Raw genomic sequence first — 115,343 nt, forward strand, 5'->3', positions numbered from 1 at the left:
ATAGGTGAAATAGGCATTTAAGCCCATACCTGGTGCAAGTGCGATAGGATAATTGGCTACTAAAGCCATAATTGCAGTACCCAATGCTGCGGCTAAACAGGTCGCGACAAACACTGAATTAAAATCCATCCCAGTTTTAGCTAAGATCGACGGATTAACAAAGACGATGTAAGCCATCGTTAAAAATGTAGTGAAACCTGCGATAACTTCGGTTCTTACATCGGTACCGTTTTCTTTTAGCTTAAAGAAAGACTCCAGCATACCTACTCCCTGAGATGTTTTTTAATTAACGAATAACAAAAGCGAGCACAAGGCTCGCCTTCTCTTTCTACTACATTTTTAACCCGCAACACCCATCAAGGCCAAGACACCAAGAATCGCAAAGACGCCAGCCGCAACAAATCGAATCATTTGCAATAAGTGCATTCGAGCGGCAATCCAACTACCCAAATACACTGCGGGCACATTGGCTAGCATCATTCCTATCGTTGTTCCCATAACCACCTGCCACAATGGGGTGTACTTTAAAGCCAGCGCGACCGTTGCGATTTGCGTTTTATCACCAATTTCGGCAAAAAAGAACGCTATTGTTGTCGCAACAAAAGCCCCGTATGGTTTTACTTGTGATTCTTCTTCGCTGATTTTATCGGGCACCAAAGCCCACGCAGCAATCGCCAAGAAACCAAGTCCGACAATCCAGCGCAAAATCTCAGCAGAAATCAAACCGGCCACCTGTTGCCCTATCCATGCAGCAGCAAAGTGATTCAAAACAGTTGCAACAAAAATGCCCGCCACAATCGGCAACGGCCGACGAAAACGGGCAGCAAGAATCAACGATAGTAATTGTGTTTTATCGCCCATTTCGGCAATAGCCACTACGCCAGTTGAAACTAACAACGTATCAAACATAAACAGCACTCCGGACGGGCAGAAACGAGAAGTCATTGCGCGTAGCCCATCCAGGAATACACGACAATAACTTCAGGTCTCGTCAGGCGAAGCAAAAAGCTCGCTATCTATGCCATGCGTTCAGCTGCAAATATGTTGACACAGACCCTGCTCAAACGATTAGGCAATAGACCTAAACTCAGACAGGCGACTACTCCCCCGAAGGGTAAGGCGGCATTTTAATGCTTTTTATGCCCTAAGTGCAAATCGGGGTTTACCCGCTAGCGCAGAGATTGCAAAATCCCGTCGCAAGCATCTTCAATCAAATCAAGCACCAACTCAAAACCAGCATCCCCACCGTAATAAGGATCAGGCACCTCACGTTCGCTCGATTGAGTCGCAAAAGTCATAAATAAACGCAGTTTGTGTTGATGGGTAACGGGGCAATGCTGTTTCAAGTAAGCTAGGTGACTTTTATCCATAGCTAAGATCAAATCATATTCAGCAAAATCCATGGCACTCACTTGCCTGGCCCGTAAAGCTGACAAATCATAACCACGGCGCAAAGCATGTTTTTGCGCCCGTCGATCGGGAGCCTCACCCACATGATAACTTTGCGTTCCAGCAGAATCGACTTCAATTTGCCCCGCCAAATGCTGCGCCAGCACTTTATGTCGCAACACACCATCCGCAGTTGGGCTGCGACAAATATTGCCAGTACAAACCATCAGCACTTTTTGCATGTGCTCGCCTCTCGTTTATTCAGTTAACAAGCAGGTACACCCACCGTCAACGCCAAACCACCCAGGGATGTTTCCTTATAGATATTATGCATATCCATGCCCGTGCGGTACATCGTCGCAATGACTTCGTCCAGGCTCACCTTGTGCTCGCCATTTTCCATCAGCGCCAATTGTGCGACTTTAATTGCTTTTTCAGCAGCAACGCCATTGCGTTCTACACATGGAAATTTGCACCAAACCACCAACTGGATCACACGTTAATCCAAGATGATGTTCCATACCAATTTCAGCGGCATTTTCAACTTGTTCTAAAGTACCACCGAGCACCGCACAATATGCACCCGCTGCCATTGAACAAGCCACGCCGACTTCACCTTGACAGCCGACTTCAGCGCCAGAAATAGACGCATTCATTTTATACAACATGCCAATCGCCGCGGCCGTTAGCAAAAAGTCCACCACACCAGCTTCATTGGCATTAGGCGTAAAATTGCGATAGTACTGCAATACTGCGGGAATAATCCCTGCTGCACCATTGGTCGGAGCGGTGACAATGCGTCCGCCACTGGCGTTTTCTTCAGAAACCGCAATCGCATAAATCATTGGCCACAGCATAAAGTCAGCTCGACCCGTTAGCTGCATGCCAACCATTTTGCGGAAAATCCCCGGTGCGCGACGTTTTACGTGATAACCGCCCGGCAGCTCACCCTCACGCGTGCAACCATTATGAATGCACTGTTGCATCACATTGGCAATCTCTAATAACTGCGTACGGATGGTTGATTCAGACTGCGTCGCCAACTCATTGGCCATCATAATCTGAGCGATGGACTTGCCTTGAGCACGGCAATGCGCCAATAAATCAGCGGCATTTTGAAATGGAAACGGCACCGGCGTGGATTCACGTGTCTGACCAAACTCGGCTTCGCTCACTACAAAACCACCACCAATCGAAAAGAAGACATTATTGGCTAATTCAACATCATCGGCATCAAAAGCACGAAAACGTATACCGTTTGAATGCTGCTTTAAAAACAAATGTTTATGCAACTGAACGTCACGCTGAAAATCGAACGCAATCGGGTGCGTTCCCGCGATCAACAATTGGGCATCATGCTCTGTTAGCTGTTTGAAACGCAAGCCAACCCGTTCGGGCTCAACAAATTTAGGGGTATCACCCTCCAAGCCAACCAAAGCAGCACTAACAGAGCCATGCCCCTCACCCGTTAAAGCTAAAGAACCATAAAAATCAACGGAAACCCGACGCACTTGCAGCATTTTTCCCTGCGCGAGCAGATCATCAACAAACGTTTTTGCCGCAACCATCGGCCCCACTGTATGAGAACTCGATGGACCAATACCAATTTTAAATAAATCAAAAACACTTAACATCATTCACTCCCGTTAGCAGGATCACCACTAACTCTAAATAAAATGGATCAGACAGGCGGTGCGCCTGACTGATCCAGCAAAACAACCGTATTCAGTATTTATACTAATTACAAATAACTACCGGCAAAGTCGCCAACAATACCGACCAAAACCCATCACAAAGATAAATCCAGCGGTCTTTGATTGATAGATAAACAAACGCGGAATTCGTTTCATCAACATGACTGGCATTAAGTACGCATAAATCGCAATAATTGGCGCCGACAAAGCACCGATAATTTTGAGAATGGGTGGGTTATAAACCGCCAAGAACCAAAGACCAATCATCATGACAATGGTTACGATCATATTGATTTTTTTACGATCCAAATTCGCTTCGGCCGCGGGATTATTCCAAGTCATCACTCGAGTCGTAATCCCCACCAAGCCTTCACGGGTGCCGACAAAATGACCAAAATACGAGCTAGCAATCGCTAAAAATGCAATCAATGGAATCAAATATTGCAAGAAAGGCTGCGAAACGATTAAAGACACCGTTGTCAAAATATCGACATTCTTCGCTTGGGATGCCGCCAGGACTTCAGGCGACGTCGCCAACACCATCGAAAACACAAAGAACATCACAAAGACCAACAAAATCAACGACGTCCATTTGATAATGCCATCGGTGCGCTTCACGGCTTCTTCAGCACCAAATTGCGAACGATACGAAGCCGCTAGTGTTGAACAAACAGGCGAAAAATTCATCGCAAAAAACGAGCACAGGGAACAATAACAACATATTTTTAAACACGTCACCCATCTCAAATGGCGCGCTTAAAATCGCTGTATTCCACTGTGGAATCATATAAATCGACAAACCCGCCAGCATAATGATCAATGGAAACGTCATCATCGACGTAATGCGAACCATGAATTTTTCACCGGCCAAAATGACACCCGTCAAACCGGCCAAGAGCAAAAAGGTCAACACGGTGCGTGAGGTGCCAACAATGCCCAATTGATTCTGCAAAAAAGATTCAACGATATTGGTCACACCCGTGGCATAGCCCACGCAAATGGTCACAATCGACAAGAAGTAAAGAATAGAAACTGCAAACCCGACATTACGACCAAGGTCATATTCAACCGCACCAATAATATCTGTCGGCTTGGGGCACGAAGCAACAACTCGCGTAATTCCCCGGTGGGCAACAAAGGTGATCGGGAAAATAATTGCCGTCAAAATCAACATCGGCCAAATCCCACCCAAACCAGCCCGGATAGGGAGGTATAAGATCCCAGCACCCACCGCCGTTCCGAAGCACGTCAATACCCATTCCCAATCTTTACGATCTAACGACATATGCAACTCCCAAAATAATAGCGCCACACACTGACGTACAGTATGTAGTCGATGTGGGCGCTATTACACGTGATCTGCATAAATAAAACTGTGACAAATTTACATAAAAACCTTACATTCTGATTGGCGTTTGATTTTTAACAACAAACTTAAAAAAGCTAGGACTTTACTGTATATATATTTTTTAAAAAACGAAGGTTTCGCTTATTCGGAACTCAATTGCAGGGCCCACATTTGTGCGTAAATGCCATCCAAAGCCAGCAATTGACGATGGTTGCCACGCTCAACAATGCAGCCATCGCGCATCACCAAGATTTCATCGGCATCCGATATCGTCGACAAGCGATGCGCGACAACCAAAGTCGTTCGGTTCAGAGAAATCGCTTTTAATTCAGCTTGAATGGCTTTCTCCGTATGAGAGTCAAGCGCACTGGTGGCCTCATCAAAAATTAAAATTGGCGGATTTTTTAACACGGTGCGTGCAATCGCCACCCTTTGCTTTTCGCCGCCGGACAACTTCAAACCGCGCTCACCAACAGTGGTTTCAAAACCATCGGGCAGACCCATAATAAAATCGTAGATATGCGCTGATTTTGCCGCCTCAATCACTTCATCACGACTTGCAGTTGGTTTGCCGTAAGCAATGTTGTAGTAAATTGTATCGTTAAACAAAACCGTATCTTGCGGCACGATACCGATATGCGAGCGTAAACTCGATTGCGTTAAATCACGCAAATCAACGCCATTAATCTGAATTGAGCCGGAGTTCACATCGTAAAAGCGATACAACAAGCGTGACAAGGTCGATTTACCCGCGCCACTAGCACCAACCACTGCGACTGTCTTGCCCGCAGGAATGCTAAAACTAATGTCTTGCAGGATTTGTCGATTTTGCTCATAGCCAAAATCAACATGTGAAAAGGTGATGGCCGCACTCGGGGTTTGTAAGGCTTGCGCATTGGGCTTGTCTTTGATTTCAGCGCCTTTACTCATCAAGCCAAACATTTTTTCCATATCGGCTAAAGAATTTTTAATCTCTCGGTAAACAAAACCCAAAAAATTCAATGGTGCATACAATTGCAATAAAAACGCATTCACTAACACCAAATCGCCCAGCGTCATCGTGCCCTTCACCACGCCATCGGCCGCCATACCCACCAAAAGCGTCACCCCAACGGCAATAATGATGGCCTGCCCAACGTTTAAAAACGACAAAGACACTTGATTGCGTACCGCCGCACCTTCCCATTGCTGCATGCTGGCATCGTAGCGCTCAGCTTCCCAGCGCTCATTGCCGAAATACTTTACAGTTTCATAATTAATCAAACTATCAATGGCCCGTGTATTGGCATTGGAATCTAAGGTATTCATTTCGCGACGATAGCGCATCCGCCATTCGGTGACGCCCAGCGTAAATGCGATGTAAACCGCCACCGTTGCAAACGTGACTGCGGCAAACCACCAGTCGTATTTTTTAAGCAAAATCACCGCGACTAAAGCAATCTCAACCAAGGTTGGTAAAATATTGAACAGCATAAAGTTCAACAAAAACGCAATCCCCTTGGTGCCGCGATCGATATCGCGACTCATGCCACCAGTTTGGCGCTCCAAATGAAAGCGCAGCGACAAGCGATGCAAATGCTCAAAAACCTGCAAAGCCACTCGACGAATTGCACCTTGGGTAACTTTGGCAAAGACCGCATCGCGCATTTCACCAAACACCGCCGAACTCAATCGCAGCGCGCCATACGCCAAAATCAACGTCAGTGGCAGCACCAAGGCCTGATTTTGCACGTCCAGATGATCGACAATGTCTTTGAGCACCAAAGGCACCGACACATTGGCGAGTTTTGCGGCGATGAGTAGACTGAGGGCAGCAAAAACACGAAACTTATACTGCATTAAATACGGCAGTAAGGTCGACAAAGTCTGCCAATCTTTACGCGGTTTGTTTGAATTTTTTTCTACTGTTGATCTCATTAATGCAATGTCCGAGGCATAGAAAGAATAAATGGTGCAATGGTGGCTTCAAATTCAGTACCATCGGCGGCCATCATTTGGTAACTGCCGCGCATGGTGCCAACCGGGGCATTGAGCGTTACACCACTGGTGTATTCAAAGCTCTCACCGGGTGCTATTTCAGGATGTTCACCGACCACCCCCAAACCGCGTACTTCTTGCTTTTGACCTTGGCCATCTTCAATCACCCAATGCCGCGCCATCAATTTGGCGGGCACATTGCCTTCATTGGTAATGGTAATTTGATAGGCAAAAGTGTATTGCTCTGCACTTTCATTGGACTGCTCAGCGAGATAAAACGGCCGAGCCGTCACGCTAATTTTATAAGTGGCTTCCAATTTAAAATTCTCCGTATGTCCTGTGGTAGATCAGGGCGATGTGGCAGTTTACCAGCGTGGCGAACGCATATTGAGCAAAGTCATCTTGTTTTCGCGTTAAACTGGCACACTAGAGCACTATTAGTGCCTATTCTTGCCTTCTTAGGAGCCGGATTCATGACTTATCGCATCGCCCCAAGTATTTTATCGGCTGACTTTGCCCGTTTGGGTGAAGAAGTAAAAAACGTTATCGCTGCTGGCGCCGACATCATTCACTTTGATGTCATGGATAACCATTATGTGCCTAATCTCACCATAGGTCCTTTGGTTTGCGATGCCATCCGGCCATGGACCGACGCGCCGATTGATGTGCATTTAATGGTAAAACCGGTTGATCGCATTATCCCCGACTTTGCCAAAGCGGGCGCCAACATCATTACTTTCCACCCCGAAGCCTCTGAGCATATTGATCGCTCTTTAGGTTTAATTAAAGAATCGGGCTGTAAAGCTGGCTTGGTATTTAATCCGGCCACACCACTGCATTACCTTGACTACGTGATGGACAAAATTGACATGATTTTGCTGATGTCAGTCAATCCTGGTTATGGCGGCCAATCCTTTATTGCCGAAACTTTAGTCAAAGCACGGCAAGCCCGCGCTTTAATCGATGCTTATACCGTCAAAACTGGCCGTGAAATCTGGTTGGAAATCGATGGTGGGGTCAAAGTCGACAATATTGCCGCGTGTGCGGCTGCGGGCGTCGACACCTTTGTTGCGGGTTCAGCCATTTACGGGCAGCCCGATTACAAAACCGTCATTGACCAAATGCGCGCCGAACTGGCCAAGGTGGCGTAATGCAGCTGCTGCACAATCCACGCTGTAGTAAAAGCCGCGAGGCACTGAGTGAACTGAACGCCTTAGGACATTCGCCAGAGGTTCGCCTTTATCTTGAAGACCCGCTGAGCGCCGATGAAATCACGGCTTTACTGGCAATGATCGACATCGCAGCGCTGGATTTGGTGCGGCAAAAAGAACCGCTTTGGGCTGAGTTATGCCAAGGGCGAGCATTAAGCGCAGCGCAGATTATTGAGCACCTCGCTGCGCACCCACAATTGATCGAGCGGCCGATTTTAATTCATCAAGGCAAAGCAGCGATCGGCCGCCCTTTTGCACGCTTACTGACTATTTTGTAAATCGAAACGATCATTTGCGTTTTTGACGTAGATTTTTGCAGACATGAATGAGGCTTCAATGAGTATTATTGCTTGTGCATTTGACCTTGACGGCACTTTAGTCGATTCAATCCATGATTTAGCCCGTGCCGCCAATTTAGCGCGCGCCGACGCGGGGCTCTCCCCACTTGAAAGTGACCGCGTTGCTAGCTTTGTTGGCGATGGCGCCGCAAGTTTAGTCGCAAGGGTATTGGCCGATAGCCATCATGCAGAATATACCGGCAGCGATATACAGCGAGAGGGTATGCTGAGCTTTAATGCCCACTACCTTGCAGGCCTGCATATCGCAACGCGCTTTTACCCTAAAGTACTCGCCACATTACATCTACTGCGCGAGCGGCAAATCCCATTAGCACTGGTTACCAATAAGCCAGAACGTTTCACCCTGCCTTTGCTACGCGAGTTGGGTATCGACACGCATTTTGAGGTGGTGGTCGCGGGCGATACGGTCAGCAATAAAAAACCCTCTGCTGATCCGCTTCTGTATGCCGCCAGCCGATTAAACGTCCCCACCAGTCAGTTGCTGATGGTCGGCGACTCAATCAACGATGTATTGTCAGCGCGGGCGGCGGGTTGCCCGGTACTGGCAGTCAGTTATGGTTATGGCAGCGACGTTGAGTCACTCAATGCCGATGCGGTGATTCATAGCTTTGCTGATTTATGTGAGTTTCTCGATCTCGCTTAAAACACAACGCGTGAGCAGGCTAAAGCACGTCATTAACGTCAGCGAATTCAAGTTTGAATATCGAAGGTGATGCCAAATCAAATCGCTGACTATGGTTCCAGCTGACCGCGTGATTGGGCAGCAATGGCCGATTTAACGCCTATTGCTTGCGAACATATCTATTTCTTCGCAAGCAATGTCACACCGATGGTGCGTGAATTTGACGGTATTGTTCAGTTCACGCACAATTGGGGCTTACTTCTCGATTTAAATAGATATCAATCCACATGGCTTTTTACTCCGCACAGCAGCAATACGAAATTTTTGAATGGCGATGGCGTCGCTGATCTCGCGCGCAGACGCCCTTCTTCTATTCTATTTGGAGTAATACCCATGATTTCCCGCATCGAATTTGATGCCTTGGCCAGCCAAGGCTTTAACCGCATTCCGCTGATCCAAGCATTATTTGCTGATTTAGATACCCCGCTATCGGTGTATCTCAAACTCGCCAATCGCCCTTACTCGTATTTATTAGAATCGGTCGTCGGTGGCGAGCGATTTGGCCGCTATTCATTTATTGGCTTACCCGCGCGCACCCGAATCAAAGTTTGCGGCACGCGCACGGAGCTGATTCATGACGATCAGGTCATTGAAAGCCATGAAGGCAATCCACTGGATTTTATTGAAAGCTATCAAGCCCGTTTTAAAGCGCCGCCAAGCAAAGGTTTGCCGCGTTTTATGGGCGGTTTGGTCGGCTATTTTGGTTACGAAACCATTCGGTATATCGAACGTAAACTCGCGCAATGCCATAAAGCCGATCCAATTGGCGCGCCCGATATCCAGCTATTACTCTCTGAAGAAATCGTCGTTGTCGATAATCTAAGCGGTAAGTTGTATTTAGTGGTGTACGCCGACCCGCATGAAATCGATGCATTTGACACCGCCAGCACGCGCATTCATGCATTACGAATGAAATTACGTGAGCCAGCCAACATGGCGCTCTCGTTACCGACCGGCAATGTGGGTGCGCCGGTCTCTGAATTTGGCGAAGCGCCATTTAAGGCGGCCGTACTCAAAGCCAAAGATTACATCAAAGATGGCGACGTGATGCAGGTGGTGCTGGCGCAACGCATGAGTGCGCCGATGCAGGCCTCGGCGATGTCTTTATATCGCTCTTTACGCAGCATTAACCCTTCGCCGTATATGTTTTATTACGATTTTGGCGATATGCAAATTGTCGGTGCGTCACCCGAAATTTTGGTGCGACTCGAAGACGACACCGTCACCGTGCGCCCAATTGCGGGCACCCGAACTCGCGGTAAAGATCGCACAGAGGATCTCGCGCTCGAGCAAGAATTACTCGCTGACGAGAAAGAAATCGCCGAACACGTGATGCTGATTGATTTGGGCCGCAATGATGCCGGTCGCGTGGCACAAACTGGCTCAGTCAAACTCGTCGACAAAATGATTGTTGAGCGTTATTCCCACGTGATGCACATTGTGTCCAGCGTAGAAGCCAAGCTCAAACCTAAACTCAGCGCGATTGACGTGCTCAAAGCCACCTTCCCGGCTGGCACAGTCTCTGGCGCGCCCAAAGTGCGGGCCATGGAAATCATTGACGAGTTGGAGCCGACTAAACGCGGCATATATTCTGGCGCGGTCGGTTATTTGGGCTTTAACGGCGATATGGACGTCGCCATTGCGCTGCGCACCGCAGTGGTTAAAAACCAAACACTCTATATGCAAGCCGGCGCCGGCATTGTGGCTGACTCCGTTCCGCAAAGCGAATGGCAAGAAACGCTCAATAAAGCTCGTGCTGTTTTACGCGCGGCTGAGCTCGCTGAACAAGGATTGGACGCCTAAAGGCAAAAAACATGAACCACAAAGACACGGAGGCACAGAGAAACGCACTGAGCCAACGTGTAATTGGCGCAGCAATTGAAGTCCATAGGCACTTAGGCCCAGGGCTACTTGAGTCTGCATACCAAACTTGTCTAGCTTATGAATTAAGTCAGGCAGACCTACTGGTTCAGCAACAATTAAATTTACCGCTGATTTATAAAGGCATTCAACTGGATGCAGCCTACCGAATCGACTTTTTGGTAGAAAATCAGCTGGTACTCGAACTTAAAACTGTGGAAAAAATACTACCGATCCATGAAGCACAACTATTAAGCTACCTTCGCCTTGGCGATTTTTCGCTCGGTCTATTGCTTAATTTTCATGCGCCTACGCTGAAAGATGGCATAAAACGCCTTAAGCTTTGATGTAGTTTTCTTTGTGCCTCTGTGCCTCTGTGGTTAAAGGGTTTTGACTATGCTACTTATGATCGACAATTACGACAGCTTTACTTACAACTTGGTGCAATATTTTGGTGAACTCGGCCAAGACGTTCAAGTGCATCGCAACGATGAAATCAGCATCGAGCAAATCGAAGCTTTAGCGCCAAAATATTTAGTGATTTCACCCGGCCCTTGCTCGCCCAGCGAGGCGGGTATTTCAGTGGCGGCAATTAAGCATTTTGCTGGCAAGCTGCCGATTATGGGCGTGTGCTTGGGACACCAAGCGATTGGTGAAGCTTTTGGCGGTGTAGTTTTGCATGCCAAAACCCTGATGCATGGCAAGGTATCTCCCGTTATCCATAACGATATCGGGATGTTCAAAGATATACCCTCTCCTGTTACTGTGACCCGTTATCATTCATTGGCCATTGAGCGCGACTCGCTCCCCGATTGCCTTGAAGTGACCGCGTGGACTGCTGATGGTGAAATCATGGGGGTTCGCCATAAAACGCTAGCCATCGAAGGCGTGCAATTTCACCCCGAATCGATCTTGACCGAGCATGGCCATCAAATGCTTGAAAACTTCCTGCGCGAATTTGCCTAATACCAAACTCACCACCGAGACACAGAGACACAGAGCAACTGATTTACTCTGTGCCTTTGTGCCTCTGTGGTTCAAAAGTGAGTCACCATGATTACCATCCAAGCCGCCTTAAATCGCCTGATCGACAACAACGAACTGTTTTACGATGAAATGCTGCATTTAATGCGGCAAATCATGTCGGGTGAAATGACGCCAGCGCAAATCGCTGCACTCTTGATTGGCCTACGTACCAAGGTTGAAACGGTTTCCGAAATCGCCGCTGCGGCCACCGTGATGCGCGAATTTTCGACCAAAGTGGCAGTACAAGATCAACGGCACCTGGTTGACACCTGCGGCACCGGTGGCGATGGCGCACATACGTTTAATATTTCCACCTGCGCCGCTTTTGTTGCGGCAGCAGCAGGTGCCAAAGTCGCCAAACATGGCGGCCGATCAGTGTCATCAAGCTCAGGCTCGGCCGATGTGCTCGAAAGCTTTGGCGTGAATCTGAATCTCACTGCCGAACAAGTCGGACAATGTATTGACGAAGTCGGTTTGGGCTTTATGTTTGCCCCCAACCATCACAGCGCCATGAAATACGTCGCGCCAGTACGCAAAGAGCTTGGCGTGCGCACGATTTTTAATATCCTTGGCCCACTGACTAATCCTGCTGGTGCTGACAATCAAGTGATGGGCGTATTTCACCCTGATCTTGTGGGTATTCAAGTGCGCGTGTTACAAAAGCTAGGCGCCAAGCACATACTCATCGTCCATGGTAAAGACGGCATGGACGAAATATCCATCAGCGCCCCAACGATGATTGCCGAGCTTAAAGACGGACAAATCACCGAATACGAATTTGACCCACGCCAGCTGGGCTTTGAGCTCGCCGACATTAAAGCACTACACGCCAGCAATGCCGCTGAGTCCAAAGCCAAGATCGAGTCGGTGCTCAACGGCGAAACCGGCCCTTGCCGCGACATCGTTTTACTGAACGCTGGTGCTGCCATCTACGCCGCCAACTTAGCCATCACCCTCGAAGACGGCATTAATGCAGCGCATGAAGTGATTGCTAGCGGCGCAGCGAAAGAAAAATTGGCAGCGTTAATTCGTTTTACACAAGCACTGGCCTAAGCCGATAGATTGACGTAGGGTGGCCGCGCTGCTGCGTAAGCCACCATCCTAAAAATTTAAAATATTGGCGGGTTACGCGCTAACCCGCCCTACGAGTGAAGCCATGTCCGACATCCTAAAAAAAATCTGGGCGACGAAGTTTGAAGAAGTCGCTGCGGCTAAAAAACACCTGCCACTCGCCGAAATTCGGGCGCAGGCTGAGGCCAATCAAGACCATCGCGATTTTGTTGCGGCGATTCGTGCTAAACACGCAGCAGGCAAAGCCGGGGTGATTGCCGAGATCAAAAAGGCCAGCCCGAGCAAAGGGGTGATGCGCGATCCGTTTGTGCCGGCGGAAATCGCCGCCGATTATGCGGCCAATGGCGCGGCGTGTTTGTCGGTATTAACCGATGTGCAATATTTTCAAGGTCATGCTGATTACCTTAAAGCCGCGCGTGCGGCCTGCGCTTTACCGGCGCTGCGTAAAGACTTTATGGTCGACGAGTATCAGTTTTATGAAGCGCGCGCTTGGGGGGCTGATTGCATTTTATTGATTGCCGCCGAGCTCGATTTAGCGCAAATGCGCGATTTTGAAGCGCTAGCGCATAGCCTTGGTATGGCGGTCTTGGTTGAGGTGCACAATGCTCAAGAGTTGGATGCTGCGCTGCAATTAACAACACCGCTGGTGGGGGTTAATAATCGTAATTTGCGTACATTTGAAGTGAGCTTACAAACAACGATCGACTTATTGCCACGGATTAACGACGCTGGCGGCAACCGTATCGCGGTGTGTGAAAGTGGCATTCATGCGGCTAGCGATGTGCAATTAATGCATGATCATCAAGTGCATACGTATTTGGTGGGTGAGGCCTTTATGCGGCAAGCCTCTCCGGGACAAGGCTTAAGTGATTTGTTTAATCCAATTTATAATTAAATCATGCTGTATACAGCTCTAAGTAATATTTGATAACGCTTAGAGCTGTATACCCAATGCTTATTATTCGGCACCAAGGCTTGCTCGCTAGCAACAAAGCTGAGATTCCGCAGTACGATGAAACAATAGGATAGTTTCAATTTTTAATGGCGAAAACCATGCTCTGATTATTTATGACCGCCGCCTTCGCCTCCTTTACCGCCACCACCGCTTTTCCCTCCGCCGTTACCTCCGCCGTTACCTCCACTACTACCTCCACTACTTCCGCCACTACTACCGCCACTACTGCCGCCACTGCTACCGCCACTACTGCCTCCGCCGCTACTGCTTTCACCTGAGCCAGTGGAACCTTTGGATGAAGAATTGGAATGACTTGATTGATGGCCTGTAGATTGATCGTCTCTACCACGACCTTTATCTGCACTGCTTCTTCCTGCTGAATCATCCCCTAGTTCGCCAGAACGGTTTGATGGCTTATTGCTTGAGCGATGACTTTCTGGTTCTGGTAAAGCTCGGCCATGTTCCATTTCGACCCCTTCACGCGACTGGTGCTCATTAAGCTGATGCAGTGCATGCTGTGGTTCGTGACTTTTAGACACCACTGAGCCTAAATTTAGGCCTAATCGATTGGAAATCGCTCCCCAGCCCAGACCCGAAGCACGCATTGATGAAACCGAGCTCAATGCCTGCGACAATGTCAGGCTAGTATTTTTTTGCATCATCGCACTCGCCAAGGCCAGCGTTACGTTCACATTGCCCCAGCCCATACTTTGCCCAGTGCCGGTAATGGTTGTGCGGCTACCGTTGGCGGCAATCAAGGTAGTCGAGCGCCCCTCTCTGAGTGCCTCCGCCAGTTGGGCGGCATTTCTTTTTGATCCTGCCAGCGAGGCATAGGTATTGGCCATCGCATCTGCGACTTGTTTTGAGTCTTGTTGCTGGCTCAGTTGATTGGTTTGTTGTGCGCTGTCATCTAAGCCATCGGCGAAAGTTGGAAAACTCAGCAGCAAAACAGAGTAAAGCCATAAATGTTTCATCATTTGCTCCTAAAGCATAAGAAATAGACTGACTTAGTATGATTCTCATGCAATCAAAGCTTGCGACAAAACAGAACATTCGCCGCCCAAAGGACAGTGTAAAGATAAGCAAGAATAGGATTAATCGAGCAGATATGAACGGATCTGTGCTTGTTGCTGTGGGCTTAGCCCTAAAACATGCTCGATATAGCGCGGCAAGGTGCCGGATATTTTTTTGACTTCATGTAGCGCGGCTTTTAAATAGTGGGCATCAACCCCCAAAAGCGCATTGAACAGCTCGACCTCAACGCCACTGGCAACGCCTTGAGCGATCAGCGCTTGATATTTGTGTAATACCAGCGCATTGCTTGCTAGATAGTCACGCAAAATCCGCTCGTGCGGTACGCCTAAAATCGTCAGCAATAAAACCGTCGCCCACCCAGTGCGATCTTTACCCGCAGCAGTGCAATGCCACAAGACGGGGTATTGCGCGGGACTACAAAGTGAATGCAGCCATTGGCGCATTACCCCTTGGGCATGCGTGTTGCGAACCATTTCGCGATATATATCGGCCATCAGCAAGGCCGCACGTCCTTGCCCTAAATGCAGATTTAATTGCGCAGGATCGGCCAGCAATGCGTTTAAACTCAGTGCTGATTGCAACTGCGATTGAGCTAACACATCCGCGGTGTGGTACTGCACTGCAGGCCACTGCGGATCTGGATCACGCGCTATTTCAGCGGAAGTACGAAAATCCCAAATGGTACGAATCGCCAATGCGGCAAAGGCTTGCTGATCTTGCAAACCGGCCAATTGGTCAGATCGAAACAACATCCGCGAGCGGATGGTTTTTCCTGCTGCCGTTTTTATGCCACCTAAGTCACGAAAATTAGCCAAACCCGCGATCTGCAATGGTGGCACAGGGATTGAAGCTTGACGTTTTTGGGCAAAAAAAGCTTGCAGTAATTGTTTGGCCTGCTCGCCACCAGCACCTTGTTCAATCTGGGTATGGTGATTTAATCGTGGTTCTAAATACGGATTACACACACTGCCTGCCGCCCCGGTTTTGGGCTCAGGCAGCGCGTATACCACGCGAGCAATCCGCGATTGCAAAATAACGCCACTACACATTAAACATGGCTCAAGCGTAATAAATAGCTCGCACTCGGGTAAGCGGTAGTTACCTAGGTGCTGCGCCGCTTGGCGAATCGCCAGCATCTCGGCATGTGCACTCGGGTCGTGACGATGAATGGGTTGATTATGGCCACGGCCGATGATTTGCCCTTGATGGACTACGACCGCGCCGACCGGCACTTCGCCCAAAGCCAAAGCCAGCTCTGCTTGTTGCAAAGCCGCCTGCATAAAATCCAAATCGGTGTAACTCAACGCAAAATCCTTCGTGGGGTATACCACTGCAATCTATTATTGATGCTCTTTAGAAAGCAATACCTTTGTTATTTAACCTTCAGTTACGGCATTAACCTAGCTTAGTTTTGACTAGACACTGCGCCGAGCCTTCAAGCCAACCCTGAGCAAATACGCTGAATCCGCAGCACGTCAAAACCGCAGCACGTCCAACCCGCTAAGCCAACATTTCTGCCGCATGCTGGCGCGTGGTTTCGGTAATGTCTAAACCCCCGAGCATGCGGGCGATTTCTTCGATTCTTGCCTCATGGCTTAAGACGGCAATCGAGCTGATCACGCCTTCTTTGCCTTGCTGCTTGGCCACTTGCAAATGCTGCACACCGCAGGCGGCCACTTGCGGTAGGTGCGTAATACACAACACTTGCCGCGACTGGCCTAATTCAGACAATAGTCGACCGACAATCTCGGCAACCCGGCCACCAATGCCAACGTCCACCTCGTCAAAAATCAGCGTCGGCACATTCGCCACTTGGCTGGTCACCACTTGCAAGGCCAAACTAATCCGTGACAACTCACCACCGGAGGCGACTTTGGCCATTGGGCGCAGTGGCGAAGCGGGATGATTGGCCACTTGTAATTCAACCTGCTCTAAACCATAAGCCGCTGGATGCGTTAAAGGCTGCAAAACCACTTCACAGCGGCTACCCGACAAAGCCAAGACTTGCATTTGCTCTGTGACCAATTGCGATAATTTCTGCGCCGCGCTAGTGCGGGATTTACTTAAAGCTGTGGCCAATTTGCGATAAGCGCTTTCTGCGGCTAAGACTTGTTTTCGCAAGGCATCCAAACCCTCTTCGCCGCCCAATTCGGCCAACCGCGCTTGCCATTCGTGCAATTGCGATAGCAGCTGCGACGGATCAATGCGATATTTACGACCCATTTTATAAATCGCATCAAGGCGATTTTCAACTTCGCTTAAGCGCTCAGGATCGAGCTCTAAGCGGTCGGCATACAAGCGTAAAGCACTCACCGATTCAGCCAATTGCGCTTCGGCGCCAGCAATGAGCTCTAAGGTATCGTTAATCGATGGATCAAAATCAGCCAATTGGCTTAAGCGATGCGCGGCCGTGGCGAGCCAGCTTTGGCAATTGTCATCACCATCGCTGAGCGCCATCAGCCCTTCTTGTACCCCATCGATTAAGCCTGCGGCATGATGCAAACGCTTGTGATCGAGTTGTAATTCGGGCCATTCGCCCTCTTGCATATTCAGCGCCGCAACTTCGTCAATTTGCCATTGCAAGCGCTCGCGCTCGGTTTCAAAGCGCTCGGCATTTTGTTCGGCATCGTTAAGTTGCTGCGCCAGCGTGTGCCAAACTTGATATTTTTTGGCGGTATCACGCGCAACTTGGGTAGTGCCCGCGTAAGCGTCGAGCAAATCACGCTGCGCATCGTGGCGTAATAACGATTGGTGGGCATGTTGGCCGTGGATGTCGACCAAGAATTCACCGACGCCTTTGAGCTGGCTCAGTGTAACGGGGCTGCCATTAATAAATGATCTGGATTTGCCGTTGGCATCAATAACGCGGCGAATAATCAATGGCGCACAATCTTCGCTGAGTCCTTGTTCAATCAGCCAGTCGGTCACGCCGCTTAAGGCTTCGCACATAAACTCCGCCGACAATTCAGCGCGCTCAGCGCCGTGACGAACCACGCCGGCATCCGAGCGATCTCCGAGCAATAAACCCAGCGCGTCAATCAAAATAGATTTACCAGCGCCGGTTTCACCGGTGAGTACGGTTAAGCCCGCTTGAAAATCTAAATCCAGTTCACGAACAATGACAAAATCACGTAAATGCAGCGCTGCCAGCATGGTCTCACCTAAGTTAAAAGCTCAGAACAAGATCAAAGTGTACATTCGTTCTATAAAAATGGCGAGCGCTGGTCATTAAAATTCATCGATAGCGCACGAAAATCCGCCCAAAGCGTACCCGTTTCATGACGACTGAAATTGAATAGTTATCGCATCACGCCATTTTTAGGTGCACCAGCTAATCTGCGAGACACACTCAACAAGACGATGCAAAGCTGCAGCCAAAACCTTACAGTAGCTTTTCGCCCCAGCGCAATTTGGCGCGCAGCATATCGTAATAGCTATAACCATGCGGATGCAAAATACGCAATGAATTGGTATAGCGGCGGATCATGACGCGATCCATTTCATGCAATTCAAAATCCGATTGATTATCAAAATGCACACGAGCGCCTTGTCCGCGCGTCAATAAAAACGCCACTTGGGCGTTATCTGACACCACAATCGGGCGATTGGATAAAGATTGCGGGCAAATTGGCACTAAGGTGATCGCGGGTAGTGCAGGATGCAAAATCGGCCCACCGGAGGCCAGTGCATAGGCGGTAGAGCCGGTTGGCGTGGACACCACCAAACCATCCGAGCGCTGGCTGTAGACAAATTGATTGTCGACAAAAATCTCAAACTCAATCATCGAGCCAATCGAGCCGCGGCTAAACACCACATCGTTAAACGCTAAAGAGGTGCTAATCGGCTGGCCATCGCGCAAAATCGTCGTTTCTAGCAAAATGCGCTCTTCAGGAACGAACTGCCCAGCGATCATATTGCTAACGGTGAGTTCCATTTCATGCAATGGAATATCGGTCATAAAGCCGAGGCGGCCTTGATTAATCCCCACCAAGGGTATGCGATAGGGAGCCAACAACCGCGCCACCGACAGCATGGTACCGTCCCCCCCTAATACCACAACCAAATCAGCTAATTTGCCGATATGATCGCGTGCTACTTTTTGGTATTCAGTAATACCATGCTCTTGGGCAATATCTTGCTCGACCAATACTTTAATGCCGCCGCCTTCTAGCATGGCGGCCAAACGAGCAATCGGATCCCCAAGCGCGGGGGTATTTAAGCGGCCAACAAGGGCGATGGTTTTAAATAAGCTATGCATGACGTGTGGTTTTACACCAAATTAAATCACAGAACGCATTAATAACACGCCAGACAGGTTAAAATCCAGCGCTATGATGCTCAATGATCGATCCCACATCCTTTTAAAGACGCTGGTTGAACGCTATATCGCCGACGGCCATCCTGTTGGCTCAAAAGCGTTGTCGCAATATTCTGGCCTTGATGTCAGTTCGGCCACGATACGCAATGTCATGGCCGATCTCGAAAACCTCGGCCTGATTGCCAGCCCACACACCTCGGCGGGGCGAATTCCGACCGCGCAAGGCTACCGCCTGTTTGTCGATCGATTACTGACCACGCAAGGCAGTACCGCTCATGCGGCCTTGCCTGAGTTACTCAGTACTGAATTGCCGAACGATCATCCGCAACACAGCATTGCCGCCGCTTCGCAACTATTATCCCAGCTTACGCATTTTGCTGGTGTAGTCACCCCGCCACGCCGTAGCGAAGTGCTACTCAAACAAATTGAATTTTTGCCGCTCTCGGATAAACGCGTATTGCTCATTTTGGTGACGCAAGATGGCGAGGTACAAAATCGCATCGTGCAAACCGAGCGCATTTTAGGCATCAATGAGCTCAATGACGCGGCGCATTTTTTAAATCGTCACTGCGCCGGCAAAACCATTGGCAATCTTATGCAGGTTTTGCAACAAGATTTAGGTCAAGTTAAACGTGAATTACTGGAGCTGATGAATGCCGCCATGCAAATGGGGCAAGATTTAAGCCACGACCATATGGTGATTGCGGGGGAACATCAATTGCTGGGGCTGAATGATTTTGGCAGCAATATGCGGCAAATGCGCCAGTTGTTTTGAACTTTTTGAACAAAAAAGCACCCTACTTAAACTCATGCAGCTAGGGCAAAGCGCCGCAGGCATTCAAATTTATATCGGTCATGAATCGGGCATCGCGCCACTGGATGAATGCTCAGTCATCGCCGCGCCGTATCGCGTAGATGGCGAAATCGTTGGCACTTTAGGCGTGATTGGCCCGACTCGTATGGCGTATGATCGCGTAATTCCCATTGTTAACATTACAGCGCAGCTACTCTCTAGCGCGCTGTCTCATTAAATCGATCTTATTCATGAAAAAAATCACCCTGGCCATCTTGGCGACCCTCGCTGTATCGGCCCCTTCTGTTGCGGATGATGAATTAATTAGCCGTCCAGAAGTGCAAGACTACATTCGCCAAACCGCCGCCACGCATGGCTTTAGTGAAGATTACTTAACGAATGTGTTGCAAGACGCGCAAACCAAAAACAATATCATTACGATTTTGGATCGCCCGTCAACCAGCCGACCTTGGCATGAGTTTCAAGCCAATTTTGTGAATAAAACCCGCATCAATAATGGCGCTAAATTTTGGCGCAATCATGCCGATTTAATTAATGCCATTGCTAAGCAATACAAAGTCGCCCCCGAAGTGATGTTGGCCATTTTAGGCGCTGAAACCAATTACGGCACGTATACCGGCTCGTTTCGGATTGTTGATGCTTTAAGCACCATTGCATTTAATTACCCACGCCGTGCCGCGTACTTTCAAAAAGAACTCACTGAGTTTTTCTTATTAGCGCAAGCAGAGCAACAAGACGCCGCGTCATTTAAAGGCAGTTATGCCGGTGCAATGGGCTGGCCGCAATTTATGCCATCGTCTTTCCGGAAATATGCGCAAGATTGGGATGGCGATGGCCGTCACGACATTTGGAACAACCCCGGCGACGCGCTGGCCTCGGTGGCCAATTATCTAAATCAACACGGCTGGGTGGATCAAGGCGACACCTTTACTGCAGTCAATATGAATCAAGACCCCAGCCAATTATTGGCCGATAAATTTAATCTTCATTACACGGTGGATGAATTAATCGCCAAAGGCGTGGCGCCGATTGCCGAAATCAACACTCAGCAAGCGGCGGTGTTATACGCGCTAGAAACAGAACCAGGCTTCACCCAGCACTTTTTAGGCTTTAATAATTTTTACGTGATTACTCGCTATAACAAGAGCACTTTGTACGCCACGGCGGTGTTGCAGCTAGCCGATGAAATCAAAGCGGCTTATCTGCGTGGCGATGAGCCAGCCAAGCCAGTGGCAAAAAAATAATCCTCTTCGTATTCGCGAGCCGCCTTGGCTCTTACTCGCTGCGTGCATGAGCCAAGGCAGTCCTAACTGCAAACTGGTAGGTTACGCTTTAACCATCCGCTACCACCTGTATTGCCCTCTAAGCAAAGTCATATAAGCCCTAGATTAATATACCTCGCTCACTTGCTGGGTCATACTGATCAGCATTTTTTCCATATCCGGCGCTGCTAATGGTTTGCTATAAAAATAACCTTGCGCACAAGCGCAACCCATATCCCGCAAGATCTGCATTTGTGCTTGCGTTTCTACGCCTTCGGCAACGACATTCAAGCCCAATTTTTGGGCCAAAATCACAATGGTTTCGGCAATCACCACATCATCAACCTGTTCAGGAATGCCTTCAATAAACGAGCGGTCAATTTTTAATGTATCCAGCGGTAAGTTTTTAAGCTGTGATAAGGATGAATAACCGGTACCAAAAATCATCAATTGCCACTTTCACGCCCAATTGTTTAAGCTGCTGCAAAATGGCCACCGCTTCATTAATCCGCGTCATAATCAAGCTCTCGGTGACTTCAAGCTCCAACACTTGGGCGGGTAGTCCGCTATTTTGCAACGCTTGCGTCACTTGCGAGAGCAAAAGATCAGGCCTAAATTGCCGCACCGACAGGTTTACGGCAATTTGTGGCACCACAAACCCTTGCTGCCGCCAGCGCTGCACACATTGGCACGCTTCATTCAGTACCCAATCGCCAATGGGAATGATCAAACCATTTTCTTCGGCAATTGGAATAAATTCGAGTGGGGATATCAAACCCAATTGCGGGTGCCGCCAGCGAATTAAACATTCCAAACCAGCCAATTGCCCAGTCGCTAAATCAAACTGCGGTTGATACCATAATTGTAATTGCTGGCGCTCTAAGGCAAAACGCAGCGCATTTTCTAAATTCAAATGCGACATTTGATGCGCCATATTCATATCGATCGAATAAAACTGGTAAGTGTTTTTGCCCATTTCTTTGGCGCGATACATCGCAATGTCAGCGTTTTTCATTAATTGCGCCGCTTGCCCGGCATCATGCGGATATAAACTAATGCCGATGGAGCCTGTGACAAAAAGTTCATGTTCGCCCACTTGATACACTTCACCCAGTGCCAACAAAATACGCTCGGCGACCTGAATTATTTGCTCGTTATGAATGACGTTTTCTAATAGCACCGTAAACTCATCGCCACCCAAGCGCGCCACCGTGTCAAATTGCTTTACATTGCCTTGCAAACGCTGCGCGACCACTTTGAGTAGTTCATCACCGACATCGTGGCCCAAAGTATCGTTAATGGTTTTAAATCGATCCAAATCGATAAACAACAATGCAAAAGAGCGGCATTTGGTGCTGGCCCGCGTTAAAGTTTGCCCGAGCGCCTCGTGTAAGCCGCTGCGATTGAGTAAGCCAGTCAATGCATCATGCTGTGCCAAATGGCGCATTTTTTGCTCGGACTCTTTGCGCGCGTGGTGTAATCAGAAAAAACTGCGACATAATTGGTGATTTGATTATATTCATCACGCACCGCACTCATTGACAGCCAAGCAGGATAAGCACCACCACCTTTGCGCCAATCTTGCACCTCGCCCTCCCAATGACCAATTTGATGCAAACTGGTTAATTGATTCGATTGCAATACACTAAGTTGCCCTTGCTGGCGGCCAAAAATACGCGAGGTTTTGCCAATCGCATCGCGAGCTTGAAAGCCGGTTATTTTTTCAAAAGCGGGATTAATCGCAATAATCTTGGCATTGGCATCGGTCAATAAAATACCTTCGCTGGCATGCTGAAAAATCTTTCCTGCCAAGCGCGCACCATTAATTGCGCGTTGATTTTCACGGTGCGAAGCAGTTAAAAAAATTGCCGTTTGCAGCGCAATTGCCAATAAAAATAACAATCGAACGGTATGCACAATAGAATTGGTTTCACCAATATATTGACTACTGACCACCAGCAAAATGACTAAGGCAATGGCGCTATTGGCAATTTGCCCCAGGCGCAATGACGACCAAATAAACAAAGGAAACATTAAATAGGCAAATTCAAGAGCATACACATTATGCCCTTGCAGTAATAAAATACTGCCACCAGCCACTACGGTAATGATTAAGGTTAATTCAATAATCCAATTGGCATTGAGCGAGTCTTTGTCGCTCAATACCGCATATACACCGGGAATTACAATTAATAGACTTAAGGATTGAGCCAACCAAACCATTAGCCAATTTTGCAGCAATAAAGGCTGAGCAATTACAAATTGCACCAAGGACATGAAAATACTAGCAAATAAAATATTGCTATAAATTGGGCCAGCCAATAATAAACGATGACTATCGTTGATTCTAAATTCGCCTTCAGGCACAAACAGTGGCAACAAGCTAAAAACACAGAGCGCCTGCGCTAGATTGAGCAGTGCAACAGTGGCCGCAAGCCATACAGTCGGTGCGGCAAGCTCAAGCCCATAACAAATTGCACCCGGAATACAGCAGAGTATCGCTTTGGGCCCCATTAGCAATAAGCCCGCTACAGCAATACCTAATTGCAAGTTTAATGGACTAAACCAAGTATCTTTGGGTAAGACACTGCAATCAATCAGTCCAGCCAAAAGATAGGCTAACGCCAATAAATAATATTTATGCTTGGATTGCGACATCGGCAATGGAAGATCATCGAAATGGAACGTTGATCAACATAAGCTTTTTCTATGTAAGCTGTCTACAAAATGTAGATGGTATTATCAGACTACCAACAGCTACGCGTCAGAAATTAGAAATCATGATGAATGCTGCTCTGCTAATACACTCAATACCAAACCGACAAATCCGCACAGCGGCCAACACGTACCGCCAATTATCCCAAACAAAGACGAACTACATTAATCACGTTGAATTAATGTTTCTGCATCCACAGCAAAAGACGGCAATTCGCTTAATTTTTTTAAACCTAAATCCGCGAGAAATGCGGCATTAGTCGCCAATAATTCTGGGCGGCCCGGCACTTCTTTATGCCCAACCACTTCTAACCAGCCACGCTCTTTTAAAGTTTGAATAATCTGGCTTGACACCACCACGCCGCGAATCTCTTCGATTTCACCACGAGTAATCGGTTGTTTATACGCAATAATCGCCAGCGTCTCCATGACTGCGCGACTATAGCGCGGTGGTTTTTCTGGATTTAATTGGTTTAAATAAATTTGCATTTCAGGTTTAGCGCGAAAGCGCCAACCATTGGCGAGCTCTAATAATTCAATACCACGATCTTGCCAAGCCAATGCAATTTCGTTCAGGCATTGCAAAACCAACGCCGAACTCAATTCATCATTAAATACTTTTTTAATTTGCGAAACACGTAATGCTTCTTGACTCGTTAACAATACCGTTTCAATGATTTTAATTGCTTGATTTTGATCCATTTAAAACTCACAAAAAATTTAGCGGCAGATCCATCTGTTAATCGGCAATTGCAGTATTACGACGCCAATAACCAATCAATCCCATCGATATGCATGCAACTGATGGCTGGGCGAGATTGCCGCAGACAGCAAATTGAGCACTCAGAGAGTGTCACCACGATGCAAGATAAATCAACTTTACGATTTATCTGGGGTTTAATTTATCCCGCAGCGGATTCCGCACGAATCAACTGAATATAAACCGGCGTTAATACCGCATATTGCGTCACTGAAATTAAACGCTCTTTAACCAATTCTAAAATGGCAATAAAAGTCACCACAAATAATGGTACACCCTGCTGCAAATCAAACAGTTCATTAAACTCATAATAGCGCCCATTGGCAATGACCCGCAAAATATGCGCCATTTGCGCTCGCACTGACAATTGCTCGCTGGCAATCACATGGTGCTGTACTTGTTTACTACGCGCAATTAAACCCAGCCAAGCGAGTTTTAAATCCATTAAACTCACATCGGGTAAAACTGCGGCACACTCTGATTCGATATGCACCGCCACCCAAGTAAAATCTCGCTCCGCTTGCGGCAAAACATCTAATGCTTGCGCCGCTAATTTCATTTGTTCGTATTCTAATAAACGGCGCATTAATTCAGCACGCGGATCTTCTTCATCCATAAAATCAACTTCGATAACGGGCTTGGGCACCAAGAGTCGAGATTTAATTTCAATCAGCATGGCGGCCATTAATAAATACTCAGCCGCCAATTCAATATGACATGCTTCCATCGCTTCAACATAAGCCATGTATTGCGTAGTCACCTGCGACATTGGGATATTGAGAATATCAATATTTTGTTTACGAATTAGATAGAGCAATAAATCGAGCGGTCCTTCAAACTCAATCAATAAGACGCGCAATGCTTCAGGCGGGATATATAAATCGGCTGGAAACGCATGTACAGGCTCACCAAATACATGCGCCAATGGCGTTAGCGGTAAATCGGCGGCATTCATTCGGGTTGACGCGGTGGTAAGGGTTGCTGCTCCCACGGTTTAGGTGGCGCAGCGGCAATCCAGCGCGAACGCGCCAGCAGCATTAAAACGCCGCACAATATCAGCAATATCGGCCACTGAATTGAAAGCGGCAATTGATATTGCTGACGTAAAAATGTAGTAATTGCACCGGCAATCAGCATTGGACCCAAAACAATGGTGGATTTATTCACGCCTTCAATCGCCAACAACGCGACCCCTGCGCTCATTAAGCCAATAATGATAATCCAGCTCACGCTAGGGAAAAAATCGAGCGAATTCATCAGCCAGCCGGCACCAATTACAATCAGCACCACCGGAAAAACAATGCCGCGCATTAGCTGCACCTACAAAACAATTTGAATTAAACGCATCACCATCGTCATCAATGGCACCAAGATATACCCTAAAATACCGGTTACCAATAAGGCAATGATAATGAAAAAACCATAAGGCTCAACTTTCATTAAAGTTCGCGCTAAATTGGGTGGCAAAATAGAAATCATGATTCGCCCACCATCCAATGGTGGAATTGGTAACAAATTAAGCACCATTAAAATAACATTTATTTGAATCCCGGCTTGACTCATTAATGCCAATGGCAATTGAAACGAGCTACCTTCCAAGCCACTGGCGGCAAAACGAAATAATAAGGCCCAAATAAAGGCCATAACTAAATTGGCCAACGGCCCAGCCGCTGCCACCCAACGCATATCGCGCTTAGGATTATTTAAGGCATGAAAATCAACCGGAACGGGTTTAGCGTAACCAAACAAAAATCCGCCAGGTAACAATACGCACAATAAAGGCAATAACACCGTCCCAATCGGATCGATGTGTTTCATGGGGTTAAACGTCATTCGGCCTTGTAAAAAAGCCGTGGAATCGCCTAATCGCTTGGCAGCATAAGCATGCGCCGCTTCGTGAGCTGTGATTGCAAACAGCACTGGCAAGGCCCAGATTGCAATCGTTTGAATAATATTCAGTTCCATAACCGCCTTCTAATCTATTTTAAAGTGCAAACGGCGTCACATCGCCTTTGCCTTGCCGAATCAGTGTCGGCACATCACCAGAAAGATCAATCACTGTCGTCGGTTCCGTACCACAATAACCGCCTTCAATCACCAAATCGACGTCGTGCTCTAAACGATCGCGAATTTCCCACGCATCCGTCATTGGGTATTCTTCATTGGGCAACAATAAAGAACTCGACAACATCGGCTCACCCAATTCTTCTAATAAGGCCAAAGCCACCGGATGATCCGGCACCCGCAAGCCAATCGTGAGTTTTTTAGGGTGCGACACCCGGCGCGGCACTTCTTTGGTCGCCATCAAAATAAACGTATAACTACCCGGCGTCGCCGCTTTGAGTAAGCGAAAAGCTTGATTATCTACGCGGGCATAATTGCCGAGCTGCGATAAATCACGGCAGGCCAAAGTAAAGTGATGCTTATCATCGAGCTGACGAATTCGCCGGATCCGCTCAATCGCATCTTTATTATCTAAAGCGCAACCCATGGCATAGCACGAATCGGTGGGGTAAATGATAATCCCGCCTTTACGTAAAATATCCACTGCCTGTTTAATGAGGCGAGCCTGAGGATTTTCAGCATGAATAGAAAAAAACTGTGACATGAGTTTTCAACTTGTTAAATAGGTATGTCGCTACACACCATAATCAATGTTAGTTAGCGCGAGATACCTCTTGTAAAGGCTGTTTTAGCCAGCGCTCCCACACAGGTGTGCAGCCAAAAGGAAGATCGGCATTTAAGCCAGGCTCTCTCGAACCCTCACCCGTGGCATGATAATCAGTACCGCTAGAGCACTGATAATTAAAGTCATTGGCCAAACGGCCAAATCGCGCCGCATCGGCAATGCTATGTGTGCCAGAAACCACTTCAATCGCTTCACCGCCCATGCGGTGAAATTCGATCAAGAGTACGCGCAAGGTTTCATTGCCTAAATCATAGCGCCCTGGGTGCGCCAATACGGCAACGCCGCCCGCGCCACGAATCCAATCGATGGCATCGTGTAATCGCGCCCATTCATGCTCGACATAGCCCGGTTTACCGCGCACCAAATATTTTTTAAATACCGATTTAGTGTCTTTACAGCGGCCAGACTCAACCAAAAAAACGGGCAAAATGCGTGCGGCTAATCATTTCTGGATTTTCGGCAAACTTTTGTGCACCAACTAGTACGCCTTCAATTCCTAGCTTTTCTAGGCCTTTGGCCATCCGCTCAGCACGCTCAGCGCGCCCCTCGCGCACACTAGCAAGCCCAGCCAAAAGCGTTGGGTCATTTTCATCAAAACCTAAACCCACAATATGTAAGGTGTGCTTACCCCAGCTAACTGAGATTTCAACGCCGTTAACAAACTGCATGCCCAACTCATCGGCAGTTTGCCGCGCTAACGCCAAGCCACGCACGTCATCATGGTCGGTAAGTGCAAATAATTGACAGCCTCGTGAATGGGCACGTCGTACAACTTCATCGGGTGGCAATAAACCATCAGAAATATTGGAATGACAATGTAAATCAACTGGCGTCATTGTGTTCTCTTAATTTGAAACATTCAGTAAGCAAAATAGTTGCCGCTTTAATACTTTGTATGCCAAAGATCGAATAATTTCTTGGCATCACTTACGCAGGGAACACTCCGGTAGACAGGTAGCGATCGCCTCGATCACAAACAATACTCACAATCACCGCGTTTTCGACTTCTTGCGACAAAGCCAGTGCCGCGCATAAAGCACCACCCGAGGAGATGCCGGCAAAAATACCCTCTTCACGCGCAAGGCGCCGCGTCATGGCTTCGGCATCGGTTTGATTGACTTCCATTAAGCGATCGATCAAATCAAAATGACAAATCGTCGGCACATATTCTGGCGTCCATTTACGAATTCCCGGAATTTGTGCGCCATCGCAGGGCTGCACGCCAATAATTTGCACGGCTGAATTTTGTGCTTTTAAATAGCGCTGTGTTCCCATAATGGTACCGGTGGTCCCCATGCTAGAGACAAAATGCGTAATCGTTCCAGCAGTATCGCGCCAAATCTCTGGACCGGTGCTTTCAAAGTGCGCTAGTGGATTATCCGCATTGGCAAACTGATCTAAAATCAAGCCCTGCCCCGCTTGCGCCATTTGTAATGCCTGATCTCGAGCCGCTTCCATGCCTTCGGTTAAAATCACTTCAGCACCGTAGGCTTTCATGGTTTGAATTCGTTCAATGCTGGAATTTTTTGGCAGCAATAACACCATCCGATAGCCCATCACTGCGGCAGCCATGGCTAAAGCAATACCGGTATTGCCACTCGTGGCTTCAATTAAGGTATCCCCCGCTTGAATATCTCCGCGCATTTGTGCGCGGCGGATCATCGACAAAGCGGGTCGATCTTTCACAGAGCCAGCCGGATTATTGCCTTCGAGCTTCACTAAAATCGTGTTAGTCGTATCACCGGGGATACGCTTGAGTTTTTGACGAGCGGCGTATTGCCGACAAAATCTTCTAGATACTTGAACATATATCACTCCATGGTCGCATGATTATACGCAAGCCCATGAAGTCTGGTTCATTTGTTACGTAATAGCTTAAGCACCGCCATCAGTACGCCAAATATCTTCACGCCATGAGTGAGTCGCGACATCGATGGATGGGCCTTCGCTAAGATTTGCGCCAATTTACTGAGCATGCTTAATGACTGCGTATTCCCCAAAAGTGCATTCGCCAGCGCCATGGGGCGACGAGATTCAAGTAGCCGAGTTTCGAGCTGCAAGCGACACAATTGCGAGCGAAAGACCAGTTGCTGCTTTTTGAGCTCACGTTGCTGATTGGCCATCACGCGCCCTCCTTCGTCGAAGTTGCGGCATGAAAAGCGGCATCAATGAGTTTTTTTGTCTTGTGCAAATTCTTCACTGGTTAATGGAAAAGGGGTAATTAAATCGTGCATTAATTGGCACAATTGCTTGTATGCAAACAATCCACACACTAAAAACACCGCACCAAAAACGGCACAAATAATAACTCGATATTCCCAAAAGCCAAATAGCAAGCCTAAACCGGCAAAAGTCAGTGCCATAATCAACAAAAATGCGGCTGCAATGGCAAAACCAATCATTTGCGCCAGTCGATCAAACTCATCACGCAGCTCAAGGCCAAACAATGAAAAACGGGCAGCTACTAAGCCGCCCACCGTATCACGCCAAGTTGCGCGCCGACTCATTTAGCGCCGAGCTGCCAAAAAGCCAATCAACAAGCCCACTGCGGCACCAACACCAACCGCTTGCCACGGATGCGCATGCACATATTGATCCGTTTGCTGAGCAGCCACTTTGGCCTTATTCACCGCTACCGATTCAATTTCAACCAATCGTTGTTTTGCATCGCATAAATTAGCGGCGATTTTTGCATAGATCTTTTTTTGATTCTTCAGGACTGGCATTGGCCGCTTCATTCATCAAATCAGCAGTTTCTTGCAGTACATCTTTAGTTTCATCAATTAGTACAGATTCACTGGCTTCAGACATAAATCGCCCCTTTAAGTTAAAAACCAAAATAGAGTTACAAGAATAGCAGGCTGACTCTTGCTTGCACAGGTAATATAAACAGTCAGCATCGAGTCATCTTCGGCAAATTAAGCGCCAATCTTAACTACACGAAATGGCTTTATTGCCGATAATAAGCGCTTAAAATGCAAAAAAGCCACCTTTTACAAGATGGCTTTTGAAATCAATACGGCAAATTAAAACTTAAATCATGCCTTTTGATTTTAGCAATTCAAACATCGTTTTACCGATTTCAGCTGGGCTGCGGGTGTACGCGATGCCAGCTTGTTCAAACGCTTTGAATTTCTCTTCAGCAGTACCTTTGCCGCCAGAGATGATCGCGCCAGCGTGGCCCATACGTTTGCCTTTAGGCGCAGTAACACCGGCGATGTAACCAACCACTGGCTTAGTCACGTAAGACTTAGCAAATTCAGCCGCTTCTTCTTCAGCAGAACCACCGATCTCACCGATCATCACAATCGCGTCAGTATCAGGATCATCTTGGAACAATTTCAATGCGTCGATATGGCTCAAACCTGGGATTGGGTCGCCACCGATACCGATACAAGTTGATTGACCCAAACCGAGTGCAGTCGTTTGTGCAACTGCTTCGTAAGTCAATGTACCAGAACGTGAAACGATACCGATACGACCTGGGTTGTGGATGTGCCACGGCATAATACCGATCTTGCACTCGCCCGGAGTAATAATACCTGGGCAGTTAGGACCGATTAAACGGATACCCGCTTCATCAACCGCTTTTTTCACGTACAGCATGTCAATTGTTGGCACGCCTTCAGTAATACAAACAATCAACTTCACGCCGGCGTTTACCGCTTCCAGAATCGAATCTTTAGCGAAAGCTGCAGGTACGTAGATCACTGAAGTATCAGCTTGAGTTTGCGCTACAGCGTCGCGCATGGTGTTAAACACTGGCAAGCCAAGGTGCTCAGAACCACCTTTACCTGGTGTTACGCCACCAACGACTTTAGTACCTACTTTCAACGCTTGTTCTGCATGGAAAGTACGTTTTTTTACCGGTGAAACCTTGCACCAGCACTTTTGTATCTTTATTAACCAAAACGCTCATGGTCTTTTTCCTTTGTAGTAAGTCAAAAGTTCTCTAGCGGCGTTACCTCATCTTGCCGTACTTAATGTACTGTCTGCGATTCGGTGTCTAGCTAGACAACTTTTGTTACGTCACATATTCGTGCGGTGATTACAAGGCTGCAACAGCAGCAACGATTTTCTCAGCTGCGTCGTTCAAGCCCTGGGCAGAAACGAGTTTCAAGCCAGATTCATCCAAGATTTTTGCGCCCAATTCAGCGTTATTCCCTTCCAGACGAACCACAACAGGCACAGTCACGTTCACTTCTTTTACCGCAGCGATAATCGCTTCAGCAATCATGTCGCAACGCACGATACCACCGAAAATATTGATCAAAACGCCTTTTACTGACGAATCAGCCAAGATCAATTTGAAAGCTTCGATCACGCGCTCTTTGGTTGCGCCGCCACCCACGTCCAAGAAGTTAGCTGGCTGGCCACCTTTGAGTTTGATGATGTCCATGGTGGCCATCGCCAAACCAGCGCCATTGACCATACAACCGATATTGCCTTCAAGTGCCACGTAGTTCAGCTCGAACTCAGACGCTTTCACTTCGCGCTCGTTTTCTTGTGACTTGTCACGCTGAGCCAGCAGTTCTGGATGACGATACAACGCATTTGAATCGAGGCCGATTTTGGCGTCAACGCAGCACAATTCGCCGTTTTCACGCAGTGCCAATGGGTTGATTTCGAACAAAGCAAAATCATTAGCGATAAACGCTTCAGCCGCGCCCAACATCATTTTGGTGAAGTGAGTCACTTGCTTGCCTTCAAGGCCCAAAGCAAATGCACATTCACGCGCTTGATATGGCTGCATGCCAACCAATGGATCAACGGTTACTTTAATGATTTTTTCTGGCGTTTCTTCTGCCACTTTCTCGATCTTTTTTCAACACCACCTTCGGTTGAAACCATAAATACAATACGTTGTGAGCCACGATCTACCACAGCGCCAAGGTAAAGTTCGCGCGTTACTGGGTACATGTCTTCACACACCAGCACGCTATGCACTGGTTGGCCTTCTGCGTCAGTTTGATACGTGATCAAATTAGTACCGATCAAACGGGTCGCTTCAGCAGCCGCTTCTTCGCGGCTTTTAACCACTTTCACGCCACCCGCTTTACCACGGCCACCCGCGTGAACTTGTGCTTTAACCACCGCAAATTTGCCGCCGAGCGCATCGTACGCCGCAGCAGCTTCTTCGCCGGTTGTCGCCAAAATGCCGCGTTGTACTGGCAAGCCGTACTTAGCCAATAATTCCTTGGCTTGGTATTCGTGCAGATTCATCTCTATTAATCCTTTTTGAGGAGAGTGTTATTGTGAGGGTCAACACAACCCTCCAGAGGTACCACAGACGGGTGTTATCACCCGTCAACAAATTAAGTATTGCCACAAAAAGCAGACAAGGAGCGGTTAAGCCACCTATACCCCACTTTTTGCATCAGAAATTACGAATGCAAACCGCGCTTATCCACACCCAATGCTGCTTCATGCAAAGCTTCAGACAGCGAAGGGTGCGCGTGAACGATGCGGGCGATATCTTCAGATGAGGCGTTAAATTCCATCGCTACTACCGCTTCAGTAATCAACTCAGAAGCGAATGGGCCAATGATATGCACGCCCAAAATACGATCTGTTTTGGCGCAAGCGAGCATTTTGACAAAGCCAGCCGTTTCACCCAAACCGAGTGCACGACCATTCGGGCCAAATGGGAACTGACCTTTCTTGTATTCAATGCCTTCGGTTTTGAGGGTTTGTTCGGTTTTACCCACCCAAGCCATTTCTGGACTGGTGTAAATCACCCAAGGCACATTGTTAAAATCAATATGTGGATGCTGGCCAGCAATACGCTCAGCCACAGCAACGCCTTCTTCTGATGCTTTGTGCGCCAACATTGGACCACGAACCACATCACCTACCGCCCAAATGTTTGGCAGGCTCGTGCGGCAATCACCATCCACAATCACATAACCGCGCTCGTCGAGCGGCAAACCAACCGCATCACTAGCGAGATTCCAAGTGTTGGGCAGACGACCAATAGAAACGATTAATTTATCGAATTCTTCTGTATGCGCTGCACCATCGGCGTCAACATAATTGACGGTGACTGAGTCAGCACCTTTGTTGATTTCACCGATTTTGACGCTGGTATTGATTTTCAGACCCAAATCTTTAGTGAAAATCTTATGTGCTTCTTTAGCAATCGCTTCGTCAGCAGCCAACAAAAAGCCTGGCGCGCCTTCTAAAATCGTTACGTCAGAACCCAAGCGCTTCCACACCGAGCCCATTTCTAAACCGATAACACCGGCACCAATCACACCCAAGCGCTTTGGCACAGCAGGAATCGACAAAGCGCCGTCGTTATCCAAGATCAACACGTTATCAACTGGCGCTTGTGGCAATTGACGTGGGGTTGAACCGGTCGCAATGATGATGTGCGTGGTTTCAACGACTTCAGTTTGACCGGCATCACTCACTTCTAGCTGCCATTTATCGCCAACGCGGCCCAAAATCTTGCCATGACCATGCAAGCTATCGACTTTATTCTTTTTGAATAAATAGCCGATACCTTGCGTGAGCTTGCTCACGATGCCATTTTTACGTGCCAGCATGGTGCCAACATCAAATTTCATGCCTTCAACCGTAATGCCGTGCGCAGCAAATTTGTGCTCGATGCGCTCAACATTTTCTGAAGACTCAAGCAATGCTTTCGATGGGATGCAGCCGACGTTTAAGCACGTACCGCCCAATGACGCTTTGCCTTCTTTGTTTTTAAATTCATCCACGCAAGCGGTATTAAAGCCCAACTGCGCGGCACGAATCGCGGCAATATATCCGCCAGGACCTGCACCAATCACCACAACGTCAAAAGATTTCGACATTTTGAATTCCATCCATAACCCGCATGGGTATATTAATGCAAACATTTAGGTATGCCGCAAGTAGCGGCATACCCTTAGATAATTACAAATCGAGCAATAAGCGTGCTGGATCTTCAATCGCGTCTTTAATCGCCACTAAAGCCAATACCGCTTCACGACCATCAATAATGCGGTGATCGTAAGATTGCGCCAGATACATCATTGGCAAAGCAACAATTTGACCATTGACCACCATGGCGCGCTCTTTGGTGGCGTGCATACCCAAGATCGCTGATTGTGGTGGGTTAATGATCGGCGTTGACATCATCGAACCAAAAGTACCGCCATTTGAAATGGTGTACGTACCGCCAGTGAGCTCTTCAACGCCAAGCTTGCCCTCTTGCGCGCGCTTACCAAAGTCAGCGATGGTTTTTTTCGATATCAGCCAAAGACAATTGATCGGCATTACGAATGATTGGCACTACCAAACCACGTGGGCTACCTACGGCAACACCAATATCAAAGTAACCGTGATACACGATGTCATTGCCATCCACTGAGGCATTAACGATTGGGTATTTCTTCAAAGCGGCAACGACGGCTTTTACAAAAAAGCCCATAAAGCCGAGTTTAACGCCGTGCTCTTTCTCGAATTTATCTTTGTATTTGTTGCGTAAATCCATCACTGGCTTCATGTTCACTTCGTTGAACGTGGTCAGGATGGCGTTAGTTTGTTGCGATTGCAGCAAACGCTCAGCAACGCGAGCACGCAAGCGGCTCATTGGTACCCGTTGTTCAGCACGGCCATCGGTCGAAGTGGCCACCACTGGCGCTGGTGCCGCGGCAGCTGTTGGCTTGCTGAGATGGTTTTGCACGTCTTCTTTTAATACACGGCCATCACGACCGGTACCGGCAACATCCGCTAGATTCACACCGGCATCAGCGGCCAGTTTTTTTTTCGCGGCTGGCATACCCACTACAGTGGCATCAGCCACTGCGGCCACTGGCGCGGCAGCAGCAGGTGCGGCTTGAGCAACGGCAGTGGTGTCGATACGCGCGATCAGTTGCAAGCTACCTACCGTTGCGCCATCCACTTCAAGTAATTCAACCAATACACCGGCTTGTTGTGCTGGAATTTCTAGCACGACTTTGTCGGTTTCAAGGTCAATCAAATTTTCATCGCGAGCAACCGCTTCGCCGACTTTTTTCTTCCAAGAAACTAAAGTCGCTTCCGATACTGATTCAGGCAATTGTGGCACTAAGACATCAACAATCATTTTTCATCTCCAGAGTTTTGGCCAGTTCAGCCATTACGCCACGCGCTGCGTGGCGTTGGATTTACAGTTTCATTGCATCATCAACAAGGGTTTTGAGCTGCGCATTATGCTTACTCATATAACCCACTGCAGGCGACGCTGACGATGGACGACCCGCGTATTGCAACACTTGTTTTGCTTCCAGCACGTCTTCTAAGCGATGACGTAGTTGATGCCATGCGCCTTGATTGCGTGGTTCTTCTTGCGCCCACATAATTTCTTTAGCGTTTGGATACTTGCTCAATTCTGCTTTGAGCTCATCGGCTGGGAATGGGTACAGTTGCTCAATCCGCACGATGGCGATGTCTTTAATCTCACGCTCACTGCGGCCGGCCAGCAGATCGAAATACACTTGACCTGAGCAGCACACCACGCGTTTGACTTTTTTACCATCGAGCTCTTGCGCTTCACCGATCACCGAGCGGAATTCACCATTGGTAAAATGCTCAATTGGGCTGGCGGCATTTTTTGCCTTCAAGAGTTTTTTACTCATGATGACAATCAATGGCTTGCGATATGGACGCAACATTTGACGGCGCAGCACGTGATACATTTGCGCCGCTTCAGACAACATCACCACTTGGATGTTGTGCTCAGCACACAATTGTAAATAACGCTCAACCCGCGCTGAAGAATGCTCTGGACCTTGACCATCGTAACCGTGCGGCAAGACCATAGTCAGGCCACACAAACGGCCCCACTTGGTTTCACCCGAAGTAATAAATTGGTCGATAACCACCTGCGCGCCGTTGGCAAAGTCACCAAACTGCGCTTCCCAAATCACTAATTCGTTCGGCTCTGAGCAGGCATAGCCATATTCAAAGGCCAAAACGGCTTCTTCGTTCAAGATCGAATCAATCACGCGGAATGGTGCTTGGTTTTCCGATAGATTTTGTAGCGGCACATGCACGCCGTGATCCCATTTCTCACGATTTTGATCGTGCAAAACAGCATGGCGATGATTAAACGTACCACGGCCCGAATCTTCACCCGACAAACGCACACCATGACCTTCAGTCAACAAGGTGGCGTAAGCCAAATGCTCGGCCATACCAAAGTCAACTGGCGTATCACCTGCGGCCATTGCTTTACGTTCGTTGATGATTTTTTCAACGTTAGCGCGCAGCTTAAAGCCTTCTGGCACTGCAGTGAATTTTTCGGTCAAGCGAATCAAATCGGCTTGTGGAACGGCCGTTACGACCGGCTGACGCCAGTGCGTACCGAGGTATTTTGACCAGTCAATGGCGTGTGAGCGTTTGTAATCAGTCAGCGTGGTTTTTTTCAACGTGCTCACCACGATCCAGTGCATCGCGATACGCTTGAATCATGCCATCAGCTTCTGCTGCAGTGACTACGCCTTCGGCAATCAAACGATCCGCGTATTTACGGCGCGCACCCGGATGCTTAGCCACTTGGCGATACATCATTGGCTGCGTTACAAATGGATCATCGGCTTCGTTGTGACCGTGTTTACGGTAGCAAACCAGATCAATCACTACGTCTTTATGGAATTTCTGACGGTATTTCAATGCCGCATCCGTCACCAAGCAAACGGCTTCTGGATCATCACCATTGACGTGGAAAATCGGCGCTTCAACCATCTTGGCGATATCAGTACTGTAAATCGTCGAACGATTGTCGCGAATGTCCGAGGTCGTGAAGCCCACTTGGTTATTGATCACCAAATGTACCGTACCACCAGTGCCATAACCGCGCGTTTGCGACAGATTAAACGTACCTTGATTGGTACCTAGGCCAATAAAGGCCGAGTCACCATGAATCAATAACGGCAATACTTGGTCACCAATCACATCGCGGCGGCGATGTTGACGTGCACGCACCGAACCCTCAACCACAGGGTTAACGATTTCTAAATGCGATGGATTAAACGCCAAGGTTAAATGCAATGGACCACCAGCCGTTGGGATGTCCGAGCTAAAGCCCATGTGGTACTTCACATCGCCCGATGCCAGCGAGGTGTCGTAACGGCCTTCAAATTCGCCGAACAAATCACGCGGTTGCTTGCCCAAGATATTGACTAGCATATTCAAGCGGCCACGATGCGCCATGCCGATGACCATTTCTTGCACACCGGCCGCACCGGCTGCTTGTGCTAAATAATCAACTGCCGGAATCATTGAATCGCCGCCTTCGAGCGAGAAGCGTTTTTGACCCACATATTTTTTATGCAAATACTGCTCAAGCGTTTCTGCGGCAGTCACTTGCTTGAGAATGCGTTTTTTCTGCTCGACATTAAAGCTCGGTTGCGAGCGACTTGACTCAAAGAACTCTTGCACCCAGTTGCGCTCTTCCGCATCGGTAATGTGCATGTATTCCAAGCCAATATTGCCGCAATAAGTTTGCTTTAAAAATCCCAGCACTTCTGTAGGCGTTGCCCGCTCTAAGCCAGCGATATTGGTCCCCAACTTCACCGCCATATCACTATCAGATAGGTTGTAAGTTTTTGGATCCAATTGTGGCATCGCCACTTTATCCATTCTTTCCAATGGATCTAAGCTCGCGCCACGGCTACCCATAATGCGGTACGCTGAAATCAAACGCAGTACGTTGACTTGGCGTTCAATTGCGCCTTCATCGGCAACGCCAGCTGCACGAATTGGCTGCTTGGCTAACTGCCGAAACGACTCTTCAATCGGCGCACGTGCAATATCACGTGCGGTATTACCGCTACTGAGTTGCAGCTTGTCAAAATAGGCCCGCCATTCAGTATCTACCGAAGTGGGGTCAAATAAATACTGTTCGTAAAGATCTTCTACGAAAGGTGCGTTGCCGCCAAAAAGCTGAGAATTTGTTTCGAGTTCTTTCATCATTGCCGTGTATCCAGTTTTATCCGCCTAAGCTTTGCAAGTTGATGCACCTAGGCCGGTCAATGCTGCTACGCCCTCATGGGGTACATAAGGGCGCAGGAACGGGGTCTTAGCCGCGTTGATCAATAGGTACAAAATCGCGTTTTTGCGCGCCAGTGTATTGCTGGCGTGGACGACCGATTTTCATCCCTGGATCAGAAATCATTTCATTCCAGTGGCTAATCCAACCTACAGTGCGTGCCAAGGCAAAAATCACCGTAAACATCGGTACAGGAATGCCCAAGGCCGATTGAACGATGCCTGAGTAGAAATCAACGTTTGGATAAAGTTTACGCTCGATGAAGTACGGATCTTCCAGCGCGATTTTTTCCAATTCCATTGCCAATTTGAATTTCGGATCGTCTTGCAAGCCCATTTCAGCCAAGACTTCATGGCAGATACGGCGCATCACATTGGCGCGTGGGTCGGTGTTTTTGTAAACACGATGACCAAAGCCCATCAATTTATGCGTTTTAGCTTTCACACCATCCATAAAGGCTGGTACGTTTTCTACTGAGCCGATTTCGTCCAGCATCACCAAGACTGCTTCGTTGGCGCCGCCGTGTGATGGGCCCCACAAGCAAGCAATACCTGCAGCGATACAGGCAAACGGATTAGCGCCTGACGAACCGGCCAAACGCACGGTTGAAGTCGATGCATTTTGTTCGTGATCGGCATGCAAGGTGAAAATCACATCCAGCGCGCGCACCAATACTGGGTTGGGTACATACGGCTCGCATGGCGTCGAGAACATCATGTGCATGAAGTTGGCGGTGTAGCTCAAATCGTTACGTGGGTAAACGAATGGCAAACCTTGGTTGTAGCGGTAGCACATGGCTGCCACGGTTGGGGATTTTAGAAATCAAACGGAACATCGCCACTTTGCGGTGTTCTTCGTTATTGATGTCCAAGCTGTCTTGGTAGAACGCTGACAAAGCACCCACTACGCCGACCATCATTGCCATAGGATGCGCGTCACGGCGAAAGCCGTTAAAAAAGCGCGTCAATTGGTCGTGAATCATGGTGTGACTCATGACGGTTTTTTGGAAGCCGGCTTTTTCAGCCACGGTTGGCAACTCACCGTTGATCAACAAATAGCAGACTTCGAGGTAATCAGAGTCTTCTGCCAACTGTTCGATGGGATAGCCACGGTAGTACAACTGCCCTAAATCACCGTCGATGAAAGTGATTTTGGATTCGCAACTTGAAGTTGCTAAAAAACCTGGGTCGAAGGTAAACATCCCCGTTTGCGAAAATTTACGGATATCTACAACATCAGGACCCAGCGTGCTCGGCAACACTGGGAAATCGAGTGTGCTTTGTCCGTCGTTATACGTTAGCGTGACTTTCTTATCCATCTATAGACTCCTGTTAAACAGCCTAAGCTGTACGTTACTGTTGTGCGGCGCTAATGCGCGCTATCATCACGGCCAGCTGTGCATCAGGACACACTGACTTGCCATTGACGTACTCTAAAAAGTCCCAATCGGGCAGCATTAAAACTTGTTCGTACACAGCCAATTCAGACTCAGATAACGTGGGTAAAACATCGGAAACGAAGCGCTCTAATTGCAGATCTAATTCCAACAATCCACGACGAGAGCGCCACACGATTCTTTTAAATTCAACTTCATTCATCTAGACCCCCTATGGGTATAACCATGCAGGCTTTGTCACAAAAAGTCTAGAAGGAAATACCCACCTACTATTAAGAAATACGCTTCACCATTAAATCTTTAATCTTGCCGATGGCCTTGGTTGGATTGAGCTCTTTCGGGCAAACATCAACGCAATTCATGATGCTATGGCAGCGGAACAAGCGATAAGGATCTTCTAGATTATCCAAACGCGCGCTAGTGGCTTCGTCACGGGTATCGGCAATAAAGCGATACGCCGCTAACAAACCAGCAGGACCGACAAACTTGTCCGGATTCCACCAGAACGATGGACATGATGTTGAGCAGCAGGCGCACAAAATACACTCATACAAACCATCAAGCTCTTTACGATCTTCTTGGCTTTGCAGGCGTTCACGATCTGGTGCTGGGCTGTCGTTAATCACATACGGCTTGATCGAATGATATTGCTTAAAAAACTGCGTCATATCGACGATCAAATCACGAATCACTGGCAAGCCTGGCAACGGACGCACTTCGATTGGCTGTTTGAGCGTATCGATATCGGTAATACAGGCCAGACCATTTTTGCCGTTGATGTTCATTGCATCCGAACCACACACGCCTTCACGGCATGAACGACGAAATGACAACGATTCATCCACCACTTTGAGTTTCACCAAGGCATCGAGCAATTTGCGCTCAGTGGTGGTGTCGACATCAACACTGATGTCTTGCATATATGGCTTAGCGTCTTTATCTGGATCGTAACGATAAACGCGAAATTTTACGGATTGGGTAGTCATAGCAACCTCTTAGTATGAGCGAGTCTTCAACGCGACAGAGTCAACAGTCAGCGGCGTTAAATTGACGGGTTTATATTCAAGGCGATTGTCTGAGCTAAACCACAGGCTGTGTTTCAGCCAGTTTTTATCGTCACGACCATTCGGTTGCTCTGGGCTATCAATCGCGTCGTCACGCACGTGCGCGCCACGTGATTCAGTGCGCGCATTGGCAGAAATCATCGTTGCTTTAGCCACTTCGATCAGATTTTCTAATTCCAACGCTTCAAGGCGCGCGGTATTAAAGGTTTTCGATTTGTCGGCAATCACGGTGTTTTTAACCATTTTTTTCGACTTCGAGAATCTTCGAAACGCCTTCAGCGAGCATGTCTTTAAAGCGGAATACGCCAGCATGCGCTTGCATTGTGCGTTGCATCGCCAAGCGCGCTTATTCACATTCGTACCCGTTGTTTGATTATCCAAACGGGCAACACGTGCCACTGAACGCTCAACGTCTTGCATTGAGATTTCTGGGAACGATTCATGGTGCGACTTAATGTAGTCGATCATTGAATTACCAGACGATTTACCAAACACCAATAAATCAAGCAATGAGTTGGTACCCAAGCGATTGGCACCATGCACTGAAGCACAAGCGCACTCACCGGCAGCGTAAAAGCCTTTGATGGTTGAGTCGCCAGTGACCACTTCGCCTTTGTAATTGGTCGGAATGCCGCCCATTTGGTAGTGGCAAGTTGGTACAACAGGGATTGGCGCTTTGATTGGATCAACACCGGCAAATTTGATCGAGATTTCGCGAATACCCGGCAATTTCGACATAATCACTTCTGGGTCTAAATGCGTAATGTCCAGCAAAACGTGATCTTTATTTGGGCCGCAACCACGGCCTTCGTTAATCTCGGTCACCATCGCACGCGAAACCACGTCTCGCGAAGCTAAGTCTTTGGCATTCGGTGCGTAACGCTCCATAAAGCGCTCGCCGTTAGAGTTGCGTAAAATACCGCCCTCACCGCGCACACCTTCAGTAATCAACACCCCCGCACCGGCAACGCCAGTTGGGTGGAACTGCCAGAATTCCATGTCTTCTAACGGCACACCAGCGCGCGCGGCCATGCCCAAACCGTCGCCAGTATTAATAAAGGCATTGGTTGAAGAAGAATAAATCCGGCCCGCGCCGCCAGTAGCAAACAAAGTGGCTTTAGCTTGGAAAATCACGACTTCCGAGGTTTCCATCTCCATCGCAACCACGCCTTGCACCGCGCCGTTTTCGTCGCGAATCAAGTCCAGCGCCATCCACTCAACGAAAAATTGCGTATTAGCGCGAACGTTACGTTGATATAAAGCGTGCAACATGGCGTGACCAGTACGGTCAGCCGCAGCACAGGCGCGGCGAACTGGTTTTTCGCCGAAGTTACTCATGTGGCCGCCGAATGGGCGCTGATAAATCGTGCCGTCAGCATTGCGATCGAACGGCATACCAAAATGCTCAAGCTCAATCACCACTTTTGGTGCTTCACGGCACATAAATTCAATCGCGTCTTGGTCACCCAGCCAGTCCGAACCTTTGACGGTGTCGTACATATGCCAAGTCCAGTGATCAGGCTCAGAATTACCCAATGACGCCGAAACACCACCTTGCGCGGCTACGGTATGCGAGCGCGTTGGGAATACTTTAGATAGAACGGCGGTTTTAACCCCCGCTTCAGATAATTGCAACGCAGCACGTAATCCCGCACCACCCGCGCCGACGATCAGCGCGTCAAATTTGCGAACTGGAATCGGACGTTTTGTAGATTCTTGGCTCATAAAACACCCCATACAACTTTAACCATGTAAATCAAGCTAGCGAGCAACCACAGCAGTGTCAGCACGTGCATTGTGAGCTTGACGCCAATATGCTGGATGTAATCCATCCAAATGTCGCGTACGCCAACCCAGGCATGCCATAACAATGCAATGATCGTAATCGTAGTGACAATTTTCACCCAGGTGCAGGCGAATAAGGCTTGCCAAGCTTCAAATGACGCGCCGTTGGCAAAAAGAATAAAGGCCACTACACCCAAGGTGTAAGCCAACATAATGACGGCAGTCACGCGCTGCACTAACCAATCGCGCAAGCCATAATGCGCACCGACAACATGACGATTTACCATGTGATCGCTCCAATAATGACGGTCAATGACAAGCTCACTGCCAAGACAAGGTAAGAAGTGAGGCGCGCAGTTTTTAAATCCAAACCTTTATGGATATCTAAAAACAAAAAGCGCGTACCCGCACAGGCGTGATGCAAATAGGCCCACAACACCGCCAATAAGAACAGCTTCACCAGCGGATTGCCGATGCAGTCTTTAAATGCTGCAAAACGCTCATTGGACGCCAAAGAGCCCTCTAGCGCATACAACATGAATGGAATGGCTGCGAACATCAACAAACCGCTAATGCGGTGCAAGATGGACACAATCCCCGGCAGTGGCAAACGGATTTGCCATAGCGCGAGGTGTTTTGGGCGTGTTTTTTGCATACGCTCTTTCCTCTCTAAGTTACAAATAAAGCTCTAAGAGCTTAGGTAGTCTGATTTAGTCCTTAAAGGAGCTGTTATCAGCATTAAAAAATCTATGCAAATGGTGCGGGTTCAAAAGCCAGTGTCTCGGTTTTGAGCCATGCCACACTCCAAACCTGTGGCTTACCTTCAAAATCTCTCGCTAAACGAACCAATTGCAATAACGGCTCGTTTAAATCCACCATCAGTAAACGTGCCTCGCTCTGTCCTGCAGCTACCGCGCGATAGCGCACTTCACCATCACGCAAGCGCACACCAAAATCGCGCCAGCACAACTCACGTAAGTTTCCTTTTAACTCACGAATGCGTCGGATATCTAGATTGGGAAACCCTACCTCAGGCAGCAACATTTCTTCCAACCCAATGACAACACCCGAAACCCTAAGTAAGCGACGCACTTGCCATAAGGCAGCACCTCGTCGCAAACCCAATATATCTGCCAGCTGTTCACCGGCATGAATCCGTACGCAACCAAGTAGTTCAATTTTTGGCGCTACACCATCGGCACCGGCCAAGGGTAAAAACTGTCCTCGGGCCAGAAAGTCATTCATTCCTGCCACGAAAGTACCTACACCCTGACGCCGATACAAAACGCCTTCGGTCACCAAGGAATCAAGCGCCTTACGGACTGTACCTTGACTTACACCAAAGCGCACGCCCAGCTCAACCTCGCTCGGTAAACTTTCGTCATCCTGCCATTCACCTGCCTCAACCGCAGTCATAACTTCGCGTATAACTTGCTTATATAGAGGCTGCGCCGCTAGTTTTTTCATGCAACTTTATCTTTTTATCATGTTGTCGATGCCGAGTCTACTACAGTCTTATATAAGACAAAAGATATAACACCAAATTTTTGTTTTTATTAAACTTACTACGCACCCAATCGTCATCGTGATAAGATTACTTGCTAAGTATCAAAGTTCTCGCTTTGCAGTCATAATCAAGGCGGCCAAATTCTTATTTGCTTGATGGCGATCAACCGCCACTTACTTGGAGTATGCTCGATGAAACAACCTATTCGCGTTGCTGTTACTGGTGCTGCAGGTCAAATTGGTTACAGCCTTTTGTTCCGTATCGCCTCTGGTGCCATGCTTGGTGCAGACCAGCCTGTAATTTTACAATTACTCGACATTACACCTTCGCTGCCAGCACTTAATGGCGTCGTCATGGAATTGGATGATTGTGCTTTTCCTTTACTACAAGGAATCGTCCAAAGCGATGATCCAAAAGTAGCCTTTAAAGATGCTGATATTGCCTTACTGGTTGGCGCACGCCCGCGCGGCCCAGGCATGGAACGCAAAGATTTGCTCGAAGCGAACGGCGCAATCTTTACAGCTCAAGGCCGTGCGCTGAATGAAGTTGCAAGCCGTGACGTTAAAGTTTTAGTGGTTGGCAACCCAGCCAACACCAACGCCTACATCGCAATGAAAAACGCACCAGATCTAAACCCAGCTAATTTCACTGCCATGATGCGCCTTGATCACAACCGCGCCATGACACAAGTAGCGCAAAAAACTGGCACTACAATTAGCGACGTGAAGAAGATGATCATCTGGGGCAATCACTCTGCCACCCAGTACCCGGACATTTTCCACGCCGAAGTGAAAGGCGCGAATGCTGCCACCTTGATCAACGATCAAAAATGGTTAGAGAGCGAATTCATCCCTACCGTACAACAGCGTGGCGCAGCCATCATCAAGGCACGCGGCCTATCTTCTGCCGCATCAGCAGCCAACGCAGCCATTGATCACATCCGGAATTGGGTTTTAGGTACACCTGAGGGTGACTGGGTAACGATGGGCGTACCCGCCAATGGCGAATACGGCTATAGCGATTTAATCTACGGCTACCCTGTTACTTGCAAAGACGGTAAATACGAAATCATTACCGGACTTGAAATCAGTGAATTTAGCCGCGCACGCATGGATGCGACCGCCAAAGAGCTATCTGAAGAACGCGACGCAGTTAAACACTTGCTCGCTTAATTGCCAGCACTAAAAAAGCGCAACACAAACAAAAAGCCCGCTGCAATGCAGCGGGCTTTTTTACAACACAACAAACTCAATCAATCAATCGCGCGAAAACTTCGCCGCCAACTGGTTGAGCTTTTCTAATTTTTGCGCCTCAGCAACCTTCGCTGCTTCAGCGGCTTCTTTTTCTTTACGCTGAGTCGCGGCCTTTTTAAAGTATTCGTGAAGACTGTTTGCGGCAAATACGCGCTGCTCTTCAGTCACCTCATCCGCCTGACTACCATCCAAGTTAAAGCGAACTTTTGCCACCTGCATCGCTTTAAGGTAGCGCAATGAGCGAGTATGCATTGCCAAAGCTTGGCGCAACACACGATGACTCAACTCTGGCCGAGCGGCAAAATAGTTGTTTGTCGACGCCAATGGCCAGCGGCAAGCAATCCCGAAATACAGGGCTATTTTTTTGTAATTCTCTCAACAATGCCGGAGCACTAATCGGTGAAGCAGGCTGCGAATCAGCGGTAGTCATCAAACTTCCTTAAAACGATAGAAACACTCTTAGTGGCAGATTTTATCAGACCCAGACCTGATCTTGCTGATATAAGTATAAAAATCACACTACTTAAAAAAAAAACAGACGAAATACTTCGCCGTAGTAACGAAAAAAGGGTTGTAGCTCATAAAAGCTACAACCCTTAGATTTCTTTGGTGCCGACGGCAGGAATCGAACTCGCGACCCCCTGATTACAAGTCAGGTGCTCTACCAACTGAGCTACATCGGCAACAGGCGTGCATAGTATCTAACGATTGCCACTTGCGCAAGCTTTTTTTGAAAATAATTTAAAATTATTTTCTCCACACCGAAAACCTGACTCGAAACACTCAATTAACGCCACATCAATACTGAAAGTGCCCCACATCTTGGCGTAAACGCAGAGTTAGCGCCTCCAATAGATTGGCCGATTGACTCATACCCGCCACGGCGGCGGAGTTTTCATCGGTCATTTGCGCCACTCGCTCAACTTGCATCGCAATTTGTTGCATCCCCACACGTTGTTCACTGAGCGCCGCGGCAATTTGTGACACTGACTCGTCTTCATGGATTACGCTAGCGTTAATACCATCAATCGACTCTCCGGCCCCTCCGGCAATTTCGGCGCAATCATGCGCACGATGTGCCGTCAGATTAATACTAGCAACAGCGTCTTTACTGGTTTGATCAATGCGGCCAACCATTTGCTGGATATCAACGGTTGCCGATGCTGTGCGCTCAGCCAGCTTTCTAACCTCATCGGCAACAACCGCAAAGCCCCTGCCTTGCTCACCGGCTCTGGCGGCTTCAATCGCGGCATTGAGCGCCAATAAATTAGTTTGCTCAGCAACGTCTTTAATCACCCCAACAATCATGCTGATTTTTTCCGAGTCATTACCTAGCATCGCTACTTTTTCTGCAGCAGCTGACACTTCACGATCGATCCCTTGAATTTCAAACACTGTTTTTTGTATTTTTTGGGTTCCATCCACGGCGCGTTGGCACGTTTGCTGCCCTATCGATTTGGCTTGTGCCGCACTATCGGCCACATGCGCAATCCCTACAGTCACTTGTTCAACTGCCGCAGCCATTTGGCTGGTCGACTCAGCTCCGATCATCGTTGCCTGAGAAACCTGCTCACTACACGCAGCTAAACTATTAGCTTCACTACTTACGGTGTTAATCGCAGTCGCGATATTTGCCACTAAGGCCTGTAATTTCTGCGCCAGATCGTTATACGCCAGAGCAATACTATCGATTTCATCATGCCCAGCCACCGCCGCACGAATCGTCAAATCTTGCCGCTCTTGTGCTAATAACATACTGTTTTTGAGTGCGTTGATTTTTCGACTCATCCCAACAATCACCCAAGCCGAAAAGCCAACGCCAAATAGCAACGCCAAACCAATCAAAGTCCACGCCCAGACTTTTGCTTGAACATTCTCACGCTGAGCATTTTCAAAATTAAGTTTGATCGCTTGCATTTGCAAATCAATGAGCTGCGCAATTTGGCTAGAAACTGGGTCAACCACCTGATAAAGCTGCTCACGCACCAAGCGATCCAATTCGGCGGCATTGCCAGCTGCTAAAACTTGCTCAAGATCTGCAACCACCTTGTCTGCCGCAAGTTTTTTTTGCTTTACCCCTTCTATCACTAATTTTTCGTTGGCTGACGGCTCATCTTTCAAAAATTCATCCCAGTTGTGATTAATTTCAGTTCGCGCCTGACGAACTAACTCTAGTGCTTTTGCATAAGGAACTTGTTGATGATTTGCCTTGTGCGCGGTATCGACAATGTTAACCGCATACATATCGGCAACAACACGCAAATGACTTATAGGCTCCACTCGATCCTTATAAGTCACCTCAAAGCATCAAATGTTTGCGACAAACCGCGCAAAGACGTCAACCCCATTAAGGCAATCGTCAGCAGCAAAACGGTACTCAAAACCATTAATTTGGCACGGATACTCATTGCAAACCTCCACAATTCAAACCAGAGCAATCACAGCACAAAACTTCATGTGCCACATATAGATTACTATCGCTTAAACTATAGACAGCAAATACTTAATACAAAGATTATTAATGCAAATTATCCGCTTACAATACGCCCTGCAAACCGAGCAAGCCCGCCTTTTTCCAATCCATGGCTAAATCCAGTGCATCGGCTAAACGATCAATTTCCCGATCAAGCTGCGCATCAGCATCGGCCAGTTGATCGATAGCCCCCTGCCAGCCAGCCCAAGCCAATAAAGCCGTCATCGCTGGCAATTGATCAAACACACCATGCAAATACGTACCGATGATTTGCCCATCGGTAGAAATCAACCCTTCGGTGCGGCCATCATCCAATTGCAGTAAAGCCTGCCAGCCATCGCCATGCAAAGTACTTTGCCCAACATGAATCTCATAACCCTGCACCGCCAGCGCGCCCGCTCCCACAAAGCCATCCGCGATGAATAGCCCTTGCACCAAGCGCAATTGTTTCTCAGCCTCTAGTTTTGTCACCATGGGTATATACCCCAGCCCCATACTAGACAACTGCTGCGATTCAATACCCTCATCATCAATAATGAGCTCACCCAACATTTGATAGCCACCACAGATGCCGATCAATTTACCGCCGTAGCGCAAATGCGTGGCAATCTGTTGATCCCAGCCTTGCTGGCGCAACCAAGCCAAATCGCCTTGGGTGTTTTTAGTGCCCGGCAAGATCAATAAATCACACGCTGGCAAAGGTTGATTGGGGTTGGCAAATTGGCAGTTAATCCCGGCAATTCGGCGCAGCGGATCAAAATCGGTGTGATTAGATATATGCGGCAAAGTCGCAATGACGATGTTAAAGTCACCAGCAACACCGCTCGCAGTGCGCGGCACAGCGTCTTCAGCGGCAATGTCCAAACCATGTAAATACGGCACTACCGCCAACACTGGCTTGCCGGTTTTGGCCTCTAACCAATCACAACCGGGCTGCAATAGCGCAATATCGCCGCGAAAGCGATTAATAATAAAACCCTGAATTCGCGCCTGCTCTGACTCTGACAAACACGCCAATGTCCCAACAAAATGCGCAAACACCCCACCGCGATCAATATCGGCCACCAGCCACACCGGGCAATCGGCTTCTTCGGCAAAGCCCATATTGGCAATGTCACCAGCGCGCAAATTCACTTCAGCCGGGCTGCCTGCGCCTTCAACCAACACCCAGTCGTACTGCGCCGCCAACCGCTGCCAAGACGCAAACACCGCAGCGCGCGCGGTGGTTTTATACGCGTGATAATCCACCGCATCGAGGTTACCAATCGATTTGCCTTGAATAATCACCTGCGCGCGGCAATCACTCGAGGGCTTGAGTAACACCGGATTCATATCAGTATGCGGTGCCAAACCACAGGCAAATGCTTGCACCGCTTGCGCGCGGCCGATTTCACCGCCATCGGGCGTCACTGCTGAATTAAGCGCCATATTTTGTGGCTTAAACGGGGCCACCGAAATACCTCGGCGCAGCAATAAGCGGCACAGCGCCGCAGTCAGCGTTGATTTACCGGCGTCGGAGGTACAGCCTTGTATCATTAAAGTCGGCATAAAATCCATCCACAAAAAGCAAAACCGTGCTGCACCCCGTTTTTTATCCGCCTGCCAGCGACAAGCCAACCGGATCAAAACGGGGAACGGCACGGCAATTAAAACTAAAAAAGAATTAACGCGGAATAAACCATGCCCGATCGGGCGTGGTTATTTCAACAATCGGGTGATGGTATAGCGCAGTGAGATGATCCGCAGTTAACACTTCCGCGCGCGGCCCCGCCAACCAGCGACCATCACCAAACAGCAGCAAGACGCGGCAATGCTCAGCGGCAAAAAAAATGCGAGTGATTTGGGTCATGCGTCACCATCACAATGGCGCGCCCTTTGGCTTGTTCTTCGCTCAGCACCTGTAGCGCTTGCTGTTGATGGCGCAAATCAAGTTGCGATAAAGGCTCATCGAGTAATAACAACGGCGCATCTTGCGTTAAGGCGGTCGCCAACGCTACGCGGCGGCGCTCACCGCCGGATAAAGTCGCCAAATCACGCCCTGCCAGCAAGGACAAATCCAACCGCGCCAATTGCGCTTGCGCCAAAGCCACGTCGGCGGCACTTTCCCAAGCAAAACGAGATAAATGCGGATGACGGCCAGTCAGGGTTTTTTCCAGCACGGTGAGTGGGAACGGACATTCATCTTGCTGCGTTTGCCACGCCAGCATTTTAGCGCGCTCGCCATGCGGCCAATCGATCCAAGGCCGCCCTTGCAGCGCAATCTCACCAGTGGCCAGCGCGTGCCAGCCGGCCATTGCCGATAATAAAGTACTTTTGCCGCAGCCATTCTCACCCAACACCAGCCACACTTCCCCCGGCTGAATCTGCAATGACAAATCGCTAACCAAGCGGCGATCCGCCTGAGCAATGCTCACTTGCTGCAACAGCATCGATATCGGTTGAACGCTCATCGCACCGCCCGCCGACTTAATAAATACAAAAACGCTGGCACACCCAATAGCGCCATCACTACGCCCACGGGCAACTGCTGCGGCGCAATCAAAGTGCGAGCAATGATATCGGCCCACAGCAAAACAATGCCGCCCGCCAAGGTCGCCGCTGGCAATAACAAGCGCAAATCTTGGCCAATGATTAAACGTAGCGCGTGCGGCACAATCAATCCGACAAAACCAATCATCCCAGCAGTAGTGACCGCCAAAGCGCTGGCTAAAGCGGCGGCAAAATACAGCACCCAGCGCAGCCATTGATGATTTAAACCCAAGGCATGCGCCGATTCGGCCGCCATGCCCATGATATTGAGCTCACGCGCCAAGGGCCAAACCAGCAACAATAAAACACACAACACCGCCGCCCCCGATTGCCAATGCGCGCCCGCCAAATCACCCATCAACCAAAAAATCATGCCGCGCAATAAACCATCGGGCGCCATGCTCAGCAATAAAGACGACACCGCGCCACAAAATGCCGCCAACGCCACCCCAGTCAATAATAATCTGGTTTGCGTACTCGAGCGATCACGTCCAGCCAGCAAAAAAACAATCAAAATACTCAATAGTGCCCCCGTACCGGCGGCAGCATTCACCCCCAAAGTACCCACTCCAAGTAATAGCGCCAACAGCGCGCCGATACTGGCCCCGCCAGAAGTACCCAGTATATAAGGGTCGGCCAAGGGGTTACGCAGCAGTACTTGTTGCAAAGTGCCTGCCAAAGCCAATAAGCCGCCCACCACCAACGCTGACAACGTGCGCGGCAATCGCAGCTCAAGCACCACATCGCGCGCCAACGCTGATTCGGCGTTGTCATACCAAAACTGCCATGGCCGCAGCGATGTACTGCCCACCGACACACTGATGGCCACGCTCAGCAATAGCACAAGCAATAACACGCTCAGCGTCAGCAACATTTTTTGTGGCGTTAACCGCGCCAAATTCATCTTTTTATTCCCCAGCAAGGTCTGCATGACCGTGCATTATTTAACTTGCCGAACTTGCTCTACCGCTTCGCACATCGCTTGCGCGCCATCGACCAAGCGTGGCCCCATGCGGCTAATGATGTCTTTAGGTAGCACATAGAACTGATTATTCTTGCTGGCTTTAAGGTTTTTCCAACGCTGCCAGCTAGCCAAAGCATCGCCTTTCATCCCCGGTTCGCCGCTGGTCATAATCGCATCTGGATTGGCCACCAACACCGCCTCGACATCCACTTTGGGGGTTAATTCCGGCAAATGGCCAAACACATTCACCGCACCACACAAACGCATCACATCCGAAATAATCTGCGTGTTATTGATCGTCATTAAAGGCCGATCCCAAATCTGATAAAACACCCGCACTGGCGCTCGACCAGAATAGGTTTTTTCTAACCGCGCCAATTGCTCGCGATAGTGCTTCGCCGCCTTGGCCGCACCCGCTGTTTGCTGGGTTAATACACCCAAGCGCTCCAGCACCGTTGGGATATCGGCCATTTGTTTAGAAAAAGTCGTAAATACTGGAATCCCCAACTGCTTAATTTGCTCGAGCTGACGCTGAGGATTGCCGCTACCCCAAGCAATAATTAAATCCGGTTTCAGCGCCCGAATGCGCTCTAAATCAAAACCGTTATACCCGCCAATACGCTCAATTTCTTTGGCTTTGGCTGGATAATCACTGTAACTCACTGCGCCAACAATCAAGTCTCCCGCACCAATGGCAAACAAATCTTCAGTCGCATGCGGCGCTAAACTAATAATGCGCGCTGCGGGTTTGGCTAGCGTTACCGTCACGCCTAAATCATCTTGCACACTGACTGCCGCGCTCACTGCCCCAGTCACCAGCGCCGCAGTCAAACCCCAGGCCATCACGGCCAGTTTAAATTTAAAGCTCATATTTAATTCCAACATTCCAATCATGATGCCAATTTGTAATACCGCGGCGCGACGTCATGCAGACATCAAAGCACCAACGATCAACGCCAGTTGACCCACGCTGACCACCCAAACCATCGATCAAACCAATCATCAAAACCGCGCCAAACAATGCCGCCGTCGCGATTGGACTACTCATAAACCACGCATGCAAATACGAAGCCTGCAAACTACCTTGCCAGTATATGGGCTCAGCACTTGATCCTAAGCGGCATGGCGAACCATACCCTATAGGCTTAAGCTGCGTCTGCAATGTTGAATAATGAAACGTATGTCCACGCAGCATCCCCGACCCCACATCAAAACTTTGCGGCCCAAGCGCGGCTAAGCGGGTTTGCATGACCACCTGTGCAGGCAACACGCCCCACATCGCGTGCTCGGCACCATCGAGCAAAGTCAGCGATTCGCACATTGCAATCATCCCACCGCATTCGGCCCAGATGGGTTTGTCCTCGGCCACATGCTGCGCCAGCGCAGCGCGTATCGTCGGGTGCGCGGCCAGTTGTGCCGCGTGCAACTCAGGGTAACCGCCAGGCAACCACACGGCGTCGCAAGCGGGCAAAGCCTCGTGCGCCAGCGGGGAGAAAAACGTGAGTTCCGCGCCCAAAGCCGTCAAACACGTTAAATTAGCCGGATAAATAAAACAAAATGCCGCATCGCGGGCAATCGCAATGCGTTGCCCCGCCAGCAATGGCGAGATTTCGCTGGCAATCGACGCGGCAAATTCAATTGTTGGCAGTTTGGCGCGTTACCAATCGGTTGCGCCGCCAGCACATCGGCCAGAGCATCGAGCTTCTCGGCTAAATCGGGAATTTCTGCTGGCAGCGCCAAACCTAAATGCCGCTCGGGCAGCGGATCCACTCGTCCAAGCCAACCTTGCCAATGCGCAGACGGCGCTGATTCTTGCAACATCTGCGCGTGGCGCTCACCCGCCACTTTATTGGCCAACACACCAAAAAACGGCAAATCTGCGCGGTAATGCGCCAAACCAAACGCCAGCGCACCAAAGGTCTGCGCCATTGCGCCCGCATCAATCACCGCCAATACCGGCAAACCAAACTGCACCGCCAAATCGGCGGTACTTGGTTCACCATCAAACAAGCCCATCACCGACTCGATCAAAATCACATCAACATCGCGCGCAGCGCTCGCCAACATCTGCCGGCATAAATCCTCACCCACCAGCCATAAATCCAGATTATCCACCGCCGCACCGCTGGCAAAACCCAACATCAGCGGATCAAGAAAATCCGGCCCGCATTTAAACACTTTGACGCGCAAACCTTGCCGCCGATACAGCCAAGCGAGGCCCGCAGTGATGGTGGTTTTGCCAGAACCTGAGGATGGGGCAGCGATCAATAAAACAGCAGATGAACTCATAAAAACTGAATACCTAGGTGTGAATCACATAATTGCCACAAAATCGCACTGCTACCCCTTGTGCGGTGATGATTTCTACCGGCAGTTCTATCCGCCCTCGCCCTTTACGGGCCAGTAATTTCAAGCAATGCGCAAAATCGGCCTCGCTAATTACATTGCATTCGGCGTGAATTGTTTCCGCTACCGGCAATAAATAATTAATCTTGGCGTCTTGAATCACGATATGCGCATGAATGCCTGCGGCATGCAATCGTGCAAACACCATACTCCAGCCCGCCAACACCGCAACGGCATACAAGCTACCGCCAAATGCGGTGCATTTATGATTGATATTCGGCGAGAGTGGCGCACTAAGTTGCACTCGCTGAGTCGTAGCATGAACAACCTGTATACCAATTTCACGCGTTAACGGGATTTCTTCGTGTAGCGTTTTTTCTAGTAGCGGAGCTAACTCACTCATGACAGATTCCAATATTGGTACGCGTAAACCGAAATCATCGTAGGGTGCCAATGAGCGCAGCGAATTGCGCCGCTAAGCAATTGCGCTTTGGGCGCAGCCTCATACGGTGCAACGGTGCAATTCGCGTGGCTCATTGACACCCTACCTTGTTTTTTTTGACATCAAGAAAACATGAGCAGCCTAGTCTTAAACACCCATCGCAGGGACAATTACCATTCCAAACCCTTTTGCGCTCTGATGCCTGATTTATACGCATGCTTTTCATCCGCCAGCACCGTGACGGTATCGGCGATTTCATGCAATTCAGTAATCGCGGCGCGGCCGGTGACGACGACGTGTTGCATCTCGGGGCGTGATTCTAGGTCGCGCAATACGATGTCTTTATCGAGGTATTTGTAAGATAAGCAGTACGTCAGCTCGTCGAGCACCACCACGTCGTAGCTTGGATCGTTCAGCATTTTGGCCGCCATCGCCCAAGCGGTTTCGGAGCGGGCTTTGTCGGCGTCAAAATTTTGCGTTTCCCAGGTAAATCCATCGCCCATCACATGCCATTCGCAGTGCTGCCCCAAAAAGGCTTCTTCGCCAGTGTCGGTGCGGTTTTTAATAAATTGCACTACGCCCACTTTAAGCCCATGACCAATGGCGCGCGCGACCATACCAAACGCCGACGATGATTTACCTTTGCCGTTGCCGGTGAGCAAAATCATGATGCCGGTGTCGATATTGGCTTCGGCGATATGCGCGTCGATAATGGCTTTTTTACGCGCCATGCGAGCGGCGTGGCGAGCGTTTTTTTTTCTGCATTCATGTAATTAACTCCCAATAAGTATAAATTAACGCCCAAACCAATACCGTCACGAGCGCAGTAAAAACTATGAATGCCCCGTGACCAACGAGGCGCTAACTCTATTACTTAGGCTGCCAGCGCACGCTGACAATCCCATTGATGCCCAAATTGCCGTAATCGGTGGCCAGTTGGTAGTCACGGTTAAATAGATTATTTACACGGGCATGTAGTGACCAATCTTTATCAATCTGATAGCTTGCTGCCAAATTAGTCAGCGCGTAGCCAGCCAAGACTTTCTTATTGGCGGCATCATCAAAACGCTGGCCTTGCGCCTGTATTTCAACACGCGCCATCCAAACTGGCGTTTGTAAACCCACATACGCTACGCCTGCGTGCTTAGCGCGGCGCGCCAATTGGCGGTCTTTATTCGCACCCGAGGAGGTATCTCTCGCATCGAGATAGTCGTAGCTCGCGCCAGCGATATACCCCGCAGATTGCCAATCAGCAGTCAGCGTTGCGCCACCTAATTTAGCGGTGCCGATATTGCTCGGCTGCCACAGACCCGACGGCGTCGGTGCCCATTCAATCAAATTGGTGACTTTATTTTCATACACCGTGAGCGCGCTTTGGAAGCGATTATTGGCAAAGCGAACAAACACTTCCTTACTATTGGATTCTTCAGGCTTAACGTTTGGATTACCCGAACCTGGCCAATACAAATCATTAAAGCTTGGCGCTTTAAATGCCGTGCCCATGGTGGTGCCGAGCGACCAATCATCGTTCATCTGCCAAGCCAAACCCAGCGTGCCGGTGTTATTGCGCCCGTATTGCGAATTGTCGTCGCTACGGCCATTCAATTGCAGCGTCACGTCCGACACCGTCACCAAATACCCAGCCAATACGCTATTGATACGGCGATGATTGACGCTGTAATCGGTGTCACTAGTGACTTTTTGCCCTAGCGTTTCTGCGCCCACTTGCAACGTACCACCCAAAATCGACACATCATTCACCCACGACAGCAAGGTTTGCTGAGTTTTGATTTTGCTGACTTTGTCTTGATAATTTGTGGCCGAAAACGGCGTATAGTTGCGGCCTTCGTCGATACTGGTACCGGCTTTTATATGGCTAGTCCAGATGTCGTTCCATTGGTTTTTTGACCAAACATTGGCGCTACCGTTAAACGATTTATCGCGATAATCGTAGCTTTGCGCCACGGGCTTATACGCTGAATTGCTAATTGAACCGTCGTAATGATTTTCGCCCCATGCACCCAAAGCGCTTACACCAAAAGCATGTTGGGTGTTGATTTTATGCTGGGCAGCGAGCGATAGACTGTTATTTTCATAACCATCTTGATCAGGATTGTAATTGCTGTTTTTTGGATTCACGATGGCGTTCACGCCGTCGGTTTTAAAATGCGCGGCGGTGATTGAATAGCGCGTTGCCTCATCGCCACCGGCTAACGTGGCTTTAGCATCGACGGTATTGTGATTGCCGTAGCCGATTTCGACACTCGATTTAGCTTTGCCTTGGCGTGTAAAAATCTGAATTACGCCACCAATGGCACCGCTGCCATATAAGCTGGCGGCTGGGCCGCGCAAAATCTCAACCCGCTCAATTTGATCTAATGGAATATTTTGTAGCGATGCGCCGCCCAGCGTTGCCGAGCCAAAATTAACGCCGTCGATCAACACTAGAGTTTGCGAATTATTCGCGCCGCGTAAGTAAACCGATGTGGATTTACCCGGGCCACCCGAATTACTAATTTGAATACCGGGTTGGCGTGATAAAACTTCTTGTAAGCTGGAATTGCCTTGTGCGGCGATGGCTTCACGATCAAGTACAGTGACATCACCGACCACTTCGCGCAGTGGCTGCGCTATCCGTGTGGCGGTCACAACCACGTCATTTAGCTGGGTCACTTCGGCCATCGCAGGAATGCTGGCCAAGGCGGATAAAATCAATAGGTAGGTCTTGCTAATGCTGGTGTTCATTTGGGTCTCCGGCAATACGCCCGTTGCATATTGCATATTAAAAACAGGAAACCGCGCAGAACACATCACCGTCGCATGAACGACAAGACCATTCCGCCACGGCGTCCCTGCCAGTGCGTCAATCTCGCTGAAATGCGAGCAACAAGGCCGGTCTCCGGGCTCTTCAGAAAAATACATCGCCTTCCCGCCCTTTGGGCAGTGGCTCAAGCCAAGCGCATCAATTGCGCGGTGCTTGGTGATGTATCCACACTGAATTACCGTTGCAGGGGCAGCACAGGTTTTAAACCTGTTTCCCGTTTAAATTAATCGCTTACACGATCAATCACCTTGAATGGTGGGCATTGTAACGTAATCGCCACGCAGTCACCTTTCTGGAATATGACTAATGCTTAATTACAAAATAGAACCGGCCGCCTTCTGTCGAAAAAACAAGGACTTAGTGCGTAACAAGTCCAGCAAACTGATTTTCTAGATTGCAATATCTTTCTGCACAGAATATGATTTACATCAAATTTCACAAATTACTGAAAATTCAAAACATTCATGAACCTCACTCCTTTGATTCAATCCTTTGTGTTGCACTTTGGCGAAATGGGTAGCCGTTGGGGCATTAACCGTACCGTTGGGCAAATGTATGCCTTGCTGTTTGTTAGCGAAAAGCCACTGAATGCCGATGAAATGGCTGAAGCGCTGGGGTTTTCCCGCTCGAATGTCAGCATGGGACTCAAAGAGTTGGAGTCTTGGCGATTGGTGAAATTGCAGCATTTTCCGGGGGATCGCCGCGAATACTATTCAACACCCGAGGATGTATGGGCGATTTTTTAAAACGCTGGCGGATGAAAGAAAAAAACGTGAAGTAGAACCAACCTTGTCGATGCTGCGCGAAGCACTCATGGAAACGCCCGCCAACGAGGCCGAGCGCCATGCACAAGCCCGAATGGGCCAAATGCACGATTTGATTGACCTGACCACCAGTTGGTTTAGTGACATTCAAAAATTAGACGTGGAAACGCTCAAAAAAATTGATGACGCTGGGCGCTCAAGTACAAAAGTTTTTAGAGTTTAAACAAAAATTATCATTCCCTCGCCCAAGCGAGAAAGAGTAAGGAATCACCATGCTATCCGAAGCCACCGGTCTACTCGACCCGATTGTATTGGCGCGAATTCAATTTGCCGCCAATATCACTTTTCATATTTTATTCCCAACGATTAGCATCGCCATGGGCTGGGCTTTGCTGTTTTTTAAACTGCGCTTTAACGCCACCGGCGAGCAAAAATGGCTGGATGCGTATGGCTTTTGGGTCAAGATCTTCGCGCTGACTTTTGCGCTGGGCGTTGTCACCGGCATTACCATGAGTTTTCAATTTGGCACCAATTGGCCAGGCTTTATGAAAACCGTCGGCAATATTGCCGGGCCATTGCTGGCATACGAAGTGCTCACGGCGTTTTTCCTTGAGGCGACGTTCTTGGGCATCATGTTGTTTGGCCAGAAAAAAGTCAGCAACCGGATTCATACGCTGGCGACGGTGTTAGTTGCAGGCGGCACTACGCTGTCGGCCTTCTGGATTATCGTACTCAATTCTTGGATGCAAACGCCAGTTGGCTTTGAAATGATTAACGGCCAAGCGCATGCCACGGATTGGTTGGCGATTATTTTTAACCCATCAATGCCGTATCACTTAAGCCATATGCTGCTGGCTTCTGGCTTAACGGTGGCGTTTTTACTGGCGGGGGTATCGGCATTTCGCTGGCTCAAAGGCCAACGCGATGCCAGCATTATGGCCTCGCTCAAAACCGGTGTTTTTCTAGCGGCGGCCTTGATTCCACTGCAAATTTTGCTCGGTGATATGCACGGCATTAACACCCTCAAACATCAGCCTGCAAAGATTGCAGCGATTGAAGGGATTTGGCATACCGAACGCGGCGCACCGCTCACTTTGTTTGCCCTACCGAATGCCGAAACCCAAACCAATGATTACGCGATTGCGATCCCCAAACTCGCTAGTTTGATCTTAACGCATGATCTGAATGGCGAATTACAAGGCATTAGCGCCTTTGCTGATCACCCACCAGTGGCTAAAGTATTTTGGAGTTTCCGCGTGATGGTCGGCGTGGGCATGTTGATGCTCTTGGTGAGCTGGCTCGCGGCATGGCAATTGCGCGGCGGCAAAACCTTGTCGCCAACAGTGTGCAAACTGTTAATCGGTATGACATTTAGCGGCTGGGTCGCCACCGTTGCTGGCTGGTATGTGACTGAAATTGGTCGTCAACCGTGGTTGGTGTACGGCGTACTTAAAACCAGCGATGCCGCGTCCAATGTCGGCGGCGGCATGATTTTAAGCACCTTAATCATGTACCTCACGCTGTATGCCTTCTTACTCGTTTCTATATATTTCGGTGGTGTTTTACCTCGCTAAAAAAGCAGGCCGCCCTGCTCAGGAGCAATAATCATGTTGAGCTCAATTGATTTGGCCTACTGGCTGCCAGTGATTTTTTGCTGGCTTGATGGTGGTGTCGATGTTTGCCTATGTTGTTTTGGATGGGTATGACCTTGGCGTCGGGATCTTGCTTGAGCTAGAACCCGATACCAAAGAAAAAGACCAAATGATCGCCTCGATTGGCCCATTTTGGGATGCCAATGAAACTTGGCTTGTGTTGGGAGTTGGCCTGTTATTGGTGGCCTTTCCTTTAGCGCACGGCATTATTTTGACCGCGCTGTATTTGCCGGTGGCGCTAATGCTGTTGGGGCTGATTTTACGCGGCGTGGCGTTTGATTTTCGCGTTAAAGCGCGGGCACATCATCAGCCGTTGTGGAATCGACTGTTTTTTGTTGGCTCATTACTGGCCACCGTTTCGCAAGGCGTGATGCTCGGTCGTTACATCACCGGTTTTGCGCCGGGCTGGGGTGCTTGGGGTTTTGCCCTGTTGGTCGGCGTGAGTTTGGCCGCAGCCTATGCCCTATTGGGTGCGGGCTGGTTATTGATGAAATCAACCGGCAAGTTGCAGCAGCGGGCGATTGTTTGGGCGCAAGGCAGTTTATGGATTGCCATTTTGGCAACGGTATTGGTGTCGGTGGCCACGCCGTGGATTAGCCCACGGGTATTTGCATTGTGGTTTTCAGTGCCAAACGTATTTTTACTCGCGCCGGTGCCATTGATGACGGCGATTTTATTTGCCGTGATCGGCTTTGCGCTACCGCGCTTGGCGCAGCGACAAAGAAACGGCAATGACAATTTTTGCTGGATTCCCTTTGCCGCCACGGTGGGTATCGTTTTACTGTCGTTCTTTGGCTTGGTGTTTAGTATTTTTCCGCACTTGGTCATCGATCAACTCACCATTTGGCAAGCCGCGAGCAGCCCTGAAGCCTTACTGATTATGTTTTGCGGTGCAGCGATTGTGTTACCAACAATCATTGGCTACACGATTTATTCTTACTCCGTATTTTGGGGCAAAGCGAGCGAGCTCAGTTACGACTAAAGCATTGCGATATGTTCACTTGTTTAAGCCATCCTGCGGGATGGCTTTTTTTACGCCCTATCCATGCAAATCAAACCAGCTAGCAATCCCGATTTCAATTTGTTGAAGATCACTTTGAGGTCACCATTAAACTCAACTCGGTAATGCGCCGCGCTTTAAACCTAAAAACCTAGGCGCAGGCGTAGCCGAGCACCTTCGCCGAAGGCGAAATAATAGGTTCTCCGTAGGAGAAATATTTTTCCTTATTTTTGCTGTTTTTTTCGCCGAAGGCGAAAAACCCAAAAAAATTTTTCTAGCTTCGCCACTTAAACCTAAACCAGAGTTGCGGGCGGCGCGGCGGGCGGCTGCAGCACTTTGTGGGGTTTGGTAGGGTGTGCAAATCCGCAAGGGTTTGCGCACGCGGACCGAAGTACGCAATACAAAACGCCACGCGGCATCAACAGGCAATCCAATCACCAAGCGGCCCCCCGTGCGCAAATTACAATTTGCACACCCTACGCAGCGACCTTTTCGCCAAAGGCGAAAACCCAAAAAAAATTTTCTAGCTTCGCCACTTAAACCTAAACCAGGGTTACGGGCGACGCGGCGGGCTGCAGCAGCACTTTGTGGTGTTTGGTAGGGTGTGCAAATCCGCAAGGGTTTGCGCACGCGGACCAAAGTACGCAATACAAAACGCCACGCGGCACCAACAAGCAATCCAATCACCAAGCGGCCCCCCGTGCGCAAATTACAATTTGCACACCCTACGCAGCGACCTTTTCGCCGAAGGCGAAAAACCCAAAAAAATTTTTCTAGCTTCGCCACTTAAACCTAAACCAGGGTTGCGCGGGCGGCGCGGCGGGCTGCAGCAGCACTTTATGGGGTTTGGTAGGGTGTGCAAATCCGCAAGGGTTTGCGCACGCGGACCGAAGTACGCAATACAAAACGCCACGCGGCACCAACAAGCAATCCAATCACCAAGCGGCCCCCGCGTGCGCAAATTACAATTTGCACACCCTACGCAGCGACCTTTTCGCCGAAGGCGAAAACCCAAAAAAAATTTTCTAGCTTCGCCACTTAAACCTAAACCAGGGTTGCGGGCGGCGCGGCGGGCCATTACCGACGACTTAATTTCAAAAAGCTGATTTGTGTGTAAGATACGAGCTTTATCTGCCCCGCCTACGATAATGCAGCAACACCTAATCCGCCGCGCCACCGCCGGTGATGCAAAACATATTGCCCTGCTACTTACGCAACTGGGCTATCCCGCCAGCCAAGACGACGCAGCACAACGGATTGCCTATATGGCAACGCCGTTTAATGCGCTATTTGTTGCTTGCCATCCAGAAAACGACACCCCGCTCGGCCTAGTTGGCATCCATCTGTTGCCCATGCTGCACTGCAGCGCCCTACTCGGCAAAATCACTGGTCTGGTCGTTGATGCAAGCGCTCGTGGCCAAGGCGTAGGGTCGGCGCTGATGCAAGCGGCAGTTGATTTTGCCACTGAGCATCAAGCACCCAGAATCGAAATCATCAGCGGTAACCATCGACCTGAAGCCCATGCTTTCTACCGAAAATTGGGCTGCTTTGCCACCGAGCAAACCAAATTTAACCTACTCACTTCACTCGCATAACGACGAAAAAACGTAGCGAAAGAAATACATATTTTTAATTACACTTCGCTACGCATAACAATAGCCATTAATATTTTCAATTCACCGTCTATCCACAATTGCAAATTAATCTCGGACCTCAGCGCCAACCGGAGTTTAAACATGCATTTTTATCAATTCAGAACGACTCGCATACAAGGCACAACTCGGCGCGCGACAGTTATTTTCACTGATAATCAACAGCGCTGCTGCGGCCACTACATCATTACCGTGGACGACCCAAATATTCCTGATGAAGACGTATTCATTGCAGCTGAATTATTCGCCATTCAAAAAGCCTTTAACATGGGCACCGGTTTAAGCAGCAAACCCAAGACGGGACGTTCGATGCAATTACAAGTGACTTTTGGCGCAATAAAAAAACTGCAAGCAGCAGAATCCAATAAATTGCATTTAATTGATTACGCACACTTTTTAGCCACCCGCTTTCATTGCGCAGTCATCACGGTCGAAAATGATGATCAACCGTGGCTGCATTCCAAACGCCCCGCAGCGCAACTGTTTACCGTGACTGAACCAGATACGGAATATGTTTTTTGCCATGCATTGCGCGCGGGCGTTAAAGTGACTCGCCATGCAATGCATCGATTAGCGGAAAGAATTGAAAACTATCAAAATAGCAAAGACTTATATCGAACCGTGGTCAATAGCTTGAGCATGCAAGGAAATAAACTAGAAGTCATCACGCCGCGAGAACGAAATAATGAAAAATCAATTCAAGCGCACGGCCAAATTCCGGTTTATGTCTACGACCATTTAAATGGCGTTTATCTGATTTTGGTGAAAAATGGCCATGTTTATGATTTAAAAACTGCCGTTGCCAATAGTGAGTTTGCCGACTACAGTATTTTGGGTCATTAACTGAGCCAGAAAATCACTCATTCAGCAGTCGCAATAATGGCATTGCCATGGCAAATATACTTTATCTTTCAGAGATACTTAAAACCCATTTTGACCGAGCAATTTAGATTTTAAATCGCAAAACAAACAGATATGGATGCCTATTTAGATCTAAACAAGCCAATTTATGCATAAAAAAGGCTGCAATTTAATTGCAGCCTTTTTATTAAATTACCACCCTTGTTTTGGTACAGGTAAAGTGCTATTTTTCTGACGCGCCATAATAAATTTCATATCCGGCATATCATCAAATCCATTTGGATATTTAATATTGTAGGCAGCTGTACCCAAGTTTTGTAGCTCATTTTTGTTCATTGTGATTGCACGATCCATGTATGCTAAGTCACGCATTGGCCAATAATCACGAATCATTCGTTTTACTTGATTATCTGCCATATAAAATGAATTTGCACAATAGCTGGTTACGTTTGTAAACGCATGTGGATTAGCCAAAATTACTTTATTATCCACGCTAAATAAATCAATATTCCAAATGCCATTTAGACCAGCATTATAATAAGGATAATTTACATCATCCAATCGTGCCCCACAAGAACCTGAATCACCGACTGATCCCCATGAGTTTAACAACTCTTGCTGCCAAGTCGCCTTTGTATATTTAGCTATATAGCTATCTTTTAATGAGTCTTGGACAATACTTGCAAATCCGCCCCAAGTAGTGACTCCACCAATATTTCCTGCAGCCAAAAACCCCATGTAAAAATCTGATTCAACAGCGATTTTAGACGTGATGTCATTGTTACGTGTAGAGGTTAAAACCGTCAGCGTTTTGTCTTTAATTGAAGCGATCGAGCCGGGAGCGCTCACAGTGTCGCCTTGGCTAGTGACCACTGCAGAGCTTCGAGTTTTAACAATTACATTCGGCACCGGAATTACCGACATAATGGCACGTTTCAAAGTGTCATCACTTGGCAGTGTTGGCGCAAATCCATTTACAGTTACCGGCACTTTTACTACGGTCAAGGCATCCATTGCCATAGGTTCAATGGTATAGATTTTGGCATTGTCCGTTGCAATTGCATCGCTGACATCGAGCAAAGCCACTTCAACTTTGAGTGCTTCTGCCGTTAAGATGCTGGCAGGGAGTTTAATCACATAACTGCGATTCATGTCCGGCATTGGCATGGTGGTTTTTACCACTTTTTCCGATGTTGGATAATCAATCGCGGCCGTAAATTCATCTTTACCAAGCATACCTTTGAGCAATACGGTCGGTTGATCTGCCACTTGCGGCAATAAACCCTTGGTATTGTTTTCTAAAACTTGCTCAAAAACCGTACCACCACTGACTTTGCTCACGGTAACTTTCATGCGTGGTGCAACGACATTCGCTTGATTAGCAATGGTCACGACACGCAGCAAGGCATCACGACCAGCGACTAATGCAAAATAATCAGATCCCGGTTCTTTTAAATTCACTTGGCCGATTTCAGCTTTAACAACCGTGATGTTGCGTTCGCTCACTGGCGCGGTTTGGCCTGCGATCACCGCACCACCACTATTTTCAAGATCGCCATTAAAGCCCGTTACTAATGCAAATTCAAAATTTGCACCGCCGTTATTTGACACTGGTGCCGCAGCAGAAACCGAAGGTAGCGGTGCTGACGTTGGGGCTGGTGTTACGTTAGGCGCAACGCCTGTGCCGCCATCATTACCACCAGAGCTACCGCCACCACCGCCACAGGCGCTCAAAAATAAAGCCGAAACTGCTAAAGATAAAAAAGTGCGTTTTGAATTCATGATGACTACCGTTTTATGCCTGAAGATTATTTACTCGGCATATTCTCATAATAAATAGCCGCATTAATAGCACTAGAAAAATGAATAATCATAAAAAATACACTTCTGCATTCATCAATTAACCAAGCCATTCAAATCAAACTCAGACGATGCAATTATCTGAGCGGTAATCACTCAGTTAGTGAAAAGCTCGCTGCGAGGTGATATTTAGAAAAACACGAACAATCAGGTTTAATTGCTTTATAAGCACCCCATGTGTCAGGACCACAAGTCCATAAACATAGCCTTGCGCTTTTCGCTCTTAATTAAAGATTAATAAACAAATAGCAATAAAAAACCGCCTAAAAAGGCGGCTTTTAAACTAGGGCATTCACAACAACTCACAATCACTGAATGATTAAAAGCGCCCCGATAAACTCAACCCCAAAAATGGCATCGTGGCGTAGCTTTCACTAATCAAAGCATCACCTTGTTGATTGCGGATTTTAAATTCGCCGTTCAGTGCCGCACCGGCATAAAAATCTAAGCGTGTGCTGGGCGCAAATTGATAACCGGCGCGAACAAATAAGGGTACCGAGTTGTTTTCTAAAATGCCATTAGCCGCGACGGGGTTATCACTGGCTAAGCGAGTTTGGTAACTGCGCCATGTGCCACCGGCGGCAAAATCCCAAACACTAGATGCTTTCCACGTCAATTCCAATCCTGCCGGGCCAACAGGGCCGGCGACAAAGGGGTTTTTTAAGCTGAGTTGATCGCTAATTTGCCAATTGAGTAATACAAACGGAAACACCACGTTTTCATCAAAACTCTGCCACGCGCTCACGCCCAAACCCAGCATTAAGCGCGGCGAAAAATAATGCGCCACATAGGCATTACCACCCCAATTGATACTCTCGCTCTGATCTGCCCCCGCTTCGGCGGCGTATTGCACGCCCGGCGTTAGGCCAAAAATCCAGCCATCGGCCGTCACAAAACGATAAGGCATCGAGAGCTCAAGCCGATTTAAATCTTGCCACGGCGTTTTTCCGCCCCAAGCCACTGGCGAATCAAAATGCCATTGCTGTTGACTGGCGTTTAGCGCCAAACCAAGGCTGTGCTGCGCATCAATTTGCTGATTCACGCTCAGTGACGCGATCAGCCATTCGCTACTGACTTCGCCGCCAGTCTCTAAATCAGCATTGGACATCACCACTGGTGTGACGCTGTAATTGATCGTCGCTTCGCTCGCGACTGCGCACCATGGCAACAAGGCCAAAACTGCTGTGATTAAGGTTTTTTTCATTAAAACGTCGATATAAAGTAAGAATTTGCTCGCGAGTTTAGCGACACCTTTTGCGCAACGCGATTTATTTATCGGTGGTGTCGCGTCAACGTCAAATTGTCAGTTTGCAGACATAAAAATACCCCACCAAACCTCGGCGGGGCGATTTAAATTGGCGTATTACGATTTGCTGAATGCCATGCTATACGGCACCAAACTCATCACACCACAACAAACAATCGCAATTACTCGTCGTATTGATCCATGCTTGGGCAAGCGCAAATCAAATTGCGATCGCCATATACATCGTCAATCCGATTCACCGACGGCCAAAACTTGTTGTCGAGCACGTACGGCAATGGGAAGAACGCCACTTCACGCGAATACGGACGATCCCAATCAGCAGCGATGTCGTTTTTGCTGTGCGGTGCGTTTTTCAGCGGATTATTTTCCACTGGCCAAACCCCGGCTTGCACTTGATCGATTTCTTGGCGAATCGAAATCATCGCCGCGATAAAACGATCGAGTTCAGCTTTGGATTCTGACTCCGTCGGCTCAATCATCAAGGTACCTGCCACCGGAAAACTCATGGTCGGCGCGTGAAAGCCATAATCCATCAGGCGTTTGGCGATATCGACTTCGGTAATGCCACTTGCCGCTTTCAGTGGGCGAATATCAATAATACATTCATGCGCCACGCGGCCATTCGCGCCGGTATACAGCACCGGATAATGCGCTGCGAGTTGCTGCATCATGTAATTGGCGTTCAGTAGCGCAATTTCCGTAGCGTGCTTCACGCCGCCCGCGCCCATCATGGTGATATACATCCACGAAATCGGCAAAATCGACGCCGAACCAAATGGCGCTGCCGATACCGCGGATTGACCTTGCGCGACGCTGGCGTCACCTTGATCGATATTGGCCACCGCGTGATTGGACATAAATGGCGCTAAATGCGCTTTCATGCCAATCGGCCCCATGCCTGGGCCACCACCACCGTGTGGAATGCAGAAAGTTTTGTGCAAATTCATATGGCTCACATCGGCACCGATATCGGCTGGGCGCGTTAGGCCCACTTGCGCATTCAAATTTGCGCCATCCATATACACTTGGCCGCCAAACTGATGCACAGTGGCGCAAATGGCTTTAACCGCGGTTTCAAACACGCCGTGCGTTGATGGATAAGTCAGCATCAACGCCGCCAAATTCGCACCGTGTAATTCGGCCTTAGCTTTCAGATCAGACAGATCAACGTTACCGCTGTCATCGCAATCGACCACTACGACTTTCAAGCCCATCATCTGTGCGGTCGCCGGATTAGTACCGTGCGCTGATTTTGGAATTAAGCAAATATCGCGATGCGCTTCATTGCGGCTGTCGTGATAACGACGAATTGCCAACAAACCGGCGTATTCGCCCTGCGCGCCGGAATTGGGTTGCATACAAATCGCGTCAAACCCCGTAATCGCTTTGAGTTGATCAGCCAAGCCGTTAATCATTTCAAAATAACCCAGCGTTTGCGCTTGCGGCGCAAACGGGTGGATATTGCCAAATTCAGCCCAAGTCACTGGAATCATTTCGCTGGTGGCATTGAGTTTCATGGTGCAACTACCCAATGAAATCATCGAATGATTCATCGCCAAATCACGATTTTCAAGGCGTTTAAGGTAACGCAGCATTTCGTGTTCGGTGTGGTAGCGATTAAATACTGGGTGCGATAAATAGTTTGATGTGCGTTGCAAAACAGCAGGAATCACTTCGCTGCTCGCCACGTCGAGCGCGGCCAAATCTGCGGATTGACCGGTAAAGAGCTGAATCAAAGTTGCCAAATCGTTTTGCGATGCCGCTTCATGAAAAGCCACACTCAAGACGGTTTCAGACACTTGCAGCAAGTTGTAACCCGCCGCCAAGGCTGCGGCGTAAATGCTCGCAGTTTGCGCGCCAGTATTGACTTGCACCGTATCAAAAAACGCGTCGTGCAGGATTTTCCCTCCCTGAGCGCGAACGCCTTGCGCAAACAAACTCGCTAAGCGATGCGTGCGCTCGGCAATGCGTTTAATCCCCGCTGGGCCATGGTATACGGCGTACATTCCCGCCATATTGGCGAGCAGTACTTGCGAAGTGCAAATGTTTGAGTTGGCTTTTTCACGGCGAATATGTTGCTCGCGGGTTTGCAAAGCCATGCGCAGCGCAGTTTTACCTTTGGCATCAATCGACACGCCAATAATCCGGCCCGGTGCCGAGCGCTTCATTTCATCTTTAAAAGCAAAATACGCCGCGTGTGGGCCGCCAAAGCCCATTGGAATGCCAAAACGCTGGCTGCTGCCAATCGCCACATCCGCGCCCATTTCAGCGGGTGATTTCAGTAGCGCCAAAGCCAACAAAATCCGCCGCCACAATCGCCACACCACCACGCGCTTTAAGCGCTGCAATCGGTGCAGTTAAATCCCGCACGGCACCATCAGCACCCGGGTACTGCAGCAAAGCACCAAAATAATCATCTTCACCGGAGGCCGTTGCCGCGCCGATGACGAGTTCAAACCCGAAGTATTGCGCCCGCGTCTTTACTACATCCAGTGTCTGTGGCAATACCTGTTCATCTACGAAGAATTTCTCGGCTTTGACTTTTGATATCCGCCGCGCCATCGCCATCGCTTCGGCCGCTGCCGTCGCTTCATCGAGAAGCGACGCATTGGCTAAATCCAGCCCCGTCATATCGATAATCATTTGCTGGTAATTGAGCAAAGCTTCTAAACGACCTTGGGCGATTTCAGCTTGATACGGCGTGTAGGCGGTGTACCAACCGGGATTTTCTAGCACATTGCGCAAAATCACATTTGGCGTGATGTTGGGGTAATAGCCCAAGCCAATAAAGCTTTTATTGACGATGTTTTTCGCCGCGATAGCGCGAATTTTGGCCAAGGCGTCCACTTCAGATACGGCGTCCGGCAAAGGCAGTTTTTGCTTAAAACGAATGTCGTCAGGAATGGTTTGCGCGACCAAGTCTTCAATCGAGTCGGCGCCAATTTGCGCCAGCATCGCCGCTTGATCGGCAGCATTGGGGCCAATATGCCGTGCAATAAATTCTTCGTGGTTAAACAGTGTAGAGAGCGACATGAAGCACCTTTTAATTCTTTACCACAGAGACACAGAGGCACGGAGAACCGCAGATTTTCTTTGCGTCTCTGTGCCTCTGTGGTTCATTTTTTGTAAGTTTAAACGCCGATTTCTTTGGCGTATTGTTCTGCGGTCATCAAGCCATCGAGCACGGATGCATCGGCCGGTTTAACGCGGAAAAACCAGGCTGCGCCGTAGGGTTCGGTATTGGCCAATTCTGGCGCATCCACCAAAGCGTCGTTGACGGCGACCACTTCACCTGCAATCGGTGCGTACACATCAGACGCCGCTTTTACTGATTCAACCACGCCCGCAGTGGCATCGGCGGCTAATTCATCACCCACTTGTGGCAATTCAACAAACACGATATCGCCCAACAATTCTTGCGCGTGATCGGTAATACCAATGGTCACCGTGCCGTCGGCTTCTAAACGCAACCATTCGTGGCTGTTCACATATTTAAGTTCGGCTGGAATATGACTCATGATTTTTCCTTAGGGATTTGAGATTGGTATTGAGAGTAGGAAGCTGGGGGCAAGGATAGATCCGGGTTTACTCCCCATTCCCTACTCCCCACTCCCCGAATTATTTATGCAAAAACTTTTTTACCATTGCGAACAAACGGCATTTTTCACCACGCGAACGTCGGTGAGCGTGCCGCGTAAGTCCACTTGCACCGTGTCGGTGTCTTTAGTCGCCGCTGGAACGCGGGCGATCGCCACTGAATGCTTGAGCGTGGGTGAAAACGTGCCGCTGGTAATCACGCCTTGCCCTACGCCAGCCACTTCTACAACTTGCCCTTCGCGCAATACGCCACGCCCTTCGAGTACTAAACCCACTTGCTTAAACGCCACGCCTGCGGCGCGCTCCGCTTCGAGTGCGGCGCGGCCGATAAAATCACGCTCAGCCGGTTGCCAAGCAATGGTCCAGCCCATGCCGGCCGCCAGCGGTGAAATGGTTTCGTCCATATCATGGCCGTATAGATTCATGCCCGCTTCAAGGCGCAAAGTGTCGCGCGCGCCCAAGCCGATAGGTGCAATACCCACGCTGAGCAACGCTTGCCAAAAGGTGGCCGCTTCGTCGCTTGGTAACATAATCTCTAAACCATCTTCGCCGGTATATCCGGTGCGGGCAATAAACCAGCCGTCTTCAACCGGGCCAAAAGGAAAGCCTTGAAACACATTCAGCGCTTTCACTGCGTCTTCCCAATCTTCGTGGATGACTTTACATACTTTGGCGATGGCGTTAGGGCCTTGAATCGCAATCATTGCCAATTCACGGCGCACATGGATTTGCACGTCAAAGTTGGCCGCTTGCTTGAGCATCCATGCGATGTCTTTGTCAGCAGTGCCGGCGTTGACCACCATGCGGTAGCCGTAATGCGTTAGGTAAACGATTAAATCGTCGATCACCGTGCCTTCCGGCGTTAACATCCCCGAGTACAAAGCTTTACCTTCGGTACTGAGTTTTTCGACATCATTGGCAATCAGAAAACGCAAAAACGCTTTAGCTTCACTGCCGACAATATCGAGCACACACATATGCGACACATCAAACATGCCAGCGTCGGTGCGTACAATATCGTGTTCTTTGAGTTGTGATCCGTAGTGAATCGGCATCAACCAGCCGGCGAAATCGACCATTTTGGCGTTCGCAGCAAGGTGAGATTCATACAATGGTGTGGTTTTGGTTGTCATGGGGTTCCTTAGGGTATAGCCCTCTAAGTCCGACGGCCTATAGCGCGACGGGCAACACCCCTCTGTCCTGACACCTGAGATTTTCCGGCTACAGATTAGCATCTGTTGAAAAAATCCTTTTAATGCCGCACCCTGTGATCACAGGAGGCGCAGCCATTGCTTAGGATTTTGCCGTTGAGCCCTTCGGTGGATGCTGCGGGTGTAAACACCGAGCACCGCTCTCCAGAGTTTTACTTTTGCCAGCAGTCCCTGATACCTGAGCGATTTGCGGGTGCATTTGCGCCTTCGGTGGTGATTTAAATCCAACAAATGGTAAAAATCACACTCTCCTGCTGTACCGGCGGATTATCACGGGAAGCTTGCCAATTGGCAAGCCACAAAACAGGATTTTTACTCTAGGGTCTGTTGAAGTTTGGTTTTCCGCCGCTGCTTACGCGATTTTTGCGGCGAATCAAGGCGTAGTAAGCGATGCATAGTCATTCTATGTGAGCTTGCTACAACACAGAGTCGCCGCGAAAGCACCCAGCCGGATTTTATATAAAACAACTCGGTTTGGCGGCTTTGGCTCTGATGCTGCGTTACAAAGCGCTGACGTAGAATGACTACGCTGCACGCTTCGTGCCTTGCCTCAGGCCCAAATCCGCACAAACGCGGCTGATAAACCAAGCATCAACAGACCCCAGTCCTTGCCACAAAAAAAAAAAAGCCAAGCGAATACACAGCGCTTGGCTTGGCTTGAGCGTCAAGATTTATGCTAAATACGCTGGATAATCGGTATAGCCATGCGGCCCTGGCGTATAAAAAGTATTGGCATCCGGCTCGGCCAGCGGCAAGTTGTGCTGCATCCGCGCCACCAAATCGGGATTGCTAATAAAAGCACGGCCCATAGCAACTAAATCGGCCTGCCCCGAACTTAACGCCGCTTGCGCACTTGGCCGCATTAAATCCACCCGAGGCGATAAACAAACCATTAAATGCCGATCTAAGTTGCGCTTTAAACTCAGCAGGTACCGGCGGCGCGCCCATCGACGAATGATCAACCAAATGCAAATACACTAGCCCAATCTCAGACAATTCACGTGCCAACTCAAGGTATTGCTCGGCAATCCCCTCAAACTCGCCTGTGCCGTTAAATACCCCATAGGGAGAAAGACGAATGCCGACTTTATCCGCCCCAATCGCTGCTACACAAGCTCGCGCAATTTCAAGCACTATGCGATTGCGCTGACTAGCGCCACCACCATAGGCATCACTGCGTGTATTGATATTGGCATTTAAAAATTGCTCGAGCAGATAACCATTGGCCGCGTGCAATTCAATACCATCAAAACCAGCCTCAATCGCCAGTTGTGCTGAATGAACAAATTCAGCAATTAACGCTGGTATTTCGCCTGCGCCTAGCGCATGCGGTTGGGCGTGTGGCTGCATACCGGCGCTATCGGTATAAATTTCACCCTCTAGCGCTACCGCTGTTGCCCCAACCACCCGTGCGCCTTGCGGTAGATTTTCTAGCGCCGCCACACGACCGGAATGCATTAATTGAACAAAGAATTTCGCGCCACCACGATGAACTGCATCGGTCGACAAACGCCACTTAGTCACATGCTCAGCGGTAAATAAGCCAGGGATCCGGGCGTAACCCAAACCATTGGGGGACGGTGAGGTGCCTTCGGAAATAATCAAACCGGCACTGGCACGCTGACCATAATATTCAGCCATTAATGCATTCGGATTATGATCGGCATCTGCACGGCTGCGCGTTAGCGGTGCCATGACGACTCGATTTTGTAAGGCCAATTGCTGCTGCAATGGATCAAATAGCATGATGCAACTCCAATAGATTGACAGGACGGATCAAAGCGGCCAAACAGCCATTAATTTCGACCCGATTCACACTGCAAATTGACACACACCGCCAACAAGCTGACTTATAGATGGGGCTGCAGTAAGCTCATTTCAATAGCTGATGCCCCGCGTATAGCAACACACCAATCAAGCCGCCCACCAACGTGCCATTCAGGCGTACAAACTGCAAATCAACGCCAACACTGACTTCCAGCCGCTCAACCATCACTTCATCATCCCAAGCTTTGAGTTGTTCGGCGATAAACTGACCGATTTGGCGACGATATTTTTTGACCAGCACCCCGGCAGCCACGCGGGCATGGCGATTTAGCCAGTCGGCCAGCACCACGTCATCGGCCAAGCGTCCCCCTAAATGCTGCAAACTGAGCGCCAGTTTAGCGCGCAGTACTGAATCTTGCGTCGCCAAATCATCCGCCAACCAAGCCACCAGCCGCGACCACATATTGTCGATGGCGTTCAGTAAACTCGGCTGCGCCAATAAATGCTGCTGGCTCAACTGCAGCGCCGCTTGTAGTGCTGCATCATGTTTTAAATTTTGCTGTAGCTCAGCCAAGGCTTGATCAAAATGCGCGCGCGCAGCGGATGCTCGCTCGATTCGCGCATGTTTTGCACTTCACGCCCTGCTGCATGCACCAGTTTTTTTTTCGCCATATAGCGCCCACCGGCGGCATCGAGCGAAATCCAGCGCAAATAATCAAATTCAGCGGCAATCATCTCGGCTAAATGTTGTTGTAATTCAGGTTTTTGCAGCTCTTGATCCAAATGCGCCAGCACCGCATCGAGCATCACTTGATGTTGGCCACTTTGCCGTATCACCGCCAAAATCTCGCCCGCCGGTTTGACCAAATCAATCTGCGCTAATTGCTGTAGCAATAAGCCGCGTAAACGCAGCGCCATCGCCGGTTCAGTCAAGCTTTGCAAAAAATAAAATCCATCAGCCGCGCAACTTGATCAGCGCCCGCTTTGGCATTCGCGTCGACTTGCAACCAGCTCGCCAAGCGGTGCGCCGGATTAAATTCGCTTACTTTGGCCATCATCCGCTCGCTCGACAAAAAGTGCGTTTCAATAAACTCACCCAAACTATCAGCGATGCGGTGTTTGTTTTTGGGAATAATGGCGGTATGCGGAATCGGTAGATTGAGCGGATGCCGAAACAGCGCCGTTACGGCAAACCAATCGGCCAAACCACCCACCAAGGCCGCTTCAGCAAAAGCCGCAACGTAAGGCAAACTCGGATGCGCACCGCGAAAATACGTCGCCAGCAGCATAATCAACGCCATCAGCACCAGCAATAAGGTCGCATTACGCTTAAGCAGCCGTAAACGCTGCGCTTTAACATCAAAAGAGCGCGCCGCCGGCTGACGCGAAGCCTGATTCATAGCCATAAGCCCTCGAAAAAAAACAAAGCCCATCCATTTGAAAGCCTAGCGGCACTGCGGTCAAGCCACCGCTTTCACAACCAACAAAATACCGCAATAAAAAACAGCAACCCTATTGATTTGCCCGCGCTGACTCATCAAAACTACGCCAAACCAATTTGGTGCCACGGGCAACGTCAAGCAATACCTCAACGGCGGCCTGTGTTAGCTCAAGTAAGCCAATCACAATAGAGTGACTCGACACTTTATTGTGATTTATTTCCAGCACCGCAGATACAACAATGCCCAGCATCAGCTGGGCATTCGCATGAGACAACGGTCTTATTTAATAATCTGTACTTTAACCGGCTTGCCTTTGAGCTTACCTTTGTCATTGCCCAGGCGGACAATCACTTGCTGAGCATATTGCAATTGCACCGCAACATAAGTTCTAAATTCAAACAAATCAATTTTACCAATCGCATCGTTCGGGATTGCGCCGTCGCCAGTCAAAGCGCCGACGATATCACCGGGGCGCACTTTGTGTTTGCGACCGGCATCAAAACAAATCGTGGCCATTTTGGCCGGCAAAGCATAATCGCCATTGATTTTTAGATCGGCTTCTTTGCCTTCTGGTATTGATTGCTCAAGGTATTCTTCAATAGTACGTTGGCGCTTCACTTGTGATGGTGACACCAAACTAAACGCCAAACCTTTCTTACCGGCGCGGCCAGTACGACCAATCCGATGCACGTAAATTTCAGGGTCATACGGCAATTCGTAATTCACCACGGCAGCCAAGTCTTTAATATCCAAGCCTCGGGCGGCCATATCGGTGGCAACCAGAATTGGGCAGCTACCATTGGCAAACTGCACCAAGGTTAAATCGCGATCACGCTGCTCAAGCTCGCCGTGTAATTCAATGGCATCAAAGCCGTCTTTTTGTAAACTACGCGCCAATTCCATGCAGTCTTGGCGGGTATTACAAAACACCACGCTCGACGCAGGTTGGTAATGGGCGAAAATACGTTTAAGTAAATCGGCTTTTTCCGCGTTGTCTTTTACCAAATACAATTGCTGTTCGATAAACACTTGATCGTGCAAAGACTCTACCGTCACTTCGGTCGGCGCGCGCTGAATCGAGGCACTGAGTTTACGAATACCTTCAGGATACGTTGCTGAAAACAACAAGGTTTGGCGCCAGCGTGGCAGAAAATCAATCACGTCTTGCACTTCACCGCCAAAACCCATATCGAGCATACGATCAGCCTCATCCAGCACCAGCGTGCTGACTTGTTTAACAATGAGGGTGTTTTTATGCAAATGATCTTGAATACGACCTGGTGTGCCGACCACCACGTGTGCGCCATGCGCCAATGAGGCCGCTTGTGGCGTCAAAGGTGTGCCGCCGCACAAAGTCAGAATTTTTAAATTGGGTAAATGGCGCCCCAAACGGCGCAAGTCTTTACTCACCTGATCGGCAAGCTCTCGCGTTGGGCACAGCACCAAAGCTTGCACTCGGTGCAGATTAATATTGAGTTTTTGCAGTAGCGGGATACCAAACGCAGCCGTTTTACCACTACCGGTTTTCGCTTTAGCAATAATATCGCCGCCTTCGAGCACGATGGGCAAACTCGCAGCTTGAATCGGCGTCATCGCTTCAAAACCGAGCGAAGCCAAATTATCGAGCATTTCAGCAGGTAAATTGAGGGCAGAAAACGGCGTTTTAGTCATAGCAAATCCAATAGGTATAGAAAGCAAGCCAATAAGGCAAAGACATTTGCAGCGCGAAAACTTAAAAATCGCATCGCAAATCGATTAAGCTAAGCGGCTTAAATCAATCCATTGCACTACAAGCATTCTAAGGGATTTACAACGAGAACAAAGATTTAGATTGGTAATGCAGGGGTGAAACTGAGATGAGGCAAAGCAAGAAGTCTGGTCGGGGCGGTGGGATTCGAACTCACGACCACCTGGTCCCAAACCAGGTGCGCTACCGGGCTGCGCTACGCCCCGAACAGGACCCGAATATTATAGACCATTTGATCGATGGTCAAGCACTATCAAACAAAAATATCGACAAACAACAGAAAAAACCAATATATCACTGTTTTTAAAGCACTTTAAAAACACAATCTTCAGCACCCAAGCTAACACCGTAAGGGTTTCTGAAGCAAACATTCGACGCCGTGCCTCAATTTAATCGACGTTTTTGTCTTTTGGGTCGGTTTTTTCGCTATCAAAAGGCAGCTTGGCATCCTCTTCAAAGCGTTTTTTTTGTTTTTTACCAAACACCCAAATCACAATGGCAACAAAAGCGACAATTAAAATCCAATGATAAATAGTCAAACCCATGATGAACTCCTACAGCCGCAACCCAATGAGGCACGGCCGATTTAAGTGAATAGCAAAAACAAACACCACCCAAGACCAACAACAGCACCAGCTTACTTTCAATTTAATAAATCTACAACACAGCAAGGCGAAAGCTCATTTGCGGCGTAGAATTCAAGCAACCACTCAAAGCCTTCTAAGCCCGAATGACCATCACTCAAACTTTACTCAAGTACTATCGCAATCGACGCTGGCCAAACATTCCGCTGGCGCGCGGCGTCATACCCAATACACAGCAAGGGGTCATCAATGACGCCAAAGCCGGCATCGCCCTGGCCTCAGTCAATATCCCGCAAGTTTTAGGCTACACCAGTATTGCCGGCACGCCCATTGTGACCGGACTCTACACGGTATTACTCCCCTTATTGGGCTTTGCCCTATTTGGCGCTTCACGGCATTTAGTGGTTGCGGCCGATTCAGCCACCGCCGCCATCTTTGCTAACGGCCTATCCGGCATGGCCACCCCCGCCAGTGCCGTGTATATGAATTTAGTCGCCATCGTTGCGCTACTCACCGCTGGCATTTTGCTCATCGCACGCTGGCTTAAACTCGGCTTTGTCGCCGATTTTTTATCCAGAACCATCTTAACCGGCTTTTTAGCTGGTGTTGGCTTGCAAGTGAGCATCGCGATGCTGGCGCCGCTCTTAGGAATTCGCAATCAAACTCATCAAACCCACACCACTTGGTCGCAATTAGATTACGCAATCACTCACTTACCCAGCATCAACCTACCCACACTCTGCCTAGGCATCACTGTGATTGCTGCCATCTTAATCGGCAAGCAGATCAACCCTCGCTTCCCCGTCGCGATGATTGCCGTACTCACCAGCATTTTGGCCGGAAAATACCTCGCCATCGCCAACTGGGGTATTGCCTTAATTGGCCCGGTACCGGGCGGCTTGCCGCAATTATCTTGGCCCGACATGACTTGGCATGGCACGCTAACGCTCATCCCCTTGGCGCTCTCGTGCGCCGTGATCATCATCGCGCAAAGCGCCGCCACCGCGCGGATTTATGCTTTGCAATTTCAAGAAAACGAAGATGAAAACGCCAATATCTTAGGCCTTGCCGCCGCCAATGCCGCTGCCGCCGTCAGCGGGGCTTTTGTCGTCAATGGCAGCCCTACGCAAACGGCAATGGCGGTGCAAGCTGGCGCGCAAAGCCAAGTAGCGCAAATTGTCTTTGCCGGCATTGTCGCCATCGCCTTGATGTTTTTAACTGACTGGCTCGCTTACCTGCCCCACGCAGTATTAGCGGCCATTGTGTTTACCATCGCCATCGGCATGATTCATGGGTCAGCACTCAAAGCCATTTACCAAGAAAGCCCTGGGGAATTTAAACTAGCGATCATTACCGCAATGACTGTAGCCTTAGTCGGCGTTGAGCAAGGGCTGCTCTTTGCCGCGCTCCTGTCGTTACTGCATCACGTGAGCCACAGCTACAACCCGCATTGCGCGATCTTGCAAGCCAATATGGAGGGCAATTTGGTAACGCAAGCCATTGAGCCGGGCGCAACAACGCAGGCGGGTTTGATTATTTATCATTTTGGTGCGGATTTATTTTATGCCAACGAGCACCGCTTTAGCGCCGACATTCATTCACTGATAAGCCAAGCCGCCACGCCAGTGCAGTGCTTGATTATTGACGCTTCCGCCATGACGCACATCGACTATTCAGCAGCCCAATCGCTACGCCAATTGGATGATCAATTGCAGCAACAAAACATCACGCTACTGTTTGCCCGTTGCGACAGCGCCCTCATTGACGACTTAAACCGCCATCACATCACCGAAAAAATTGGCGCAGCGCATATCTTTACCACCTTGCACGCCGCGCTCAAACACTGGGCCGACACCTGTAAGACCGAGACAGGGAACGAGAAAACGCCGTAGGGTGCCCGTAGGGTGCGAATAAGCGCAGCGCATTCCACCACTGCGTATCGCTTGGTATCGCATCTCACCACACACACAATCAAAAACTCGCCGCCAACAATTGCCGCGTATACGGATGCTGCGGCTGAGACAGCACCAGCTCAACATCGCAGGTTTCGAGCACTTCACCATTTTTGAGCACCAACACCTGATGTGCCAACGCACGCACCACCGCCAAATCATGACTAATCAGCAGAAAACTCAATCCAAATTTAAGCTGCAACGCGACTAATAACTGCAAAATTTGCCGTTGCACTGTCGCATCCAGCGCCGATGTCGGCTCATCAAGCACAATAATTTGCGGCTGCATAATCAACACCCGCGCAATGGCGATTCTTTGCCTTTGCCCACCAGAAAACTCATGCGGGTAGCGCGACAAAATACCGTCCATATCGGCCACACTGCCTAAACCGACTTCTTGCAATACGGCCATCACCCGCTCACGGCGCTCAGCCGCACTGCATTCGGGGCGATGCACCAACAAACCTTCACCCACCAGATCATAAATCGTTAATCGTGGCGACAAAGCGGCAAATGGATCTTGAAAAACAATCTGAATATGCTGGCGCGCCTGTCGCAAAGCCTTACCCTGCAACGCACTCAATTGCAGCGGAGGCGATCCATTTAGCGTTAACTGCACACTACCGCCACCTTGACCCACACGCAGTAAGCGCAGCAAAGACAAGGCCAACGTCGTTTTGCCACTACCTGATTCACCAACCACCGCCAAGGTTTGCCCGCGATGCAGATCAAAATCGAGCTTGGCTAATACCGTTTTAAGTTGGGTGCGAAACCACGACCGTGATGCTGGATAAGCATGCGTCAATTGCCGCACCTGCAAGACGCAAGGAGAATGCAATGGCAAGGGTGCCGCAACGCGCGTCGGGCGCGCTGCTAACAAAGCCTGGGTATACGGATGCGCTGGCGTCGCAAATAATTGCTGCGTCGGCGCGGTTTCAACAATACGCCCGGCCTGCATCACCGCCACTCGATCGGCAAACCGGCGTACCAAATTTAAATCATGCGAAATCAACAACAGCGCCATACCTTGCTCGGCTTGCAACTGGCTCAGCAAATCTAAAATTTGCGCTTGCACCGTCACATCCAGTGCCGTTGTTGGCTCGTCAGCAATTAAAATCTCCGGCTCAGTGGCAATCGCCATGGCAATCATCACCCGTTGGCGCTGCCCACCCGACAATTGATGCGGCAATGCATCGAGCTTCTCTGCCGCGTCGACAATACCCGTACGCAGTAATAGCTCACGCGCTTTATCCCTCGCCGCCGCAGCGCTATACCCCACCAACACCTCCGCAATCTGCGTGCAGACGGTTTGCAAGGGATTGAGCGCAGTCATTGGCTCTTGAAAAATCATCGCAATACGCCGACCACGGAATTAAGCGCAGCGCCGCCTCTGGCAATGGCAGCAAAGACTGACCAGCAAACTCAATCTCACCCTCTGCAATCACCTCACGATCGAGTCGCAATAGACTGTGCGCCAAAACGCTTTTCCCCGAGCCTGATTCACCCACCAAGGCCAATTTTTCACCGGCGTTTAAATGTAGATTCACCTCACGCACCACCGGCTGATTGGCACCGGCAAATCGCAGCGACAAATTCGACACGGTCAACAAATTAACCATAGCGCTGACACCCCAAATCAAATAAACCCATCAAAACCTCGTTAACACGAATCACATGGCTATTTTTTAGCGCCACGCGCGCCAAAAACCTTTTAACGCAGAGACGCAGAGGCGCAGAGAAAAGCAAACCCATTTGGCTGGATAAGAGCATTTCGTATTGAATTACGCTTTGCTTGATGCCACGACGGCGGTTTGTGTTCGTGCGCGGCACTTCAGTCATCAACCCCGTCAGTGTTCTACTTCAGTAGATCACTCAAGCTTAAAGATCGATCATAAAGCACTTCGTTCACTTTCAATAAGCGCATCACAGCGGCACCAGACAAAGCGCACAAACTGGCAACAATTTACAAACTGCTTAGAAACACATCAAAAGCATAAAAAAAGAAAACCCCAAAACCGCCAAATTGAGCGCCAAGCCCGCCAGCAAACGGCGTAAAATAGCCGATATGAAACCTGCCCCATACTCCGCACTCACGCCCGATCTGACCTTAGACGCCCTTGAATCGCTAGGCCTTGCTTGCTCAGGGCATTTACTCGCACTCAATAGTTATGAAAATCGCGTTTACCAAGTCGGCATCGACGATGGCGATCCAGTGATTGCTAAATTTTATCGCCCCGAGCGCTGGAGCGACGCGGCGATCTTAGAAGAACATCAATTTACGCAAGCACTGGCCGAGCGCGAAATCCCGGTGGTTGCGCCGCTGACACTGAATGGCCAAACACTGCATCGCTTTGGCGACTTTCGTTTTGCGGTTTTCCCTCGTCGTGGCGGGCGCGCGCCCGAGCTCGATCAAGCTGAAACGCGCGAATGGATTGGACGATTTTTAGGGCGGATTCACGCGGTGGGCCAACTGAGCCCATTTGCCCATCGCGCACAACTCACCCCGCAAACCTTTGGCCAAGATTCGCTCGACTATTTAATCAACAACAAAGTCATTCCACTGGATTTGGCCGCTAGCTACCAAACGGTGGCAGAAGCGGCGCTCGCTGGCGTCGCTGAATGCTATCAACGCGCAGGCGACATTCAACTGATCCGCCTACACGGCGACTGCCACCCGAGCAATATTTTATGGACCCCGGCTGGACCGCATTTTGTTGACTTTGACGACGCCCGCACCGGCCCAGCAATTCAAGACTTATGGATGCTGCTGTCTGGCGATCGAGACGAGCAACAAAATCAACTGGCGGATATTTTGGCCGGTTACGAAGATTTTTGTGAGTTTGATCGGCGCGAGCTGCATTTAATTGAAGCGCTGCGAACATTACGCCTAATGCATTACAGCGCATGGCTGGCTCGGCGCTGGGATGATCCGGCCTTTCCGGCGGCGTTCCCATGGTTTAATACCGCCACCTATTGGCAAGACCGGATTGCCGAGCTGCGCGAGCAAATTGAAATCATGCATTTGCCGCCACTGTGGAGCAATGAATCTACCGGCTACATCCGTATTGACGACGAAATCGACCCGCCGTATTGGGATATGTAATCACGCCGCACAACAACACCGCGTTCTGTTCTGAGCGATGAATAAGGTGTTTTTGAACGCGAACACGGCGGGCCGCAGAATCTGCGACAATCAGATTGAAGTCAGGTACTTCACAATCAGCACAGTCAGCACAGTCAGCGGCGATCAACCCACAACAATAGCCGCAGGCTTGCTGAGCCACTAACCCATCCATCGTGCATCGCACCGAGCAAAAGCCTTTCATCGCTCAAGCGCATCACGTTACAATCTGCTTACTTTTTAAAATTTGCAACCATTTGGAGCCTTGCATGCCGGTTAATCTCGCCCCCATCGATCCTGCTTTATTATTCCCGGTTGCCGGGGTTGAAATTGGTATTGCCTCTGCAGGCATTAAAAAAGTCGGCAGCCAAGACACCACCCTAATCCAAATCGCTGATGGCGCCCGCGTTGCGGGGGTGTTTACCTTAAATCGTTTTTGCGCTGCGCCAGTTCGCATCTGCCAAAAAAAAATCTTCAGCAGTATCTGGCTACAGGCCAATCCATTCGTGCGCTGGTGATCAATACTGGCAATGCCAATGCCGGAACTGGCTTAGACGGCCTCGCCCGCGCCGAGCAAATTTGCGCCGCAACCGCCAGTGAATTGGGCTGCACTGCCGAACAAGTACTGCCTTTTTCAACCGGCGTGATTTTAGAGCCCTTGCCATCCGAAAAAAATCATCGCCGTTTTACCGGCCGCCAAAGCCAATTTATCGGCCAGCAACTGGGCGACAGCCGCGAACGCGATTATGACCACCGACATCGCGCCGAAAGCGACCAGCACGCAAATCGTTTTGGACGGCAAAACCGTCACCGTGACCGGCATTGCCAAAGGCTCGGGCATGATTCACCCGAATATGGCCACCATGCTCGGTTTTGTCGCCACCGACGCCGCCATTAGCCAAACCTTATTACAAGAAATGCTACTGGCCGCGACCGACGCTTCGTTTAATAGCATCACCGTTGACGGCGACACCAGCACCAACGACAGCTATATCGCCATTGCCACAGGGCTGGCCGGCAACACCGAAATCACCGACGCCAACAGTAGCGACTACGCCACTTTGCGCGGCGCGATTGAGCAGGTTTCGCACTTTTTAGCGCAAGCCATTGTGCGTGACGGCGAAGGCGCTACCAAATTTATCACCATCAACGTGGCAGGCGGCGCCAGCTACGCAGAATGCAAAGCCGTTGGCTACGCCATTGGCCGCTCACCACTGGTTAAAACGGCATTTTTTGCTTCAGACCCTAATCTAGGCCGTATTTTGGCCGCGATTGGCTACGCCGGCATTAGCGATTTAGACGTTGACCAAATCGAAGTGCGGCTTGACGACGTATTAGTGGCAATCCATGGCGGGCGCAATCCCGAATACCAAGAAAGCCAAGGCCAAGCCGTGATGAATCAAGCTGAAATCAGCATTAATATCCAACTTAACCGCGGCGAGCACCGCGCCACGGTATGGACTTGCGATTTCTCTTACGATTACGTCAAAATCAACGCTGACTACCGCAGCTAAGCACCCTGCCAGACCCAGCCAAGTCGCCAACATGGCGGCTTGGCTGGCATTTTTCTTTTTTTTCGAGTCCGTCAATGCCGCCAGACCAGCAAAACCCCATTAAACCCAAAAAAAAACCACCGTCGTTGCCGCAGGGGTATTAATTAACGCGCAAGGGCAGTTTTTAATGGGGAGCCGCCCCGCTGGTAAGCCTTACGCGCATTACTGGGAATTTCCGGGCGGCAAACTTGAAGCCGGCGAAACCGCGCACGACGCTTTATGCCGCGAGCTGCAAGAAGAAATGGGCATAGATGTAACAGCAGCCACACCGTGGCTCACACAGCGCTTTAATTATCCGCACGCCAATGTGGAGTTACGATTTTTTAAAGTGCGCGACTGGAACGGCGCTTTGCACGGCCACGAAGGACAAGAGCTCGCTTGGCAACGTGTAGGCCAATTAAATGTTTCACCCATCTTGCCAGCCAACGGCCCGATTTTGCGTGGTTTGGCCTTACCTGAAGTGATTGAAATCTCGAATATGGCTGAATTAGGCCGTGAAGCATTTATGGCGCAACTCACTGCCAAATGGGCTGCGGGTCCAACTTGCTTACTGCTACGAGAGCCGCAGCTATCGGCCAGTGATTACCAAGCGCTCGCCCAAGCAGTGCAAAGCATTGCTCGCCCCCACGGCGGCAAGCTGATTTTGCATCGTGATTTGGCTTTAGCCCAAGCACTCAATGCCGACGGCATTCACTTTACCGCCAGCCAACTAAACCAACTGAACGCTAGACCCAGAGGCATCGATTGGGTGAGCGCATCCACACATCAGCAGAGCGATCTTGAAGCTGCGGCGCGCATTGGCGTTGACTTTGCCTTTTTAGGGCATATTGCGCCAACGCAAAGCCATCCGGGGCAAACGCCTTTAGGCTGGGAAAAATTCAGTCAATTATTGCAATTGGGCTGGTGCTTTCCGGTGTTTGCGATTGGCGGGCAAACGTTATCCACCCTCAAAACCGCCCAAGCACACGGCGGACATGGCGTAGCCCTCTTGCGCGCCGCATGGAGTCAAACAGCATGAAAAACTTTTTCAACAATAAGCCATGGGCCAGAAAAAGCATTTTGATCCTTGCGCTACTACTGGGCGCCAGTTTATTTGCTTATAAAATGGGTTTATTTAAAGGCTGGCAACAAGCAAAAGTAGATCAAGTTATCCATATTTCTTGCCCAGATTTGCAGCAAGGCTGTCAGTTTAAAATCAACGAACAAAGCTACCAAATCAAAAAGCGCCGCACCAGTGAGTACCGACCAGCCAGTGACCCTCACGCTAACTGGCCCGGCCAAATCGGTGTATTTAAATTGGCAAATGGTGGATATGGACATGGGCAGCAATCGCTACAAAATGCAAGACATCGGCCAAGACCAATGGCAAGCCGAAACGGCGCTACCAATTTGCAGTCAAAAACGCCAAGACTGGCTACTGTCTTTGCAGCTAGAGCAAGTTGAAGTTCGTATTCAAACCACATCCCACGGCAAATCTTAATCTGGGCATTTTAATTTTGGCACGCCGCATTACTGCGGCCACGCCACTTAAACTGTGGTGTTTTCGACTGCAATGCTTAAACACAAAACAATATGCCCAACTGCGCAATTTTAAATCAAAGGCTGTTATGCGATTCTGGCTCCTACTTACTTTGCTTACTACATCCAGCATGGGCTTTGCCAACAAGGTCTATCAATGGCGCGACAATGAGGGCAATGTATTTTATTCTGATCGCGCTCCAACACATACCATGGCCAAAGAAAGAACCATACGCAGCAGTAGCGCGCCAGCGCCGGTTAGTGACAAACCCGCAGCGATCACACTATGGATTACGCCACAATGCGGGGCAAACTGCGAAGCGGCACAGACAATGCTGGAACAAAGTAAATTGCACTATGCGCTAAAAACAGCGGATCCAAGCCAAGAAGACAGCATGCTGGCTTTTTTTAACGCCGCCAAGACCTTACAAGCGCGCCCACCCATTCTGGTTATTGAAAAAAACAATTTTGAAAGAATTCAACCCAGCACAATGGCAAGCGGCGATCAGCCAAGCGCAAACAACGCTCAAAGCAAGGCAATAAACCCAACAAATCACATAAATTGCAACTCGACCAGCCAACTATTACCCTTGTTCGAGGGGCTTGAAAAAGCAAAACTCCCGTGGTGACAAATTAACTAGAGCATTTTGTATGTCTTCACGCGCCAATTGGGGCTCAAAACTCGGCTTTATTTTAGCCACCTCAGGCTCGGCTGTCGGGCTTGGAGCGATCTGGAAATTTCCTTACGTTGCCGGCAAAAACGGTGGCGGTGTGTTTTTACTGGTGTATCTCGCCTGCGTACTCACGATTGGTATTTCGATGGTGCTCGCCGAAATGAGCATCGGCCATATGGCCAAAAAATCAGCCACCACGGCCTATCGCAACCTCAAGGGCGGTCTATGGCCTTGGGCGGGTCGACTCTCGGTACTGTGTATTTTTGTTTTGCTGTCGTTTTATTGCGTCGTTGGCGGCTGGAGTTTTGCTTACCTGTGGCTATCGCTCACTGGCGAAGTCATGACACAAGACACCAAGGCACTCAGCGATTTATTTAATGGCTTTATTGCCAGCCCAAGCCAAAGTATTTTTTTATACCGGTCTATTTTTAGTCGCCACAGTTGGCATCGTCATGGGCGGCGTACAAAAAGGCATTGAGCGCACCAGCAAAATCTTGATGCCGGCATTGTTTATCTTAATGCTGGGCATTATTGCTCGCGTATTGACTTTACCCAATGCCATGGACGGCGTGATGTACTTTATCACTCCGGACTTTTCTAAAATCAACGCCGAAATGATGATTGAAGCGGTGGGCTTGGCGATGTTTTCATTGTCGGTCGGCTGCGGTATTTTGATTGCCTACGGCTCATACGTTGATGAAAAAACCAAACTCCCCGGCGCAACACTCTGGATCTCACTCTTGGCGACCCTCGCTTGTGTGATGGCGGGTTTTAATGGTGTTGCCTGCGGTATTTGCTTTTGGGATTGATCCATCAGCCGGTCCTGGCCTCACGTTTATCACCATGCCAGCAATTTTCTCGCAAATGCCTTTCGGTCAATTTTTTGCCGTCATGTTCTTTTTGCTGCTGATTTTTGCTGCCATTACCTCATCCGTGTCTTTGCTCGAGCCGATCGTAGCGTTTTTGATTGATGAATTTAATATTCAGCGCCAAAAAGCCACTTTAATGACGTGTGTTGCGGTCTTTACCTTAAGTATTCCAGCGGCACTGTCGTTTGGCGTATTGGCTGATTTTCATATTTTTGGCAAAAACCCATTTGATCTAATGGACTACGCCGCCTCCAATGTGATGATGCCTGCTGGTGGTTTATTGGCCGCATTGTTTGCCGGCTGGGCCATTTGGCCACGCGTACAAGCCTCGCTCATTGCACAAGATGCCGCGCGCATTTTGCCAGCGTTTCGTGCCATTTGCGCTGTGGTAGCACCGATTGTGATTTGCGTAATTTGGGCGCACAACTTGTAATTGTTCACGAAAAACAGCAGCCAAGCCCAACAGACAGCAGCGAGTGCGGTAATATCCAGCACTCGCTGCTTTTTTATGGCCGCTTTATGCTGACGTCTGCAAACCCTGTGAATCCTAACGCTGTGAATCCAAATCAATACACCATCGAGCCGATTGGCTTGATTCGCACGCCTTTTGTCGACAAATTTGGCATTCCGCGCCAACCAAGCTTGGCGCCGCATGCGATTGGCACGCTCAAACTGGTTGCGCCATTTAATCACGCCGATTGCGTGCGCGGGCTCGACGGATTTTCTCATCTTTGGCTAAGTTTTGTTTTTCATGAAACGCTCGGCCGCTGGTCACCCACCGTGCGCCCACCGCGCTTGGGCGGCAATGAAAAAGTTGGCGTCTTTGCCAGCCGCAGCCCGTTTCGCCCCAATTCATTGGGTTTGTCTTTGGTGCGTTTATTGGATATCGACACCAAAAATGGCGTGACCTTACGCTTTTCTGGCGTGGATTTAGTCGACCAAACGCCGATTGTCGACATCAAACCTTATATCCCATTTATTGAAAGCCAAAGTGACGCTCAAGGCGGCTTTGTCAGCGGCGCACCAACAACGCTAAACGTTGAATTTAGCCCCAGCGCGCAAAGCCAATTAGCACAATTACCCGCAAGCGAGTCACGCACACTTCACGCTTTAATTTGTGAAGTATTAGCCCAGGACCCACGCCCCGCTTACGCTAGCGACCCATACCGCAGCTACGGCATAAAACTTTATCATTATGAAATCCAATGGCGCTGCGATGGTCAAACCGCCTTGGTCCTCTCATTGGAGCCACGATGAACCCATTTAAAAATGCACAAAATGTCTTTGAGCACCTTCGCCCACGACTTGGCACACTCATCATTATCATGATGAGTAGCCTCATGGCCGCCTGCAGTACGCCACCCGTCGCACCACCGCCAACGCCCGCACCCAAAGTTAAAATCGGCCTCGCCCTCGGCGGCGGCGCAGCCAAAGGCTTTGCCCATATTGGCGTGATTAAAATGCTCGAAGCGAACGGCATTCAAGTGGAGGTGGTCGCGGGCACCAGCGCCGGTAGCGTTGTCGGCGCACTGTACGCCAGCGGCATGGATGCGTTCACGCTACAAGAGCGCGCGTTTAGTCTGGATGAAAGCCAAATTCGCGACGTCAATTTACTTGGTGGCGGCTTAATCAAAGGGCAAAAACTGCAAGATTACGTCAACCAATTGGTTGGTAATAAAGCGATCAATCAGTTTGCCAAACCGTTTGCGGCAGTGGCCACCGAGCTCGACACTGGCAAAAAAATCGCCTTTAACCGCGGCAATGCCGGACAAGCGGTGCGCGCATCAAGCAGCATTCCAGGGATTTTTATGCCGGTAAGCATTGCCAATAAAAAATACGTCGATGGCGGCGTAGTCAGCCCGGTACCGGTCGACGCCGCACGCGACTTGGGCGCTAATTTTGTGATTGCGGTGGATATTTCCAGCAAAGCCAACAATCAAACCGCCAGCACCAGCACACTAGGGGTGATGAACCAAGCGATTGTGATCATGGGGCAAAAATTGGGCGAGCAAGAACTCGCTCGCGCTGACATTGTGATCCGCCCTAAAGTCGGCAAAATTGGCGCTAGCGATTTTGATATGAAAAATGTCGCCATTTTAGAGGGAGAAAAAGCCGCGCTAGCGATGCTGCCTTTGATCAAACAAAAACTCGCCGAGCGCAGCAAACCGACGCCTTAAATCCAGCGAGGTTGACTAAACAGCATTCGCGGCACTGCCAAACCCTTAAAAACAAAGAAATGCCGCGACGCTTGAACCATCATCAACACGTAATCTGAATTATTACAATTTACGGGGTATTTCCCAGCAATGTATACACAGCAATATCCAGATACCAATACCCCAAGAAAATGCCACCTTTGGGTTGATGCCGACGCCTGCCCTGTTGCCATTAAAGAAATCATGTTTCGCGTCGCCGAGCGTTTAGCACTACCGCTCACCTTGGTCGCCAATCAACTGGTGCGCGTACCCCCATCGGCGCATATTCGGGCGATTCAAGTGGCGCATGGTTTTGACGAAGCAGATCACTGGATTGTTGCCCAAGCCCAAGCGGGCGACTTGGTCATTACCGCCGACATTCCGCTGGCGGCGCGCATTATTGAGAAACAAGCGCACGCGCTCAATCCGCGCGGCGAGTTTTATTCGCCAGAAAACATCCGCGAACGACTCAATATGCGCGACTTTATGGAAGAACTACGCGGCGCCGGCCTGCAATCGGGCGGCCCAGCCGCATTTAGCCAAAGCGACAAACAAGCTTTTGCCAAAGCACTGGATCGCTTCTTAGCGCAACGCGCCCGCTAAATTCTGCACCCCGAAAAAAATTTTTGACGCAGAGACGCAGAGGCGCGGAGAAAGGCAAAATCAAAACAATCAGAATTGAAACCGGCCAAGACCCTAACCAAACGCAACAATTTAAACTGTCAACGTATTGATGGTTTTCTCCGCGCCTCTGCGTCGGCTTTTCGATAATTCAAACCGGCCAAGCCCCCAACCAAACCCAACGGTTTAAACGATCAACGAATTGATGTTTTCCTCTGCGTCTTTGCGCCTCTGCGTTGGCTTTTTAAAAATCAACGTCGCAGCAACCCGCCAATGTCAACCGCCGCTAGCTCAAATGGCGCAAATACGGTACAGTAAGGTCAATAGAACGATTGTTCAAGCCACCCAATGAGCTCACTGACACCCGCACAACAGCAGCGCCTCCATAAACTGGGGATACAGCGCGAATTTGATTTGATCTTGCATTTGCCGCTGCGCTACGAAGACGAAACCCATTTGTACCCAATTGCCGATGCGCCGATGGGCAACCCAGTCTTGGTGGAAGGTGAAGTGTTGTCGTGCGAAGTCAATTACAAGCCGCGCAAACAACTCAATGCCCGCGTCAAAGACGCCAGCGGCTCATTGGTGGTGCGACTGATGAATTTTTACCCTAGCCAAGTGCAGCAATTGGCCGTTGGCAAGCGCGTGCGACTGTATGGCGATTTACGCCACGGCTACTTTGGTACCGAGATGGTCCACCCCAAAGTTCGCGTTGGTGGCGAAGTCAGCCTGCAAGAAGCCTTAAGCCCGATCTACCCCACCACGGCGGGTTTATCGCAAGCGCAACTGGCCACATGGATAGGCAAAGCCTTGGCCAATACGCCCATGCCCGACACACTGAGCGACGCCGTTTTAGCGCCACTGCAGTTGCCCGACTTTGCCAGCAGCGTGCGCTTATTACATGCGCCCACCCCCGACACTCCCAAAATCCAACTCACCGCCCGCACGCATCCGGCCTGGCAAAGGCTTAAGTTTGATGAATTACTCGCCCAGCAATTGTCGCTGCGCTTAGCGCGCGCCGTGCGCCGCGAAAAAACCGCCCCCAAAATCAATCCCGACGGTCGACTTGGCGCGCAGCTCATTGCCAATCTGCCGTTTGATCTGACCGCCGCGCAAAAACGTGTTTTACTGGAAATCACCCAAGATTTAGCCCAAGCGCACCCGATGCAGCGCTTGCTGCAAGGCGATGTGGGCGCGGGTAAAACCATTGTCGCCGCCGTGGCCGCCTGCCATGCGATTGAAGCCGGTTTTCAAGTGGCGATGCTGGCCCCCACCGAGATTTTGGCCGAACAGCATTTTCAAAAATTATCAGCATGGTTAACCCGCTGGGCGTTAACGTGGTGTGGCTCACCGGCAGCCTAAAAGCCAAAGCCAAGCGCGAAGCGATTGCCGCAGCGAGCGATGGCAGTGCCCAACTCCTTGTTGGCACGCATGCGATTTTTCAGGCCAGTGTGGCGTTTCAAAACCTTGGCTTGGCCATCGTCGACGAGCAACATCGCTTTGGTGTGCAGCAACGATTGGCGCTACGCGAAAAAGGCCAAAGCCCGCATCAACTGATGATGAGTGCCACGCCGATTCCGCGCACTTTGGCGATGAGTTTTTATGCTGATCTGGATGTGAGCGTGATTGATGAATTACCACCGGGGCGCACGCCGATTATCACTAAGTTGATTTCCGACGCACGCCGCGATGAGGTCATCGAGCGCATTGCCGCCAAAGTGCTCGAAGGTCGGCAAGTGTATTGGGTTTGCCCATTAATCGAAGAATCAGAAACATTGCAATTACAAACCGCGGTCGACACCCACGCCCAACTCAGCGAAGAGCTCGAAGGCATTGCCGTTGGCTTATTGCACGGCAAAATGAAACCCGAAGAAAAAGCCGCCACCATGGCCGCATTTTCTCGCAATGAAATTCAAGTTTTAATCGCCACCACAGTGATCGAGGTCGGCGTTGACGTACCGAACGCCAGCTTAATGGTGATTGAACACGCAGAACGAATGGGATTATCACAATTACATCAACTACGCGGCCGCGTTGGCCGTGGCGCGCACGCCAGTTTGTGCATCTTGCTCTACACCACGCCACTCAGTGAGACCGCCAAGGCGCGATTAAAAGTGATTTTTGAGCACACCGATGGTTTTGAAATTGCCCGTCAAGATTTGCACATCCGTGGGCCGGGCGATATGGCTGGCATTAAGCAATCTGGCGTGCCGATGCTGCGCTTTGCCGACTTAGAAACCGATGCTGATTTACTGGAATTAGCCAGAGACAGCGCCGAAACCATATTGCAACACCACGTCAATTTGGCTCAGCCCCATTTGGATCGTTGGTTGCCCGGGCGCGAAGCGTTACTCAAGGTGTAAACAAAGCAACAGTGTACAACTAGGTGCTGCCGCAATCGACACGTAAGAATTTCAAAGAGATATACTAGTCGCATCTATTTTTTGGTTTAGGGCATTCGCTTGAATCACTTCAAATTTCGCACGACTTTTTGCATTGTGATCGGCGTATTGAGCTTGGTCTCAATTTTAGTTTTAAGTTATGAATTTAAAGCGCAAAAATTACTCAACGAATTTAACTCCCCTGCGCAGCAAAAGCTGATTAAAGAAGCGCGCTCGGGCAATCGACTATTTAGTTTTGTCGAACGCGCCATCGACGATGCCATCAAAAGCCCTACACCGGAAAACTTTAGCGCAGTCAAAGCTGCGTTTACTGAGTTTGCAACGCTAATCCACCATTACAACAGTGGCCAATTTAGCGAATACTCTAACAATCCCAAATTTAATGTACACATTGCGCCACTGGTGCAATGGACTCAAAAAAAACCGAGCAATCGCTGCCTGATCTTAGTGCGGCGCAATTACCCGCCTTGGCCGGCAGCATAGAACGAATCGCTCCCCACTTACGGATTGTCGTCTCTTCGATTGATGCACAATACAATGCCAGTTTAGAAGCCAAAAAAGACACCTTTACTAGTTTTAGTCGCTACCGATTTAGTCTGATTGTCTTGCTATTGGCACTGATGAGTGGTTTTGCTTATTTTGCACTCCGCACTTTATGGCGCAACCAACAAACACTGGCGCAACTCAAAGCCGCAGAACAAAGTGCACAAGCGGCCAATCAAGCAAAAAGCCTTTTTTTAGCCTCAATTAGCCATGAAATGCGCACCCCGCTCACCACTATTTTGGGCTATGCCGAATTAGCTCAAGCCAGCGCAGATCGCAGCAATCCAGCCTATTTGCAGCACATTATTCAAGCCAGCCGACACTTACAAACACTTCTGGGTAATGTGCTCGACATGAGCAAAATTGAAGCGGGGCATTTTTTCACTCAACCCCAGTCAATTAGACATGCCGGCGCTAGTGAATGATTTGCAGGCTACTTTTCAACCCTTGGCACTCAACAAAAATCTAACGCTGTCAATTAGCGCCGACCCCATCCCCGACAATGTCTGGTTAGACACCGGAAAATGGCGGCAAATACTCATTAATTTATTGTCCAATGCGATTAAATTTTCCGACCAAGGTTGCATTACTTGCCACATCAGCGCCAAAGCCCTCACCGAACAACGCATTACACTACAAGCCATCGTCGCAGATCAGGGCATGGGCATTGACACCGAAGAAATCAGCAATGTTTTTCGCCCTTTCGAGCAAACCGCCAGCGGACGCTTTAAAGGTGGTACCGGCCTTGGCTTAGCACTCAGTAAAGAATATGCACTGAATATGGCTGGAGATTTAAGCTTTACCAGCCAGCCGCAACAAGGCAGTACATTCACTTGTACCGTACAGGCCGATATTCAAGCCTATTGCGCGCAAAACCCCGCGCCGCAATGCTCGCTGCAAGGCTTATGTATTTTGTTGGTTGAAGACCAAGAAGTAAATCGCGACCTGATGCGGCAAATTTTATGCTTAGCCAACGCCAGCGTCATCGAGGCGCGGCATGGGCAAGAGGCTCTAAGCCTCTTAAACCAAAACCCACACATCAATATGCTGGTGATTGACCGCAATATGCCCGAACTAGACGGCATTGCCACCCTCGAAACCTTGCGTCAGCGCGGCAACTTTTTACCGGCGCTCATGGTCAGCGCAGGGCTGCGCCCGAGCGACACTGAAATTCAACGCATTGGCCTAAATGGCTGGCTTGGTAAGCCGTTTGCCGCCAAAGATCTAATCCACGCCATTGCCAGCCTGACGCAGCACAGCAGCACCCAGCACTCAAGTACTGCATTTATTGAAGCCGACAGCAGTTGCGAACCGGATGATAGTGAGCTGGCTTATTTCAATCCACAAGCCCAAACCCGGCTAGGCTTTAGTCCGGAGCCGGTTTTTTACCATTAGCGAAAAAGGGCTCAAGCGCATTCATGAAATTATTCAGCAACTCGCTCATCAGCCAGACCCACAAGAGAGCTGCCGATTAGCGCATAGCGGCAAAGGCATTGCCTTGCAAATTGGCGCCGACCGGATCGCCCAATGCCTAGCCCATATCGAGCAACATCCTAGCCAATACCAAACCGCACAATTGGCTGAACTGGATGTTGAAATCAAACTCACCCAGCATGCCATCAGCGAGCATCATCAACGCCAAACGCAATCAGCTTAGTCTCCCACCCGAACTAACGAACTCGATGCAGCACACGCCAGCCCAACAACAGCGCCAACACGGCGGCATAAATTATTGGCGTAGTCAGGTCGGCCTTCACCAGCCAGAGATAATGCACTACACCCAAAATCGCGATGACATACACCAAGCGATGCAAGCGTGACCAGTTGCGTTTTAAGCGCCGCATCCAACCCTTGGTTGATGTGACCGCCAGCGGAATTAACAACACAAAAGCGGCAAAGCCCACAGTCACAAAAGGCCGTTTTTAAAATATCTTGCCCAATCGCCGACCAATCAAAAAACTGATCCAGCCAAACATACGTCATGAAATGCAACAACGCATAAAAAAAGGCAAACAAGCCCAACATACGGCGGTAGTCAATTAAGCGTGAATACCCCGTCAACTGTCGTAATGGCGTAATGCTTAAGGTCAGCAGTAGCGCCACCAGCGCCCATGTACCCGTCGAGCGGGTAAAAAACTCCACCGGATTGACCGCCTCCAAACTCAGCACCAGCGAGCGCGCCAAAGGAATCAGACAGACTACAAACAACAGTATTTTGCTTGGACGTGGCAAAAAACCGCTGAGCCTATCTCGCCACATTATAGGTATAGGCCTTAAGTCTTGATTTATAATGCGTTGCATGAATATACCCTGCAGTGAAAGTCAATGTTCAGATTACGTGTTGATAGTTTTAAGTGCCTGCGGCACGGCTGTTTTACTGTCGCAGTCAGTGGCGGCCACCCTCTTTCTTTGACTCGCCAAAGAAAGAGGGGGAAAGAAAGGCGATTTTGATCTCGCCCAGCTCCGCTGTGCCCTCGATCGTCGCGAGCCAAACGATATAGCTGTTTGTCTCTGACTCACTCGGTGCGCTTAAACGGGATTTTAAGCCCCAGCTCGACGAGCGCGGCACAGCATCAACACCAAATCGGAATATTACCCAGTGAAAGGTGTTGTTCAAATGACGTGTTGTGCGGATGATCGAGCAGCAGCGCTTAAAAAAACTTACGCAAATCCATGCCTTGATACATCGACGCCACTTGCGGGGCATAGCCATTAAACGGCAGCGTATCGCGTTTTAAAAACTCGCCAATGCGCCGCTCTTTCGCCTGACTCCAACGTGGATGCGCCACGTCGGGATTCACATTGGAATAAAAACCATATTCATTGGGCGCACTTTGGTTCCAACTGGTTGCCGGCTGCTGTTCTTGCAAGCGAATACTCACCACCGACTTGATGCTTTTAAAACCATATTTCCACGGCACCACCAAGCGCACTGGCGCGCCATTTTGATTAGGTAGCACTTCACCGTATAAACCCACCGCCAAAATGGTCAATGGATGCATCGCCTCGTCAATGCGTAAGCCTTCACGGTAAGGCCATTCAAGAACGCGACTACGTTGCCCGGGCATTTGCTTGGGGTCATTTAGCGTTTCAAACGCCACAAACTTGGCTTTTGAAGTGGGGCTCACTTGCTTTAAAACACTGGCCAACGGAATACCCACCCAAGGTATCACCATGGACCACCCTTCTACACAGCGTAAGCGGTAGATACGCTCCTCCAACGCCGCCACCTTTAACAAGTCATCGATACTGTAAGTGCGCGACTGCCCCAGCTCGCCACTCACTACAATCTGCCACGGCTTAGTTTTTAGCTGCCCGGCATATAAAGCCGGATCAGCTTTGTCGGTACCAAACTCATAATAATTATTGTAAGTTGTGATTTGCTTCAAACTATTGGGCGACTCTTTAATCGACAACGCACTTGGCTTGGCATTTAACCCGGCCACTGCCTCCGCCGTGAGGAATAAAGAACTCGCCCCCGCCAACATAAACTGGCGACGATTTAGAAATACCGATTGCGGCGTTATCTCTGACGGCAAAATATCGCTAGGTTGACGAATAAGCATGACAAGTTCTCCAAAAAAAACCAATTCTGAGACAAAAATAAACGGCTGCGGCAAACTAAACCGACCTGACAAAGACTACCACTACGGTGCAGGACATCATGACTGCGCAAGGTGTTTTTTCAATTAGTCGTCATCACACCTTCATTCTGACAGTGCCCAAACAAAAAAAAGCCGCAAAATTTTCACTTTACGGCTTTTTTTAAAGTTAAAAAAGTTAATTCTTATTTTTGCGCCAAAATCCATGTCGCCAATTGCTTGGCTTCGTCGCCAGTAATCATATTTGGCCCCATCGGCACTGGGCCCCAAACGCCAACACTGCCTTTTTGAATTTTACCCGCCAGCAATGTCACCGCATTTTTATCGCCTTTATATTTGGCGGCAATCGCTTTAAATGCTGGGCCAACAATCTTATTATCGACCGAGTGGCAAGCCATACAGTTTTTTGATTTTAACATCGCCTCAACCGGTGCTGCGATCGCAGCGCCTTGCAGTAGCGCCAAACTCAACACAGCCCAACGTATGGTTCTCATCATTCAAATCCTTATTACAATTAATCAGTAAAGCAATGCCACTTGCCGTTTTATTGCTTTATTTTATCTTACTTTACTAGAAATGCCGCTTAGAGTACGAACTAAGCTATCCGCTGCAGCATCGCATAGCAACAGCACACCGCGCTCTGCCATGCATCAACGGCAAGGCAAACTATGAAATTTTTACGCTAACATCGACAAAAACCGCGACAATACTGACCTGCCCGAACAAAATGGCCTAGATCATGGATTACTTTCCTTTATTTTTAAATTTAAAGCAGCAAGCCTGCCTCATTGTGGGCGGCGGTGAAATTGCCGTTCGCAAACTGCGTTTATTGCGTTCTGCAGGTGCCGATGTCACCGTGGTTTCGCCAGAACTATGTGACGAGATGCATGATTTAGTTCGCTCCGGCGAAGTGCGCTGGCAACCGGCGCAGTTTTCTATCACGCAAATTACCGGCCAACGCCTAGTCATCGCCGCCACCGACCAAGCCAGTGTCAATCAAGCGGTGTTTTCGGCGTGCGAAGCGGCAGGTATTTTGGTTAATGCCGTGGATGACCCAAGCCATAGCCGGTTTATTACGCCAGCGATTATTGATCGAACGCCACTCACCATCGCCATCTCAACCGGCGGCGGAGTGCCGGTATTAGCAAGGCATTTACGTGCCCAGCTTGAAGCGTTGATTCCCCACGGCTGGGGCGATCTAGCGCAATTGGGCAGCGAACTACGGCAGCACTGCAAAGAAAAAATGCCCGACCCGGCGCAGCGCCGCGAATTTTGGGAAGCGGTTTTAGCTGGCCCGATTCCCGATCAAGTTTTTTTCCGGGCAAATTGCGCACGCCCGCGAGCAATTAATATCCGCCATTGATGAAGGTAAAACCGCGCTAACTGGCGCAGTGTATTTGGTCGGCAGCGGCCCGGGCAACCCTGATTTGTTGACGTTTCGCGCACTACGCCTGATGCAACAAGCCGATGTGGTGCTGTATGACAATCTGGTTTCGAGTGAAATTATGGAGATGGTACGGCGCGACGCTGAGCGAATTTATGTCGGCAAAAAATCCAACAATCACGCACTGCCGCAAGAAGAAATTAATCAATTGCTGGTTCGTTTGGCGCTTGAAGGTAAAAAAGTCTTGCGCCTCAAAGGGGGCGATCCGTTTATTTTTGGTCGTGGTGGTGAAGAAATTGAAGAGCTGGCCCAGCACGGCATTGCGTTTGAAGTCGTGCCCGGTATAACTTCGGCCGCTGGCGCATCATGTTACGCCGGCATTCCGCTAACGCATCGTGATTATGCGCAATCGGTCACTTTTGTAACTGGTCACAGAAAGGCCGGTGAAGTCGACCTTGATTGGCCACGCTTGGTCAACCCAAGCGAAACGGTTGTGGTGTATATGGGCGTCGCCCAAGCTGGGTATATTGCTGAACAACTCATAAATCATGGCCGAGACAAAGACACCCTTGTAGCCATTATTGAGCGTGCCACCACAGCACAGCAAAGAGTCGTCACCACCACCTTAACTGAGCTCGCTAAGCGTATCGAACAAGAAGCCATCAAGCCCCCCGCCTTACTGATTATTGGCGACGTGGTTCAATTGCATGACAAATTGAAGTGGTGCTAAAGCACGTACAAAAATCGGCTTTGCAAGCCAAAATGGCCAGCTCAATCGCTGGCCATTTTTTAATTCACCGCCCCACTTACTTTATCTCGGTCAAATCAGACAAGCGAACTTCTGACTTGTCATCTGTCATTGGCCGACCTTTGCCAGAGCCCCAACGCTGCGCCACATAAATACTGCTGTGCCCCGAAAACAAAAAACGCCACCACACACGCCAATAAAGCATACGGGCCAATTGCCGCACCAAAGAGCTCAATGCCCATTAAAGTGCACGTTAACGGCGTATTGGCAGCACCAGCAAACACCGCCACAAAGCCCAAACCCGCCAACAAAGGAAACGGCATATTTAATAACGGCGCCAAAGCATTACCCATGGTTGCGCCAATATAAAACAACGGTGTCACTTCGCCGCCTTTAAATCCAGCACCCAGCGACAAGGTGGTAAAGAATAATTTAAGCGGCGCATCCCAAAATGGAATCGGCTGATTAAACGATTCAACAATACTGGGAATACCCAAGCCAATATAACGCTCAGCGCCAAATATCAACACCAAACTGGCCACACAAACACCGCCCACAAAGGGGCGCAGTGGTGGATATTTAATGCGTTTAAAATGCTTTGCCACCCAGTGGGTTAATTCAGCAAACGACTTCCCCGCCAAGCCAAATAAGACCCCAGCAAAGAGCACTGCCAATAAACCCATAATGGTGACCGCAGGGATACTGGGAATCACATAATGCGTGTGATGCACCCCCAAAGATCGCACCAACCAATCACTCACCAAACTGGCAATTAAACAAGGAAACAAAGCGTTATTGCGCATTTTTCCTAAAGCTTGCACTTCAAGCCCAAACACCGCGCCCGCCAGTGGCGTACCAAACACCCCAGCAAAACCGGCGCTCATCGCGGCCATTAAAATTACCCGCCGATCTTGCACCTTGCGCTTGGTGATCAAGGCAATTTGGTCGGCCAATGCGCCGGACATTTGCACCGCCGTACCCTCGCGCCCAACTGAAGCGCCAAATAAATGCGAAAACACCGTGCCAATAAAAATCAACGGCATCATGCGCAGCTGGGTAATTGCCCGGGGTTGATGAATTTCATCGATCAGTAAGTTATTTCCTGACTCGATCTCTCGACCCCATTCGTAATACACCCAGCCAACTAACAAGCCTGCAAAGGGTAAAAATACAAGCAAAATTGGATTCGCGACTCGTGTTGCGGTTGCCCAATCTAAAGTCACCAACAACAAAGCTGAGGTCAATCCCGCACACAGGCCAATCACGGCAGCCAGCGGCAACCAGAGCACCATATCGCGCAGCGTTTGCCGATAAAAAGTTTGCCAATTCATTTTTTGTCCTTTGCCCGACCGATGCCGGTGCTGACATAACAAGCCCAAACCACAACCATTATTTGCACCGCCGTCACCAATACCAAGCCGTCAGCAAAATCGGCAAGATCAGCGCCGTGACCACCCCATTAAAGCCCATCGCCAAGCCCGCAAATGCCCCCGCCGTATCGGAAATCTGAAACGCCCGCGCAGTACCGACACCATGTGAAGCCAAACCCAGCGCAAAGCCTTGCGCCACTTCGTGTTCAATTTTCAACCAGCGAAACAAAGGCAGCGCCATCGCCGCGCCCGCGATCCCCGCCACAATCACCGCATTGGCGGTGAGCGACGGCAAGCCACCATGTTCTTGCGATAAAGCCATCGCTATCGGTGTAGTGCATGATTTAGGCGCAAAAGATAATATGGTTGTCCAACTCAACCCCATCCACTGCCCCAAAATCAACACCGACACAATCCCCACCGTCGAGCCGACCAATAAAGCGATACTCAGTGGTATGAAGTATTGCTTCATTTTCGCTAAATTGAGATACAAGGGAATCGCTAACGCCACGGTGGCAGGACCAAGTAATAAATGAATTGGCTTGGCACCGGCAAAATAAGTCGCATACGACACCCCGCTTATTTTTAATACCGCAATCAGCAGTAAAACCGAAACCAGCACCGGGTTGAGTAAAGGAAAACAACGGGCACGGTGATACAGCGTATCGGCCAATAAATAAGTCACGCCCGTGAGTGCAATCCATGTAGCAGGATATTGCGCGATTGCTGAAATAACGCTCATTTTGTAGCCTGCTTGGTCAATTTAGCTTTGCGTCTGGCCAACAAAAACTGCAATACCAACCCCGTGACCAGCAAGGTAATCACAGTAGACATTAAAATCGTGACCACCATCGCCACGCCTTGTGATTTTAATTTGTCACCCAACTCAATCAGCCCCACCCCTGCCGGCACAAACAAAATCCCCAAGTAGCGAAGTAATCCTTCTGAAGCATAAACCACGCGTGGCTCGGCACCGCGCCGCACAATACACCATGCAGTGAGCAACAACATGCCAATCACCACCGCAGGAATTGGCAATTGAAACAGCTGCCGCAATAATTCACCACTAACTAAGGCGAGAAAAATAATTGATAAGCCATACAACATACGCAATCCAATTCAGAATTTGCCAATATCAGCACTCTACTGCGAGCCAGCAGCGCTGAATAGACCAATCAATTACCTTGATCAATGGATTTAATAGCCAAAATCAGCTCGCTAAAAACCAAGCATTACGTTCAATTAACAGCAAGACATTGATTCAAATATAAAATATTTATCAAAACACCCATTGCACGGCAATCATTTAATGCAACTATTCAACACCATTCAATTGAGCCCAGCGCTCAATATCAAATGTAAAACCCAATTTTAGAATTGCTTTCCCACCCTGAAGCGGTTTTGGTTAAAATGTGGTAATGAATACCGAATCCATGCTTTGCTTTCACTGCGCCCAACCTTGCCCCGCCCAAAGTGAATTTCAAATCCGCTATCGCCAAGCCTTACACCCTGCCTGCTGCGCGGGCTGTCAAGCCGTGGCCGAAACCATTATCAACAGCGGCTTAGATCAATACTATACACAAAGGCAACAGCCAGCAGATCGCAACGCGCCGCTGCCTGCCGAGCTACTTGAGCAACTGGCACTGTATGACGACCCAGCCTTACAGCAAGATTTTGTGCACACCACCAGCGGCCAAGAAAAAGAAGCGGCGCTAATTCTAGAAGGCATTAGCTGCGCAGCCTGCATTTGGCTCAATGAACAACATATCGCCCAACTGAAGGGTGTTACCTCGGTATCGATCAATTACTCCAATCACCGGGCACGCATTGCTTGGGACGATAGCCAAATTCAGCTATCAACAATTTTGCAACACATCGCCGCCATTGGTTATCGCGCCATCCCTTACGACCATGCACGCGATGAACAAAACTGGCAAAAACAAAGAAAGTCGGCCTTATTTCGCCTATGGGTTGCCGGTCTCTCCATGATGCAAGTCATGATGTTTGTCGTGCCGATTTACCTCGCACCCGCTGGGGAAATCGAAGCCAACTGGTTATCCATGATGCACTGGGGTAGCGCTTTACTTACCTTACCGGTGGTGCTGTATTCTTGCTGGCCGTTTTATCGCAATAGCTGGCGCGATTTGCGTCGTGGCCGCGCCAGCATGGATTTGCCGGTCAGCATCGGCGTATTGGTGTCATTTTTTGCCAGTCTGTATGCGCTGATCACCGATCATGGCGAGATTTATTTCGATGCCGTATCAATGTTTGTGTTTTTACTATTAGGCGGCCGCTATTTAGAGCTCAAAGCGCGGCGCAGTGCTGGTGCTGCGGCAGAAAAACTCGTTAAATTAGTCCCCACCTTTGCCCATCAACTGGATGCCGAGCAGCGATTGCATGAAGTTGCCGTCAGCCGGCTCAAGACCAACGATTGGATTGTGGTCAAAGCAGGTGAAATCATCCCTATTGACGGGGTGGTGCTCGAAGGATCTAGCGATGTGAATGAAGCCATGCTCACGGGCGAATCGCTACCCGTGCATAAAACCAGCGGCGCGCTAGTCACCGCAGGCACCGCCAACTTACTCTCACCACTCACGATTGAAGTACTACACACAGGTAGCGAAACGCGAATTGCCGCAATGGTGCGCATTTTGGATCAAGCTCTGAGCCAAAAGCCACGACTGGCGACCATTGCCGACCAAATTGCCGGTTGGTTTGTTTTTGGTCTACTGATCGCCGCCGCCGCAACGTATTGGTACTGGCATTTGCACGATCCTTTGCATGCCCTACCGATTACGGTGGCGCTGTTAGTTGTATCTTGCCCTTGCGCGCTGTCGCTCGCCACGCCCACCGCGCTCACCGCGTCTACAGGTCATTTGGCGCAACTGGGTTTATTGGTGACTCGCGCCAACTTATTGGAAACCCTCGCCAAAGTCACCGATATTGTGCTCGATAAAACCGGCACACTCACTTTTGGCGAGCCCCGAATCACCCGAACCATCGCCCTCAATATCAGTGGCGGGCAGGCTTTGGCTATTGCGCAAAGTCTTGAACAGCAATCTGAGCATCCAATTGCCAAAGCGTTTTTAGCCGAACCCAATACCGAAAGCCTACCCGCGGCGCAGCAAGTGCAAAAACATATCCAGGGCGGTCTATCCGCAACGATCAATCAACAGTATTACATCATCGGCTCGCTAACCTTTATTGCCGAGCAGATACAACAAGCCGTACCCGAAGAATTTGAGCAGTATCGGACCGAAGGCAGCATGGTGGCACTATCAGATGGATATACCTGGCTAGCCGCCTTTGTATTAGCCGATCAGTTGCGCGCTGATGCCATCACCACCATCGCTGAACTCAAAGCCTGCGGCGTCCACCTGCATCTGGTTTCTGGTGACCAATCGAGCAGCGTACAGGCCGTGGCTCAGCAGCTCAATATTCAGTCTGCGGTGGCCAATGCGACACCTGAAAGCAAAGTCAGCTACATGCATTCCTTACAACAACAAGGCAAAACTGTGTTAATGATTGGCGATGGCGTGAATGACGCTCCCGTGCTAGCGCTCGCCAATGTCTCGATTGCCATGGGCGCTGGCGTGGATATTGCGCATGCCGCTGGCGATATGGTGCTATTAAACAACAATCTGTCTTGCCTTCCCGCCGCACTGGCACTCGCCAAAAAAACACAGTCCATTATCAAACAAAATTTACTTTGGGCTTTGCTTTACAATCTGGGTGCATTGCCGCTGGCGGCAGCTGGGTTTATCTCCCCTTGGCTGGCCAGCTTAGGCATGGCGATCAGCTCATTGCTGGTTGTCGTCAATGCCTTACGACTACTTTCACGCCCAAAAAGGCCATAAAATGGAAAGCCTTTATCTGTTAATTCCGCTCTCGATTCTACTGGCCTTCGTCATTGGCTTTATCTTTTGGTGGACCATCCGCAGTGGTCAACTAGACGACCTTGAAGGGCCAAGCTGGCGAATTTTGCATGACGATGACAAGTTGCCGCAAAAAAACCGACTCAAACGATGCAGAAAAACAAAAAAATCCTGACTGAACCCGTTACAAACAGGTAAAATCGGGCGGTTTGTAACTATGTACACTTGATTAATATCAAGTTTGCTCGGCATTGAGTTGCGTATAGTCGATGGAGTCTTTCGCCCCTTATCAGCGGGAAAAAAGACATCGCTAGGCCATCGTTATTGGGAACGCCCAACAACAAATACCACTCAGCACAAATCAAAAATAAGTTTTTAACTAAATTCCAAGCAGTTGGAGATCAATCGGAGCGCTCTAATGGAAAACCAAGCCACATACAATTACAAAGTGGTTCGGCAGTTTGCCATCATGACGGTCGTTTGGGGGATTGTCGGAATGTTGGTTGGCGTAATTATCGCCGCCCAAATGTTCTGGCCAGAACTCAATGTCGGTCCGTACTTTCATTTTGGTCGTTTACGCCCACTTCACACTAACGCAGTAATTTTTGCGTTCGGTGGCTGTGGACTATTCGCAACGTCGTACTACGTAGTTCAGCGCACCTGTAATGTGCGACTTATTAGCGATAAACTCGCCGCCTTCCACTTTTGGGGTTGGCAGCTGGTCATTGTATTGGCCGCAATTACTTTGCCATTGGGTTACACCCAAGGCAAAGAATACGCCGAGCTCGCTTGGCCGATTGATATCTTGATCACGATTGTTTGGGTGTGCTATGCCATTGTGTTTTTTGGCACCATTACTCAACGCAAAGTGAAACATATTTATGTCGCCAAACTGGTTCTACGGTGCATTTATTCTTGCCGTGGCCTTGCTACACATTGTAAACAGCATGGTTCTACCCGTTTGGGGCACTATGGATTCATACCCTATTTACTCCGGCGCAGTCGATGCCATGGTGCAATGGTGGTATGGCCATAATGCGGTTGGTTTCTTCTTAACTGCAGGCTTCTTGGGCATGATGTATTACTTCGTGCCAAAACAAGCAGGACGTCCGATTTATTCTTATCGTCTGTCAGTGGTGCATTTTTGGGCTTTGGCTTTCACCTATATGTGGGCGGGCCCTCACCACTTGCATTACACCGCATTACCTGACTGGACTCAGTCTTTAGGTATGGTGTTCTCACTGATTTTGCTGGCACCAAGCTGGGGCGGCATGATCAACGGGATCATGACCTTGTCAGGCGCATGGCACAAACTACGTACTGATCCAATCTTGAAATTCTTAGTGACTGCATTGTCGTTCTACGGCATGTCGACCTTTGAAGGCCCAATGATGGCGATCAAATCAGTCAATGCATTGAGCCACTACACCGACTGGACTGTAGGTCACGTTCACTCTGGTGCTTTGGGCTGGGTAGCGATGATTACCATCGGCTCGATCTATTACTTGATCCCACGTTTGTTTGGTCGCGACCAAATGTTCTCGGTTAAGTTAATCGAAGTGCATTTCTGGATGGCCACTTTAGGCACCGTGCTGTACATCGCCTCGATGTGGATTGCCGGTGTAACTCAAGGCTTGATGTGGAGCGCACTCAATAGCGACGGCACTTTGGCTTACTCGTTTATTGAAGCAGTTAAAGCGTCGTACCCTTACTACTTCATCCGCTTCTTGGGTGGCGTGATGTTCTTATCGGGTATGTTGCTGATGTTCTACAACGTGATTCGCACCATCTCCGAAGGCAAAGCGGTTGATGCACCGATCCCTGCCGTTGCAGCGCACGCCTGATCGCGGAAGGAATATATTGAAATGAATAAAATTCAGAAAATCGTTGAAGAAAACGTGTTTTATCTGATCATCCTGACTTTGTTTACCCTCAGCATTGCAATGTTTGTCGAAATTTTGCCGCTGATGTTTAGCAAAAGTGTCACTCAACCCATCGCTGGCGTTAAACCTTATAGCTCTCTACAGCTTGCAGGCCGTGACGTTTATGTTCGTGAAGGTTGCTACGCGTGTCACTCACAGATGATTCGACCATTTCGTTCAGAAACTGAGCGCTACGGCCACTACTCTGTTGCGGGTGATCATCAGTGTATGACCGCCCTTTCCAATGGGGCTCAAAACGAACTGGTCCTGACTTAGCTCGGGTTGGCGCGCGTTACTCTGATGAATGGCATCGTGCTCACTTGATGAATCCACGTGATGTGGTCCCTGAATCAAATATGCCTGCGTTTGCCTTTTTGGCCACCAAACCGGTTAATGCCGAGTTGATGCCGAAAAAGCTACAAACACTGCGTGATTTAGGTGAGCCATATACCGACGCTGATATTGCTGGTGCTGCCGAAGCAGTCAAAGGCAAGACAGAAATGGATGCACTGATTGCCTATTTACAAGGCCTCGGTCTCGCACTGAAAAACAAGAGGTAAGCACCATGGATCTGCAAACTGAAGCCCGCATTGTGGTCACCGTTCTTGGATTTATCGTGTTTCTTGGGATTTGCTTTTGGGCATTCAGTCGCCACAACAAAGCCAGCTTTGAACAAGAGGCACAGCGCGTATTTCTTGACGATGACTTGCCTTCATCAGACAAGCAGACCTAATGCGTTCGGAGAATAAAATATGAATGATTTTACGAGCAGTTTTTGGGGTTATTTCATCGCGGCAGTGTCTTTAGGCGGGATTTTTTATTGCGCCTATATTCTCGCTACGCAGATGAAATTCAAACTAAAAAAAGGCGAAAAAGCGCAAGTTACCGGCCATGTGTGGGACGGTGACTTAGAGGAATACAATAACCCGCTACCAGGCTGGTGGGTGGGCATGTTCATCGCGACGATTGTTTTCGCTTTGGCTTACTTATTTCTCTACCCAGGCTTGGTCGCTTTTGGTAACGCCAAAGGTTGGTCTTCTGCAGGGCAATACAAAGCAGAGATCGTCAAAGCCGACCAACAAACTGATGCGCTGTACGCCAAGTTCATGGCCATGCCTATCCCTGAAGTTGCTCAGTCGCCTGAAGCAACGCAAATGGGTAAGCATTTGTTTCAAACTTACTGCGTGCAATGCCACGGTGCCGATGGTCGTGGCGCCAAAGGCTTTCCAAACTTAACGGATAGCGATTGGCTCTACGGCGGCACGCCTGCAGACATTGAACATACGATCAAAATCGGTCGTCATGGTCAAATGCCAGCATTTGGTGCTGTTTTTGGTGAAGAAAAAGTGCGCGACGTCGCTAACTACGTGATGAAGTTGTCGGGCAACCCTGCCTACAATAACGTTCGTGCTGAGCGCGGCGCCAATACTTACGCTCAAGTGTGTGTGTGGCTTGCCACGGCACCGACGGCAAAGGTAACCAAGCGCTTGGCGCACCTAACCTCACCGATAAAGTGTGGTTATATGGCGGCTCAGAGGCAACGATTGTTGAAACCATTACCAATGGCCGCAACAACGTTATGCCAGCTTGGCAAGACTTCCTGGGCAACGGCAAAATACATCTGCTTTCTGCTTATGTATATGGTCTAAGCCACGAAAAGAAATAAGCATTACCGGCATCATCACGGGCGGATCTAATCCGCCCGTTTTTCATTCAAGCGATTAAGCGGCAATTTGCACTATCGACATTAACTATAAAAACAATACTAAAGACCAGCGTAAACTGGGTTTTAGTATTGTTTTTCTCGGAGCTAATCATGAGCAAAAAACTTCACGAAATTCCAATTAACGTGGTGAATGTCAAAGACGACGGCCAGCTCGAAGAAGTCATGCTGTACGCCGCGCACAAAAAAATCTATCCGCGTTGGATTACTGGATTTTGGAATAACTGGCGGGTGTTTTTTGTTTTTATTACGCAGCTGTTTTTTTATGGTATGCCGTGGCTCATCATTAACGATCGACAAGCCCTGCTGTTTGATCTATTGCACCGCAAATTCTATGTTTTTGGCTTGGTTTTCCTACCACAAGACTTTATCTACCTGACTGCACTATTGCTATTGAGTGCATTTGGTTTATTTGCTTGGACCACCATTGGTGGCCGACTATGGTGCGGCTACGCCTGCCCGCAAACGGTGTACACCGAAATATTTTTATGGATAGAGAAATGGGTTGAAGGCGATCGCGCAGCCCGGATTAAACTCGACAATGCGCCACTAAACGGCAAAAAGCTGCGTTTAAAATTCATCAAACACAGCCTATGGGTGCTGTTTGCACTTTGGACTGGTTTTACTTTTGTCGGCTACTTCACACCCATCCGCGCCTTATGGACTGATCTACTGAGCTTTTCACTCTCCGGTTATGCGCTGTTTTGGGTGCTGTTTTATGCATTTGCTACGTATGGCAATGCCGGTTGGATGCGCGAACAAGTTTGTAAATACATGTGCCCGTATGCGCGCTTTCAAAGTGCGATGTTTGATGCCGATACGCTAATTATCAGCTACGACCAGGAACGCGGTGAAAACCGTGGCAGCCGCAAAAAAGGCAGCGACTATCAAGCCGCAGGCCTTGGCGACTGTATCGACTGCACCATGTGCGTTCAAGTGTGCCCGGTGGGTATCGATATTCGTAACGGCCTGCAATATGAATGCATCGGTTGTGCGGCGTGTATTGATGCTTGCGATGAAATCATGGGACAAAATGAACTATCCGCGCGGGCTGGTTCGCTATACCACTGAAAACGCCTTGGAGCATAAATATCCCGAGCGTGACATCATCAAAAAAATCACCCGTCCTCGGGTCATTATGTACGCCGTGGTCATTAGCATTACGCTTGGCGTCACCGTCGTATCGTTAATGATGCGCCAACCGGTGAAAGTTAATATTGAACGCGATCGCGTGGCGCTGGTACGTGAAGTAGAAGATGGCTTATTGGAAAACAGCTACCGCCTGTTGATTCAAAATGCCAGCGAACAAACGCATACCTACACCATTCAAGCCAAAGGTTTGCCGGAAATGAAACTTGTCGGTGAAAATCAAATCCAATTGGCACCCACGGCAATGAGTGACGTGGCCGTTCGCATTCAAGTGCCACCGCAATTTGCCAAAATGGGCAGCCACGAAATTGAATTTATCGTGACCGCCAAAGATGATCCGGCACAAACCGTAGTAGAAAAAGCCACTTTTATTGGACGTTAAGATGACTGAAGAACAAAAACCTTGGTACAAGCACCCCCATGTTTGGCTATTAATCACCTTCCCCGTACTGGCCATCATGGGTGGGTTTCACATGCTTTACCTTGTCTCCACCTCGACCGACAGCTTGGTGAGCGATAATTATTACAAAGAAGGCAACCAAGTCAATCAACGCCTAGAGCAAGATCAAGCTGCCGTTGCCAAAGGCATTACCGCCCAGATCTTACTCGGTGACAACCAAAGAACCGTGCGAATCATCTTAAACCGCAATGATTTAGGCCCAATCAAGCTCAAAGTCATTCACCCAACGCTCAGCGGTCAAGACCAAGAAGCACCACTGAGCTCAAACGACGGCATTATTTATAACGGTGAATTTGCGCATCCGGTCACGGCCAATCGCTGGTATGCCGAGCTGTCCGACATGAAAAACACGTGGAGTCTACGCAAAGAATGGGCATCACAGATTTCAGCGGCATTAACACTACCGTAATCTAGCCTAATTGCAGCGATCTCAGAATTTGAGATCGCTGTAAAAATCGCTTAAGAAAACAAATCCATTCCACACGTTGCTCGACCAATAAACTCAAACAACACATCGGAAGTCGGCCCCATAATAGCGGCCGCTCTAGAATCCCTAAAATATCGCTCAACACCCACATCTTTACGAAACGCCGCGCCACCACACACTCGCATCGCCACATCACCCACTTCAAGCGCAGTTTCGGCACATCCAACTCTTACCTCTAAGACTCGCAACATCGTATCCGCTCGGCCACAAGCAATTGCCGCTAGCGTATCGTCGCGCAAAGCTCTGGCCATATCAGCGCGGATTTTCGCCTTGCCGATATACGCCCGAATCGTCGGCAAGTCAGCCAAAGCACTATCGGTATGCTGATAACGCACGCTAGTAACATGGCCCACCGTTCTTTGCATCAGCGCCTCGATAATACCGACTGAGCACGAAGCCGTTAGCACCGCAAATACCGGCAAAACCGTACCCATCATAATGTCAAAGCCAGCGCCATCCTGACCCATTTGATCGCTCGGGCTCACCATCGCCGCCTTCGCATAAATCGGCGACGACGCATTACCACGCAAGCCCATGCCATCAAAGGCTTTTGGCATGGTCAAACCAGCCGTACTGCTCGACACATACCAGATCGTACTTAAACCCTCTGCTGCCAAAGGCTTTGAAGTCCAAACATAGGAATCGGCCTCACACGCTGAAGTAACCCATGATTTCTCAGCATCCAACGCCACTTTATCGCCCACTAAACGCGCGGTACTCACTGGCGCCCAAAAATGGCTACGCGAGCCATTCTCAGACCACGCCAAGGTGGTTAAATGCCGCCCGGCAGCAATCTCACGGCGAATTTCGATACGGCCAAAAGCCTCAATCGCCGCCGAACCACAATAATGCATACACAGCACCATGGCCGTGGTTGGGCAAGCTTCAGCTATTTTCTCAATCACTTTTGCCGCGTCATTCAAACTTAAACCCAAGCCGCCCACCTCAGCGGACGACAGTAACCCTAGCCAACCGGCCTCACCCAATCGGGTCATGGCAACACGCGGAAACACCGCATTTTTATCGGTTTCTATCGCCGCAGGCGCAATCGTATCGCGAATAATACTGTCCAGCGTTGTCCAATCAACCATAACTCACCTCATAAAATCAGAACAAAAACACGCAAATTTAAATGCGCTAACGCATTTCACTTTTTTAAAAGGGCAGCAAATTTTCGGCGAAACCGTAGCATTTTCGGTACCACCGTGGTTACGCAGTAAGGATCGAGCGGGTTTTTCTCAAAAAAAGAGTCATGCTCGGAGCCAGCCAGCCAAAATGGCTGAGCAGACACTACTTCGGTCACAATCGGATTGGAAAACCGCTTTTCCGCTTCGATCTGTTGGATTACTTTTTTGGCAATACTTTTTTGTTGCTCTGATTGATAAAAAATCATTGAGCGATATAAGCGCCCAACCTCATCCCCCTGCCGATCAATCGAAGTTGGATCATGAGAATCAAAATAAACATCCAGCAAAATCTCAAAACTAATTACCTTGGGATCAAACTCAATCCGCACCACCTCCACATGCTCGGTTTCTTGAGCGCACACAGACTCATAAGTTGGATTTTTAGTTTTGCCACCGCAAAACCCTGATTCCACTTTAAGCACCCCATTTAATCGAACAAACAAGGCCTCCATACACCAAAAACAACCGCCCCCCCTAAGATGGCGACCTCGTTAGCAGCAAACATATCAGACCCCTATTGCACTGGTGAGTTGTAACCGCGAAGGTGCACTATGCACACACTCCCTACAAAACTTAGCATGTACCCAATAAAAATCTAGCTTCATCGTCAGCCAAAGAATAAACAAACCCATACAAAACGCGTAAATTTATTTCATCTTACGTAATATTTCATATGAGCCCCATTTATAAATGACGGCGCAAGACGGCAAAACATAAGCTATAAAAATTTATAGTGGCAATGTGTGCAATATAGCTCGGACAATAAAGACATCATTGCCCGTAAAAAAAGTAAGCTAATTACAAAATATTCGTCAGCATAAGGAGTAGCCATGCTTAGTTTGAAATCTATCGGGGTCAATATCTACATCGCCCTAATCATCGGCTTACTTCTACTGGCAGTTCAATCGCTAAGCTATAAGCAGTCTGCAAAACAGCTAGAAACAGAAAGAGCCCATGAGTTGGCACTCATCAGCAAAAAAATTGCTATCGCCCTACCTCTTTTGCTCGAACAAAACCAAGCTGAAATCGCCAGACAAATAATTTCGGCGGAATTAAAAAATTCATTTGTAGAATCAATTAAAATTTACAATAAAAATAAATTAATAATCGACCTGCAAAGCCAAACCAAATCAACAATACCAATTCAATTTGAGACACAAGCGAATACCAACACATTAGATAAATCGACCATTAAAATAACTTACAACAAGGAAGATTTATCTTATAAATCACAAAAACAACAACTCAGCATATTATTGTATTCATTACCGACATCCATCATTCTATTTGTTATTTTAATGCAACTTATTAAATGGAAATTTATTCAGCCAATTTCTCAAATAAAAAACAATTTACATCAAATCACTACCAATCCACATTTGCACTGCATTTACCCTGCAGAAAACAAAGAAACTCACGCTCTTAGCGATGTGTGCACGCAACTTCATAACTACATCATTGATCGAAACGACAACGACCAACAATCTAGCCAAACAATTAGCGTAACTTCTGAAGAAATAGCGGCAACCGCCGCTGAATTTGCCACCTCAATGAGTGCGCAAAATACCAGTCTAATGCGTAGCAATGCTTCAATGAGCGAAATATCAAAATCAATCAAGACCAATACCGAGCACGCCAATAGCACCCATTACATTGCAAAAGAAAGCGCAACTCGCGCCAAAGAAGGCCATGTTTTAATCCAACAAACAATCAGTGCGATAGCCTCTATTAACAGCAAAATAAGCATTATTGATGACTTAGCTTATCAAACTAATATTTTGGCTTTAAATGCCGCAATTGAAGCGGCCAGAGCAGGCATACATGGCAAAGGATTTGATGTTATAGCTCAAGAAGTTAGGCGACTCGCAAATCGAAGCCAAACCGCAGCGGGCGATATTGAGCTACTCGTACGACAAGGAATTAACAGCTCAAATGAAGTAGGCCACTTATTTGGCGACCTAAGTTATCTCACACAGAAGAAACGGAGCGATTCGTTGAAGATATTGCACTCAATTCGAGTAAACAATCGCACAATTTATCGCAACTTAATCAAGAAAATCTACAAATTAGCCTATTAATGAACCACCTTTCTTCTTCTTCCGAAGAATTATCCGCTACGGCACATGAATTAGGCGTCATTGCAGAACGTCATTTAAAGCATCTTGAACAGCCTACTCCTGACGCAACTGAAGCAACTGAAGCAATGAATAATTCTGACGCCAACCAATTGCAGCCTCTTATTGTGCAACATGGCTGACTCCGCACTATGCATATTTTAGCTCTTGATTAGCCGCAATTCATCAGCCAAGACAAAACAAGCCCATTTCAAGCGCTGTAACCTGCAAGTTTGCCATGTTGAGGGCACGCTGCGGCTGGTATAATCTGGGATTGTCCAGCTAGAGCGCGTTCTTACACTATGTCGCAATTGCCTCAACTGCCTCGCGCCAATGAGCGCCTCAAACTCGCACAACCCCACGGCTCTGCCGACGCCATGCTCTTGGCCGACTACGCCCAAGTCGCGCGGCCCTTAGTGATTTTGACGGCCAACGCGCAAGAAGCGGGCCGACTCAAAGACGAACTCAGCTTCTTTTTGCCAGAAAAAACCGTCTTGCAGCTACCCGACTGGGAAACGCTGCCTTACGATCATTTCTCTCCCCATTCTGACCTGATTAGCGAGCGGCTAGCCACGCTGTGGCAAGCTAGGCAAAACGCTGTTGACGTGCTCATCGTGCCGCTGCAAACGGCGATGGGCGTATTACCACCCGTTGAATTTTTAACCGCCACGACTTTTTTCATTAAAAAAGGCGATGCGTTTGACGCCGATCAGTTGCGCGCTGACATGGCTTTTGCTGGCTACAACCACGTCACCCAAGTGTATGGGCCGGGCGAGTTTTCGATTCGCGGTGGCTTAATTGATTTATTTCCAATGGGCAGCACGCTGCCGTTTCGGATTGATTTATTCGACAATGAAAATCGAATCAATTCGCACCTTTGACGTAGACACCCAGCGCAGCCTCTACCCCGTTCCGGAAATTCGTTTACTCCCGGCCAGAGAATTCCCGACCGATGAAGCCGGCTGTAAATTATTTCGGCAAAACTTTCGCGAAGCGTTTGAAGGCGACCCATCCAAAGCCCGGCTCTACAAAGACATTTCAAACGGCGTAATTCCTGCCGGCATCGAGTATTACTTACCACTATTTTTTGAGCACACGGCCACCGTTTTTGACTACCTACCCAAAGAGGCAGTATTAGTCTTGCACGGCCCATTAATGGGGGCTGCAGAGCAATACTGGCAAGATATTGCTGAACGGCACAAACTGAGCTATGGCGACAAAGATCGTCCGCTGCTGCCGCCGCGCACGCTATTTGTCGCGCCGGACCTGTTATTTAGCCACATCAAAAACTATCGCCGGATTGAGCTGGGCGACGGCGAAACCAGCCTCACCCAACCGCTACCGGCACTCGATGTAGATCGTCGTAACGACAATCCAATCCGTCGACTCAATGATTTTGTTGAACACTATCCGGGCAAAATTGTACTGAGCGCCGAAAGCCTAGGTCGGCGCGAGACCATGTTGCAGTTTTTTGCCGAGTACGGCTTTAAACCGACCTTGGTCGAGAATTGGCAAGCCGCTTTAGACAGCAAAGCGCACGCGCTATTGCTCGCCTCACCGCTGTTTCGTGGTTTTGAATGGCGCAGTGAATCCATTGCCATCATTACTGAGGCCGACCTCTATCCATCCGTGATTCAAAGTCGCGGTAAAAAACCACAAAAACGCAGCAATACCGACGCCATGTTGCGGGATTTATCCGAGCTAAAAATTGGCGATCCAGTGGTGCACGAAGCGCACGGCATTGGTCGCTATATGGGCCTCACGTCGATGGACTTAGGCGATGGGCCAACCGAGTTGCTACTGATTGAATACTCAGGCAATGACAAGCTGTATGTGCCGGTCAGCCAATTACACGTCATTTCTCGCTATTCTGGTGGCGCTTCAGACTCAGCGCCGATGCATAAACTCGGCTCAGGCTCGTGGGAAAAAACCAAGCGCAAAGCCGCCGAACAAGTGCGCGACACTGCGGCGGAATTACTCAATCTCTACGCGCGCCGCGCGGCGCGTGAAGGCCATGCGTTTGAATGGAGTCCGCACGATTACGAAGCATTTGCCGCCGGCTTTGGCTTTGAAGAAACCGCCGATCAAGCTGGCGCGATTGAAGCGGTTTTGGTCGATATGCGCGTCAAGCAACCGATGGATCGCTTAGTGTGTGGCGATGTGGGCTTTGGTAAAACCGAAGTGGCGCTACGCGCCGCTTTTGCTGCCGTGGCAGGTGGCAAGCAAGTTGCCGTTTTAGTCCCCACCACCCTTTTGGCCGAGCAACATTTTCAAACCTTTGTCGATCGGTTTTCGGATTGGCCGATTAAAGTTGCCGAGCTATCGCGCTTTCGCTCGGGCAAAGAAACTGCGGCAGCGATTGCGGGGCTGGCTGACGGCAGCGTGGATATCGTCATTGGTACGCACAAATTGGTGCAGCCGGACGTGGTGTGTTTAAACAACTGGGTCTGGTTATCATCGACGAAGAGCATCGTTTTGGCGTTAGACAAAAAGAGCAGCTCAAAGCGCTGCGCGCCAATGTCGACGTACTACTCACGCTCACCGCAACGCCGATTCCGCGCACCTTGGCGATGAGTTTAGAAGGCTTGCGTGATTTTTCAGTGATTGCCACCGCGCCCAATAAACGCCTGGCCGTTAAAACCTTTGTGTCTAAATTCTCTGACGGCATTATTCGCGAAGCCGTGCTGCGCGAACTCAAACGCGGCGGCCAAGTGTTTTTCTTACACAATGAAGTCGACACCATTGAAAACATGCGCGCGAAAAACTCGCTGCCTTATTGCCCGAAGCGCGCATCGGCGTGGCGCACGGCCAAATGCGTGGCCGCGAGCTAGAACACGTGATGCGTGATTTCACCCAGCAGCGTTTTAACCTCTTGTTGTGTTCAACCATTATTGAAAACGGCATCGACATTCCAAACGCCAATACGATCTTGATGAATCGCGCGGATAAATTTGGCTTGGCACAACTGCACCAAATGCGCGGCCGTGTTGGTCGCTCACACCATCAAGCGTATGCCTATTTGCTGATCCCTGACGTGGAAAGCATTAGCAGTGACGCCAAAAAACGCCTCGAAGCGATTCAAATGATGGAAGAGCTCGGTTCTGGTTTTTATCTGGCGATGCACGATTTAGAGATTCGTGGTGCCGGTGAAGTGCTTGGCGATTCACAATCAGGTGAAATGCATGAAATTGGCTTTGCATTGTATTCACAAATGCTCAAAGAAGCAGTCAAAGCGCTTAAAGCCGGTAAAGAGCCTGATTTGTCGCAACCGCTGGGCGTCACCACTGAAATCAATTTGCATTCACCGGCGCTATTGCCAGAAGACTACTGCCCGGATGTGAATGAGCGTTTGTCGCTGTATAAACGCTTAGCAAGTAGCGACGAAAAAGACGAGCTCAATGACATTCACCAAGAACTGGTGGATCGCTTTGGCTTACTGCCTGACGCAGCCAAAGTGCTGCTCGATTGCCATCGCTTACGCATGCTCGCCAAGCCGCTGGGCATTAGCAAAATCGACGCCGCTGAAACCGCGATCATTATTCATTTCACACAAAACACCGTTGTTGAGCCAATGAAAATCATCAAACTGATTCAAAACAAAAAGAACTACAAACTGCAAGGGCAAGACAAGCTGCGCATTGAAGGCGATTGGCCGACCAGCAGCTTACGCACCGCCCGAATTACCGAGCTGATCCGCGAATT

General features: G+C 49.2%; 107 protein-coding genes, 2 tRNA genes, 20 pseudogenes and 2 riboswitches (2 of these 131 cut by a window edge). Of the genes and pseudogenes, 51 read left to right on the forward strand and 78 right to left on the reverse strand.

Annotated features, from left to right (window positions below; translation table 11 throughout):
• The 8 genes and pseudogenes from GKO28_RS17670 to apaG form a co-directional block, all read right to left on the reverse strand.
• Nucleotides 1-261, reverse strand: the start of a protein-coding gene (locus GKO28_RS17670; protein WP_182077256.1) for an NCS2 family permease. The gene continues 1,053 nt to the left of window position 1, outside the view; 261 of the gene's 1,314 nt are visible here — the first part of the coding sequence; the start codon lies at nt 259-261; its stop codon lies off the left edge, out of view.
• Between the two features lie 78 nt (nt 262-339).
• Nucleotides 340-909 (reverse strand): TMEM165/GDT1 family protein, encoded by a 570-nt coding sequence (locus tag GKO28_RS17675; RefSeq protein ID WP_182077257.1) that lies wholly within the window; start codon nt 907-909, stop codon nt 340-342.
• A 260-nt stretch (nt 910-1,169) separates the two neighbouring features.
• Nucleotides 1,170-1,631, reverse strand: coding sequence for a low molecular weight protein-tyrosine-phosphatase (locus GKO28_RS17680; protein ID WP_182077258.1), 462 nt, complete (start codon nt 1,629-1,631; stop codon nt 1,170-1,172).
• Between the two features lie 23 nt (nt 1,632-1,654).
• Nucleotides 1,655-3,023, reverse strand: a pseudogene (locus GKO28_RS17685) (L-serine ammonia-lyase).
• Between the two features lie 117 nt (nt 3,024-3,140).
• Nucleotides 3,141-3,770 carry a hypothetical protein gene (locus tag GKO28_RS17690; RefSeq protein WP_182077259.1) on the reverse strand — a complete coding sequence of 210 codons (630 nt, stop codon included), beginning with the start codon at nt 3,768-3,770 and terminating at the stop codon, nt 3,141-3,143.
• Nucleotides 3,709-4,368 (reverse strand): aromatic amino acid transport family protein, encoded by a 660-nt coding sequence (locus GKO28_RS17695; RefSeq protein WP_182077260.1) that lies wholly within the window; start codon nt 4,366-4,368, stop codon nt 3,709-3,711. The genes GKO28_RS17690 and GKO28_RS17695 overlap by 62 nt, the downstream gene beginning before the upstream one ends.
• 204 nt (nt 4,369-4,572) lie before the next feature.
• Nucleotides 4,573-6,348 carry an ABC transporter ATP-binding protein/permease gene (locus GKO28_RS17700; RefSeq protein ID WP_182077261.1) on the reverse strand — a complete coding sequence of 592 codons (1,776 nt, stop codon included), beginning with the start codon at nt 6,346-6,348 and terminating at the stop codon, nt 4,573-4,575.
• Nucleotides 6,348-6,725 (reverse strand): Co2+/Mg2+ efflux protein ApaG, encoded by a 378-nt coding sequence (gene apaG, locus GKO28_RS17705; RefSeq protein WP_182077262.1) that lies wholly within the window; start codon nt 6,723-6,725, stop codon nt 6,348-6,350. The genes GKO28_RS17700 and apaG overlap by 1 nt, the downstream gene beginning before the upstream one ends.
• Nucleotides 6,726-6,881: 156 nt before the next feature.
• Here apaG and rpe point away from each other — a divergent pair, with 156 nt between their 5' ends.
• From rpe to trpC, 8 genes are all read left to right on the forward strand, one after another.
• Nucleotides 6,882-7,559 carry a ribulose-phosphate 3-epimerase gene (gene rpe / locus GKO28_RS17710; RefSeq protein ID WP_182077263.1) on the forward strand — a complete coding sequence of 226 codons (678 nt, stop codon included), beginning with the start codon at nt 6,882-6,884 and terminating at the stop codon, nt 7,557-7,559.
• Nucleotides 7,559-7,897 (forward strand): ArsC/Spx/MgsR family protein, encoded by a 339-nt coding sequence (locus GKO28_RS17715; protein WP_182077264.1) that lies wholly within the window; start codon nt 7,559-7,561, stop codon nt 7,895-7,897. Before rpe ends, GKO28_RS17715 begins: the two co-directional genes overlap by 1 nt.
• Nucleotides 7,898-7,955: 58 nt before the next feature.
• Nucleotides 7,956-8,621, forward strand: coding sequence for a phosphoglycolate phosphatase (locus GKO28_RS17720; protein WP_247646628.1), 666 nt, complete (start codon nt 7,956-7,958; stop codon nt 8,619-8,621).
• Between the two features lie 372 nt (nt 8,622-8,993).
• Nucleotides 8,994-10,463, forward strand: a complete 1,470-nt coding sequence (trpE, locus tag GKO28_RS17725) for an anthranilate synthase component I (protein WP_182077266.1) — start codon at nt 8,994-8,996, stop codon at nt 10,461-10,463.
• An 11-nt stretch (nt 10,464-10,474) separates the two neighbouring features.
• Complete coding sequence (locus GKO28_RS17730) at nt 10,475-10,867, forward strand: GxxExxY protein (RefSeq protein WP_182077267.1); 393 nt, start codon at nt 10,475-10,477, stop codon at nt 10,865-10,867.
• 49 nt (nt 10,868-10,916) lie between these two features.
• Nucleotides 10,917-11,486, forward strand: coding sequence for an aminodeoxychorismate/anthranilate synthase component II (locus GKO28_RS17735; RefSeq protein WP_182077268.1), 570 nt, complete (start codon nt 10,917-10,919; stop codon nt 11,484-11,486).
• An 87-nt stretch (nt 11,487-11,573) separates the two neighbouring features.
• Nucleotides 11,574-12,599 carry an anthranilate phosphoribosyltransferase gene (trpD, locus tag GKO28_RS17740; RefSeq protein WP_182077269.1) on the forward strand — a complete coding sequence of 342 codons (1,026 nt, stop codon included), beginning with the start codon at nt 11,574-11,576 and terminating at the stop codon, nt 12,597-12,599.
• Nucleotides 12,600-12,702: 103 nt separating this feature from the next.
• On the forward strand, nt 12,703-13,512 hold the full coding sequence (trpC, locus tag GKO28_RS17745; protein WP_182077270.1) for an indole-3-glycerol phosphate synthase TrpC: 810 nt from the start codon (nt 12,703-12,705) through the stop codon (nt 13,510-13,512).
• A 167-nt stretch (nt 13,513-13,679) separates the two neighbouring features.
• Here the strand turns inward: trpC and GKO28_RS17750 are convergent, their stop codons facing one another.
• From GKO28_RS17750 to GKO28_RS17765, 4 genes are all read right to left on the reverse strand, one after another.
• Nucleotides 13,680-14,549 (reverse strand): hypothetical protein, encoded by an 870-nt coding sequence (locus GKO28_RS17750; protein WP_203564258.1) that lies wholly within the window; start codon nt 14,547-14,549, stop codon nt 13,680-13,682.
• Between the two features lie 117 nt (nt 14,550-14,666).
• Nucleotides 14,667-15,911 (reverse strand): tRNA adenosine(34) deaminase TadA, encoded by a 1,245-nt coding sequence (gene tadA, locus GKO28_RS17755; RefSeq protein WP_182077272.1) that lies wholly within the window; start codon nt 15,909-15,911, stop codon nt 14,667-14,669.
• A gap of 196 nt (nt 15,912-16,107) precedes the next feature.
• Entirely contained in the window at nt 16,108-17,760 is a 1,653-nt protein-coding gene (gene recN, locus GKO28_RS17760) for a DNA repair protein RecN (RefSeq protein ID WP_182077273.1), read from the reverse strand.
• A 229-nt stretch (nt 17,761-17,989) separates the two neighbouring features.
• Entirely contained in the window at nt 17,990-18,865 is an 876-nt protein-coding gene (locus GKO28_RS17765; protein WP_182077274.1) for an NAD kinase, read from the reverse strand.
• 73 nt (nt 18,866-18,938) lie between these two features.
• On the opposite strand from GKO28_RS17765, the gene hrcA reads away from it, so the two are divergent.
• Genes hrcA through mltB form a run of 3 tightly spaced genes read left to right on the forward strand, consistent with a single transcriptional unit; the run spans nt 18,939 to nt 20,983 of the window.
• Nucleotides 18,939-19,700, forward strand: coding sequence for a heat-inducible transcriptional repressor HrcA (gene hrcA / locus GKO28_RS17770; protein ID WP_282099367.1), 762 nt, complete (start codon nt 18,939-18,941; stop codon nt 19,698-19,700).
• A gap of 34 nt (nt 19,701-19,734) precedes the next feature.
• Nucleotides 19,735-19,956, forward strand: a complete 222-nt coding sequence (locus GKO28_RS22035) for a hypothetical protein (RefSeq protein WP_282099368.1) — start codon at nt 19,735-19,737, stop codon at nt 19,954-19,956.
• Nucleotides 19,957-19,969: 13 nt separating this feature from the next.
• Entirely contained in the window at nt 19,970-20,983 is a 1,014-nt protein-coding gene (gene mltB, locus GKO28_RS17775) for a lytic murein transglycosylase B (RefSeq protein ID WP_182077275.1), read from the forward strand.
• A 144-nt stretch (nt 20,984-21,127) separates the two neighbouring features.
• On the opposite strand, the gene GKO28_RS17780 is transcribed toward mltB, so the two are convergent.
• The 27 genes and pseudogenes from GKO28_RS17780 to GKO28_RS17900 form a co-directional block, all read right to left on the reverse strand.
• Nucleotides 21,128-21,448 carry an EAL domain-containing protein gene (locus GKO28_RS17780; RefSeq protein ID WP_203564259.1) on the reverse strand — a complete coding sequence of 107 codons (321 nt, stop codon included), beginning with the start codon at nt 21,446-21,448 and terminating at the stop codon, nt 21,128-21,130.
• On the reverse strand, nt 21,408-22,448 hold the full coding sequence (locus GKO28_RS17785) for a bifunctional diguanylate cyclase/phosphodiesterase (RefSeq protein ID WP_203564260.1): 1,041 nt from the start codon (nt 22,446-22,448) through the stop codon (nt 21,408-21,410). The genes GKO28_RS17780 and GKO28_RS17785 overlap by 41 nt, the downstream gene beginning before the upstream one ends.
• Complete coding sequence (locus tag GKO28_RS17790; protein ID WP_182077276.1) at nt 22,418-23,659, reverse strand: PAS domain S-box protein; 1,242 nt, start codon at nt 23,657-23,659, stop codon at nt 22,418-22,420. The genes GKO28_RS17785 and GKO28_RS17790 overlap by 31 nt, the downstream gene beginning before the upstream one ends.
• Before the next feature lie 222 nt (nt 23,660-23,881).
• Complete coding sequence (gene scpB, locus GKO28_RS17795; RefSeq protein WP_182077277.1) at nt 23,882-24,418, reverse strand: SMC-Scp complex subunit ScpB; 537 nt, start codon at nt 24,416-24,418, stop codon at nt 23,882-23,884.
• Between the two features lie 200 nt (nt 24,419-24,618).
• Nucleotides 24,619-25,431, reverse strand: a complete 813-nt coding sequence (locus tag GKO28_RS17800; protein ID WP_182077278.1) for a ScpA family protein — start codon at nt 25,429-25,431, stop codon at nt 24,619-24,621.
• A complete protein-coding gene (locus GKO28_RS17805; protein ID WP_182077279.1) occupies nt 25,428-25,787 on the reverse strand; it encodes a hypothetical protein in 360 nt (119 codons plus the stop codon). Before GKO28_RS17805 ends, GKO28_RS17800 begins: the two co-directional genes overlap by 4 nt.
• A gap of 9 nt (nt 25,788-25,796) precedes the next feature.
• Nucleotides 25,797-26,441: a site-2 protease family protein gene (locus GKO28_RS17810; RefSeq protein WP_182077280.1), complete on the reverse strand. Its 645-nt coding sequence runs from the start codon at nt 26,439-26,441 to the stop codon at nt 25,797-25,799.
• 19 nt (nt 26,442-26,460) lie between these two features.
• Nucleotides 26,461-27,084, reverse strand: coding sequence for an L-threonylcarbamoyladenylate synthase (locus tag GKO28_RS17815; RefSeq protein WP_182077281.1), 624 nt, complete (start codon nt 27,082-27,084; stop codon nt 26,461-26,463).
• A 49-nt stretch (nt 27,085-27,133) separates the two neighbouring features.
• Entirely contained in the window at nt 27,134-27,592 is a 459-nt protein-coding gene (locus GKO28_RS20650; protein WP_247646629.1) for a hypothetical protein, read from the reverse strand.
• Nucleotides 27,573-28,001, reverse strand: a complete 429-nt coding sequence (locus tag GKO28_RS20655; protein WP_247646630.1) for a PHP domain-containing protein — start codon at nt 27,999-28,001, stop codon at nt 27,573-27,575. The genes GKO28_RS20650 and GKO28_RS20655 overlap by 20 nt, the downstream gene beginning before the upstream one ends.
• 91 nt (nt 28,002-28,092) lie before the next feature.
• Nucleotides 28,093-28,973 (reverse strand): annotated as a pseudogene (gene cysM, locus GKO28_RS17825) (cysteine synthase CysM).
• A gap of 48 nt (nt 28,974-29,021) precedes the next feature.
• Complete coding sequence (locus tag GKO28_RS17830; RefSeq protein WP_173534089.1) at nt 29,022-29,288, reverse strand: hypothetical protein; 267 nt, start codon at nt 29,286-29,288, stop codon at nt 29,022-29,024.
• A 42-nt stretch (nt 29,289-29,330) separates the two neighbouring features.
• Nucleotides 29,331-29,672 carry a phage holin family protein gene (locus GKO28_RS17835; protein ID WP_182077282.1) on the reverse strand — a complete coding sequence of 114 codons (342 nt, stop codon included), beginning with the start codon at nt 29,670-29,672 and terminating at the stop codon, nt 29,331-29,333.
• Entirely contained in the window at nt 29,673-29,819 is a 147-nt protein-coding gene (locus GKO28_RS17840) for a YqjD family protein (RefSeq protein ID WP_247646631.1), read from the reverse strand.
• Nucleotides 29,820-29,841: 22 nt separating this feature from the next.
• A complete protein-coding gene (locus GKO28_RS22040; RefSeq protein ID WP_282099369.1) occupies nt 29,842-29,976 on the reverse strand; it encodes a hypothetical protein in 135 nt (44 codons plus the stop codon).
• Between the two features lie 222 nt (nt 29,977-30,198).
• Nucleotides 30,199-31,084: pseudogene (sucD, locus tag GKO28_RS17845) on the reverse strand (succinate--CoA ligase subunit alpha).
• A 129-nt stretch (nt 31,085-31,213) separates the two neighbouring features.
• A pseudogene (gene sucC, locus GKO28_RS17850) lies at nt 31,214-32,388 on the reverse strand (ADP-forming succinate--CoA ligase subunit beta).
• Between the two features lie 161 nt (nt 32,389-32,549).
• Entirely contained in the window at nt 32,550-33,983 is a 1,434-nt protein-coding gene (gene lpdA / locus GKO28_RS17855; protein WP_182077284.1) for a dihydrolipoyl dehydrogenase, read from the reverse strand.
• 82 nt (nt 33,984-34,065) lie between these two features.
• Nucleotides 34,066-35,239: pseudogene (odhB, locus tag GKO28_RS17860) on the reverse strand (2-oxoglutarate dehydrogenase complex dihydrolipoyllysine-residue succinyltransferase).
• Nucleotides 35,240-35,300: 61 nt separating this feature from the next.
• Nucleotides 35,301-38,109, reverse strand: a pseudogene (locus tag GKO28_RS17865) (2-oxoglutarate dehydrogenase E1 component).
• 106 nt (nt 38,110-38,215) lie between these two features.
• Nucleotides 38,216-39,503, reverse strand: a pseudogene (gene gltA / locus GKO28_RS17870) (citrate synthase).
• A 34-nt stretch (nt 39,504-39,537) separates the two neighbouring features.
• Nucleotides 39,538-39,783: a succinate dehydrogenase assembly factor 2 gene (locus GKO28_RS17875; RefSeq protein ID WP_173534080.1), complete on the reverse strand. Its 246-nt coding sequence runs from the start codon at nt 39,781-39,783 to the stop codon at nt 39,538-39,540.
• A 70-nt stretch (nt 39,784-39,853) separates the two neighbouring features.
• Nucleotides 39,854-40,567 carry a succinate dehydrogenase iron-sulfur subunit gene (locus GKO28_RS17880; protein WP_027467334.1) on the reverse strand — a complete coding sequence of 238 codons (714 nt, stop codon included), beginning with the start codon at nt 40,565-40,567 and terminating at the stop codon, nt 39,854-39,856.
• A 9-nt stretch (nt 40,568-40,576) separates the two neighbouring features.
• Nucleotides 40,577-42,370 carry a succinate dehydrogenase flavoprotein subunit gene (gene sdhA, locus GKO28_RS17885; RefSeq protein WP_247646632.1) on the reverse strand — a complete coding sequence of 598 codons (1,794 nt, stop codon included), beginning with the start codon at nt 42,368-42,370 and terminating at the stop codon, nt 40,577-40,579.
• Nucleotides 42,367-42,717, reverse strand: coding sequence for a succinate dehydrogenase, hydrophobic membrane anchor protein (gene sdhD / locus GKO28_RS17890; RefSeq protein WP_182077285.1), 351 nt, complete (start codon nt 42,715-42,717; stop codon nt 42,367-42,369). Before sdhD ends, sdhA begins: the two co-directional genes overlap by 4 nt.
• Nucleotides 42,711-43,085 (reverse strand): succinate dehydrogenase, cytochrome b556 subunit, encoded by a 375-nt coding sequence (sdhC, locus tag GKO28_RS17895; protein ID WP_182077286.1) that lies wholly within the window; start codon nt 43,083-43,085, stop codon nt 42,711-42,713. Before sdhC ends, sdhD begins: the two co-directional genes overlap by 7 nt.
• Nucleotides 43,086-43,177: 92 nt before the next feature.
• Nucleotides 43,178-43,897: a GntR family transcriptional regulator gene (locus GKO28_RS17900; RefSeq protein ID WP_173534076.1), complete on the reverse strand. Its 720-nt coding sequence runs from the start codon at nt 43,895-43,897 to the stop codon at nt 43,178-43,180.
• A gap of 231 nt (nt 43,898-44,128) precedes the next feature.
• On the opposite strand from GKO28_RS17900, the gene GKO28_RS17905 reads away from it, so the two are divergent.
• Nucleotides 44,129-45,109, forward strand: coding sequence for a malate dehydrogenase (locus GKO28_RS17905; RefSeq protein ID WP_182077287.1), 981 nt, complete (start codon nt 44,129-44,131; stop codon nt 45,107-45,109).
• Between the two features lie 84 nt (nt 45,110-45,193).
• Here the strand turns inward: GKO28_RS17905 and GKO28_RS17910 are convergent, their stop codons facing one another.
• The 14 genes and pseudogenes from GKO28_RS17910 to GKO28_RS17970 all read right to left on the reverse strand — a co-directional run bounded on the left by GKO28_RS17910 (nt 45,194) and on the right by GKO28_RS17970 (nt 56,689).
• On the reverse strand, nt 45,194-45,442 hold the full coding sequence (locus GKO28_RS17910; protein ID WP_247646633.1) for a ProQ/FINO family protein: 249 nt from the start codon (nt 45,440-45,442) through the stop codon (nt 45,194-45,196).
• Complete coding sequence (locus GKO28_RS17915; RefSeq protein ID WP_203564263.1) at nt 45,414-45,620, reverse strand: hypothetical protein; 207 nt, start codon at nt 45,618-45,620, stop codon at nt 45,414-45,416. The genes GKO28_RS17910 and GKO28_RS17915 overlap by 29 nt, the downstream gene beginning before the upstream one ends.
• Before the next feature lie 177 nt (nt 45,621-45,797).
• Nucleotides 45,798-45,873, reverse strand: a tRNA-Thr gene (locus tag GKO28_RS17920).
• Between the two features lie 115 nt (nt 45,874-45,988).
• A complete protein-coding gene (locus tag GKO28_RS22490) occupies nt 45,989-47,470 on the reverse strand; it encodes a methyl-accepting chemotaxis protein (protein WP_203564264.1) in 1,482 nt (493 codons plus the stop codon).
• 256 nt (nt 47,471-47,726) lie between these two features.
• A complete protein-coding gene (locus GKO28_RS17930; RefSeq protein ID WP_182077289.1) occupies nt 47,727-49,211 on the reverse strand; it encodes a cobyric acid synthase in 1,485 nt (494 codons plus the stop codon).
• 115 nt (nt 49,212-49,326) lie between these two features.
• Nucleotides 49,327-49,512 carry a hypothetical protein gene (locus tag GKO28_RS17935; RefSeq protein ID WP_182077290.1) on the reverse strand — a complete coding sequence of 62 codons (186 nt, stop codon included), beginning with the start codon at nt 49,510-49,512 and terminating at the stop codon, nt 49,327-49,329.
• Nucleotides 49,478-50,113: an ABC transporter ATP-binding protein gene (locus tag GKO28_RS17940; RefSeq protein WP_182077291.1), complete on the reverse strand. Its 636-nt coding sequence runs from the start codon at nt 50,111-50,113 to the stop codon at nt 49,478-49,480. Before GKO28_RS17940 ends, GKO28_RS17935 begins: the two co-directional genes overlap by 35 nt.
• Complete coding sequence (locus GKO28_RS17945; protein ID WP_247646634.1) at nt 50,110-51,123, reverse strand: iron ABC transporter permease; 1,014 nt, start codon at nt 51,121-51,123, stop codon at nt 50,110-50,112. The genes GKO28_RS17940 and GKO28_RS17945 overlap by 4 nt, the downstream gene beginning before the upstream one ends.
• A gap of 9 nt (nt 51,124-51,132) precedes the next feature.
• Nucleotides 51,133-52,026: a cobalamin-binding protein gene (locus GKO28_RS17950; RefSeq protein ID WP_247646635.1), complete on the reverse strand. Its 894-nt coding sequence runs from the start codon at nt 52,024-52,026 to the stop codon at nt 51,133-51,135.
• Nucleotides 52,016-52,756 (reverse strand): hypothetical protein, encoded by a 741-nt coding sequence (locus GKO28_RS20665; RefSeq protein ID WP_247646636.1) that lies wholly within the window; start codon nt 52,754-52,756, stop codon nt 52,016-52,018. The genes GKO28_RS17950 and GKO28_RS20665 overlap by 11 nt, the downstream gene beginning before the upstream one ends.
• Nucleotides 52,687-53,424: a hypothetical protein gene (locus tag GKO28_RS20670; RefSeq protein WP_247646637.1), complete on the reverse strand. Its 738-nt coding sequence runs from the start codon at nt 53,422-53,424 to the stop codon at nt 52,687-52,689. Before GKO28_RS20670 ends, GKO28_RS20665 begins: the two co-directional genes overlap by 70 nt.
• A 34-nt stretch (nt 53,425-53,458) precedes the next feature.
• On the reverse strand, nt 53,459-53,905 hold the full coding sequence (locus GKO28_RS17960; protein WP_182077293.1) for a YiiD C-terminal domain-containing protein: 447 nt from the start codon (nt 53,903-53,905) through the stop codon (nt 53,459-53,461).
• A 209-nt stretch (nt 53,906-54,114) separates the two neighbouring features.
• Nucleotides 54,115-54,699 (reverse strand): annotated as a pseudogene (cobO, locus tag GKO28_RS17965) (cob(I)yrinic acid a,c-diamide adenosyltransferase); the annotation flags it as partial.
• Between the two features lie 115 nt (nt 54,700-54,814).
• Nucleotides 54,815-56,689 (reverse strand): TonB-dependent receptor domain-containing protein, encoded by a 1,875-nt coding sequence (locus GKO28_RS17970; protein ID WP_182077295.1) that lies wholly within the window; start codon nt 56,687-56,689, stop codon nt 54,815-54,817.
• 127 nt (nt 56,690-56,816) lie between these two features.
• Nucleotides 56,817-57,034: riboswitch (cobalamin riboswitch) on the reverse strand.
• A 198-nt stretch (nt 57,035-57,232) separates the two neighbouring features.
• Between GKO28_RS17970 and GKO28_RS20675 the strand changes: the two genes are divergently transcribed.
• From GKO28_RS20675 to GKO28_RS17985, 4 genes are all read left to right on the forward strand, one after another.
• Nucleotides 57,233-57,514, forward strand: coding sequence for a GbsR/MarR family transcriptional regulator (locus GKO28_RS20675; RefSeq protein ID WP_247646638.1), 282 nt, complete (start codon nt 57,233-57,235; stop codon nt 57,512-57,514).
• A complete protein-coding gene (locus GKO28_RS20680; protein ID WP_247646639.1) occupies nt 57,495-57,755 on the forward strand; it encodes a hypothetical protein in 261 nt (86 codons plus the stop codon). The genes GKO28_RS20675 and GKO28_RS20680 overlap by 20 nt, the downstream gene beginning before the upstream one ends.
• Before the next feature lie 49 nt (nt 57,756-57,804).
• Entirely contained in the window at nt 57,805-59,106 is a 1,302-nt protein-coding gene (locus tag GKO28_RS17980; protein ID WP_247646640.1) for a cytochrome ubiquinol oxidase subunit I, read from the forward strand.
• A gap of 100 nt (nt 59,107-59,206) precedes the next feature.
• Nucleotides 59,207-60,166, forward strand: coding sequence for a cytochrome d ubiquinol oxidase subunit II (locus GKO28_RS17985; RefSeq protein WP_247646641.1), 960 nt, complete (start codon nt 59,207-59,209; stop codon nt 60,164-60,166).
• Between the two features lie 132 nt (nt 60,167-60,298).
• Here GKO28_RS17985 and GKO28_RS17990 read toward each other — a convergent pair whose 3' ends face one another.
• On the reverse strand, nt 60,299-60,862 hold the full coding sequence (locus tag GKO28_RS17990; protein ID WP_182077297.1) for a hypothetical protein: 564 nt from the start codon (nt 60,860-60,862) through the stop codon (nt 60,299-60,301).
• Between the two features lie 470 nt (nt 60,863-61,332).
• Between GKO28_RS17990 and GKO28_RS17995 the strand changes: the two genes are divergently transcribed.
• Together GKO28_RS17995 and GKO28_RS18000 are read left to right on the forward strand one after the other, a co-directional pair.
• Nucleotides 61,333-61,779, forward strand: coding sequence for a GNAT family N-acetyltransferase (locus GKO28_RS17995; RefSeq protein ID WP_182077298.1), 447 nt, complete (start codon nt 61,333-61,335; stop codon nt 61,777-61,779).
• A 141-nt stretch (nt 61,780-61,920) separates the two neighbouring features.
• The gene (locus tag GKO28_RS18000) at nt 61,921-62,679 is read left to right on the forward strand and encodes a hypothetical protein (RefSeq protein ID WP_182077299.1); all 759 of its coding nucleotides are present in this window, start codon (nt 61,921-61,923) and stop codon (nt 62,677-62,679) included.
• Nucleotides 62,680-62,889: 210 nt separating this feature from the next.
• Here GKO28_RS18000 and GKO28_RS18005 read toward each other — a convergent pair whose 3' ends face one another.
• The 14 genes and pseudogenes from GKO28_RS18005 to GKO28_RS18070 form a co-directional block, all read right to left on the reverse strand.
• Nucleotides 62,890-64,479, reverse strand: coding sequence for a hypothetical protein (locus tag GKO28_RS18005; RefSeq protein ID WP_182077300.1), 1,590 nt, complete (start codon nt 64,477-64,479; stop codon nt 62,890-62,892).
• Nucleotides 64,480-64,876: 397 nt separating this feature from the next.
• A complete protein-coding gene (locus tag GKO28_RS18010; protein WP_182077301.1) occupies nt 64,877-65,761 on the reverse strand; it encodes a DUF6268 family outer membrane beta-barrel protein in 885 nt (294 codons plus the stop codon).
• Between the two features lie 224 nt (nt 65,762-65,985).
• Nucleotides 65,986-68,857 (reverse strand): annotated as a pseudogene (gcvP, locus tag GKO28_RS18015) (aminomethyl-transferring glycine dehydrogenase).
• Nucleotides 68,858-68,955: 98 nt separating this feature from the next.
• Nucleotides 68,956-69,342 carry a glycine cleavage system protein GcvH gene (gcvH, locus tag GKO28_RS18020; protein ID WP_210768914.1) on the reverse strand — a complete coding sequence of 129 codons (387 nt, stop codon included), beginning with the start codon at nt 69,340-69,342 and terminating at the stop codon, nt 68,956-68,958.
• Between the two features lie 104 nt (nt 69,343-69,446).
• Nucleotides 69,447-70,554 (reverse strand): annotated as a pseudogene (gene gcvT / locus GKO28_RS18025) (glycine cleavage system aminomethyltransferase GcvT).
• Nucleotides 70,555-70,787: 233 nt separating this feature from the next.
• Nucleotides 70,788-70,896, reverse strand: a riboswitch (glycine riboswitch).
• 407 nt (nt 70,897-71,303) lie between these two features.
• Nucleotides 71,304-71,441, reverse strand: a complete 138-nt coding sequence (locus tag GKO28_RS18030; protein ID WP_247646642.1) for a hypothetical protein — start codon at nt 71,439-71,441, stop codon at nt 71,304-71,306.
• The gene (locus tag GKO28_RS18035; RefSeq protein WP_203564266.1) at nt 71,422-72,378 is read right to left on the reverse strand and encodes an alkene reductase; all 957 of its coding nucleotides are present in this window, start codon (nt 72,376-72,378) and stop codon (nt 71,422-71,424) included. Before GKO28_RS18035 ends, GKO28_RS18030 begins: the two co-directional genes overlap by 20 nt.
• Nucleotides 72,379-72,505: 127 nt before the next feature.
• Nucleotides 72,506-72,973 (reverse strand): DUF445 family protein, encoded by a 468-nt coding sequence (locus tag GKO28_RS18040; protein ID WP_182077302.1) that lies wholly within the window; start codon nt 72,971-72,973, stop codon nt 72,506-72,508.
• Complete coding sequence (locus GKO28_RS18045) at nt 72,949-73,341, reverse strand: hypothetical protein (RefSeq protein WP_182077303.1); 393 nt, start codon at nt 73,339-73,341, stop codon at nt 72,949-72,951. The genes GKO28_RS18040 and GKO28_RS18045 overlap by 25 nt, the downstream gene beginning before the upstream one ends.
• On the reverse strand, nt 73,329-73,805 hold the full coding sequence (locus GKO28_RS18050) for a DUF445 family protein (RefSeq protein ID WP_247646643.1): 477 nt from the start codon (nt 73,803-73,805) through the stop codon (nt 73,329-73,331). Before GKO28_RS18050 ends, GKO28_RS18045 begins: the two co-directional genes overlap by 13 nt.
• A gap of 106 nt (nt 73,806-73,911) precedes the next feature.
• A complete protein-coding gene (locus GKO28_RS18055; protein ID WP_203564267.1) occupies nt 73,912-74,091 on the reverse strand; it encodes a hypothetical protein in 180 nt (59 codons plus the stop codon).
• Between the two features lie 29 nt (nt 74,092-74,120).
• Nucleotides 74,121-75,512 (reverse strand): ATP-dependent RNA helicase DbpA, encoded by a 1,392-nt coding sequence (gene dbpA / locus GKO28_RS18060; RefSeq protein ID WP_182077305.1) that lies wholly within the window; start codon nt 75,510-75,512, stop codon nt 74,121-74,123.
• Between the two features lie 205 nt (nt 75,513-75,717).
• A tRNA-Pro gene (locus tag GKO28_RS18065) sits at nt 75,718-75,794 on the reverse strand.
• 183 nt (nt 75,795-75,977) lie between these two features.
• Nucleotides 75,978-76,133, reverse strand: a complete 156-nt coding sequence (locus GKO28_RS18070) for a cbb3-type cytochrome c oxidase subunit 3 (protein ID WP_182077306.1) — start codon at nt 76,131-76,133, stop codon at nt 75,978-75,980.
• A 185-nt stretch (nt 76,134-76,318) separates the two neighbouring features.
• On the opposite strand from GKO28_RS18070, the gene GKO28_RS18075 reads away from it, so the two are divergent.
• A complete protein-coding gene (locus tag GKO28_RS18075) occupies nt 76,319-78,064 on the forward strand; it encodes a SulP family inorganic anion transporter (RefSeq protein ID WP_182077307.1) in 1,746 nt (581 codons plus the stop codon).
• Nucleotides 78,065-78,143: 79 nt separating this feature from the next.
• Here the strand turns inward: GKO28_RS18075 and GKO28_RS18080 are convergent.
• Nucleotides 78,144-79,743 (reverse strand): annotated as a pseudogene (locus tag GKO28_RS18080) (ABC transporter ATP-binding protein).
• A gap of 446 nt (nt 79,744-80,189) precedes the next feature.
• Here GKO28_RS18080 and GKO28_RS18085 point away from each other — a divergent pair.
• From GKO28_RS18085 to GKO28_RS18150, 17 genes and pseudogenes are all read left to right on the forward strand, one after another.
• Complete coding sequence (locus GKO28_RS18085; RefSeq protein ID WP_182077308.1) at nt 80,190-81,227, forward strand: serine/threonine protein kinase; 1,038 nt, start codon at nt 80,190-80,192, stop codon at nt 81,225-81,227.
• A 287-nt stretch (nt 81,228-81,514) separates the two neighbouring features.
• A pseudogene (gene argJ, locus GKO28_RS18090) lies at nt 81,515-82,759 on the forward strand (bifunctional glutamate N-acetyltransferase/amino-acid acetyltransferase ArgJ).
• 121 nt (nt 82,760-82,880) lie between these two features.
• Nucleotides 82,881-83,816: pseudogene (locus GKO28_RS18095) on the forward strand (Nudix family hydrolase); the annotation flags it as partial.
• A gap of 216 nt (nt 83,817-84,032) precedes the next feature.
• A complete protein-coding gene (locus tag GKO28_RS18100; protein WP_182077309.1) occupies nt 84,033-84,278 on the forward strand; it encodes a hypothetical protein in 246 nt (81 codons plus the stop codon).
• A gap of 16 nt (nt 84,279-84,294) precedes the next feature.
• Entirely contained in the window at nt 84,295-84,945 is a 651-nt protein-coding gene (locus tag GKO28_RS18105) for a DUF4124 domain-containing protein (protein WP_182077310.1), read from the forward strand.
• Nucleotides 84,946-84,967: 22 nt separating this feature from the next.
• Nucleotides 84,968-85,468, forward strand: coding sequence for a sodium-dependent transporter (locus tag GKO28_RS20685; protein WP_247646645.1), 501 nt, complete (start codon nt 84,968-84,970; stop codon nt 85,466-85,468).
• On the forward strand, nt 85,443-85,799 hold the full coding sequence (locus GKO28_RS22045) for a hypothetical protein (protein ID WP_282099370.1): 357 nt from the start codon (nt 85,443-85,445) through the stop codon (nt 85,797-85,799). Before GKO28_RS20685 ends, GKO28_RS22045 begins: the two co-directional genes overlap by 26 nt.
• Nucleotides 85,765-86,292, forward strand: coding sequence for a hypothetical protein (locus GKO28_RS22050; RefSeq protein ID WP_282099371.1), 528 nt, complete (start codon nt 85,765-85,767; stop codon nt 86,290-86,292). Before GKO28_RS22045 ends, GKO28_RS22050 begins: the two co-directional genes overlap by 35 nt.
• An 86-nt stretch (nt 86,293-86,378) precedes the next feature.
• On the forward strand, nt 86,379-87,116 hold the full coding sequence (gene tsaA, locus GKO28_RS18115) for a tRNA (N6-threonylcarbamoyladenosine(37)-N6)-methyltransferase TrmO (RefSeq protein ID WP_182077311.1): 738 nt from the start codon (nt 86,379-86,381) through the stop codon (nt 87,114-87,116).
• Nucleotides 87,113-88,036, forward strand: coding sequence for a patatin-like phospholipase family protein (locus tag GKO28_RS18120; protein ID WP_182077312.1), 924 nt, complete (start codon nt 87,113-87,115; stop codon nt 88,034-88,036). The genes tsaA and GKO28_RS18120 overlap by 4 nt, the downstream gene beginning before the upstream one ends.
• 129 nt (nt 88,037-88,165) lie before the next feature.
• Complete coding sequence (locus GKO28_RS18125; RefSeq protein ID WP_182077313.1) at nt 88,166-88,657, forward strand: YaiI/YqxD family protein; 492 nt, start codon at nt 88,166-88,168, stop codon at nt 88,655-88,657.
• 366 nt (nt 88,658-89,023) lie between these two features.
• Nucleotides 89,024-90,657 (forward strand): annotated as a pseudogene (locus tag GKO28_RS18130) (ATP-dependent DNA helicase RecG); the annotation flags it as partial.
• A 201-nt stretch (nt 90,658-90,858) separates the two neighbouring features.
• Nucleotides 90,859-91,038: a hypothetical protein gene (locus GKO28_RS23070; RefSeq protein ID WP_374220775.1), complete on the forward strand. Its 180-nt coding sequence runs from the start codon at nt 90,859-90,861 to the stop codon at nt 91,036-91,038.
• Nucleotides 91,039-91,137: 99 nt separating this feature from the next.
• Nucleotides 91,138-91,560, forward strand: a complete 423-nt coding sequence (locus tag GKO28_RS18135; protein ID WP_182077314.1) for a hypothetical protein — start codon at nt 91,138-91,140, stop codon at nt 91,558-91,560.
• On the forward strand, nt 91,485-92,045 hold the full coding sequence (locus tag GKO28_RS18140) for a histidine kinase dimerization/phospho-acceptor domain-containing protein (RefSeq protein ID WP_182077315.1): 561 nt from the start codon (nt 91,485-91,487) through the stop codon (nt 92,043-92,045). The genes GKO28_RS18135 and GKO28_RS18140 overlap by 76 nt, the downstream gene beginning before the upstream one ends.
• The gene (locus GKO28_RS18145) at nt 91,984-93,015 is read left to right on the forward strand and encodes an ATP-binding protein (RefSeq protein ID WP_182077316.1); all 1,032 of its coding nucleotides are present in this window, start codon (nt 91,984-91,986) and stop codon (nt 93,013-93,015) included. The genes GKO28_RS18140 and GKO28_RS18145 overlap by 62 nt, the downstream gene beginning before the upstream one ends.
• Before the next feature lie 103 nt (nt 93,016-93,118).
• Nucleotides 93,119-93,277 carry a hypothetical protein gene (locus GKO28_RS18150; RefSeq protein ID WP_374220747.1) on the forward strand — a complete coding sequence of 53 codons (159 nt, stop codon included), beginning with the start codon at nt 93,119-93,121 and terminating at the stop codon, nt 93,275-93,277.
• A gap of 13 nt (nt 93,278-93,290) precedes the next feature.
• Here GKO28_RS18150 and GKO28_RS20695 read toward each other — a convergent pair whose 3' ends face one another.
• The 4 genes and pseudogenes from GKO28_RS20695 to GKO28_RS18165 all read right to left on the reverse strand — a co-directional run bounded on the left by GKO28_RS20695 (nt 93,291) and on the right by GKO28_RS18165 (nt 95,719).
• Nucleotides 93,291-93,464 (reverse strand): hypothetical protein, encoded by a 174-nt coding sequence (locus GKO28_RS20695; protein WP_374220776.1) that lies wholly within the window; start codon nt 93,462-93,464, stop codon nt 93,291-93,293.
• Nucleotides 93,465-93,561: 97 nt separating this feature from the next.
• Nucleotides 93,562-93,921 (reverse strand): annotated as a pseudogene (locus GKO28_RS20700) (ferric reductase-like transmembrane domain-containing protein); the annotation flags it as partial.
• Nucleotides 93,922-94,271: 350 nt separating this feature from the next.
• Nucleotides 94,272-95,186: a protein-methionine-sulfoxide reductase catalytic subunit MsrP gene (gene msrP / locus GKO28_RS18160; protein WP_182077317.1), complete on the reverse strand. Its 915-nt coding sequence runs from the start codon at nt 95,184-95,186 to the stop codon at nt 94,272-94,274.
• Between the two features lie 221 nt (nt 95,187-95,407).
• Entirely contained in the window at nt 95,408-95,719 is a 312-nt protein-coding gene (locus GKO28_RS18165) for a c-type cytochrome (protein ID WP_247646646.1), read from the reverse strand.
• Nucleotides 95,720-95,961: 242 nt separating this feature from the next.
• Between GKO28_RS18165 and GKO28_RS20705 the strand changes: the two genes are divergently transcribed.
• Together GKO28_RS20705 and cysG are read left to right on the forward strand one after the other, a co-directional pair.
• Nucleotides 95,962-96,585, forward strand: coding sequence for a bifunctional precorrin-2 dehydrogenase/sirohydrochlorin ferrochelatase (locus GKO28_RS20705; RefSeq protein ID WP_247646647.1), 624 nt, complete (start codon nt 95,962-95,964; stop codon nt 96,583-96,585).
• A complete protein-coding gene (cysG, locus tag GKO28_RS20710) occupies nt 96,581-97,336 on the forward strand; it encodes a siroheme synthase CysG (RefSeq protein ID WP_307839128.1) in 756 nt (251 codons plus the stop codon). Before GKO28_RS20705 ends, cysG begins: the two co-directional genes overlap by 5 nt.
• Before the next feature lie 119 nt (nt 97,337-97,455).
• On the opposite strand, the gene GKO28_RS18175 is transcribed toward cysG, so the two are convergent.
• The 3 genes from GKO28_RS18175 to GKO28_RS18185 all read right to left on the reverse strand — a co-directional run bounded on the left by GKO28_RS18175 (nt 97,456) and on the right by GKO28_RS18185 (nt 99,831).
• Nucleotides 97,456-98,685 carry a voltage-gated chloride channel family protein gene (locus GKO28_RS18175; protein WP_247646648.1) on the reverse strand — a complete coding sequence of 410 codons (1,230 nt, stop codon included), beginning with the start codon at nt 98,683-98,685 and terminating at the stop codon, nt 97,456-97,458.
• Nucleotides 98,686-98,758: 73 nt separating this feature from the next.
• Nucleotides 98,759-99,466, reverse strand: coding sequence for an LrgB family protein (locus GKO28_RS18180; RefSeq protein ID WP_182077319.1), 708 nt, complete (start codon nt 99,464-99,466; stop codon nt 98,759-98,761).
• A complete protein-coding gene (locus GKO28_RS18185) occupies nt 99,463-99,831 on the reverse strand; it encodes a CidA/LrgA family protein (protein ID WP_182077320.1) in 369 nt (122 codons plus the stop codon). Before GKO28_RS18185 ends, GKO28_RS18180 begins: the two co-directional genes overlap by 4 nt.
• 311 nt (nt 99,832-100,142) lie before the next feature.
• On the opposite strand from GKO28_RS18185, the gene GKO28_RS18190 reads away from it, so the two are divergent.
• The 10 genes and pseudogenes from GKO28_RS18190 to GKO28_RS18225 all read left to right on the forward strand — a co-directional run bounded on the left by GKO28_RS18190 (nt 100,143) and on the right by GKO28_RS18225 (nt 108,262).
• Nucleotides 100,143-102,581, forward strand: a complete 2,439-nt coding sequence (locus GKO28_RS18190) for a heavy metal translocating P-type ATPase (RefSeq protein ID WP_182077321.1) — start codon at nt 100,143-100,145, stop codon at nt 102,579-102,581.
• 1 nt (nt 102,582) lies between these two features.
• Entirely contained in the window at nt 102,583-102,774 is a 192-nt protein-coding gene (gene ccoS / locus GKO28_RS18195; RefSeq protein WP_182077322.1) for a cbb3-type cytochrome oxidase assembly protein CcoS, read from the forward strand.
• Nucleotides 102,775-103,017: 243 nt separating this feature from the next.
• Nucleotides 103,018-104,443, forward strand: a pseudogene (gene ccoN, locus GKO28_RS18200) (cytochrome-c oxidase, cbb3-type subunit I).
• 21 nt (nt 104,444-104,464) lie between these two features.
• Nucleotides 104,465-105,081, forward strand: a pseudogene (gene ccoO, locus GKO28_RS18205) (cytochrome-c oxidase, cbb3-type subunit II).
• A 5-nt stretch (nt 105,082-105,086) separates the two neighbouring features.
• Entirely contained in the window at nt 105,087-105,254 is a 168-nt protein-coding gene (locus GKO28_RS18210) for a CcoQ/FixQ family Cbb3-type cytochrome c oxidase assembly chaperone (RefSeq protein ID WP_182077323.1), read from the forward strand.
• Nucleotides 105,255-105,366: 112 nt separating this feature from the next.
• Nucleotides 105,367-105,909 (forward strand): annotated as a pseudogene (ccoP, locus tag GKO28_RS22500) (cytochrome-c oxidase, cbb3-type subunit III); the annotation flags it as partial.
• Between the two features lie 59 nt (nt 105,910-105,968).
• Nucleotides 105,969-106,187, forward strand: a complete 219-nt coding sequence (locus tag GKO28_RS22505; protein WP_307839066.1) for a c-type cytochrome — start codon at nt 105,969-105,971, stop codon at nt 106,185-106,187.
• A 150-nt stretch (nt 106,188-106,337) separates the two neighbouring features.
• Nucleotides 106,338-107,315: a cytochrome c oxidase accessory protein CcoG gene (gene ccoG / locus GKO28_RS18220; RefSeq protein ID WP_247646649.1), complete on the forward strand. Its 978-nt coding sequence runs from the start codon at nt 106,338-106,340 to the stop codon at nt 107,313-107,315.
• Nucleotides 107,278-107,775 (forward strand): FixG Ig-like domain-containing protein, encoded by a 498-nt coding sequence (locus tag GKO28_RS20715; protein WP_247646650.1) that lies wholly within the window; start codon nt 107,278-107,280, stop codon nt 107,773-107,775. Before ccoG ends, GKO28_RS20715 begins: the two co-directional genes overlap by 38 nt.
• Before the next feature lies 1 nt (nt 107,776).
• The gene (locus GKO28_RS18225) at nt 107,777-108,262 is read left to right on the forward strand and encodes a FixH family protein (RefSeq protein ID WP_182077324.1); all 486 of its coding nucleotides are present in this window, start codon (nt 107,777-107,779) and stop codon (nt 108,260-108,262) included.
• A gap of 50 nt (nt 108,263-108,312) precedes the next feature.
• Here GKO28_RS18225 and GKO28_RS18230 read toward each other — a convergent pair whose 3' ends face one another.
• The gene (locus GKO28_RS18230) at nt 108,313-109,431 is read right to left on the reverse strand and encodes an acyl-CoA dehydrogenase family protein (protein WP_182077325.1); all 1,119 of its coding nucleotides are present in this window, start codon (nt 109,429-109,431) and stop codon (nt 108,313-108,315) included.
• Between the two features lie 56 nt (nt 109,432-109,487).
• Nucleotides 109,488-109,988, reverse strand: a pseudogene (msrA, locus tag GKO28_RS18235) (peptide-methionine (S)-S-oxide reductase MsrA); the annotation flags it as partial.
• Nucleotides 109,989-110,357: 369 nt separating this feature from the next.
• Between msrA and GKO28_RS22055 the strand changes: the two are divergent.
• The 3 genes and pseudogenes from GKO28_RS22055 to mfd form a co-directional block, all read left to right on the forward strand.
• Nucleotides 110,358-111,605 carry a methyl-accepting chemotaxis protein gene (locus GKO28_RS22055; RefSeq protein WP_182077327.1) on the forward strand — a complete coding sequence of 416 codons (1,248 nt, stop codon included), beginning with the start codon at nt 110,358-110,360 and terminating at the stop codon, nt 111,603-111,605.
• Nucleotides 111,605-111,784, forward strand: coding sequence for a hypothetical protein (locus GKO28_RS18245; RefSeq protein ID WP_182077328.1), 180 nt, complete (start codon nt 111,605-111,607; stop codon nt 111,782-111,784). Before GKO28_RS22055 ends, GKO28_RS18245 begins: the two co-directional genes overlap by 1 nt.
• A 159-nt stretch (nt 111,785-111,943) precedes the next feature.
• Nucleotides 111,944-115,343, forward strand: a pseudogene (gene mfd, locus GKO28_RS18250) (transcription-repair coupling factor) (it continues 7 nt past the right edge of the window).

Source organism: Deefgea sp. CFH1-16, assembly GCF_016881365.1.
Lineage (GTDB): Bacteria > Pseudomonadota > Gammaproteobacteria > Burkholderiales > Chitinibacteraceae > Deefgea.

Excerpts from the sequence above, each read along its gene's own strand:
- GKO28_RS17675 (WP_182077257.1), bottom strand. The coding sequence starts at position 909 with ATGTTTGATACGTTGTTAGTTTCAACTGGCGTAGTGGCTATTGCCGAA.
- GKO28_RS17680 (WP_182077258.1), bottom strand. The coding sequence starts at position 1,631 with ATGCAAAAAGTGCTGATGGTTTGTACTGGCAATATTTGTCGCAGCCCA.
- GKO28_RS17690 (WP_182077259.1), bottom strand. The coding sequence starts at position 3,770 with ATGAATTTTTCGCCTGTTTGTTCAACACTAGCGGCTTCGTATCGTTCG.
- GKO28_RS17695 (WP_182077260.1), bottom strand. The coding sequence starts at position 4,368 with ATGTCGTTAGATCGTAAAGATTGGGAATGGGTATTGACGTGCTTCGGA.
- GKO28_RS17700 (WP_182077261.1), bottom strand. The coding sequence starts at position 6,348 with ATGAGATCAACAGTAGAAAAAAATTCAAACAAACCGCGTAAAGATTGG.
- rpe (WP_182077263.1), top strand. The coding sequence starts at position 6,882 with ATGACTTATCGCATCGCCCCAAGTATTTTATCGGCTGACTTTGCCCGT.
- GKO28_RS17715 (WP_182077264.1), top strand. The coding sequence starts at position 7,559 with ATGCAGCTGCTGCACAATCCACGCTGTAGTAAAAGCCGCGAGGCACTG.
- GKO28_RS17720 (WP_247646628.1), top strand. The coding sequence starts at position 7,956 with ATGAGTATTATTGCTTGTGCATTTGACCTTGACGGCACTTTAGTCGAT.
- trpE (WP_182077266.1), top strand. The coding sequence starts at position 8,994 with ATGATTTCCCGCATCGAATTTGATGCCTTGGCCAGCCAAGGCTTTAAC.
- GKO28_RS17730 (WP_182077267.1), top strand. The coding sequence starts at position 10,475 with ATGAACCACAAAGACACGGAGGCACAGAGAAACGCACTGAGCCAACGT.
- GKO28_RS17735 (WP_182077268.1), top strand. The coding sequence starts at position 10,917 with ATGCTACTTATGATCGACAATTACGACAGCTTTACTTACAACTTGGTG.
- trpD (WP_182077269.1), top strand. The coding sequence starts at position 11,574 with ATGATTACCATCCAAGCCGCCTTAAATCGCCTGATCGACAACAACGAA.
- trpC (WP_182077270.1), top strand. The coding sequence starts at position 12,703 with ATGTCCGACATCCTAAAAAAAATCTGGGCGACGAAGTTTGAAGAAGTC.
- GKO28_RS17750 (WP_203564258.1), bottom strand. The coding sequence starts at position 14,549 with ATGATGAAACATTTATGGCTTTACTCTGTTTTGCTGCTGAGTTTTCCA.
- recN (WP_182077273.1), bottom strand. The coding sequence starts at position 17,760 with ATGCTGGCAGCGCTGCATTTACGTGATTTTGTCATTGTTCGTGAACTG.
- GKO28_RS17765 (WP_182077274.1), bottom strand. The coding sequence starts at position 18,865 with ATGCATAGCTTATTTAAAACCATCGCCCTTGTTGGCCGCTTAAATACC.
- hrcA (WP_282099367.1), top strand. The coding sequence starts at position 18,939 with ATGATGCTCAATGATCGATCCCACATCCTTTTAAAGACGCTGGTTGAA.
- GKO28_RS22035 (WP_282099368.1), top strand. The coding sequence starts at position 19,735 with ATGCAGCTAGGGCAAAGCGCCGCAGGCATTCAAATTTATATCGGTCAT.
- mltB (WP_182077275.1), top strand. The coding sequence starts at position 19,970 with ATGAAAAAAATCACCCTGGCCATCTTGGCGACCCTCGCTGTATCGGCC.
- GKO28_RS17780 (WP_203564259.1), bottom strand. The coding sequence starts at position 21,448 with ATGATTTTTGGTACCGGTTATTCATCCTTATCACAGCTTAAAAACTTA.
- GKO28_RS17785 (WP_203564260.1), bottom strand. The coding sequence starts at position 22,448 with ATGCGCCATTTGGCACAGCATGATGCATTGACTGGCTTACTCAATCGC.
- GKO28_RS17790 (WP_182077276.1), bottom strand. The coding sequence starts at position 23,659 with ATGTCGCAATCCAAGCATAAATATTATTTATTGGCGTTAGCCTATCTT.
- scpB (WP_182077277.1), bottom strand. The coding sequence starts at position 24,418 with ATGGATCAAAATCAAGCAATTAAAATCATTGAAACGGTATTGTTAACG.
- GKO28_RS17800 (WP_182077278.1), bottom strand. The coding sequence starts at position 25,431 with ATGAATGCCGCCGATTTACCGCTAACGCCATTGGCGCATGTATTTGGT.
- GKO28_RS17805 (WP_182077279.1), bottom strand. The coding sequence starts at position 25,787 with ATGCGCGGCATTGTTTTTCCGGTGGTGCTGATTGTAATTGGTGCCGGC.
- GKO28_RS17810 (WP_182077280.1), bottom strand. The coding sequence starts at position 26,441 with ATGGAACTGAATATTATTCAAACGATTGCAATCTGGGCCTTGCCAGTG.
- GKO28_RS17815 (WP_182077281.1), bottom strand. The coding sequence starts at position 27,084 with ATGTCACAGTTTTTTTCTATTCATGCTGAAAATCCTCAGGCTCGCCTC.
- GKO28_RS20655 (WP_247646630.1), bottom strand. The coding sequence starts at position 28,001 with ATGACGCCAGTTGATTTACATTGTCATTCCAATATTTCTGATGGTTTA.
- GKO28_RS17830 (WP_173534089.1), bottom strand. The coding sequence starts at position 29,288 with ATGGCCAATCAGCAACGTGAGCTCAAAAAGCAGCAACTGGTCTTTCGC.
- GKO28_RS17835 (WP_182077282.1), bottom strand. The coding sequence starts at position 29,672 with ATGAGTCGGCGCGCAACTTGGCGTGATACGGTGGGCGGCTTAGTAGCT.
- GKO28_RS22040 (WP_282099369.1), bottom strand. The coding sequence starts at position 29,976 with ATGTCTGAAGCCAGTGAATCTGTACTAATTGATGAAACTAAAGATGTA.
- lpdA (WP_182077284.1), bottom strand. The coding sequence starts at position 33,983 with ATGTCGAAATCTTTTGACGTTGTGGTGATTGGTGCAGGTCCTGGCGGA.
- GKO28_RS17875 (WP_173534080.1), bottom strand. The coding sequence starts at position 39,783 with ATGAATGAAGTTGAATTTAAAAGAATCGTGTGGCGCTCTCGTCGTGGA.
- GKO28_RS17880 (WP_027467334.1), bottom strand. The coding sequence starts at position 40,567 with ATGACTACCCAATCCGTAAAATTTCGCGTTTATCGTTACGATCCAGAT.
- sdhA (WP_247646632.1), bottom strand. The coding sequence starts at position 42,370 with ATGAGCCAAGAATCTACAAAACGTCCGATTCCAGTTCGCAAATTTGAC.
- sdhD (WP_182077285.1), bottom strand. The coding sequence starts at position 42,717 with ATGGTAAATCGTCATGTTGTCGGTGCGCATTATGGCTTGCGCGATTGG.
- sdhC (WP_182077286.1), bottom strand. The coding sequence starts at position 43,085 with ATGCAAAAAACACGCCCAAAACACCTCGCGCTATGGCAAATCCGTTTG.
- GKO28_RS17900 (WP_173534076.1), bottom strand. The coding sequence starts at position 43,897 with ATGAAAAAACTAGCGGCGCAGCCTCTATATAAGCAAGTTATACGCGAA.
- GKO28_RS17905 (WP_182077287.1), top strand. The coding sequence starts at position 44,129 with ATGAAACAACCTATTCGCGTTGCTGTTACTGGTGCTGCAGGTCAAATT.
- GKO28_RS17910 (WP_247646633.1), bottom strand. The coding sequence starts at position 45,442 with ATGCATACTCGCTCATTGCGCTACCTTAAAGCGATGCAGGTGGCAAAA.
- GKO28_RS17915 (WP_203564263.1), bottom strand. The coding sequence starts at position 45,620 with ATGACTACCGCTGATTCGCAGCCTGCTTCACCGATTAGTGCTCCGGCA.
- GKO28_RS17930 (WP_182077289.1), bottom strand. The coding sequence starts at position 49,211 with ATGCCGACTTTAATGATACAAGGCTGTACCTCCGACGCCGGTAAATCA.
- GKO28_RS17935 (WP_182077290.1), bottom strand. The coding sequence starts at position 49,512 with ATGACCCAAATCACTCGCATTTTTTTTGCCGCTGAGCATTGCCGCGTC.
- GKO28_RS17940 (WP_182077291.1), bottom strand. The coding sequence starts at position 50,113 with ATGAGCGTTCAACCGATATCGATGCTGTTGCAGCAAGTGAGCATTGCT.
- GKO28_RS17945 (WP_247646634.1), bottom strand. The coding sequence starts at position 51,123 with ATGCAGACCTTGCTGGGGAATAAAAAGATGAATTTGGCGCGGTTAACG.
- GKO28_RS17950 (WP_247646635.1), bottom strand. The coding sequence starts at position 52,026 with ATGAGCTTTAAATTTAAACTGGCCGTGATGGCCTGGGGTTTGACTGCG.
- GKO28_RS17960 (WP_182077293.1), bottom strand. The coding sequence starts at position 53,905 with ATGAGTGAGTTAGCTCCGCTACTAGAAAAAACGCTACACGAAGAAATC.
- GKO28_RS17970 (WP_182077295.1), bottom strand. The coding sequence starts at position 56,689 with ATGAACACCAGCATTAGCAAGACCTACCTATTGATTTTATCCGCCTTG.
- GKO28_RS20675 (WP_247646638.1), top strand. The coding sequence starts at position 57,233 with ATGAACCTCACTCCTTTGATTCAATCCTTTGTGTTGCACTTTGGCGAA.
- GKO28_RS20680 (WP_247646639.1), top strand. The coding sequence starts at position 57,495 with ATGTATGGGCGATTTTTTAAAACGCTGGCGGATGAAAGAAAAAAACGT.
- GKO28_RS17980 (WP_247646640.1), top strand. The coding sequence starts at position 57,805 with ATGCTATCCGAAGCCACCGGTCTACTCGACCCGATTGTATTGGCGCGA.
- GKO28_RS17985 (WP_247646641.1), top strand. The coding sequence starts at position 59,207 with ATGTTTGCCTATGTTGTTTTGGATGGGTATGACCTTGGCGTCGGGATC.
- GKO28_RS17995 (WP_182077298.1), top strand. The coding sequence starts at position 61,333 with ATGCAGCAACACCTAATCCGCCGCGCCACCGCCGGTGATGCAAAACAT.
- GKO28_RS18000 (WP_182077299.1), top strand. The coding sequence starts at position 61,921 with ATGCATTTTTATCAATTCAGAACGACTCGCATACAAGGCACAACTCGG.
- GKO28_RS18005 (WP_182077300.1), bottom strand. The coding sequence starts at position 64,479 with ATGAATTCAAAACGCACTTTTTTATCTTTAGCAGTTTCGGCTTTATTT.
- GKO28_RS18010 (WP_182077301.1), bottom strand. The coding sequence starts at position 65,761 with ATGAAAAAAACCTTAATCACAGCAGTTTTGGCCTTGTTGCCATGGTGC.
- gcvH (WP_210768914.1), bottom strand. The coding sequence starts at position 69,342 with ATGAGTCATATTCCAGCCGAACTTAAATATGTGAACAGCCACGAATGG.
- GKO28_RS18030 (WP_247646642.1), bottom strand. The coding sequence starts at position 71,441 with ATGGGCCGTGCTTTTATTAGCAATCCCGATTTGGTGGCGCGGATGCAG.
- GKO28_RS18035 (WP_203564266.1), bottom strand. The coding sequence starts at position 72,378 with ATGCTATTTGATCCATTGCAGCAGCAATTGGCCTTACAAAATCGAGTC.
- GKO28_RS18050 (WP_247646643.1), bottom strand. The coding sequence starts at position 73,805 with ATGGCTATGAATCAGGCTTCGCGTCAGCCGGCGGCGCGCTCTTTTGAT.
- GKO28_RS18055 (WP_203564267.1), bottom strand. The coding sequence starts at position 74,091 with ATGCTGGGCATTGTTGTATCTGCGGTGCTGGAAATAAATCACAATAAA.
- dbpA (WP_182077305.1), bottom strand. The coding sequence starts at position 75,512 with ATGACTAAAACGCCGTTTTCTGCCCTCAATTTACCTGCTGAAATGCTC.
- GKO28_RS18070 (WP_182077306.1), bottom strand. The coding sequence starts at position 76,133 with ATGGGTTTGACTATTTATCATTGGATTTTAATTGTCGCTTTTGTTGCC.
- GKO28_RS18075 (WP_182077307.1), top strand. The coding sequence starts at position 76,319 with ATGACCATCACTCAAACTTTACTCAAGTACTATCGCAATCGACGCTGG.
- GKO28_RS18085 (WP_182077308.1), top strand. The coding sequence starts at position 80,190 with ATGAAACCTGCCCCATACTCCGCACTCACGCCCGATCTGACCTTAGAC.
- GKO28_RS20685 (WP_247646645.1), top strand. The coding sequence starts at position 84,968 with ATGTCTTCACGCGCCAATTGGGGCTCAAAACTCGGCTTTATTTTAGCC.
- GKO28_RS22045 (WP_282099370.1), top strand. The coding sequence starts at position 85,443 with ATGGGCGGCGTACAAAAAGGCATTGAGCGCACCAGCAAAATCTTGATG.
- GKO28_RS22050 (WP_282099371.1), top strand. The coding sequence starts at position 85,765 with ATGGTGTTGCCTGCGGTATTTGCTTTTGGGATTGATCCATCAGCCGGT.
- tsaA (WP_182077311.1), top strand. The coding sequence starts at position 86,379 with ATGCTGACGTCTGCAAACCCTGTGAATCCTAACGCTGTGAATCCAAAT.
- GKO28_RS18120 (WP_182077312.1), top strand. The coding sequence starts at position 87,113 with ATGAACCCATTTAAAAATGCACAAAATGTCTTTGAGCACCTTCGCCCA.
- GKO28_RS18125 (WP_182077313.1), top strand. The coding sequence starts at position 88,166 with ATGTATACACAGCAATATCCAGATACCAATACCCCAAGAAAATGCCAC.
- GKO28_RS23070 (WP_374220775.1), top strand. The coding sequence starts at position 90,859 with ATGGCTGGCATTAAGCAATCTGGCGTGCCGATGCTGCGCTTTGCCGAC.
- GKO28_RS18140 (WP_182077315.1), top strand. The coding sequence starts at position 91,485 with ATGGACTCAAAAAAAACCGAGCAATCGCTGCCTGATCTTAGTGCGGCG.
- GKO28_RS20695 (WP_374220776.1), bottom strand. The coding sequence starts at position 93,464 with ATGCGGCGCTTAAAACGCAACTGGTCACGCTTGCATCGCTTGGTGTAT.
- msrP (WP_182077317.1), bottom strand. The coding sequence starts at position 95,186 with ATGCTTATTCGTCAACCTAGCGATATTTTGCCGTCAGAGATAACGCCG.
- GKO28_RS18165 (WP_247646646.1), bottom strand. The coding sequence starts at position 95,719 with ATGATGAGAACCATACGTTGGGCTGTGTTGAGTTTGGCGCTACTGCAA.
- GKO28_RS20705 (WP_247646647.1), top strand. The coding sequence starts at position 95,962 with ATGGATTACTTTCCTTTATTTTTAAATTTAAAGCAGCAAGCCTGCCTC.
- GKO28_RS18175 (WP_247646648.1), bottom strand. The coding sequence starts at position 98,685 with ATGAATTGGCAAACTTTTTATCGGCAAACGCTGCGCGATATGGTGCTC.
- GKO28_RS18180 (WP_182077319.1), bottom strand. The coding sequence starts at position 99,466 with ATGAGCGTTATTTCAGCAATCGCGCAATATCCTGCTACATGGATTGCA.
- GKO28_RS18185 (WP_182077320.1), bottom strand. The coding sequence starts at position 99,831 with ATGTTGTATGGCTTATCAATTATTTTTCTCGCCTTAGTTAGTGGTGAA.
- GKO28_RS18190 (WP_182077321.1), top strand. The coding sequence starts at position 100,143 with ATGAATACCGAATCCATGCTTTGCTTTCACTGCGCCCAACCTTGCCCC.
- ccoS (WP_182077322.1), top strand. The coding sequence starts at position 102,583 with ATGGAAAGCCTTTATCTGTTAATTCCGCTCTCGATTCTACTGGCCTTC.
- GKO28_RS18210 (WP_182077323.1), top strand. The coding sequence starts at position 105,087 with ATGGATCTGCAAACTGAAGCCCGCATTGTGGTCACCGTTCTTGGATTT.
- ccoG (WP_247646649.1), top strand. The coding sequence starts at position 106,338 with ATGAGCAAAAAACTTCACGAAATTCCAATTAACGTGGTGAATGTCAAA.
- GKO28_RS20715 (WP_247646650.1), top strand. The coding sequence starts at position 107,278 with ATGAACTATCCGCGCGGGCTGGTTCGCTATACCACTGAAAACGCCTTG.
- GKO28_RS18225 (WP_182077324.1), top strand. The coding sequence starts at position 107,777 with ATGACTGAAGAACAAAAACCTTGGTACAAGCACCCCCATGTTTGGCTA.
- GKO28_RS18230 (WP_182077325.1), bottom strand. The coding sequence starts at position 109,431 with ATGGTTGATTGGACAACGCTGGACAGTATTATTCGCGATACGATTGCG.
- GKO28_RS22055 (WP_182077327.1), top strand. The coding sequence starts at position 110,358 with ATGCTTAGTTTGAAATCTATCGGGGTCAATATCTACATCGCCCTAATC.
- GKO28_RS18245 (WP_182077328.1), top strand. The coding sequence starts at position 111,605 with ATGAACCACCTTTCTTCTTCTTCCGAAGAATTATCCGCTACGGCACAT.